At 68.6% G+C, this 115,343-nt stretch carries 105 protein-coding genes (1 of these 105 running past the window's edge); 66 read left to right on the top strand and 39 right to left on the bottom strand.

Translation table 11 applies throughout. The features are described 5' to 3' along the window. A protein-coding gene (locus ABN028_RS22455; protein WP_349697982.1) for a M20/M25/M40 family metallo-hydrolase crosses the window boundary here: on the top strand, positions 1-938 show its 3' portion. Its footprint begins 418 nt before the window's first position; the window shows 938 of its 1,356 coding nt (coding positions 419-1,356); the start codon falls outside the window, past its left edge; it ends in the stop codon at positions 936-938. A gap of 52 nt (positions 939-990) precedes the next feature. Here the strand turns inward: ABN028_RS22455 and ABN028_RS22450 are convergent, their stop codons facing one another. Both ABN028_RS22450 and ABN028_RS22445 read right to left on the bottom strand, forming a co-directional pair. Further along, the gene (locus ABN028_RS22450) at positions 991-1,200 is read right to left on the bottom strand and encodes a DUF5703 family protein (RefSeq protein ID WP_349328518.1); all 210 of its coding nucleotides are present in this window, start codon (positions 1,198-1,200) and stop codon (positions 991-993) included. A gap of 91 nt (positions 1,201-1,291) precedes the next feature. Then, a complete protein-coding gene (locus ABN028_RS22445; RefSeq protein WP_349328519.1) occupies positions 1,292-2,275 on the bottom strand; it encodes an aldo/keto reductase in 984 nt (327 codons plus the stop codon). Positions 2,276-2,489: 214 nt separating this feature from the next. On the opposite strand from ABN028_RS22445, the gene ABN028_RS22440 reads away from it, so the two are divergent. The 6 genes from ABN028_RS22440 (at position 2,490) to mshC (ending at position 7,911) form a co-directional block, all read left to right on the top strand. After that, positions 2,490-3,542 carry an LLM class F420-dependent oxidoreductase gene (locus ABN028_RS22440; RefSeq protein ID WP_349697981.1) on the top strand — a complete coding sequence of 351 codons (1,053 nt, stop codon included), beginning with the start codon at positions 2,490-2,492 and terminating at the stop codon, positions 3,540-3,542. Between the two features lie 4 nt (positions 3,543-3,546). Continuing rightward, positions 3,547-4,392 (top strand): undecaprenyl-diphosphate phosphatase, encoded by an 846-nt coding sequence (locus ABN028_RS22435; RefSeq protein WP_349328521.1) that lies wholly within the window; start codon positions 3,547-3,549, stop codon positions 4,390-4,392. A gap of 31 nt (positions 4,393-4,423) precedes the next feature. Continuing rightward, complete coding sequence (locus tag ABN028_RS22430) at positions 4,424-5,149, top strand: histidine phosphatase family protein (RefSeq protein WP_349328522.1); 726 nt, start codon at positions 4,424-4,426, stop codon at positions 5,147-5,149. A 99-nt stretch (positions 5,150-5,248) separates the two neighbouring features. Beyond that, entirely contained in the window at positions 5,249-5,821 is a 573-nt protein-coding gene (locus ABN028_RS22425; protein ID WP_349328523.1) for a DUF3090 family protein, read from the top strand. A 28-nt stretch (positions 5,822-5,849) separates the two neighbouring features. Further along, a complete protein-coding gene (locus tag ABN028_RS22420) occupies positions 5,850-6,650 on the top strand; it encodes an SCO1664 family protein (protein ID WP_349328524.1) in 801 nt (266 codons plus the stop codon). Between the two features lie 34 nt (positions 6,651-6,684). Continuing rightward, positions 6,685-7,911 carry a cysteine--1-D-myo-inosityl 2-amino-2-deoxy-alpha-D-glucopyranoside ligase gene (gene mshC / locus ABN028_RS22415; RefSeq protein WP_349697980.1) on the top strand — a complete coding sequence of 409 codons (1,227 nt, stop codon included), beginning with the start codon at positions 6,685-6,687 and terminating at the stop codon, positions 7,909-7,911. An 87-nt stretch (positions 7,912-7,998) separates the two neighbouring features. On the opposite strand, the gene ABN028_RS22410 is transcribed toward mshC, so the two are convergent. Then, on the bottom strand, positions 7,999-8,850 hold the full coding sequence (locus ABN028_RS22410) for a PAC2 family protein (RefSeq protein WP_349328526.1): 852 nt from the start codon (positions 8,848-8,850) through the stop codon (positions 7,999-8,001). A gap of 206 nt (positions 8,851-9,056) precedes the next feature. On the opposite strand from ABN028_RS22410, the gene metH reads away from it, so the two are divergent. The 8 genes from metH to ABN028_RS22370 all read left to right on the top strand — a co-directional run bounded on the left by metH (position 9,057) and on the right by ABN028_RS22370 (position 20,946). Then, entirely contained in the window at positions 9,057-12,563 is a 3,507-nt protein-coding gene (gene metH, locus ABN028_RS22405) for a methionine synthase (protein WP_349697979.1), read from the top strand. A 44-nt stretch (positions 12,564-12,607) separates the two neighbouring features. Further along, positions 12,608-13,204: a TetR/AcrR family transcriptional regulator gene (locus tag ABN028_RS22400; RefSeq protein ID WP_349697978.1), complete on the top strand. Its 597-nt coding sequence runs from the start codon at positions 12,608-12,610 to the stop codon at positions 13,202-13,204. A 207-nt stretch (positions 13,205-13,411) separates the two neighbouring features. Continuing rightward, on the top strand, positions 13,412-15,031 hold the full coding sequence (locus ABN028_RS22395; protein ID WP_349328529.1) for an ABC transporter substrate-binding protein: 1,620 nt from the start codon (positions 13,412-13,414) through the stop codon (positions 15,029-15,031). 131 nt (positions 15,032-15,162) lie between these two features. Next, complete coding sequence (locus tag ABN028_RS22390; protein WP_349328530.1) at positions 15,163-16,191, top strand: ABC transporter permease; 1,029 nt, start codon at positions 15,163-15,165, stop codon at positions 16,189-16,191. Between the two features lie 4 nt (positions 16,192-16,195). After that, positions 16,196-17,239, top strand: a complete 1,044-nt coding sequence (locus ABN028_RS22385; RefSeq protein WP_349697977.1) for an ABC transporter permease — start codon at positions 16,196-16,198, stop codon at positions 17,237-17,239. After that, complete coding sequence (locus ABN028_RS22380; RefSeq protein WP_349697976.1) at positions 17,236-18,279, top strand: ABC transporter ATP-binding protein; 1,044 nt, start codon at positions 17,236-17,238, stop codon at positions 18,277-18,279. The genes ABN028_RS22385 and ABN028_RS22380 overlap by 4 nt, the downstream gene beginning before the upstream one ends. Next, positions 18,263-19,564 carry an ABC transporter ATP-binding protein gene (locus ABN028_RS22375; protein ID WP_349697975.1) on the top strand — a complete coding sequence of 434 codons (1,302 nt, stop codon included), beginning with the start codon at positions 18,263-18,265 and terminating at the stop codon, positions 19,562-19,564. Before ABN028_RS22380 ends, ABN028_RS22375 begins: the two co-directional genes overlap by 17 nt. 140 nt (positions 19,565-19,704) lie before the next feature. Then, positions 19,705-20,946, top strand: a complete 1,242-nt coding sequence (locus ABN028_RS22370; protein ID WP_349328534.1) for an MFS transporter — start codon at positions 19,705-19,707, stop codon at positions 20,944-20,946. A gap of 72 nt (positions 20,947-21,018) precedes the next feature. Here ABN028_RS22370 and ABN028_RS22365 read toward each other — a convergent pair whose 3' ends face one another. From ABN028_RS22365 to ABN028_RS22350, 4 genes are all read right to left on the bottom strand, one after another. Next, positions 21,019-22,254, bottom strand: coding sequence for an epoxide hydrolase family protein (locus ABN028_RS22365; protein WP_349697974.1), 1,236 nt, complete (start codon positions 22,252-22,254; stop codon positions 21,019-21,021). Between the two features lie 98 nt (positions 22,255-22,352). Beyond that, the gene (locus ABN028_RS22360; protein ID WP_349328536.1) at positions 22,353-23,054 is read right to left on the bottom strand and encodes a response regulator; all 702 of its coding nucleotides are present in this window, start codon (positions 23,052-23,054) and stop codon (positions 22,353-22,355) included. Next, positions 23,051-24,289, bottom strand: coding sequence for a sensor histidine kinase (locus tag ABN028_RS22355; RefSeq protein WP_349697973.1), 1,239 nt, complete (start codon positions 24,287-24,289; stop codon positions 23,051-23,053). Before ABN028_RS22355 ends, ABN028_RS22360 begins: the two co-directional genes overlap by 4 nt. Positions 24,290-24,412: 123 nt before the next feature. Next, a complete protein-coding gene (locus ABN028_RS22350; protein WP_349697972.1) occupies positions 24,413-25,393 on the bottom strand; it encodes a RecB family exonuclease in 981 nt (326 codons plus the stop codon). A 271-nt stretch (positions 25,394-25,664) separates the two neighbouring features. Here ABN028_RS22350 and ABN028_RS22345 point away from each other — a divergent pair, with 271 nt between their 5' ends. The 17 genes from ABN028_RS22345 (at position 25,665) to ABN028_RS22265 (ending at position 44,280) form a co-directional block, all read left to right on the top strand. Further along, the gene (locus ABN028_RS22345; protein ID WP_349328539.1) at positions 25,665-26,822 is read left to right on the top strand and encodes a site-2 protease family protein; all 1,158 of its coding nucleotides are present in this window, start codon (positions 25,665-25,667) and stop codon (positions 26,820-26,822) included. 32 nt (positions 26,823-26,854) lie between these two features. Next, positions 26,855-27,943 (top strand): tRNA (adenine-N1)-methyltransferase, encoded by a 1,089-nt coding sequence (locus ABN028_RS22340; protein ID WP_349697971.1) that lies wholly within the window; start codon positions 26,855-26,857, stop codon positions 27,941-27,943. A gap of 198 nt (positions 27,944-28,141) precedes the next feature. Further along, positions 28,142-29,893, top strand: coding sequence for a proteasome ATPase (gene arc, locus ABN028_RS22335; protein WP_349328541.1), 1,752 nt, complete (start codon positions 28,142-28,144; stop codon positions 29,891-29,893). Positions 29,894-30,109: 216 nt separating this feature from the next. Continuing rightward, complete coding sequence (gene dop / locus ABN028_RS22330; protein ID WP_349328542.1) at positions 30,110-31,621, top strand: depupylase/deamidase Dop; 1,512 nt, start codon at positions 30,110-30,112, stop codon at positions 31,619-31,621. 204 nt (positions 31,622-31,825) lie between these two features. After that, positions 31,826-32,038 (top strand): ubiquitin-like protein Pup, encoded by a 213-nt coding sequence (locus ABN028_RS22325; protein WP_349328543.1) that lies wholly within the window; start codon positions 31,826-31,828, stop codon positions 32,036-32,038. 219 nt (positions 32,039-32,257) lie between these two features. Further along, the gene (gene prcB / locus ABN028_RS22320) at positions 32,258-33,127 is read left to right on the top strand and encodes a proteasome subunit beta (protein ID WP_349328544.1); all 870 of its coding nucleotides are present in this window, start codon (positions 32,258-32,260) and stop codon (positions 33,125-33,127) included. Beyond that, positions 33,124-33,975, top strand: coding sequence for a proteasome subunit alpha (prcA, locus tag ABN028_RS22315; protein ID WP_349697970.1), 852 nt, complete (start codon positions 33,124-33,126; stop codon positions 33,973-33,975). Before prcB ends, prcA begins: the two co-directional genes overlap by 4 nt. Before the next feature lie 69 nt (positions 33,976-34,044). Continuing rightward, entirely contained in the window at positions 34,045-35,406 is a 1,362-nt protein-coding gene (gene pafA, locus ABN028_RS22310; RefSeq protein WP_349328546.1) for a Pup--protein ligase, read from the top strand. 150 nt (positions 35,407-35,556) lie between these two features. Continuing rightward, the gene (locus ABN028_RS22305) at positions 35,557-36,492 is read left to right on the top strand and encodes an FKBP-type peptidyl-prolyl cis-trans isomerase (protein ID WP_349328547.1); all 936 of its coding nucleotides are present in this window, start codon (positions 35,557-35,559) and stop codon (positions 36,490-36,492) included. A 155-nt stretch (positions 36,493-36,647) separates the two neighbouring features. After that, on the top strand, positions 36,648-36,770 hold the full coding sequence (locus ABN028_RS22300) for a hypothetical protein (RefSeq protein ID WP_349328548.1): 123 nt from the start codon (positions 36,648-36,650) through the stop codon (positions 36,768-36,770). Further along, complete coding sequence (locus ABN028_RS22295; protein ID WP_349328549.1) at positions 36,767-37,735, top strand: helix-turn-helix transcriptional regulator; 969 nt, start codon at positions 36,767-36,769, stop codon at positions 37,733-37,735. The genes ABN028_RS22300 and ABN028_RS22295 overlap by 4 nt, the downstream gene beginning before the upstream one ends. A 46-nt stretch (positions 37,736-37,781) precedes the next feature. Further along, positions 37,782-38,780: a helix-turn-helix transcriptional regulator gene (locus tag ABN028_RS22290; protein WP_349697969.1), complete on the top strand. Its 999-nt coding sequence runs from the start codon at positions 37,782-37,784 to the stop codon at positions 38,778-38,780. Positions 38,781-38,922: 142 nt separating this feature from the next. Then, positions 38,923-39,180 carry a hypothetical protein gene (locus tag ABN028_RS22285; RefSeq protein ID WP_349697968.1) on the top strand — a complete coding sequence of 86 codons (258 nt, stop codon included), beginning with the start codon at positions 38,923-38,925 and terminating at the stop codon, positions 39,178-39,180. Positions 39,181-39,190: 10 nt separating this feature from the next. Further along, a complete protein-coding gene (gene tatA / locus ABN028_RS22280) occupies positions 39,191-39,460 on the top strand; it encodes a twin-arginine translocase TatA/TatE family subunit (RefSeq protein ID WP_349328552.1) in 270 nt (89 codons plus the stop codon). Between the two features lie 55 nt (positions 39,461-39,515). Next, positions 39,516-40,391, top strand: coding sequence for a twin-arginine translocase subunit TatC (tatC, locus tag ABN028_RS22275; RefSeq protein WP_349328553.1), 876 nt, complete (start codon positions 39,516-39,518; stop codon positions 40,389-40,391). A 120-nt stretch (positions 40,392-40,511) separates the two neighbouring features. After that, positions 40,512-41,453 (top strand): diacylglycerol kinase, encoded by a 942-nt coding sequence (locus tag ABN028_RS22270; RefSeq protein WP_349697967.1) that lies wholly within the window; start codon positions 40,512-40,514, stop codon positions 41,451-41,453. Positions 41,454-41,538: 85 nt separating this feature from the next. Next, complete coding sequence (locus tag ABN028_RS22265; RefSeq protein WP_349697966.1) at positions 41,539-44,280, top strand: DEAD/DEAH box helicase; 2,742 nt, start codon at positions 41,539-41,541, stop codon at positions 44,278-44,280. Between the two features lie 44 nt (positions 44,281-44,324). On the opposite strand, the gene ABN028_RS22260 is transcribed toward ABN028_RS22265, so the two are convergent. Continuing rightward, on the bottom strand, positions 44,325-44,792 hold the full coding sequence (locus ABN028_RS22260; protein ID WP_349697965.1) for a YbaK/EbsC family protein: 468 nt from the start codon (positions 44,790-44,792) through the stop codon (positions 44,325-44,327). A 79-nt stretch (positions 44,793-44,871) separates the two neighbouring features. Further along, positions 44,872-45,789 carry a 5'-3' exonuclease gene (locus ABN028_RS22255; protein WP_349697987.1) on the bottom strand — a complete coding sequence of 306 codons (918 nt, stop codon included), beginning with the start codon at positions 45,787-45,789 and terminating at the stop codon, positions 44,872-44,874. A gap of 86 nt (positions 45,790-45,875) precedes the next feature. Between ABN028_RS22255 and ABN028_RS22250 the strand changes: the two genes are divergently transcribed. The 5 genes from ABN028_RS22250 to ABN028_RS22230 all read left to right on the top strand — a co-directional run bounded on the left by ABN028_RS22250 (position 45,876) and on the right by ABN028_RS22230 (position 51,141). After that, positions 45,876-47,000: a M24 family metallopeptidase gene (locus ABN028_RS22250; RefSeq protein ID WP_349697964.1), complete on the top strand. Its 1,125-nt coding sequence runs from the start codon at positions 45,876-45,878 to the stop codon at positions 46,998-47,000. 197 nt (positions 47,001-47,197) lie between these two features. Then, positions 47,198-47,638, top strand: a complete 441-nt coding sequence (locus ABN028_RS22245; protein WP_349328558.1) for an Lrp/AsnC family transcriptional regulator — start codon at positions 47,198-47,200, stop codon at positions 47,636-47,638. 80 nt (positions 47,639-47,718) lie between these two features. Continuing rightward, positions 47,719-48,876, top strand: a complete 1,158-nt coding sequence (locus tag ABN028_RS22240) for a TRM11 family SAM-dependent methyltransferase (RefSeq protein WP_349697963.1) — start codon at positions 47,719-47,721, stop codon at positions 48,874-48,876. A gap of 6 nt (positions 48,877-48,882) precedes the next feature. Further along, a complete protein-coding gene (gene ligD / locus ABN028_RS22235; RefSeq protein WP_349328560.1) occupies positions 48,883-49,908 on the top strand; it encodes a non-homologous end-joining DNA ligase in 1,026 nt (341 codons plus the stop codon). A gap of 201 nt (positions 49,909-50,109) precedes the next feature. Further along, entirely contained in the window at positions 50,110-51,141 is a 1,032-nt protein-coding gene (locus ABN028_RS22230) for a trypsin-like serine peptidase (RefSeq protein ID WP_349697962.1), read from the top strand. 113 nt (positions 51,142-51,254) lie between these two features. Here ABN028_RS22230 and ABN028_RS22225 read toward each other — a convergent pair whose 3' ends face one another. The 3 genes from ABN028_RS22225 to ABN028_RS22215 all read right to left on the bottom strand — a co-directional run bounded on the left by ABN028_RS22225 (position 51,255) and on the right by ABN028_RS22215 (position 54,975). Continuing rightward, positions 51,255-51,677 carry an acyl-CoA thioesterase gene (locus ABN028_RS22225; RefSeq protein ID WP_349691727.1) on the bottom strand — a complete coding sequence of 141 codons (423 nt, stop codon included), beginning with the start codon at positions 51,675-51,677 and terminating at the stop codon, positions 51,255-51,257. 89 nt (positions 51,678-51,766) lie between these two features. Further along, positions 51,767-53,809 (bottom strand): GTP-binding protein, encoded by a 2,043-nt coding sequence (locus ABN028_RS22220; protein ID WP_349697961.1) that lies wholly within the window; start codon positions 53,807-53,809, stop codon positions 51,767-51,769. A 143-nt stretch (positions 53,810-53,952) separates the two neighbouring features. Next, the gene (locus ABN028_RS22215) at positions 53,953-54,975 is read right to left on the bottom strand and encodes a LacI family DNA-binding transcriptional regulator (RefSeq protein WP_349697960.1); all 1,023 of its coding nucleotides are present in this window, start codon (positions 54,973-54,975) and stop codon (positions 53,953-53,955) included. A 210-nt stretch (positions 54,976-55,185) separates the two neighbouring features. On the opposite strand from ABN028_RS22215, the gene ABN028_RS22210 reads away from it, so the two are divergent. From ABN028_RS22210 to ABN028_RS22200, 3 genes are all read left to right on the top strand, one after another. Continuing rightward, entirely contained in the window at positions 55,186-56,280 is a 1,095-nt protein-coding gene (locus ABN028_RS22210) for an endo-1,4-beta-xylanase (RefSeq protein WP_349697959.1), read from the top strand. Positions 56,281-56,555: 275 nt separating this feature from the next. Continuing rightward, on the top strand, positions 56,556-58,979 hold the full coding sequence (locus ABN028_RS22205; RefSeq protein ID WP_349697958.1) for a beta-xylosidase/alpha-l-arabinosidase: 2,424 nt from the start codon (positions 56,556-56,558) through the stop codon (positions 58,977-58,979). Between the two features lie 153 nt (positions 58,980-59,132). After that, on the top strand, positions 59,133-60,497 hold the full coding sequence (locus tag ABN028_RS22200; protein ID WP_349328567.1) for a 6-phospho-beta-glucosidase: 1,365 nt from the start codon (positions 59,133-59,135) through the stop codon (positions 60,495-60,497). Between the two features lie 19 nt (positions 60,498-60,516). On the opposite strand, the gene ABN028_RS22195 is transcribed toward ABN028_RS22200, so the two are convergent. Then, positions 60,517-61,947 carry a KamA family radical SAM protein gene (locus tag ABN028_RS22195; protein ID WP_349697957.1) on the bottom strand — a complete coding sequence of 477 codons (1,431 nt, stop codon included), beginning with the start codon at positions 61,945-61,947 and terminating at the stop codon, positions 60,517-60,519. Between the two features lie 116 nt (positions 61,948-62,063). Between ABN028_RS22195 and kdd the strand changes: the two genes are divergently transcribed. The 8 genes from kdd to ABN028_RS22155 all read left to right on the top strand — a co-directional run bounded on the left by kdd (position 62,064) and on the right by ABN028_RS22155 (position 71,256). Then, positions 62,064-63,116 carry an L-erythro-3,5-diaminohexanoate dehydrogenase gene (gene kdd / locus ABN028_RS22190; RefSeq protein ID WP_349328569.1) on the top strand — a complete coding sequence of 351 codons (1,053 nt, stop codon included), beginning with the start codon at positions 62,064-62,066 and terminating at the stop codon, positions 63,114-63,116. Then, positions 63,113-64,768 carry an amidohydrolase gene (locus ABN028_RS22185; protein WP_349697956.1) on the top strand — a complete coding sequence of 552 codons (1,656 nt, stop codon included), beginning with the start codon at positions 63,113-63,115 and terminating at the stop codon, positions 64,766-64,768. Before kdd ends, ABN028_RS22185 begins: the two co-directional genes overlap by 4 nt. Further along, entirely contained in the window at positions 64,765-66,348 is a 1,584-nt protein-coding gene (gene kamD, locus ABN028_RS22180; RefSeq protein ID WP_349697955.1) for a lysine 5,6-aminomutase subunit alpha, read from the top strand. Before ABN028_RS22185 ends, kamD begins: the two co-directional genes overlap by 4 nt. Then, positions 66,345-67,241, top strand: coding sequence for a lysine 5,6-aminomutase subunit beta (gene kamE / locus ABN028_RS22175; RefSeq protein ID WP_349697954.1), 897 nt, complete (start codon positions 66,345-66,347; stop codon positions 67,239-67,241). Before kamD ends, kamE begins: the two co-directional genes overlap by 4 nt. Next, positions 67,238-67,630 carry a 3-aminobutyryl-CoA ammonia lyase gene (gene kal / locus ABN028_RS22170; protein WP_349328574.1) on the top strand — a complete coding sequence of 131 codons (393 nt, stop codon included), beginning with the start codon at positions 67,238-67,240 and terminating at the stop codon, positions 67,628-67,630. The genes kamE and kal overlap by 4 nt, the downstream gene beginning before the upstream one ends. A gap of 697 nt (positions 67,631-68,327) precedes the next feature. Continuing rightward, positions 68,328-69,977 (top strand): apolipoprotein N-acyltransferase, encoded by a 1,650-nt coding sequence (gene lnt / locus ABN028_RS22165; RefSeq protein ID WP_349328575.1) that lies wholly within the window; start codon positions 68,328-68,330, stop codon positions 69,975-69,977. After that, complete coding sequence (locus ABN028_RS22160) at positions 69,974-70,759, top strand: polyprenol monophosphomannose synthase (RefSeq protein ID WP_349697953.1); 786 nt, start codon at positions 69,974-69,976, stop codon at positions 70,757-70,759. Before lnt ends, ABN028_RS22160 begins: the two co-directional genes overlap by 4 nt. Further along, positions 70,759-71,256 carry an FxsA family protein gene (locus ABN028_RS22155; protein ID WP_349328579.1) on the top strand — a complete coding sequence of 166 codons (498 nt, stop codon included), beginning with the start codon at positions 70,759-70,761 and terminating at the stop codon, positions 71,254-71,256. The genes ABN028_RS22160 and ABN028_RS22155 overlap by 1 nt, the downstream gene beginning before the upstream one ends. 85 nt (positions 71,257-71,341) lie before the next feature. Here the strand turns inward: ABN028_RS22155 and ABN028_RS22150 are convergent, their stop codons facing one another. The 3 genes from ABN028_RS22150 to ABN028_RS22140 all read right to left on the bottom strand — a co-directional run bounded on the left by ABN028_RS22150 (position 71,342) and on the right by ABN028_RS22140 (position 74,162). Then, positions 71,342-71,755 carry an RNA polymerase-binding protein RbpA gene (locus ABN028_RS22150; RefSeq protein WP_349328580.1) on the bottom strand — a complete coding sequence of 138 codons (414 nt, stop codon included), beginning with the start codon at positions 71,753-71,755 and terminating at the stop codon, positions 71,342-71,344. Between the two features lie 224 nt (positions 71,756-71,979). Continuing rightward, positions 71,980-73,359, bottom strand: a complete 1,380-nt coding sequence (locus tag ABN028_RS22145) for an MFS transporter (RefSeq protein WP_349697952.1) — start codon at positions 73,357-73,359, stop codon at positions 71,980-71,982. A gap of 8 nt (positions 73,360-73,367) precedes the next feature. Further along, the gene (locus ABN028_RS22140) at positions 73,368-74,162 is read right to left on the bottom strand and encodes a glycerophosphodiester phosphodiesterase family protein (RefSeq protein ID WP_349328582.1); all 795 of its coding nucleotides are present in this window, start codon (positions 74,160-74,162) and stop codon (positions 73,368-73,370) included. A gap of 152 nt (positions 74,163-74,314) precedes the next feature. Here ABN028_RS22140 and ABN028_RS22135 point away from each other — a divergent pair, with 152 nt between their 5' ends. Together ABN028_RS22135 and ABN028_RS22130 are read left to right on the top strand one after the other, a co-directional pair. Beyond that, a complete protein-coding gene (locus tag ABN028_RS22135; protein WP_349697951.1) occupies positions 74,315-75,034 on the top strand; it encodes a Clp protease N-terminal domain-containing protein in 720 nt (239 codons plus the stop codon). A 16-nt stretch (positions 75,035-75,050) separates the two neighbouring features. Then, on the top strand, positions 75,051-76,952 hold the full coding sequence (locus tag ABN028_RS22130; RefSeq protein ID WP_349697950.1) for an ABC transporter ATP-binding protein: 1,902 nt from the start codon (positions 75,051-75,053) through the stop codon (positions 76,950-76,952). A 192-nt stretch (positions 76,953-77,144) separates the two neighbouring features. Here the strand turns inward: ABN028_RS22130 and ABN028_RS22125 are convergent, their stop codons facing one another. From ABN028_RS22125 to ABN028_RS22120, 3 genes are all read right to left on the bottom strand, one after another. Then, positions 77,145-77,564, bottom strand: a complete 420-nt coding sequence (locus ABN028_RS22125) for an alpha/beta fold hydrolase (protein ID WP_349697949.1) — start codon at positions 77,562-77,564, stop codon at positions 77,145-77,147. Next, positions 77,565-77,720, bottom strand: coding sequence for an alpha/beta fold hydrolase (locus tag ABN028_RS35445; protein ID WP_502879200.1), 156 nt, complete (start codon positions 77,718-77,720; stop codon positions 77,565-77,567). A 105-nt stretch (positions 77,721-77,825) separates the two neighbouring features. Continuing rightward, on the bottom strand, positions 77,826-78,749 hold the full coding sequence (locus ABN028_RS22120; RefSeq protein WP_349328585.1) for a phosphotransferase family protein: 924 nt from the start codon (positions 78,747-78,749) through the stop codon (positions 77,826-77,828). A 110-nt stretch (positions 78,750-78,859) separates the two neighbouring features. Here ABN028_RS22120 and ABN028_RS22115 point away from each other — a divergent pair, with 110 nt between their 5' ends. From ABN028_RS22115 to ABN028_RS22095, 5 genes are all read left to right on the top strand, one after another. Further along, positions 78,860-79,852 (top strand): pirin family protein, encoded by a 993-nt coding sequence (locus ABN028_RS22115; RefSeq protein WP_349697948.1) that lies wholly within the window; start codon positions 78,860-78,862, stop codon positions 79,850-79,852. A gap of 73 nt (positions 79,853-79,925) precedes the next feature. Next, complete coding sequence (locus ABN028_RS22110; protein ID WP_349697947.1) at positions 79,926-80,711, top strand: SDR family NAD(P)-dependent oxidoreductase; 786 nt, start codon at positions 79,926-79,928, stop codon at positions 80,709-80,711. Continuing rightward, positions 80,708-82,291: an N-acyl-D-amino-acid deacylase family protein gene (locus tag ABN028_RS22105; protein WP_349697946.1), complete on the top strand. Its 1,584-nt coding sequence runs from the start codon at positions 80,708-80,710 to the stop codon at positions 82,289-82,291. The genes ABN028_RS22110 and ABN028_RS22105 overlap by 4 nt, the downstream gene beginning before the upstream one ends. Next, a complete protein-coding gene (locus ABN028_RS22100) occupies positions 82,288-83,613 on the top strand; it encodes a type III PLP-dependent enzyme domain-containing protein (protein ID WP_349697945.1) in 1,326 nt (441 codons plus the stop codon). Before ABN028_RS22105 ends, ABN028_RS22100 begins: the two co-directional genes overlap by 4 nt. An 88-nt stretch (positions 83,614-83,701) precedes the next feature. Continuing rightward, positions 83,702-84,691, top strand: a complete 990-nt coding sequence (locus tag ABN028_RS22095; protein WP_349697944.1) for a phosphotransferase family protein — start codon at positions 83,702-83,704, stop codon at positions 84,689-84,691. Positions 84,692-84,739: 48 nt separating this feature from the next. On the opposite strand, the gene ABN028_RS22090 is transcribed toward ABN028_RS22095, so the two are convergent. Further along, a complete protein-coding gene (locus ABN028_RS22090; protein ID WP_349328591.1) occupies positions 84,740-85,354 on the bottom strand; it encodes a TIGR03086 family metal-binding protein in 615 nt (204 codons plus the stop codon). 14 nt (positions 85,355-85,368) lie between these two features. Beyond that, positions 85,369-86,379, bottom strand: coding sequence for a sigma-70 family RNA polymerase sigma factor (locus ABN028_RS22085; protein WP_349697943.1), 1,011 nt, complete (start codon positions 86,377-86,379; stop codon positions 85,369-85,371). A gap of 176 nt (positions 86,380-86,555) precedes the next feature. On the opposite strand from ABN028_RS22085, the gene ABN028_RS22080 reads away from it, so the two are divergent. From ABN028_RS22080 to ABN028_RS22070, 3 genes are all read left to right on the top strand, one after another. Continuing rightward, positions 86,556-86,981 (top strand): DoxX family protein, encoded by a 426-nt coding sequence (locus ABN028_RS22080; RefSeq protein WP_349697942.1) that lies wholly within the window; start codon positions 86,556-86,558, stop codon positions 86,979-86,981. A gap of 96 nt (positions 86,982-87,077) precedes the next feature. Further along, complete coding sequence (locus tag ABN028_RS22075) at positions 87,078-87,470, top strand: VOC family protein (protein ID WP_349328594.1); 393 nt, start codon at positions 87,078-87,080, stop codon at positions 87,468-87,470. Positions 87,471-87,554: 84 nt separating this feature from the next. Then, complete coding sequence (locus ABN028_RS22070; RefSeq protein ID WP_349697941.1) at positions 87,555-87,920, top strand: TFIIB-type zinc ribbon-containing protein; 366 nt, start codon at positions 87,555-87,557, stop codon at positions 87,918-87,920. Between the two features lie 10 nt (positions 87,921-87,930). Here ABN028_RS22070 and ABN028_RS22065 read toward each other — a convergent pair whose 3' ends face one another. From ABN028_RS22065 to ABN028_RS22050, 4 genes are all read right to left on the bottom strand, one after another. Then, positions 87,931-88,689 (bottom strand): Clp protease N-terminal domain-containing protein, encoded by a 759-nt coding sequence (locus ABN028_RS22065; protein ID WP_349328596.1) that lies wholly within the window; start codon positions 88,687-88,689, stop codon positions 87,931-87,933. A gap of 56 nt (positions 88,690-88,745) precedes the next feature. Next, positions 88,746-90,734: an N-acetylmuramoyl-L-alanine amidase gene (locus ABN028_RS22060; RefSeq protein WP_349697940.1), complete on the bottom strand. Its 1,989-nt coding sequence runs from the start codon at positions 90,732-90,734 to the stop codon at positions 88,746-88,748. A 152-nt stretch (positions 90,735-90,886) separates the two neighbouring features. Beyond that, on the bottom strand, positions 90,887-93,001 hold the full coding sequence (locus tag ABN028_RS22055) for an ABC transporter substrate-binding protein (RefSeq protein ID WP_349697939.1): 2,115 nt from the start codon (positions 92,999-93,001) through the stop codon (positions 90,887-90,889). Positions 93,002-93,156: 155 nt separating this feature from the next. Next, positions 93,157-93,756 (bottom strand): putative glycolipid-binding domain-containing protein, encoded by a 600-nt coding sequence (locus tag ABN028_RS22050; RefSeq protein WP_349691693.1) that lies wholly within the window; start codon positions 93,754-93,756, stop codon positions 93,157-93,159. A 142-nt stretch (positions 93,757-93,898) separates the two neighbouring features. Between ABN028_RS22050 and ABN028_RS22045 the strand changes: the two genes are divergently transcribed. After that, positions 93,899-96,904 (top strand): AfsR/SARP family transcriptional regulator, encoded by a 3,006-nt coding sequence (locus ABN028_RS22045; protein WP_349697938.1) that lies wholly within the window; start codon positions 93,899-93,901, stop codon positions 96,902-96,904. Positions 96,905-96,944: 40 nt separating this feature from the next. Here ABN028_RS22045 and ABN028_RS22040 read toward each other — a convergent pair whose 3' ends face one another. The 4 genes from ABN028_RS22040 to ABN028_RS22025 all read right to left on the bottom strand — a co-directional run bounded on the left by ABN028_RS22040 (position 96,945) and on the right by ABN028_RS22025 (position 101,397). Continuing rightward, complete coding sequence (locus ABN028_RS22040; protein ID WP_349697937.1) at positions 96,945-97,811, bottom strand: alpha/beta fold hydrolase; 867 nt, start codon at positions 97,809-97,811, stop codon at positions 96,945-96,947. Next, positions 97,808-98,248: a helix-turn-helix domain-containing protein gene (locus tag ABN028_RS22035; RefSeq protein ID WP_349328602.1), complete on the bottom strand. Its 441-nt coding sequence runs from the start codon at positions 98,246-98,248 to the stop codon at positions 97,808-97,810. The genes ABN028_RS22040 and ABN028_RS22035 overlap by 4 nt, the downstream gene beginning before the upstream one ends. 364 nt (positions 98,249-98,612) lie before the next feature. After that, positions 98,613-100,745: a S9 family peptidase gene (locus ABN028_RS22030; protein ID WP_349697936.1), complete on the bottom strand. Its 2,133-nt coding sequence runs from the start codon at positions 100,743-100,745 to the stop codon at positions 98,613-98,615. Positions 100,746-100,755: 10 nt separating this feature from the next. Then, a complete protein-coding gene (locus tag ABN028_RS22025; protein WP_349328604.1) occupies positions 100,756-101,397 on the bottom strand; it encodes a TetR/AcrR family transcriptional regulator in 642 nt (213 codons plus the stop codon). A 73-nt stretch (positions 101,398-101,470) separates the two neighbouring features. On the opposite strand from ABN028_RS22025, the gene ABN028_RS22020 reads away from it, so the two are divergent. The 3 genes from ABN028_RS22020 (at position 101,471) to ABN028_RS22010 (ending at position 105,064) form a co-directional block, all read left to right on the top strand. Then, complete coding sequence (locus ABN028_RS22020) at positions 101,471-103,057, top strand: MFS transporter (RefSeq protein ID WP_349697935.1); 1,587 nt, start codon at positions 101,471-101,473, stop codon at positions 103,055-103,057. A gap of 166 nt (positions 103,058-103,223) precedes the next feature. Continuing rightward, positions 103,224-104,582 (top strand): GNAT family N-acetyltransferase, encoded by a 1,359-nt coding sequence (locus ABN028_RS22015; RefSeq protein ID WP_349697934.1) that lies wholly within the window; start codon positions 103,224-103,226, stop codon positions 104,580-104,582. Positions 104,583-104,617: 35 nt separating this feature from the next. Beyond that, entirely contained in the window at positions 104,618-105,064 is a 447-nt protein-coding gene (locus tag ABN028_RS22010) for an NUDIX hydrolase (protein WP_349697933.1), read from the top strand. Between the two features lie 57 nt (positions 105,065-105,121). On the opposite strand, the gene ABN028_RS22005 is transcribed toward ABN028_RS22010, so the two are convergent. The 5 genes from ABN028_RS22005 to ABN028_RS21985 form a co-directional block, all read right to left on the bottom strand. Further along, complete coding sequence (locus ABN028_RS22005; RefSeq protein ID WP_349697932.1) at positions 105,122-105,721, bottom strand: dihydrofolate reductase family protein; 600 nt, start codon at positions 105,719-105,721, stop codon at positions 105,122-105,124. Further along, complete coding sequence (locus ABN028_RS22000; protein ID WP_349328608.1) at positions 105,718-106,581, bottom strand: metalloregulator ArsR/SmtB family transcription factor; 864 nt, start codon at positions 106,579-106,581, stop codon at positions 105,718-105,720. Before ABN028_RS22000 ends, ABN028_RS22005 begins: the two co-directional genes overlap by 4 nt. Positions 106,582-106,851: 270 nt before the next feature. Next, positions 106,852-107,352 (bottom strand): NUDIX domain-containing protein, encoded by a 501-nt coding sequence (locus ABN028_RS21995; RefSeq protein WP_349697931.1) that lies wholly within the window; start codon positions 107,350-107,352, stop codon positions 106,852-106,854. Positions 107,353-107,489: 137 nt separating this feature from the next. Next, on the bottom strand, positions 107,490-107,954 hold the full coding sequence (locus ABN028_RS21990; protein WP_349328609.1) for an NUDIX hydrolase: 465 nt from the start codon (positions 107,952-107,954) through the stop codon (positions 107,490-107,492). A 175-nt stretch (positions 107,955-108,129) separates the two neighbouring features. Continuing rightward, positions 108,130-108,870, bottom strand: a complete 741-nt coding sequence (locus ABN028_RS21985; protein WP_349697930.1) for a class I SAM-dependent methyltransferase — start codon at positions 108,868-108,870, stop codon at positions 108,130-108,132. A gap of 109 nt (positions 108,871-108,979) precedes the next feature. Here ABN028_RS21985 and ABN028_RS21980 point away from each other — a divergent pair, with 109 nt between their 5' ends. Next, the gene (locus tag ABN028_RS21980) at positions 108,980-109,432 is read left to right on the top strand and encodes a GNAT family N-acetyltransferase (protein WP_349328610.1); all 453 of its coding nucleotides are present in this window, start codon (positions 108,980-108,982) and stop codon (positions 109,430-109,432) included. A 107-nt stretch (positions 109,433-109,539) separates the two neighbouring features. After that, positions 109,540-110,163: a histidine phosphatase family protein gene (locus tag ABN028_RS21975; protein WP_349697929.1), complete on the top strand. Its 624-nt coding sequence runs from the start codon at positions 109,540-109,542 to the stop codon at positions 110,161-110,163. Between the two features lie 165 nt (positions 110,164-110,328). On the opposite strand, the gene ABN028_RS21970 is transcribed toward ABN028_RS21975, so the two are convergent. Next, positions 110,329-110,877 carry a DinB family protein gene (locus ABN028_RS21970; protein WP_349697928.1) on the bottom strand — a complete coding sequence of 183 codons (549 nt, stop codon included), beginning with the start codon at positions 110,875-110,877 and terminating at the stop codon, positions 110,329-110,331. Between the two features lie 182 nt (positions 110,878-111,059). Between ABN028_RS21970 and ABN028_RS21965 the strand changes: the two genes are divergently transcribed. Together ABN028_RS21965 and ABN028_RS21960 are read left to right on the top strand one after the other, a co-directional pair. Continuing rightward, the gene (locus ABN028_RS21965) at positions 111,060-111,539 is read left to right on the top strand and encodes a MarR family winged helix-turn-helix transcriptional regulator (protein ID WP_349328613.1); all 480 of its coding nucleotides are present in this window, start codon (positions 111,060-111,062) and stop codon (positions 111,537-111,539) included. Then, positions 111,536-112,168, top strand: coding sequence for a hypothetical protein (locus tag ABN028_RS21960; RefSeq protein WP_349697927.1), 633 nt, complete (start codon positions 111,536-111,538; stop codon positions 112,166-112,168). The genes ABN028_RS21965 and ABN028_RS21960 overlap by 4 nt, the downstream gene beginning before the upstream one ends. Before the next feature lie 15 nt (positions 112,169-112,183). Here the strand turns inward: ABN028_RS21960 and ABN028_RS21955 are convergent, their stop codons facing one another. The 4 genes from ABN028_RS21955 to ligD (ABN028_RS21940) form a co-directional block, all read right to left on the bottom strand. Further along, positions 112,184-112,654, bottom strand: a complete 471-nt coding sequence (locus ABN028_RS21955; protein ID WP_349697926.1) for an HIT family protein — start codon at positions 112,652-112,654, stop codon at positions 112,184-112,186. Positions 112,655-112,733: 79 nt separating this feature from the next. After that, entirely contained in the window at positions 112,734-113,243 is a 510-nt protein-coding gene (locus ABN028_RS21950; protein WP_349328616.1) for a MarR family transcriptional regulator, read from the bottom strand. A 172-nt stretch (positions 113,244-113,415) separates the two neighbouring features. Further along, positions 113,416-114,000, bottom strand: coding sequence for a hypothetical protein (locus ABN028_RS21945; protein WP_349328617.1), 585 nt, complete (start codon positions 113,998-114,000; stop codon positions 113,416-113,418). 156 nt (positions 114,001-114,156) lie between these two features. Beyond that, a complete protein-coding gene (gene ligD, locus ABN028_RS21940) occupies positions 114,157-115,167 on the bottom strand; it encodes a non-homologous end-joining DNA ligase (protein WP_349328618.1) in 1,011 nt (336 codons plus the stop codon). Between the last annotated feature and the right edge of the window lie 176 nt (positions 115,168-115,343).

Below are 115,343 nucleotides of genomic sequence, written 5' to 3'. Positions count from 1 at the left end.
TGCGGGCGAGGGCGGGTACCAACCGGCCACCGCGTCGGCCGATCGTCCTGGCGTTCACGGCAGACGAGGAGGCCGGCGGCCACAAAGGCGCCCACTGGCTGGTCGAACACCACCCGCATCTCCTCGACGGATGTACCGAGGCGATCGGCGAGGTCGGCGGCTTCTCCCTGACGGTGCGCGACGATCTTCGTCTCTACCTGATCCAGACGGCCGAGAAGGGCATGGCCTGGATGCGCCTGCGGGCCAGGGGCACGGCCGGGCACGGGTCGATGCGTAACGACCACAACGCCGTGACCGAACTCGCCGAGGCGGTCGCCCGGATCGGTCGCCACGAGTTCCCGACCCGGATCACACCGAGCGCGCGGGCGTTTCTGAGTGAGATCTCGGACGCGCTCGGGATCGACCTCGACCCCGACACCGACGACGTCGAGGCGGCGCTGTCGCGGCTCGGCACCGTCGCGCGGATGATCGGCGCGACGCTCCGGAACACGGCCAACCCGACGATGCTCGACGCCGGGTACAAGGCCAACGTCATACCCGGAGAGGCCACGGCGACCGTCGACGGGAGGTTCGTACCCGGGGCGCAGGAGGAGTTCCTCAACACCATCGACGAGCTGATCGGCGACCACGTCACCCGGGAGATGATCAACTTCGACAGTGCGCCGGAGACAGAGTTCGCGGGCGCCCTGGTCGAGGCGATGAAGACCTCGCTCGCGGCGGAGGACCCGGCGGCACGCGCGGTGCCCTACCTCATGTCGGGCGGTACGGATGCCAAGGCGTGGGACCGGCTCGGCATCCGCTGCTTCGGTTTCGCGCCGCTACGGCTGCCGCCGGATCTCGACTTCGTCGGTATGTTCCACGGCGTGGACGAACGCGTCCCCACCGAGTCGCTGGAGTTCGGCGCGCGCGTCCTCGACCGGTTCCTCGACCTCGCCTGAGCCTGTCTCCGACCGGCGGCCGGACAGGCGCAGCGGCCGGACGCGCCACGGGTCAGGCGACTGCGGTCGCCCCCGTGGGCAGTGTCTTGTGGACCCTGATGATCCGGCGCCGGAGGGTGACGGTGCGCCGGCCGTCGGGATAGACCCGCACCCGTGCCAGCTCCCAGCCGCCGTACTCCGCGCGTTCAACAAGCAACTGCCGCACCACTCGTCGGGAGAGCGTGCGCGGCAGCTTCAGCTGATGCGTTTCGTACTCCGCCATCGCTCCATGGTGGCACGCGATTCGGACATGTGGCGGACCGACACCGGCACAGCCGGGTGGCAGCAGTCTGCGGCCACCGGTGCGGGAAGGTTCACCGCTCGGACATCGTCCGTTCGGGATAGCCGAGCGGTATCTCCGACACGTCGTCCAACGCGGCGACGATCTCCGTGGGGAGTTCGACGTCCTCCACGGTCAACGAGCCCCGCAGCTGGGCGGCCGTCCGTGCGCCGACCACGGGAGCGGTGACGCCAGGCCGGTCCCTGACCCACGCCAGAGCCACCTCGAGCGGCGCCAGTCCGAGCCCGTCGGCCGCCCGGCACACCGCGTCGACGACGCGGTGCCCGCGCTTGTCGAGGTAGACGCCGACGAAACGTTCGAAGTGCGGGGACGCGGCCCGGGAGTCCGCGGGCGTCCCGGTGCGGTACTTCCCGGTCAGCACCCCCCTGCCGAGCGGTGACCAGGGGAGGACGCCGAGGCCGAGCGCCCGCGCGGCGGGCAGGACCTCGCGTTCGATGCCCCGCTGGAGCAGGGAGTACTCCACCTGGGTCGATGCCAACGGTGAGCGCCCCGGCCAGGAGGTCTGGTGGCTCGCGGCGACACCGGTCTGCCACCCGGTGTAGTTGGACACCCCGACGTAGCGGACCCGCCCGCTGGAGACCGCGAAGTCCAGCGCGGCAAGTGTCTCCTCGAGCGGAACGGCCTCGCTCCACGCGTGGACCTGCCACAGGTCGATGGTGTCGACCTCGAGCCGCCGCAGCGAGCCGTCGAGCTCGTCGAGGAGGGTACGCCTGGAGGCGTCGACGAGCCGCTGGCCGGTGTGCTGGGAGACACCCGCCTTCGTCGCCAGGACCAGCTCCTCGCGCTGGACCAGGTCACCGATCAGGCTGCCGAGCACCCGTTCACTGTCGCCGTCGGCGTAGGTGGCCGCCGTGTCGACGAGTGTCCCGCCGGCCTCGACGAACGCCGTCAGCTGGTCGCGGGCCTCGTGCCGGTCGGTGTCGCGACCCCAGGTCATGGTGCCGAGCGCGAGCCGGGAGACCCTGAGGCCGGTCCGCCCGAGGTACCGCTGCTCCATCGACGATCCCCAATCAGTCCCCGACACGCCAGCCGCCCCGAGCCGGCGGGACCGTTCCGGCGGCAGTGCGTATGGGACATTAGTCGACCCGCACTGCCGGCGCGGCCCCTCGCCGTGACAAGTAGGCTCGCCGGACCGTGCCGCTCGCCAGGATCATGCAGCACGCGGAGAGCAGGATCCTGCGTACGTCCAACCGGACAAGGAGGGACCCTTCGTGCGTCTGGGACTGACCCTCAGCGCCTGGGACACGGCTGACCTGACGGCCAACCTGGCACTCGCGGAGGAGGCGGACCGGCTCGGCTACGCCGTCTGCTGGGCGGCCGAGGCCTACGGCTTCGACGCGGCGACGATCCTCGCCACCGTGGCGGCGCGCACGGCGCGGATGGACGTCGGCTCCGCGGTCTTCCAGATCCCGGCCCGCACTCCGGCGATGACCGCGATGACGGCCGTGACCCTCGACGCGCTGTCCCACGGCAGGTTCCGGCTGGGGCTGGGCGTCTCGGGTCCGCAGGTCTCCGAAGGGTGGTACGGCGTCCGGTTCGGAAAGCCCCTCCACCGCACGCGGGAGTACGTCGAGGTCGTCCGGACGGTCCTTGACCGGGAGCGGCTCGACCGGACCGGCGAGTACTTCACCCTGCCACTGCCGGATGGTCCGGGGAAGGCGCTGCGCCTGTCGGTCCGGCCGGTGCGTGACCGTATCCCGCTCTACCTCGCGGCCGTGGGCCCTGCCAATCTGGCGCTCGCCGGGGAGATCGCCGACGGGTGGCTGGGCGTTTTCGTCGCACCGGACCACCTTCCGGAGTCGTTGGCCCACATTCGTACGGGCCGGACCCGGGGCGGGCGCGACGACACCGAGCAGTTCGACGTCGCGGCCTGCGTACCAGCCGTCGTCGGCGACGACGTGGCAGCGTGCGCGGACCCGGTGCGCCACTACGCCGCGCTCTACCTCGGCGGCATGGGAAGCCGTGACAAGAACTTCTACAACGCCCTGGCCGTACGCATGGGTTACGAAAAGGAGGCGGCCCGGGTACAAGACCTGTACCTCGCCCGCCAGCATCGCGACGCGGCGGCCGCGGTACCGCTCGACTTCGTCGACGACACCTCACTCCTGGGTCCCGCCGAGCGGATCGCGGCGCGCCTCCGCCGCTACGCCGAGGCAGGTGTGAGCACACTGTCCGTCCTGCCGTTCGGCGCGACCGTCGAGCAGCGGATCACCACACTGCAGACGATGGCCGGCGCCCTGGTGGCGTCCGGCGTGGGGGAGTAAGAGCGTGGAACAGGTCCACACGGTCGGCTGGCTGGGCGCCCTGGTCTTCGGGCTCCTGCAGGGGCTGACTGAGTTCCTGCCGATCTCGTCGAGCGCGCACCTTCGGATCGCCGGCGCGTTGGTGCCCGGTTGGGGCGACCCAGGTGCGGCGTTCACGGCGGTGATCCAGCTCGGCACGGAGACCGCCGTCGTCGTCTACTTCCGCCGGGAGATCTGGGCGATCATCCGCACCTGGACCGTGGCGCTGTTCCAGCCGGCGCTGCGACGGCACCCCGACGCCCGGATGGGGTGGTACATCATCGTCGGCACGCTGCCGATCGGGATCATGGGCTATCTGTTCCAGGACACCATCGAGACGGCGTTGCGGTCCCTGGTCTACGTCGGGATCACGCTGATCGCGTTCGGCCTCATCCTCGGGATCGTCGACGCCAAGGCCGCCAACCGCAAGCCGCTGACCCGGCTGACGTTCCCGCAGGCCCTTCTCTTCGGGTGCGCACAGGCTCTGGCGCTGATCCCCGGCGTCTCCCGGTCCGGCGGCACGATCACGGCCGGGCTGCTCATGGGCTTCACCCGGGAGGCCGCGCTGAAATACTCCTTCCTGCTCGCGATCCCCGCGGTCTTCGCCTCCGGGTTCCTCGAGGTCCTCGACATCGGCGGCGAGACGGCGCCGGCGTGGGGTCCGACGATCCTGGCGACCGTGGTCAGCTTCGCGGTCGGCTACTTCGTGATCGCGTTCCTCATGCGCTACATCTCCACCCACGACTTCCGGCCGTTCGTGGTCTACCGCGCGCTGCTCGGCGCCGGGGTGCTCACCCTGCTGGCGTTCGGCGTCCTCATGCCGTACGGCTGATCGGCGCAGCGACCTCGTAGGCTCGGGAGTCATGGCCACGTTGTTCCTCGTCCGGCACGGACGCACCCAAGCCAACGCCGACGGTGTCCTCGCCGGCTGGACCGCCGGCGTCGGCCTCGACGACGTCGGACGCAAGCAGGCTGAGAATCTCGGCGGCCGGTTCGGGACGATCCCGGTGAGGGGACTCGTCACGAGCCCACTCGATCGCTGCCAACAGACCGCCGAAGCCGTGACCGCGCTGGACGGGCGCCCGGAGGCGGTCGTCGACGAGCGCCTGGGCGAGGTCCGCTACGGCGACTGGCAGGGGCAGCCGCTGAAGAAGTTGGCGAAGGACCCGCTGTGGAAGGTCGTCCAGCAGCACCCGAGTGGTGTGACGTTCCCGGGCGAGGGGGGCGAATCGCTGCGTTCGATGGCCGACCGCGCGGTGTCCGCGGTGCGGGAATGGGACGCCCGGATCGAAGCCGAGCACGGCCCCGACGCCATCTGGGTGGCGGTGAGCCACGGCGACGTGATCAAGGCGATCGTCGCCGATGCGTTGGGTGTCCATCTCGACCAGTTCCAGCGGATCGTGATCGATCCCTGTTCGGTCAGCGTCGTACGTTATGCGCCACTCCAGACCTTCGTCGTCCGCGTCAACGACACCGGAAGTGACCTTGCCGCACTGGTGCCTCCGCGTCGTCGCCGGCGTCGCTCCCGACGGGGGGCGGGCGACAGCGACGCGGCCGTCGGTGGTGGCGCGGGAAGTGGCGACGGCTGACGGGCGGACGCCTGCGATTTCGGGCAACGGCGTGGCCGCTGACTCGACTGCGTAGACCCTGAACACGGTCGACACACGAACCGCGTAGGGTTTCTAGGTATGGCCCGTGTCGTTCACCTTCACGACGCTCCTCATCGGTTCGTCGCCGGCACCGTCGGACAGCCCGGCCAACGGACCTTCTTCCTGCAGGCGCGTTCGGAGGACCTCCTCACCACCGTCGCGGTGGAGAAGGAACAGGTCACTGTCCTCGCCGAGCGCGTCGACGCGATGCTGGACGAGGTCCTGCGCCTCACCGGTGGCAGCGCCGTCATCCCGGCGGTCGCCCCGCAGGAGCTGTCTGATGACGAGCCGTTGGAGCAACCGATCGTCGAGGAGTTCCGGGTCGGCACCCTGCGTCTGGCCTGGGACAGCGAGCAGGAACGCGTCATCATCGAGGCGTACGAAGTGACCGAGGAGGAGGCCGACCCGCCACCCCCGGTCGACGAGGAGCCGGAGGCCGAAGGCCCCGAGACCCTTGTCGTACGCATCACCGGTGCGCAGGCTCGGGCCTTCGTCCAGCGGGCGATGGCCGTGGTGTCGCAGGGCCGGCCGCCGTGCCCGTTCTGCGGCAACCCGCTCGACCCCGAGGGCCATCTGTGCCCGCGGCTCAACGGTTTCCGGCGTTCGGCCTGAAACGCGGACCGGATCCGGACTGACCGACGTGGACCTCCTGCCAGAGAGCACCGACACCCTCCAGTTGCTTCGTCGTGGCCGGATCGAGGTCGAGGGTCGGCTGGTGTCGGCATCCAATGCGACGTTCTACTGCTCGATCAGCCTTGACGGCGTCACGGTCGCGGGGGTCTACAAACCGGTCCGTGGTGAGCGTCCCCTCTGGGATTTCGCCCACGGCAGCCTGGCGCGCCGCGAGGTGGCGACCTACCTCTTCTCGGCCGCCTCCGGCTGGGACCTCGTGCCACCCACCGTGCTGCGGGACGGGCCGTTCGGCGAGGGCATGTGCCAGCTGTGGATCGAGCACGACCCTGACCATGGCGTGGTCGACATCGTCCCCCGCGGAGCGGTCCCCGACGGCTGGAGGACGGTGCTGGAGGCGTACGACGGCGACGGCGACGAGGTACTCCTCATCCACGCCGACCACGACCAACTCCGGCGGATCGCGATCGTCGACACGATCGTCAACAACGCCGACCGCAAGGGCGGGCACGTCCTGCTGGCCGAGGACGGGCACGTGTTCGGAATCGACCACGGTCTGTGTTTCCACGAGGACGACAAGCTGCGGACGGTGCTGTGGGGGTGGGCGGGCGAGCCGCTGCCTCAGGCCGATCTCGACGTTCTCGAACGCCTCGGCTGCGAACTCGACGGGCAGGTGGGTCGCTCCCTGTCAGAGCTCCTGGAGGTCCACGAGATCGCCGCCCTTCGGGCCCGGCTGGCCCGGCTGCACCGGCAGGGTCGCCTGCCCCAGCCCGGCGACGGGTGGCCGTCCGTCCCGTGGCCGGTGTTCTGAGCCGACTTGGCAGCGACCGCTAGGCTCGGATCTCATGAAGGCCTGGGCCGCGCCGGAGGTGCGTCGACTACCTGGAGCGGGTCAGATTCCGCTCCTCCACGACCAGGGGAGCGGTGAGCGGCGGATCAGCGCCAGCGGCGACCGAGCGCGGATGTACGTCTGCGGCATCACGCCGTACGACTCCACCCACGTCGGTCACACCGCCACCTACATCGCGTTCGACCTGCTGGGGCGGGCGTGGCGCGACGCGGGCCTTACGGTCAGATACGTCCAGAACGTCACCGACATCGACGATCCCCTGCTCGAACGTGCGGAACAGACCGGCGAGGACTGGCGGGACCTGGCCGGTCGGCAGACGGACCTGTTCCGCGAGGACCTGACGGCACTCCGGGTGATCCCGCCGGCGGAGTTCGTCGGCGCGGTGGAGTCGATCCCTCTCGTGGCGGCCACCGTCGAACGGCTGCGGGACAGTGGAGTGGCCTACGACGTGGACGGAGACCTCTACTTCGAGGTGGGCACCGACCCGAGGTTCGGTCAGGTGTCGCACCTTTCGCGCGAGGAGATGCGTACGCTCTCGGCCGAGCGGGGTGGCGATCCGGATCGGCCCGGCAAGCGTGATCCTCTCGACTGTCTGCTCTGGCGCCACGAACGCCCGGGCGAACCGGCGTGGGACTCCGGTCTGGGCCGCGGGCGCCCGGGCTGGCACGTCGAATGCGCGGCCATCGCGCTGGAGCACCTGGGGACGGGCTTCGACGTCCAGGGCGGTGGCTCCGACCTGATCTTCCCGCACCATGAGATGTGCGCCTCTGAGGCCCAGGTGCTCACGGGCCGTGTGCCCTTCGCCCAGGTGTACGCCTACCAGGGCATGGTCGGGCTCGGCGGCGAGAAGATGTCGAAGTCCAAGGGAAACCTCGTGTTCTCGTCGCGGCTGCGGGCCGAAGGCGTCGACCCGATGGCGATCCGGCTCACCGTTCTGTCCCACCACTACCGCGACGACTGGGAGTGGACTCCCGAAGGACTCAGCGCGGCCGAGCAACGCCTCGACCGGTGGCGGACCGCGGTGGATCGGGCGAGCGGCGCCGACGCCGGCAAGGTGGTGGATGCGCTCCGCGAGGCGTTGGCGGCCGACCTTGACGCGCCGGCCGCTCTCGCCGTGGTCGACGCGTGGGCCGACGCCACCCTGGCCGACGCCGGCCCTGACACCGGGGCGCCGGATCTCGTCCGGGACGCTGTGGATGCCCTTCTGGGCGTGCGGCTCTGACCCGAGGCTCGCGAGCCGGCGGGACGGGCGTACCTGGGGTGGTGCGCGTAGAGGGCTGTGGATCAGGCCTGCGCCGTGGACCCGGGTCTACTCCGCGCCGCGTTCGGGGCGGCGGCGTAGGTAGCGTTCGAACTCCTTGGCGATCGCCTCGCCGGTGGCCTCCGGCAGGTCGGCGGCGTCGCGGGCCTGCTCCAACGAGCGGACGTACTCCGACACCTCGGTGTCATCACGGGCGAGGTCGTCGACTCCGCGTTCCCACGCCCGGGCATCTTCGGGCAGGTCACCGAGGGGCACCGCCACGTCGAGGAGGTCCTCCACCTTGCGCAGGAGGGCAAGCGTCGCCTTGGGGCACGGTGGCTGTGCGACATAGTGCGGTACCGCCGCCCAGAACGACACCGCCGGCATGGACGCACGCAGGCAACCGTCCTGGAGGACGCCAAGGACGCCGGTCGGACCCTCGTACTTCGAGATCGTGAGCCCAAGCGCGTCGGCCAACTCGGGATCGGTGGCGCTGGCGGTGACCGGAATGGGGCGGGTGTGCGGGCTGTCCGCCAGCAGAGCGCCGAGGAGGACACACATCTCGACCCCCACCGTGTCTGCGACTGCCAGGATCTCGTCGCAGAACTGCCGCCACCGCATGTTCGGCTCGATACCGCGGACGAGAACCAGGTCACGCGGCGCGTCAGGCGGCGTGGCCACGAGTACCCGCGTGGTCGGCCAGGTGATGGTGCGTACGCCGTTGTCGAGGTGGACCGTCGGCCGGTTGACCTGGAAGTCGTAGTAGTCGTCGGCGTCGAGCGTGGCGATGGTCCGTGCCTTCCACACCCTCGCGAGATGGTCGAGGGTGGCACTCGCGGCGTCGGCGGCGTCGTTCCATCCCTCGAAGGCGGCGAGCAAGACAGGATCCTGCAGCTGGAGCGAGCCTTCGAGCTCGGTCACGTAGATCGTCCTCCTCCGCGCCGGGCGCCCTCGCCCGCTCGACCGCGTGCCACCTCCGCAAGCCTACGTGTACGCCCTGTGCCGCCGGCCGCAACCTGCCGTACCCGGAACTGGACACTCGTCTCGGACCGCAAGAGAGCGGTCCAGAAGGTGGACCCGCTGGGTACGCTGAAGATTTTCGTCCCCGCACCCCGAGGAGCTTCCTGGTGACCGGCACCGCCCGCAGTATCCGCCCTTTCCGCCAGGCGCTCGCAGAACGCGTCCTTGTGGCGGATGGCGCGATGGGCACGATGTTGCAGGCCCATGAGCCCACCCTGGACGACTTCGAAGGGCTCGAGGGCTGCAACGAGATCCTAAACGTCACCCGACCCGACATCGTCCGATCCGTCCATGACGCGTACTTCTCCGCAGGTGCTGACTGTGTGGAGACCAACACGTTCGGTGCCAACTTCGCCGCTCTGAACGAATACGACATCCCGCACCGTACGTACGAACTTTCCCAGGCCGGCGCCCGGCTGGCCCGGGAGTCAGCGGACGCACACGCGACGCCGGAGCACCCCCGGTGGGTGCTCGGCTCGCTCGGGCCCGGCACCAAGCTCCCGAGCCTGGGGCATGTGGCGTTCGCCACGCTGCGTGACGCCTACCAGCAGAACGCCGCCGGCCTGATCGACGGCGGTGCCGACGCGTTGATCGTGGAGACGTGCCAGGACCTCCTGCAGGCCAAGGCGGCGATCCTCGGGGCGAAGCGGGCCATCGCGGCGGCCTCCGCTCGTGCCGACGAAGCGGTAGACGTGCCGATCATCGTCTCGGTGACCGTCGAGACGACCGGCGCCATGCTCCTCGGGTCCGAGATCGGCGCGGCCCTGACCGCGTTGGAACCGCTGGGCATCGACGTGATCGGCCTCAACTGTGCGACCGGGCCGGCGGAGATGAGCGAGCACCTGCGCTACCTCGCCCAGCACGCCCGGACTCCCTTGTCCTGCATGCCCAACGCCGGACTACCCGAGCTCACCGCCGACGGTGCGACGTACCCGCTGACGGCGCCCGAACTCGCCGACGCCCACGAACAGTTCACGACGGACTACGGACTGGCCCTCGTGGGCGGCTGCTGCGGTACGACGCCGGAGCACATCCGCCAGCTCGTCGAGCGGGTCCGGGGGAGAGCGGTGACGTCTCGCGAACCACGGTCCGAGCCGGGCATGTCGAGCCTCTACCAGCACGTGCCGTTCAGCCAGGACACGTCCTACCTCGCGATCGGTGAACGTACGAACGCCAACGGCAGCAAGGCGTTTCGCGAGGCGATGATCGACGGCCGCTGGGACGACTGTGTCGACATCGCACGGGCACAGATCCGCGACGGTTCCCACGTGCTCGACCTCTGCGTCGACTACGTGGGACGCGACGGCGTGGCCGACATGCGCCAGGCGGGAGCGCGGCTCGCCACGGCGTCGACCCTGCCGATCATGCTCGACTCCACGGAGCCGCCGGTGATCGAGGCCGGCCTGGAAATGTTCGGCGGCCGCTGCGCGATCAACTCGGTCAACTTCGAAGACGGTGAGGGCCCGGAGAGCCGGTTCGCGCAGGTCATGCCGCTGGTGCGGGAGCACGGTGCCGCCGTCGTGGCCCTGACGATCGACGAGGAGGGACAGGCCCGCACGGCGGACACGAAGCTCGCCATCGCCGAGCGGCTGATCCAGACACTCACGCAGAAGTGGGGGATGGCCGAGAGCGACATCCTCGTCGACTGCCTGACGTTCACCCTGGCCACCGGGCAGGAGGACAGTCGCAAGGACGGCATCGAGACCATCGAGGCGATCCGTCGGCTGAAGGATGCGCACCCTGACGTGCAGACCGTGCTCGGCCTGTCCAACATCTCGTTCGGACTCAACGCCGCGGCTCGCCAGGTGCTCAACTCGGTATTCCTGCACGAGTGTGTGAAGGCCGGGCTCGACTCCGCGATCGTGCACGCGAGCAAGATCCTTCCCATCTCCCGGATCCCTGAAGAGCAACGTCAGGTCGCTCTCGACCTCGTCTACGACAAGCGCTCCGAGGGTTACGACCCACTGCAGAGGCTGCTGGAGCTCTTCTCCGGCGTGAAGGCGTCGGACGCCAAGGCGAGCCGGGCCGAGGAACTCGCCTCCCTGCCGCTCGGCGAACGGCTGCAGCGGCGCATCATCGACGGTGAGGCGAACGGCCTCGAAGACGACCTGCAAGCCGCCCTTGACAGTGGTCGCGCCGCCCTGGAGATCGTCAACGACGAGTTGCTCGCCGGCATGAAGGTCGTCGGCGAGCTGTTCGGCAAAGGCGAGATGCAGCTCCCGTTCGTCCTCCAGTCGGCCGAGGTCATGAAGGCAGCTGTCGCGTTTCTCGAACCCCACATGGAGAAGACCGACGACGAAGGCAAGGGCACGATCGTGCTCGCCACCGTCAAGGGTGATGTCCACGACATCGGCAAGAACCTTGTCGACATCATCCTCACCAACAACGGCTACACCGTGGTCAACCTCGGTATCAAGCAGCCGATCAACCACATCCTCGACGCCGCGGAGGAACACCGCGCGGACGCGATCGGGATGTCCGGCCTGCTCGTGAAGAGCACGGTGATCATGAAGGAGAACCTCCAGGAGATCAACACCCGAGGTAGGGGTGACGACTGGCCGGTGCTGCTGGGTGGTGCCGCGCTGACCCGGGCCTACGTCGAGGAGGATCTCGCCGGGATGTACGACGGTGAGGTCCGCTATGCCCGTGACGCCTTCGAAGGGCTGCGACTCATGGACGCCGTGATGGGCGTCAAGCGTGGCGTCCCCGGCGCGGCTCTCCCGGCCCTTCGGCAGCGACGCGTCAGGAGCGGGCAGTTGAAGGAGACGCCGCCAGAGGAGATGCCGGCCCGCTCCGATGTCTCGGTGAGCAACCCGGTGCCGGTTCCGCCGTTCTGGGGTGACCGGGTGGTGAAGGGCATCCCGCTCGCCGACTACGCCTCGATGATCGACGAACGTGCCCTCTTCCTCGGCCAGTGGGGCCTCAAGCCCGGCCGTGGAAAGGATGGCCTGTCCTACGACGAACTGGTGGAGACCGAAGGTCGTCCCCGGATGCGCGCCCTGCTGGACCGCGTCCAGACCGACAACCTGCTCGAGGCGGCGGTCGTCTACGGCTACTACCCCTGCGCGAGCAAGGGCGACGACCTCGTGGTCTTCGACGACGACGGGTCCGAGCGTTGCCGGTTCACCTTTCCGCGGCAGCGCAGGGACCGGCACCTGTGCCTGGCGGACTACTTCCGCCCGGAGGAGTCGGGAGAGCGGGACGTCGTCGGCTTCACCGTGGTGACCATCGGCTCGCGGATCAGCGAGGAGACGGCGAAGCTGTTCGAGGCCAACCACTACCGCGAGTACCTCGAGTTGCATGGGCTGTCCGTGCAGCTCGCCGAGGCCCTGGCGGAGTACTGGCACGCGCGGATCCGGAGCGAGCTCGGCTACGCCGAGGAGGACAAGCGCGACGACGTGCAGGAGATGATCCACAAGCTCGGCTATCGGGGGGCGCGCTTCTCCCTTGGCTACGGCGCGTGTCCGGATCTGGAGGACCGGGCGAAGATCGTCGACCTGCTCGGGCCGGAGCGGATCGGCGTCAGCTTGTCGGAGGAGTTCCAACTCGATCCCGAGCAGTCGACCGACGCGATCGTCGTCCACCACCCTGAGGCCAACTACTTCAACACCTGAGCCCTGATGCAACAACCTGACACTTTGTGCCACGATTGTCAGCTGTGTCCGCGCCCCACGGCTCTGTCGCCACCGTCCGACGGGAGCAGATCCTCGACTCCGCTCTCCGCTGCTTCGCCCGTTACGGCTACCGGCGTACCTCCATGGACACGATCGCCCGGACGGCACGGATGTCCCGTCCTGCGTTGTACCAGTACTTCACCGGCAAGGAGGAGGTCTTCCGGGCGATGGGCGTACGCCTGCTCGATTCCGCCCTCACCGGTGCCGAGCGCGCCCGCAGGTCGGCCGCCCCGGTGGGCGAGCGGTTGTCAGCCATCCTCATGGTGCGGCTCGACCTGGTCGGCCAGCTCGGCGGGGACAACGAGGCCCACCGTGAGCTGCTGGCGGAGACCGCGAGCGTGGCCGGCGACCTCATGGCGTCGTTCCACCTGCGGTTAGTCGCGATCGTGGAGGACCTGCTCGCCACGGCGACCGAGGAGCTCGACTTCGACGCGGTCGGGATCACCGCACATGACGTGGCGGTCATCCTCCTCGACGCCGTGACCGGCATCGAGCGGGAGTCCGCCGCGGCGGACGTCAGGCAGTCCAGAGTGCGGCAGCTGGTGGAGCTGGTCGTCCGAGCCCTCAGCACCAACCGATAGCGGTCAGCGACTACACGACTGCGCTGCGGAGCCATTGCGCAGGATGGCGGCCCTCGGCAGCGGTCCGCCGCGATTCGTTGCCCAATTGCGACTCTGCCCGCACGCTCCGGACATTCCGGTCCCGGCCACGTACAGCTATCGTGCGGGGCGGACCGCAACCCGGCCCTGTGATCATGAAACTTCTGGCGTTCACGACTGAGGTGGAATATGCGACCAAGCACCAGCCGTAGGGTCAAGGCGCTGGCGGCGGGCAGCACCCTGCTACTCGCCCTTGCCGCGTGTGGTGGTGGCGACGACGGGGGCACCGATTCAGGCAGCGAGTCGGCCGAAGACAAAGCCCCCTTGGTGTTTGGGACAACCGATGCCTTCGGCACGGTCGACCCGGCGGGTTCGTACGACAACCCCGGTTGGGAAATCCTCTACAACACCGCTCAAACCCTCCTGTCCATTCCTCCGGGCGGGACGACACCAGAGCCGGACGCGGCGCAGAAGTGCGACTTCAGTGATCCGAAGACCTACACCTGCACGCTGAAGAAGGACCTCACCTTCTCCGATGGCAGCAAGCTGACCGCCGAGGACGTGAAGTTCACCTTCGACCGGATGCTGAAGATCGCCGATCCCAACGGCCCGTCGAGCATCTTCGCCGACCAGCTCGACTCGACCGAGGTCAAGGACCCGCAGACCGTGGTGTTCCACCTCAAGTTCGCCGACTCCACCTGGCCGTTCCGGCTGACCACAGGCGCCGCGTCGATCGTGCCGGACGAGAAGTACCCCGGCGACAAGCTGCAGGAGATGGGCAACGACACCATCATCGGCTCGGGGGTCTACAAGGTCACGAAGTTCGACCCCTCGCAGCAGATCGTCCTCGAACCCAACGAGAACTACTCCGGCGACAAGAAACTTGCCAACGGCAAGGTCCTCGTCCAGATCTACAAGGACGAAGCGAGCCTCAAGAGCGCGGTCGAGAGTAATGAGGTGCAGGTGGCCTACCGGTCACTCGCCCCGACCCTGCTGAAGGACCTGGAGACCAACGGCGCCGACAAGGGCGTCAGTGTCGTGAAGGGCGACGGGACCGGAATCCAGTACCTCACCTTCAACACCAAGAAGGGCCCGTTCGCCAAGAAGGAAGTACGCCAGGCGGCAGCGGCGCTGCTCGACCGGCAGACCATCGCCACGCAGGTCTACAACGACACGGTGACCCCGCTCTACACGATGGTCCCCGAAGGGCTGCCCGGACACGACGAGGCTTTCAAGACCTCGTTCGGCGAGGAGCCCGATGCCGCCAAGGCCAAGAGCCTGCTCGAGGACGCCGGTGCGACGACTCCGGTCAAGGCGACGCTGTGGTACAGCCCGGACCACTACGGCGAGGCATCGGCGGACATGTTCTCCGAGATCGAGCGACAGCTCGAAGCCGGCGGACTGTTCGAGATCTCGCTGAAGTCGGCGGCCTGGGAGCAGTACAAGACCGACTACGCCGCCGGCGCCTACGACGGCTGGCAGCTGGGCTGGTACCCGGACTTCCCTGACACCGACAACTACCTCTCGCCGTTCTACGCCACGGAGAACTTCATCGGCGACGGCTACGGCTACTCCAACCCGAAGGTGGACGACCTGCTGACACAGGAGAAGTCCACCGCCGACCAGACCGAACGCGAGGCGCTGTTCAAGGAACTGCAGACCATCGCCGCCGAGGACGCACCGGTGATCCCGCTCTGGCAGGACAGCATGATCGCCGCTGTCCGTGACGGTGTCACCGGTGTCGAGGACACGTTCGACCCGCTCTACACCTTCCGGTTCTGGCTGGTCGACACGAGCAAGGCCGAGTAGTCGGCTCACCCTGGGCTCCGTCACCACGTGTCTCGGCACTTCGGTGATGGAGCCCTCGGTGTGCCCGGTGCTGGGCAACTGAGGCCACTGCAGACGAGATCGCTCCTGCTGACGAGAAAGGTGGCATGACGATGGCGGCCCGATCGGGCTCCCTGCGGAACTACCTCGTCGTACGCCTGCTCCTGGTGGTCCCCAACGTGCTGGTGCTGTTGACGATGGTGTTCCTGCTGTTGCGGGTGGCGCCAGGCGACCCGATCTCGGCGGCGTTGGGTGGTCGCCTCCCTCCTGAGGAGCTTGCCCGCCGTCGTGAAGCCGCCGGATACGACCGGCCGCTCATCGTCCAGTACGCCGACTACATCAGCCAGGTCCTGCGAGGCGACTTCGGCACGACGGTGAGCGACAATCGGGCCGTCAGCACCATCCTGCTGATCAACGGCGCGGCCACGTTGAGCCTCACCGTCGCGGCCGTACTCTTCGCGCTCGTGGTCGGCATCCCGCTCGGCCTGCTGGCCGCCCGCTATCGGAACTCCTGGCTGGACGTGGTGATCCGCCTCTTCGGGATCCTCACCTATGCCGCACCGGTGTTCTTCGTCGGGATCGTCGCCATCATCGTGTTCACGGGGCAGCTGGGGTTGTTGCCGTCCGGGCGCCAGGCCGGTCCGCTGGCACAGGCGACGATCGAACCGGTGACGAACATCTTCCTCCTCGACGCGGCCCTGGCCGGTGACTCGGAGGCGTTCGTCGACGGGCTCCTCCACATCGTCTTACCGGCCGTGACGCTCGGACTTCTGCTGATGGGTGTCTTCGTACGCCTGATCCGGGTCAATGTCGCGCAGACGCTGCGCGACGACTACGTGGAGGCGGCGCGGGCACGTGGCATCGCGGAGCGGCGGGTCGTCCTCCACCATGCGTTCCGCAATGCGATGGTGCCCTTCATCACCGTCCTCGGGCTGCAGGTCGCGCTGCTGCTCGGTGGGGCGATCCTCACCGAAACGACGTTCAGCTGGCCTGGGATCGGCTCGGAGCTGGTCCGCTACATCAACGCCCGCGACTACGTCGCCGTCCAGGGCATCATGACCGTCTTCGCCTTGCTGGTGGTGGGGATCAGCGTCGTCATCGATGTCGTCAACGCGTTCATCGACCCGAGGGTGAGGTACTGAGCCGATGGCCATCACCCCTACCGTGCAGGCAGGCGAGCCACTACGTGGCTCCGGTGGACGGCGGAACCTGCTGTCCCGGACCGCGTTCGTCATCGCGACCCCCTACCGCCAGTCGGCGGGAATCGCCCGCGGCATGTTGGTCGCCGGGACCTTCGTCACCGGCCTGATGGTGGTGCTGGCGGCGTTCGCGCCGCTGATCGCACCGTTCCGGTTCGATCAGGTGGCGGGCACCGACGGGGAACGGTTCCCCAAGCAGGAGGCGCCGTCGGGTGAGCACTGGTTCGGCACGAGCGTCCAGACGTTCGACGTGTTCTCCCGCGTCGTGTGGGGCGCCCGGACGGAGCTGAAGGTCGTCGTCCTCTCGCTGGTGTTGACGATCGCCATCGGGGTGGTGCTCGGACTGGTGTCCGGTTTCGTCGGCGGCTGGCTCGACCGGATCCTCGTCCTGGTGATGGACGCGCTGTTCTGTTTCCCGTACCTCCTGCTGGCGATCGTCGTGGCGTTCCTGCTCGCGGACAAGCTCGGCGGGGGAGTGACCACCGCGGCCGTCGCCATCACTGCCGTCTACATCCCGCAGTACTTCCGGGTCGTACGCAACAGCACGGTGAGTGCCAAACAGGCGACCTACGTGGAAGCAGCCAGGGCACTGGGCGCACCGCCGCACGTCATCATGTCCCGCTACCTGTTCACCAACGTCGTGCAGAGCGTTCCCGTCATCGCGACTCTCAATGCCGCGGACGCGGTGGGAACCCTTGCCGCGTTGGGATTCCTGGGTTACGGCATCCAACCGACCGAGGCCGCCGAGTGGGGCTACGACCTCAACCGCGCCATCGACGACGCGACGTCAGGAATCTGGTGGACGGCGGTCTTCCCAGGTATGGCGATCGTTCTTCTCGTCATGGCACTCACACTGGTCGGCGAAGGGCTGAACGAGACACTGAACCCGACGCTTCGCGTCCGGCGCCTGCTTCCCGTGGTCCTGCCCCCGCGGCTTGGGGCAGGAGAGAAGCCGTCCAACGCGGACGCGAGGAAGGGAGGCGCGGCGTGACGGCGACAGGTGGTGGCGCCGAACCCGTGCTCGATGTCCGCGACATGCGGGTGTGGTACGGCACAGACCGTGGCCCGGTGCGGGCCGTCGACGGAGTGTCCTTCGACCTGCGGCCGGGGGAGACGCTCGGGCTCGTCGGCGAGTCCGGCTGCGGCAAGTCGACGATCGGCCGGGCGCTGCTCGGCCTGCTCCCCGAGAGTGCCGCCTGCGACGGCGAGATCCGGTTCCGCGGGCAGGACCTGCTGACGACCGGACGTCGCGAGCTGGAAAGCCTGCGCGGGCCCGAGCTCGGCATGATCTTCCAGGAGCCGCTGACCCGACTGAACCCCCTGATGCGGATATCGGAGCATTTCGAGGAGACCCTGCGAACCCACGCCCCGCGGATCAGCCGCGACGAGATCCGGAAGCGGTCGATCGACACGCTGCGCCGGATGGGCATCCCGCCGACGCGCTACCGCTCCTACCCGCACGAGTTCTCCGGCGGGATGCGGCAACGGATCATGATCGCCCTGGCACTGGTCCTGCGCCCGGCCTTCGTGGTCGCCGACGAGCCGACCACCGCACTCGACGTCCTCGTCGAGGCACAGATCATCGGAATCCTCGCCGACCTGCGCCGCAACTTCGACACCGCGCTGCTGCTCATCACCCACAACCTCGGCATCGTCGCCGAGGCGTGCGACCGCGTTGCCGTGATGTACGCCGGCAAGTTGGCCGAGGAGGGCGACGCCCGGGAGGTGTTCACCACGCCACGGCATCCCTACACCCGGGAGCTCCTGCGTTCGACGATCTCCCTGCGTACAACCGGACTGCACTACATTCCCGGTGCGCCGCCGGACTGCGTGGATCCACCGACGGGCTGCCGGTTCCATCCGCGCTGCCCCGACGCCATGCGGGTGTGCCGGGACCAGGACCCCGAGGAGGTGCGTACGCCGGTGGGCTCGAGAGTCGCGTGCTGGCTGCACGGACCGGCCGAGAAGGTGCCGGACGGCGGGACCCAACCCCTGGTGCGGGAGGAGATCAGCGTTGCCGACGAAGCCTGACGCACCTCGCCTGCCTGCTCCCCCGGCCGGCGGCGGGACGATGCTCGACGTCCGCGACCTCGAGGTCCACTACGACCTGCGGGGCAGCTCGCTCGGCCGGCTCGTCGGCGCGGGCTCCGGTGTGGTCAGGGCCGTCGACGGTGTGACGTTCCAACTCCACAAGGGCGAGGTGCTCGGCCTGGTGGGAGAGTCCGGCAGCGGCAAGACGACGCTCGGCCGAGCGCTACTCGGGCTGGTTCGTCCCACCGGGGGAGAGATCCACTACCGCGACCGTGAGCTCGGCAGGTTGTCCGAACGTCAGCTCCGCCCGATGCGGCGGCAGCTGCAGATGGTGTTCCAGGACCCGGGTGCGGCGTTGAACCCCTCGATGGACATCGAGACCGCGGTGGGGCACCCGCTGCAGATCCACCGGCTCGCGGCATCCCGGAGCGAACGTCGGGCGAAGGTGGTCGAGGCTCTCGAACGCGTCGGGCTCGCACCCGTCGAGAGGTTCCTCGACAAGTACCCGAGCGACCTGTCTGGTGGTCAGAAACAGCGAGCCGTCCTGGCCCGTGCCATCATCCTCGGTCCCGAGTTGCTCGTCGCCGACGAGCCGGTCTCGATGCTCGACATGAGTGTGCGCGCGAAGATTCTCGAGCTGATGCTCGACCTCAAGCGAGACCTCGACCTCACCTACGTCTACATCACCCACGACCTGGCGACAGCGAAGTTCTTCTGTGACCGGGTGGCGATCATGTACCTCGGCCGGATCGTCGAGATCGGCGCGGTCGAGGAGATCTTCGCCGATCCGAAACATCCCTACACCAAGGCGCTACTCCGCGCGGTCCCCGAACCTGACCCGAGCCAGTCCATCCCCCGCGACCTTCCCCGGGGCGAGATCCCCGACGCCGCGGCGCCGCCGCTCGGTTGTGCGTTCCATCCGCGGTGCCCGGTGGCGTTCGAGAAGTGTGGCTGGGAGACCCGCGACCTGCGGGCACTGCTCGAACAGCACTGGCTGGGCCTCGACGAGGAGACCTACACCGCCGAGCGCGCGGCGATCGGCAACCTCGACAGCCTGGAGATCGCCGCGCATCGGGCGCGTCTCACCCCCGGGCGGGGTCGTGGACAGGCCGACCTGACGGCCCTGGTGGAACGCGTTCGGGCGAACGATCCGGAGGAGCCGCTGTGGCGGGGCGTCGCGCGGGTCGAGGCGGATGAGGGCACGCTGGCCGTGGACTTCCACCCCGGCGAGGACCCGCACCTGCGTCCAGCGGGGGACGTCGAGGTGGCGTGCCACCTGTACTGATCCCGGAGGAACATCCTGCGCGGCGTCGGTCAGGCCGGGGCGGTCCGGTGGTGATCTACTCTGCTGACGGCCGTCCTCACTCGTGAACCCGCCAACGACGTTCTGAGCGGTGTGGGTGGGCCTGGTTAGCATTCGAGACCATGGCCCAGACCCAGAGCTCAGCTCCGTCCGTCATCACGGTCGGTTCCCGCCGACGTGCGACCGGGGCGCTGATCGTCGGAGTCGCGCTGATGAACATCGCGCTGGTCCCGGCGAGTGCCGTCGCCACACTGATTGCGTCGGACATCGCTGGTCGCGCCTGGAGCGGAGTGCCCACCGCCGCCGGCGTGCTGGGGACCGCGCTCGGTGCGTTGGGCTCGGCGACCCTGATGCGCAACCGCGGCCGGCGTGCCGGGGTCCTCCTGGGCTATGTCCTCGCCGCGTTCGGTGGCGCGCTCGCCACGGTCGCTGTCCTTCGTGGTGGCGTGCTGCTGCTCGCCGTCGGCATCGTTCTCCTCGGTGTCGGCAACAGCAGCGCCCAACTCTCCCGGTACGCCGCGGCGGACTTCTACCCACCCGATCGAAAGGGCTTCGTCCTGAGCCTGGTTGTCTGGGGCGGAACGATCGGTGCCGTCCTGGGGCCGAGCATGATCGCTCCGGCCGCGGGACTCTCCGAGCGGGCCGGGCTCCCGCCGTACACGGGGACCTATCTGCTGGCCATGCTGGCGACGGGCGTCGCCGCGGCGGTCAACCTCATGCTTCCGCGGTCGCGACCGCAGCGACCGCAGGGCGCAACGCGACTCTTCGAGCGCGGCATCGGCCGGGCGCTCCGGCTGCCGACCGTCAGGATCGCGCTGAGCGGGATGGTGGCCGCGCAGCTCGCCATGGTGGCGGTGATGACCATGACCCCGCTGCAACTCCACGAACACGGACACGGCCTGGGCGTGGTCGGCTGGGTCCTGTCGGCCCATCTGGTCGGGATGTTCGCCCTCTCGCCACTGTCCGGCCGGCTCGCCGACCGCCTCGGCGGCCGGATGACGATCTCCAGTGGTGCGGGAGTGCTCATCGCATCGGCCGCCCTGGCGACAGCTGCGCCGACGTCACACACGGTCGGACTCCCACTCGCGTTGTTCCTGCTGGGGTACGGCTGGAACCTCTGTTTCGTCGGCGGGAGTGCGCTGCTGAGTCGCGACCTCCCCGACGACGTGCGGACCCAACTGCAGGGACTCGTCGACGCCATCGTGTGGGGGTCAGGGGCCTTCGCGAGCCTGTCCGCTGGCGCGATCTTCGCCGGCGGCGGCTACTCCGTCCTCGCGGTGCTCGCAGGGCTGCTCGCCACCACGCCGCTGGTGGTTCTCGCCGTGCTCCGCCGCGGCCACCCGGTGCCGGCCCGGGAGTCCTAGCTCAGACACCAGCCGCAAAGTAGGTCGGGGGGAAGCCGAGGCGAAGGCGAACCAGACAGCCCGCAGGGTCGTTCAGGGCCTGCGGCCGTGGAAGGTGCGGCGCAGGTCGCTCACCCATGCCTCGGGGTTCTCCCAGGGGATGAAGTGGCCGCCGTGCTCGTGGGCGTTGACGTTGACGTGGTTGAACCAATCGGCTTGCAGGCCGGTCTTGAATGCCCGGACGCGCTCGGTGGCGGTGTGGATGCCGGGCGGGTTCTCGTACGTGACGAAGGTGAGGCCGACCGGGGCCTGCACGACCGGGGTGCGGTCGTGGGCGGGGGTCCAGGGATAGCGGTTGGCATTGGCGTAGTAACGCATCGACGTGGCGATGGAGTTGTTCACCCAGTAGATCGTGGCGTGGGTGAGCAGGTCGTCCTTGGTGAAGACGGACTCGACGTCGCCGCCGTTGTCGCTCCAGGCGTTCCAGCGCTCCAGCAGCCAGGCGAGCAGTCCGGCGGGTGAGTCGCTGAGCCCGTGGGCCAGGGTCGCGCCGTCGAGCATGTGCACGGCGAGGTGGGACGCGAAGCGGTGGTCCAGCTCGATGATGCGGGCGCGGACGTCGGCGGGCTGGTCGTCGGTGAGGGGCCGGTTCCGGGCGAAGTCCCAGGCGCGGGCGCCGGTGAAGAAGTCGAGCGGCAGCCCGGAGCCGATGTGGATGCCGTACAGCTCGTCGGCGTACTTGTGGCCGAGTTGGCTGGAGACGATCCCGCCGATGTCGCAGCCCCCGGCGGCGTACTTCTCATATCCCAGGGTCACGGTCATCAGGGTGTGCCAGAGGTCGGAGACCTTCCAGAAGTTGACGTCCGGAAAGCCGGTGAGCGGCCCCGGGAAACCGAAGCCGGGCAGGGACGGCACGATGACATCGAACGCATCGGCGGGGTCACCGCCGAACGCGGCCGGATCGGCGAGCGGGTCGATCACCTTCGACCAGTGCCAGAACGTCCACGGCCAGCCGTGGGTGAGAATCAACGGGATCGGGCGAGGGCCGCGGCCGGGCTTGCGCATGAAGTGCACTGGGACTCCGGCGACGCTCGCCTGGTAGTGCTCGTAGGCGTTGATGGCGGCCTCGGCCTTGCGCCAGTCGTAGGCGCCCCGCCAGTAGGCGACCAGCTCACGGAGATAGCTGTCCGGCACGCCGTAGGACCAGTCCTCATTCGCCTCGTCCAGCGGTGGCCGGGTCAATGTGAGACGGGCGCGCAGGTCATCGAGGACCTTGTCGGGCACATGGATCGGGGTGGGCTCCAGGGGGAAGGCGTGCGGGGTGGTCATGGCGTGGTTCCTTACTGGGTCGGGGAAGCGGTGTCTGAGCGGCGGCTTCGAGCGCGTGGAATCGGCCGGTCGTCGTCGACCTGAGCAGTCCAGCGGGCCTACCGGGCGCCAGGACGGATGAGGCCACTTTCGTACGCGAAGACCACGGCCTGCACCCGGTCGCGCAGGCCGAGCTTGCCCAGCACGTTCCCGACATGGGTCTTGATCGTGGTCTCGGAGACGTACAGCTCGTGGGCGATCTCGGCGTTCGACATTCCCCGCGACATGAGGCGGAGCACCCCCTGCTCGCGGTCGGTCAGTCGCTCCAGCAGGGCTTCGGACTGCTTGTCGCCCGGGGCGATGTTCTCCGCGAACTTGTCGAGCAACCGACGTGTCACCGTAGGTGCGACCACGGCGTCGCCACGCGCCACGATCCGGATCGCCGCCACCAGTTCCTCCGGCGGGACGTCCTTGAGCAGGAAGCCCGAGGCGCCGGCACGCAGCCCCTCGACGATGTACTCGTCGAGGTCGAACGTCGTGAGTATCAGCACCTTGACCCGGCTCGCCCGGTCAGCCCCGGTGATCGTCCGGGTCGCTTCCACACCGTCCATCCGCGGCATCCGAATGTCCATCAACACGACGTCAGGCTGGAGAACGCGGGCCTCGTCGACCCCCTTCTCCCCGTCACCCGCCTCGCCGACAACCGCGATGTCGGGCTCGGACTCGAGAATCATCCGGAACCCGGTGCGTAGCAGCGGCTGGTCGTCGACCAGCAACACCCGTGTCGGGCTGTCAGTGCGGGGTTCTTCCGGCAGGCTCACTGGCTGGCCTCCTCCAGGGGAAGTCGGGCCTGCACTTCGAAGCCACCGACCGAACGCGGCCCGGTCCGCAGGGTTCCTCCGTTGAGGGTGACGCGTTCGCGCATACCCACCAGGCCGTGTCCCGGCCGGTCCGACGGTATCGCCCGCCCCTGCCCGCCCCGACGCCTGCCACCGTCGTCGGTCACCCCGACCACGACCGCATCGGGTTCATAGCGGAGGAGGACCGCGGCACGCGTGGGCCCGGCATGGGTGAGCGTGTTGGTCAGGGACTCCTGCACCACCCGGAAGATCGCGAGGTCGACACCGGACGGCAGCTGCCGTGGCTCGCCGACGACAGTGAGATCGACCTCGAGCCCGGCCTCCTTGGCGCGAGTCACGAGCGGTTCCAACTCCGCGACCCCCGACTGCGGAGTGAGGTCGGGCTGGCCGCCCGCCGCGGCCTCATCGGCATCGACGCTGCGCAAGGCGCCCACGATGCGCCGCATCTCGACGAGGGCGGCGCGGCCGGTCTCCTCCACGGCCAGCATCGCCTCGGCACTGCGTTCGGGCGATCTGTCGATCATCCGACGGGCGGCTGCGGCCTGGACAGTCATCACGCTGACGTGATGCGCGACGACGTCGTGGAGCTCACGCGCCATCCGGGTCCGCTCCTCGGCGAGCGCCGCACGGAGCTCTGCGGTGGCCGTACGTTCCAGCCGGTCCGCACGGTCCTCGAGGTCATTGAGATAGAGGCGGCGAGCTCGCACGGTCCGGCCGATGATCCAGAGCCCGGTGGTGATCACGAACTGGGATCCGAAGTACCAGACGTTCGGCTCGACCCCGGCGGCTGCCAACTGCTCGCGGTTGACCGCGAGATAGACCACCGACGCAGTCCCGCTGGCGAGGGTGATCGCCAGCCCGGGGACGGTCGCGGCGCTCGTACCCAGGGTGTAGATCGCGATCGGCATCGCTACCGAGCCGCCGAACGAGTTGTAGTCGAAGAATCCCAAGGCCATGTACGACGTGATCGAGACGATCGCCACCAGGACCGGACTCTGCCGGCGAAAGGCCAACGGAGCCGCGCACAGGACATTGAGGACGAAGCTTTCGAGATCCGGCTCGCGGAAGGTCATGCCGGCGTAGCCGCGGCTGCTCATGCCGGCGAGGTTCGCCACGAGAAGCACGACCGCGATGGTCGCGTCGAAGTGGCGAGGGTGAGTCCGGATCCACTCCAGGACCCCGGTGCGGTACTGCACGGTCTTGAGGGTATGTGCCCGGTCGGCCCGTCCTCTCCTCCCATCTACCGAGATCGGTACAGCTGCCCTCCACCCGAGGGTGGACGCACCGTGTCCATTAGCCGCGGATCGACCGCCACGCCCTTAGAGATCGACCAGCGAGGTATGGGGTGAGGGGGCCTCGGACCCGTTGGCGTCGGTTGCGGTGTCATCGGTGGACGGGAGCGGGGGAAGCGTGCCTCCCCAGGCGGGACAGCGGACCTTGTGGTCGCACCAGTTGCAGAGTGGGCCGGGGCTCGGCTTCCACTCGCCGGTCGTGCGAGCGCGCTCGATCGCCGCCCACAACGCCCCCAGCTTCCGCTCGGTCGCCCGCAGGTCGTGCTCATCCGGCGCATACCGGAGAACGTCGCCGCTGCCCAGGTAGACCAACTGGAGCAGTCTGGGCACGACCCCGCGCAGCCGCCACAAAACCAGCGCATAGAACCGCATCTGGAACATCGCGCGTTGCTCGTAACCCGGTCCCGGTGCCTTGCCTGTCTTGTAGTCGACCACGCGCAACGCGCCATCGGGCGCCTCGTCGAGCCGGTCGACGTATCCGCGCAGCATGAGTCCGGACTCGAGCCGGCACTCGACGTACATCTCGCGCTCGACGGGTTCGAGGCGGGTGGGGTCCTCCAGCATGAAGTAGCGGTCGAGCAGCCCACGGGCCTCGGTGAAGAACTCGTCGAGGCGGCCGGGCAACATCTCGCCGTCGGGACCCCCGAAGAGTTCAGCGAGGTCGGGTTCGGCCTCGACAAGGGCGGACCACTGCGGTTCGACCAGGGTGCTGGCCTGCTCGATCGTGCGGTTTTCCGCCGGGAGGTCGAACAACCGCTCCAGCACGGAATGGACGACGGTGCCGCGGGCGGCCTCCGGGCTCGGGCGCTCCGGGATCCGGTCGATCACCCGGAACCGGTAGCGCAGCGGGCAGGTGAGGAAGTCGCTCGCCCGCGAAGGGGACAAAACGCCGAGCGGGGGCGGCGAGGGGTCCGGATCGCTAGCGGTGCGCGGACCAGCGCCGGTATCGACACTCGGCGAGGTATCCGCGACGGTGCTCAGTCCGGGGCTCGACTCTCCTGCGATCATGGTCCTTCAGCGTAGGGCAGCCCATCGACATCGCCCGGGATGCGCCCCGCCGGCTCGCCGTCCGGAGCGATAGCGTGGCGCGTACGAGCAGCGCGAAACGTACCACCGGGAACATCCCGCCACGACCTGCTCGTTCGCGAAACGAACGCCTTGACCTTCCGATGAGAGCAGGCATGAGTCAGCCGATGGCGCAGGATGAAGGGAAGAGGGCCGCGGGTCATCCCGACAACCCGGCGTGGACGCGCCGACCAGGTGGAGTGGACGGGGGCCGATGGTGAGTCAGCAGCTGGGCTCGCGCGACAAGGACCGCGAGCCGCGGCGGCGCCCGGGTGCGCTGCAGATCGCGCGGGTCGTCGGCGTACCCATCTATGTCAATGTTTCCTGGGTCTTCGTCGCGCTCCTCATCGCGTTCCTCTTCCGACCATGGATCGACCAGCAGGTGCCGGGCCTCGGCCAGTGGTCGTTCGTCGCCGCGTTCGGGTTCGCCGTCCTGCTCTACGCGTCGGTGCTGGTCCACGAGATCGCCCACGTCCTCGTCGCGAAGAGGTTCGGCCTCCCCGTCCGGGCGATCACCCTGCAGTTCCTCGGTGGCCTGTCCGAGATCGAGCGGGAGCCTGAGTCGCCGTGGCGCGAGTTCGCGGTCGCCGTGGTGGGACCGTTGACCTCCCTGGCTCTCGGCGGTGCGTTCGGGCTCGCCGTGACCCAGGTGGCCGAGCCTCCGTTGCTGGAGCTCGCGCTGTTCCAGCTGGCCTGGGCCAACCTGCTCGTGGGGCTGTTCAACCTGCTGCCGGGCCTCCCGCTCGACGGCGGCCGGATGCTGCGGGCCGGCGTGTGGGCCGTGACGAAGCGCCCGCACCTGGGCACCAAGGTCGCCGGCTGGGCTGGGCGGGCTGTCGCCGTGCTCGTCCTCGCCCTGCCCTGGATCTACCTCGCGGGCGCCGGCGGACGGCCGGACCCGGTGACCATCGTGTGGAGCGTCATCCTGGCGATGTTCCTGTGGGCCGGATCCACCCAGGCACTGATGTCGGCGCGGATCCGCGGCAAGCTACCCGCACTGCATGCCCGGGATCTGGCCCGCCGCGGCGTCCCGGTTCCGTCCGAGCTGCCGCTGTCGGAGGCGATCCGGCGGGCGCAGGACTCGCACGCGGGTTCACTCGTCGTGGTCGACAGCGAAGGCAGGCCGACCGGACTGGTCAGTGAAGCCGCCGTTCTCGCCACTCCCGAGCACCGGCGGCCGTGGATCTCGATCGGTGACGTCGCCCGTCGGCTCGAGCCCGCGCTGGTGCTCAGTGTGGAACTCCGCGGCGAGGAGCTGGTCCGCGCCATGGGTGGCATGCCCGCGACCGAGTACCTCCTCGTCGAGCCCGACGGGGGCATCTACGGCGTCCTGTCCACCGCCGACGTCGACGCCGCGCTGGCCCGCGCCTGAGACCGGCACAGCTCTGACTACGCTTGCCCGCCATGCCGTCGAACGACCCTGCCGATCCAGAGACCTCGTCCCGTCCGGAGACCTCGTCCCGTCCGGAGACCTCGTCCCGTCCGGAGGCCCCTGAGACGGCCGCCGTGCCTGACCCGGATGCATCCACCGGCCGCCTCCTCGAGGCCGGCGACCAGGTGCGCCTGGAGGACCAGAAGGGTCGCCGCCACCTCGTGACGCTGGAGCCCGGCAAGGTCTTCCACACCCACCGCGGAGGGCTTGCCCTGGACGAGCTGATCGGCCAGCCCGAGGGGGTCGTCGTGAAGTCGACCGGCGGCGTGCCCTACCTCGCGCTGCGTCCCCTGCTTGCCGACTACGTACTCTCCATGCCCCGCGGCGCGACGGTCGTCTATCCCAAGGACGCCGCGCAGATCCTGATACAGGCCGACATCTTCCCAGGCGCCCGCGTCATCGAGGCCGGAGCGGGTTCGGGTGCCCTCACCTGCGCACTGCTGCGGGCGGTGGGTCCGGACGGGCGAGTTTCGTCGTACGAACGCCGGGAGGATTTCGCCGCGATCGCCCGCCGCAACGTCGAACGGTTCCTGGGCGGGCCGCAAGCCACCTGGGACCTCACCGTCGGCGACGTCGTCGACGCGCCGACCACCCCACCCGCCGACCGGATCGTCCTGGACCTGGTAGCCCCGTGGGAGTGCCTCACCTGGGCGGCCGACACGCTCCGGCCCGGCGGCGTGCTGTGTTGCTACGTCGCGACGACGACGCAGCTCGCCCGTGTGGTGGAGACTGCGCGTGCCCATGGCGGCTTCACCGAGCCGTCCGCCAGCGAGACCCTGCTGCGTACCTGGCATGTCGAGGGGCTCTCCGTCCGACCTGACCACCGGATGATCGGGCACACCGGGTTCCTGGTGACCACGCGACGTCTCGCGCCCGGCGTGACCGTTCCGCGCCGGAGGCGGCGTCCCGCGCCAGGGGCGTACGGTGAGGACTACGCCGGACCCCGGCCCCCCGGTGAGGATCGACCCGGTGAGGATCGACCCGGTGAGGATCGACCCGGTGAGGACGCGGGAGGTCCCGACACCAGCACTGAGGTGGATCCCGGGAGCAAACGGCCATAGGGCATGTGACAGAGGTGTTTCGCCACCCGCTGAACGGCCACAATTCGCCATCGGATCATGACCTAGACCCCGACGGGCATGACCTGTCGGCACCCCGGATATAGGGTCAATGAAGTCGGCGCGGTGGTTCGGCGTTGAGCCACCGGCGAGACTTGGACCATGGACGCCCATGGCCACCGGACTGGGGAGGTGAGGGACGTGCCTGCACACGATGACCGACGTGCGGCGCGCTCGCCGGACGAGCTCGCCAGCCAGATTACCTACCTCGAGGAGGAGGTTGCCGCCCTTCGGCGTCGCCTCGCGGAGCAGCCGAGGGAGAGCCGCCAGCTGGAGCAGCGGCTCGCCGAGGCCCAAGCCATGCTCGCCAACGTCACGGCCCAGAACGAACGTCTGGCCGCGACGCTTCGCGAGGCCCGGGAACAGATCGTCACGCTGAAGGAAGAAGTCGACCGGCTCGCCCAGCCGCCCGCGAGCTTCGGGATCTTCATCAGCCCCAACGACGACGACAGTGTCGACGTCTACACCGGTGGCCGGAAGCTCCGCGTCACGGTGAGCCCCAGCATCGACCTCGACAAGCTGCGCCCCGGCCAGGAGGTCATGCTCAACGAGTCGTTCAACGTCGTCCGCGCGCTCAGCTACGAGCAGGTCGGCGAGGTCGTCATGCTCAAGGAGCTGCTCGAGGACGGCGAACGCGCCCTCGTCATCGGTCACACCGACGACGAACGCATCGCCCGGCTCGCCGAGCCGCTGCGCGACACCCCGATCCGGGCCGGCGACTCGCTGTTGTTCGAGCCGCGTTCCGGATACGTCTACGAGCGCATCCCCAAGACCGAGGTCGAGGAGCTGATCCTCGAGGAGGTCCCCGACATCCAGTACGAAGACATCGGCGGACTCCGCGGCCAGATCGAGCAGATCCGCGATGCCGTCGAGCTTCCGTACCTCCACGCCGACCTGTTCAAGGAGCACGAGCTCAAGGCACCCAAGGGCGTGCTGCTCTACGGCCCGCCGGGGTGCGGCAAGACCCTCATCGCGAAGGCGGTGGCCAACTCGCTCGCCAAGCAGGTGGCCGTCCGTGACGCCAAGACCGAGGGCAAGAGCTACTTCCTCAACATCAAGGGCCCTGAGCTGCTCAACAAGTATGTCGGTGAGACCGAGCGGCACATCCGCCTCGTGTTCCAACGGGCGCGGGAGAAGGCCAGCGAAGGCACGCCGGTGATCGTGTTCTTCGACGAGATGGACTCGCTGTTCCGCACCCGCGGTTCCGGTGTGAGCTCCGACGTGGAGAACACCATCGTCCCGCAGCTGCTGAGCGAGATCGACGGCGTCGAGGGGCTGGAGAACGTCATCGTCATCGGCGCCTCCAACCGCGAGGACATGATCGACCCGGCGATCCTGCGGCCGGGCCGGCTCGACGTCAAGATCAAGATCGAACGCCCGGACGCAGAGGCCGCGCGCGACATCTTCGCCAAGTACCTCACGCCAGGGCTGCCGTTGCACCCCGACGACGTGGGGGAGTTCGGTGGCAACCCGGCGGCCTGCACCCAGGGCATGATCCAGCGTGCCGTCGAAAGGATGTATGCAGAACTCGAGGACAACCGGTTCCTCGAGGTCACCTATGCCAACGGCGACAAGGAGGTCCTGTACTTCAAGGACTTCAACTCCGGCGCCATGATCGAGAACATCGTCAACCGGGCCAAGAAGATGGCGATCAAGGACTTCCTCGAGCTGCAGCAGAAGGGGATCCGGATCCAGCACCTCCTGCAGGCCTGCGTCGACGAGTTCAAGGAGAACGAGGACCTGCCCAACACCACCAACCCAGACGACTGGGCGCGGATCTCGGGCAAGAAGGGCGAGCGGATCGTCTTCATCCGTACCCTCATCCAGGGCAAGGAAGGATCCGAGGCCGGTCGTTCGATCGACACGGTCGCCAACACGGGTCAGTATCTGTAGACCAGTCTCTGGCGAACATTTCGTTGGGCCTGTGCGGACGCTTCACGGCGTTCTCACGGGCCCGACGTGTGTCTGCGGTTCGGTCCGTCACCGATCCCCTCGGATTCGGCGAAGTGCCAGCAGTGGTGTCCCGGGCCTGGTAACGACTGGACGCGATCTTCAGGCGGCGTACGGATGCGCCGGTGGTCGCGCACTGTGGCCGGGTAGCCTCGACACATGAGCGTGCACCGGGTCATGGGCATCGAGACCGAATACGGCATCTCGGTCGCTGGCCAGCCCACCGTCAACCCGATGCTCTCGTCGTCACAGGTGGTCAACGCCTACGCCGGCAAGGTCATCCGGTCGCGGCGGGCGCGTTGGGACTTCGAGGAGGAGAACCCGCTCCGCGACGCGCGCGGCTTCGACCTGGCGCGCGAACTGGCCGACGAGGGCTCGCTCACCGACGAGGAGGTCGGCCTCGCCAACGCGATCCTCACCAACGGCGCCCGTCTTTATGTCGACCACGCGCACCCGGAGTATTCCTCGCCTGAGGTGACCAACCCCCGCGATCTCGTTCTGTGGGACAAGGCGGGGGAGCGGGTCATGCTCGAGGCCTCCCGCCGGGCGACCGAGCCACCGCTGTCGACCACGATCCTGTTGTACAAGAACAACACCGACAACAAGGGCGCGTCCTACGGCTGCCACGAAAACTATCTGATGTCGCGATCCACGGCGTTCGCAGACATCGTGCGCAACCTGACACCGTTCTTCGTCACCCGGCAGGTCGTGTGTGGCGCCGGCCGGGTCGGCCTCGGCCAGGACGGCAGCAGGCACGGCTTCCAGCTGAGCCAGCGCGCCGACTTCTTCGAGGTCGAGGTCGGTCTCGAGACGACCCTCAAGCGGCCGATCATCAACACCCGCGACGAGCCCCATGCCGACGCCGACAAGTACCGCCGGCTCCACGTCATCATCGGCGACGCCAATCTCTCCGAGATCGCCACGTACCTCAAGGCCGGCACGACCGCTCTGGTGCTGTCGATGATCGAGGACGACTTCCTCACCGTCGACCTCACCCTCGAGCACCCGGTCACCTCGCTGCACGAGGTCTCCCACGACCCGAGCCTCAAGCACCTGCTGACCATGAAGAGCGGACGCAAGCTCACCGCGATCCAACTGCAGATGGAGTACCTCGAGAACGCCCGCAAGTACGTCGAGGACCGCACCGGTGCCGACACCGACCCGCAGACCCGCGACGTGCTCGACCGGTGGGAGTCGGTACTCACCCGGCTGGAGACCGACCCGATGACGCTTGACCGGGAGCTCGACTGGGTGGCCAAGCTGTCGGTCCTGCAGCAGTACCGCGAGCGCGACGGCCTGGACTGGAGCCACCCCAAGCTCCAACTGGTCGACCTGCAGTACGCCGACCTCCGCCCCGAGCGCGGCCTCTACCCCCGGTTCGTCGAGCGCGGACGGATGGAACGACTCCTGACCGAGGCCGACATCGTGGCAGCGGTGCAGGACCCTCCGGAGGACACCCGCGCCTATTTCCGCGGACGTTGCCTCGCGCAGTACGCCGAGCACGTAGCGGCCGCATCGTGGGACTCGGTGATCTTCGACCTGCCCGACCACGAGTCACTGCAGCGGGTACCCACCCTGGAGCCGTTGCGTGGCACGAAGGCCCATGTGGGTGACCTGCTCGACCGTTGTCGTACGGCCGAGGATCTGGTCAAGGCGATCACCGGCGGCTAGGCACCGGCGGTTCGACGCCACTCGGCTGGCAGGCTGTTTGCGGTTCCATCGGCGCATCTGCCCGTACGCCTGGCAAGATCCGGGCAAGGGGTATCGATCTGTGTCCACCGGGTACCTGCCTGACGTCGGTATGCGCTTGTAGGGTCCTAGTAGGCAGACGACCGCGGCCCGGTGTGGGAGCGGCTCGGGGAGGGTGTGGTCACCATGGCACCAGACAGTGGCGGACAGCAGCACAGGACGACCCGAAAGTCCTCCGACGAAGAGGACGTCACCGAAGTCCAGCCAGACGAGGCGACCCAGGAGCGCAAGGACCAGATCGACGAGGATGTCGACTCGATCCTCGACGAGATCGACGAGGTGCTCGAGGAGAACGCCGAGGACTTCGTCAGGTCTTTTGTCCAGAAAGGCGGACAATAGGGGGTATTGTCCGGATTTCCTCCGGGCGTCCACCTCAGGTCGCCTCGACCCGTCATCCAGTCGCGGTGAGGCGAAGCCAGCACCGCCGCGACTGGACACCATCCACAGCACCCGGCACGGATCGGGCCTCCTCGGGGGCACCGATCGCCGTGCCCTCGGTAAGTTTCATGCTGACCCGGCGATCTTGCGCCGGGCCGAGTTCTATCTGGAAGGAGATGTGTGGGCACCGATCGAGCAGACGCCGGGCGTCTGGCTGCTGCCTTCCTGACCCCAGGGAGTTCGTCGTTCGTCGACTTCCTCAGTTCGTACGCACCTGAGCTCATGCCTGGCCGCGGTGGCACGCCGGAGGTCCATGCCGGAGACGACATCCCGCACGGCACCACCATCGTGGCCTCGTCCTACGCCGGCGGCGTCGTGATGGCCGGCGACCGGCGGGCGACCGCGGGCAACCTGATCGCGGTTCGCGAGGCGGAGAAGGTCTTCCAGGCCGATGAGTACTCCGTCGTCGGCTACGCCGGCAGCGCGGGCATCGGTGCGGAGTTGATCCGACTCTTCCAGGTCGAGCTCGAGCACTACGAAAAGCTCGAGTTGACCGTCCTGTCGATGGAGGGAAAGGCCAACAAGCTCGGCATGCTGTTGCGTTCCAACCTCGGTATGGCGATGCAGGGGCTGGCAGTCGTCCCGTTGTTCGCTGGCTTCGATCTGGAGACGAACAGCGGCCGGATCTTTTCCTACGACGTCACCGGCGGGCGCTACAAGGAGCGGGACTTCCACTCGATCGGCTCCGGTTCGCTGTTCGCGCGTGGGGCGCTGAAGAAGCTCTACCGAGAAGACGCTGATCGCGACTCGGCTGTCCGGGCGTGCCTCGAGGCGCTCTACGACGCGGCCGACGACGACTCGGCGACCGGCGGGCCCGACGTCATGCGCAAGATCTACCCCCTGGTCGCCGCCGTCAGTGACGAGGGCTTCGACTGGATCAGTGACGAGGACGTCGCCGGCCACGTCGACCGGATGCTCGAGGGCCGGTCGCGCCGGCCGGACGGGCCGGTCGCCGGCCGCCAGGCGCAGGAAAGCGGTGACGCATCATGACGATGCCGTTCTACGTCTCGCCCGAACAGCAGATGAAGGACCGGGCGGACTTCGCCCGGAAGAACATCGCCCGCGGTCGTGGTGTCGCTGTCCTGCAGTACGACAACGGGATCGTCCTCGTCGCCGAGAACCGCTCCCGGGCCCTGCACAAGATCAGCGAGATCTACGACCGGATCGCGTTCGCCGCGGTGGGGCGTTACAACGAGTTCGAGAACCTCCGCGTCGCCGGTCTGCGCAGTGCCGACGTCCGCGGCTACACCTACGACCGGCGCGACGTCACCGCGCGGGGGCTCGCGAACTTCTACGCGCAGGTCCTCGGCGGGATCTTCTCCAGCGTCGGCGAGAAGCCCTACGAAGTGGAGCTGTTCGTCGCCGAGGTCGGTGAGTCTGCCGAGGGTGACCAGATCTACCGCCTCACCTACGACGGGTCCGTCGACGACGAGCACGGCTATGCCGTCATGGGCGGTTCCGCCGAGCAGATCGGCGCCTATCTCGAGCAGCACTACCAGCCCGGGGCGTCGCTCGGGGCTGCCCTGGCGGTCGGGGTCGACGCCCTCGGTCACGACGGCGACGGCCCGCGCACACTCGACGCCAACCAGCTCGAGGTGGCCGTCCTCGATCGCGCCCGTCCCCAGAAGCGGAAGTTCCGGCGGCTGGTCGGACCCGCGCTCGAGCGCCTTCTCGCGGCCCGTCCAACGACCGGGTCCACAGGTAACGGCGCGTCAGACACCGCGTCCGGGCAGGGAACCGAGACCGGCGGCGCCAGCTCTGATCAAGGTGGCGGAACAGTGCCTCCCTCCGACGAGCCACCCACCGGTGGAGGCGGTGGTGGCAACGCCGGCCCGTAGCCGCATCGTGACCGGGCGGACTTCGCGCAGCAGCCGCCCCACGCGCCCCGACGACATAGTGTGGTGACCATGGATCGGCGCATCTTCGGCCTCGAGAACGAGTACGGCGTTACCTGCACGTTTCGAGGCCAGCGCCGGCTTTCGCCCGACGAGGTCGCCCGTTACCTGTTTCGTCGGGTGGTGTCGTGGGGGCGGAGCAGCAACGTCTTTCTCCGCAACGGTGCACGTCTCTATCTCGACGTGGGAAGCCATCCTGAGTACGCCACCCCCGAGTGTGACTCCATCACCGACCTGGTGACGCACGACAAGGCCGGGGAGCGGATCCTCGAAGGGCTCCTGGTCGATGCGGAGCGTCGGTTGCGCGAAGAGGGCATCGCCGGCGATGTCTACCTCTTCAAGAACAACACCGACTCGGCCGGCAATTCCTACGGCTGCCACGAAAACTACCTCGTCAGCAGACACGGCGAGTTCTCCCGTCTTGCCGACGTGTTGATCCCCTTCCTCGTCTCTCGGCAGATCGTCTGCGGCGCCGGCAAGGTGCTGCAGACTCCTCGTGGTGCGGTCTACGCGGTCAGCCAGCGGGCTGAGCACATCTGGGAGGGCGTCTCGTCGGCGACCACGCGGTCGCGCCCGATCATCAACACCCGCGACGAGCCGCACGCCGATGCCGAGCGCTACCGGCGGCTGCACGTGATCGTCGGTGACTCCAACATGTGTGAGGCGACGACGCTGCTGAAGCTCGGCGCCACCGACTTGGTGCTCCGCATGGTGGAATCCGGGCTGGTCCTTCGCGACCTGACACTGGAGAACCCGATCCGTGCGATCCGCGAGATTTCGCACGACATCACCGGTCGTCGCAAGGTCCGCCTGGCGAATGGCCGTGAGGCGAGCGCCCTGGAGATCCAGGAGGAGTACTTCACCAAGGCGCGCGACTTCGTCGAACGCCGCGAACTGGCCACGCCGACCGTCACCCGCGTCCTCGACCTGTGGGAACGCACGTTGAAGGCGGTCGACTCCGGTGACCTGACGCTGGTCGACCGCGAGATCGACTGGGTGGTGAAATACCGCCTGATCTCCCAGTACCGCGAGAAGCACGGGCTGTCGCTCAACAGCCCGCGGGTCGCTCAACTCGACCTTGCCTACCACGACATCCACCGCGACCGCGGCCTCTACTACCTGCTCGAACGCCGGGGCGCGGTGACGCGGCTGACCAGCGACCTCGAGGTGTTCGAGGCGAAGTCGGTCCCGCCGCAGACGACCCGGGCGCGGCTGCGTGGCGAGTTCATCAAGCGCGCTCAGGAGCGTCGGCGCGACTTCACCGTCGACTGGGTGCATCTGAAGCTGAACGATCAGGCGCAACGCACCGTTTTGTGCAAAGACCCGTTCCGCAGTGTTGACGAACGCGTCGAGAAACTTATCCAGAGCATGTAGGTGGGTAGGTATCTGTCAGCGCCTGACCCAGGTCCGCTGCGCGGGTTGTCACCGGCGTAACGGGGTGCCCCGGCCGTTCTCAGTTTCGGGGTCTAGGGTGAGCCGTTGTCCGTCCGTCGTCCCCGTCTCCGTCCACTTGAGGTGTCACTCGTGCGTCATCGTTTCCTTGCTCTTGTGTTGACGTCCTTCCTGGTCGTTGTGGCAGCAGCCTGTGCTTCGTCACCCGAGGCCGCTCCCAAGGGCATCGACCTCGTGAGCGTCGAGGGCGACGCTGGCAAGAAACCTTCGGTGACGTTCGAGAAACCGTTCAAGACGACCAAGACCCAGTCGAAGGTGCTCAAGGAAGGCAAGGGGAGCAAGGTCACCGAGGGCCAGGAGGTGATCGTCGACTACGTGGGCGTCAACGGTCGTGACAGCAAGGAGTTCGACTCGTCCTGGAAGCAGGGCCAGTCGGTGACCTTCGGCCTGCAGAAGGGCCGGCTGATCAACGGCTTCTTCAACGGTCTGGTCGGCAAGTCGGTCGGCGACCGGGTGCTCGTGACCATGCCACCCAAGGACGGTTACGGCCAGCAGGGCCAGCCCAACGCCGGCATCAAGGGCACGGACTCGCTCGTCTTCGTCATCGACGTGAAGGACGCCTACACGCCGCTGCCGCTGGCCAAGGGAGAGGCGGTGTCGCCGCCGGAAGGCCTCCCGACCGTCAAGGTGACCGACAAGGGAGTCCCGGAGTCGGTCACTGTGCCCAAGGGTGCCAAGGCCCCGACGAAACTGACCGCCCAGCCGCTCATCACAGGCGACGGGCCGAAGGTCGAAGCGAAGACGACCGTCAACTTCCACTACACCGCGGTCAACTGGCGCACCGGCAAGGAGTTCGACTCCTCCTGGAAGCGCGGCCAGTACGAAAACCTTCCGCTCGGCCAGACCACGGTCACCGGTCTCCGCGAGGGTCTTGTCGGCCAGACGGCGGGTAGTCGCGTCCTCCTGGTCGTCCCCCCGGACAAGGGCTTCGGCCGTGACCTGCAGAACACGGACGTGAAGAAGACCGACACCGTGGTCTTCGTTGTCGACATCCTCGGCCCCACGTAGGCCGCAGGCGCCAGGCCTCGTGACGATCGGACAGCGCGAGGATCGGGCCTTCGAGAGTCGGTCCTTGCCGGCGCGGGTGAAAGTCGGCAAGGACACGCGAATTCACCCGCCACTCCCACCACTGTCGATCACCTGGGTGCGGTACCGTCGCCCGGGTGGTCGCTAATGTGTTCGACTGGGCGGTAGTGGGGGCGGGCCTCGACGAGCGGCGCTCGTTGGTGGCCGGAACCCACACCGAACGCCGGCCGGCCACGTCGAAGGGGGGTGAGCGCGCATGACGCCCCGCAAGTCCGAGCGGCTGATGAACCTTGTCATCTGCCTGCTCGTCTCGCGGCACTTCGTGCCCAAGGCCAAGCTCCGCCAGCTCGTGGAGGACTACCGCGAGCAGGCGCCTGAGGCGTTCGAGAAGATGTTCGAGCGCGACAAGGAAGAGCTTCGCGACCTCGGCATCCCGATCGAGATCGGGTCGGTGGCCTCCGGTTTCGACGACGAGGTGGGTTACCGGATTCGGCGAAGCGAGTTCGAGCTTCCGCCGCTGACCTTCACCGCCCAGGAGGCGGCGATCCTCGGTCTGGCGGCGCGGGTCTGGCAGCACGCCAGCCTCGCGGAGGCCACATCGAGGGCGGTCCTGAAGCTCGGCGCCGATGGGCTCGACACCGACACGACGCCGCTGGCGGCGCTGGAGCCCCGGCTACCGGCCGGCGAGCCGGCGTTCGAGCCGTTGTGGCGAGCCGTGCAGGCGCGCACCGTGGTGTCGTTCGACTATCGCCGGCCAGGTGCCGCCGGTCCTCAGCACCGGCTGTTCGAACCGTGGGGCATTCTCAACTGGCGAGGCCGTTGGTACGTCGTGGGCCACGACCAGGACCGCGGTGCGACCCGGATGTTCCGGCTCTCCCGGATCGTCGGCGCCGTCCAGGTCATGAGTGGCCCGCGGGCGTTCAGCGTCCCGGAGGGCGTCGACATCCGCGCCGAGGCCGCCCGGCTCTCGTCCCCTGAGGACCATCGCCGTACGGCTCGGGTCAGAGTTCGTTCCGGTGCCGGCAACGGGCTCCGCCGACGGGCGTCGTCGATCACTCCCGACGCTCCGGGATGGGATGTCGCCGAGGTGGCGTTCCACGACCTGGGCGCACTGGCGGACGAGATCGCGGGATATGCCGCCGACGTGGTGGCGTTGGACCCGCCCGACGTCCGCGAGGCCGTGATCCGGCATCTGAAGGGCCTGCTGGTGGAGGTCGCGCGATGAGCGAGACGCAGGTGCACTGCACGACCCGAGGGAACCAGGTGGTCCAGTGACGTTCGCATCCACCCGCTCGTCCGGTGGCGGAGCGAAGGAGCAGGTACGCCGGCTGCTTGCCCTGCTGCCGTATCTCCTCGCCCATCCCGGCGCCCGGGTCGCCGACGTGGCTCGCGTTTTCGGCATCACCGAGAAGCAACTCGTCGCCGACCTCGGTGTGCTGTGGTTCTGTGGGCTCCCGGGCATGATGCCGGGCGACTACATCGAGGTCGACATGGACACGGTGGAGGGAGAGGGCGTCATCCATGTGTCCAACGCCGACTTCCTCGCTCGGCCGCTGCGCCTGTCCACCGACGAGGCGCTGGGGTTGCTGGTCGCGTTGCGGGTGCTCCGCGAGACCGGCCAGGTGACCGAACGCGAGCTCATCGACCGCGTGATCACCCGACTGGAGGAAGCCGCGGGCCAGGCGACCGGTGCGGTCGACAAGGTGGCCGTACGCGTGGACACCTGGGAGGACCCGCAGGTCCGTGCCACCGTACGACAGGGCCTCGAACAGCGGCGACGCCTCCACCTGCGCTACTGGGTGCCCACCCGCGACGAGACCACGGAGCGCGACGTCGACCCGATGCGTCTTGTCCTCTCGGACGGGTGGACCTATCTCGAGGGCTGGTGTCACCGGGCCGAGGACGTCCGTCTCTTCCGGCTCGACCGGGTGGCGAGCGTGGACCTGCTCGACGCCGTGGCGGCACCCCCGCCGCAGGCCCGGCCCCGTGACCTGTCCGCCGGGCTGTTCCAACCCTCGCCCGACGATGCGCTCGCCACGATCGAGCTGGATCCGCAGGCCGCCTGGGTCTCGGAGTACTACCCGTGCGAAGAGGTGACCGAGGCCGCGGACGGTTCGCTGCGGGTCCGGTTGCGGGTGGCCGATCCGCGCTGGCTCCGCCGCCTGGCGCTGCGCCTCGGCGGCGCGGCCAGGATCGTGGAGCCGGCTGACCTGGCCGAGGCTGTCCGCGCGGACGCCGTGGAGGCTCTGGCGGCGTACGAGACGACCTGAACGGGGGACCTGGTGAGGCGCCGGAGGGGTGGAGCCGGGCGGGTATGGGACCGGCCACCGGGCGGTGCGGCGCGCCGCGCCGCCCGCTAGGGTGCAGCAGGTGAAGTGGGTGTGGCTGTTCGGGGGTATTGCCCTATTCGCTGTGATTTTCTACGCCCTGCTCGGGTTGTGGTTCTGGCGGCGGGCAAAGGCGCTGATCCTCGAGCTCGAGGAGTCCGAGCGCAAGCTGCAGGCTGCCTACCCGGCCGACGGGGAGCTCGAAGCCGACGACGAAGACGGGTCGGCGGCTGCCGCGGGCGAGGTCTCGCGCGAGCCTGCCGGGGACGGTCAGCGCAGGAGACCCGTGCCTGGACCCTCGGCGGGGAACAGGGCGTACCATCGATCGAGAACTGCCGACTGAGAGGCCCGTCATGCCAAATCTTGGACCCACCGAACTCATCATCATCGGAGTCGTCCTCGTGCTGCTCTTCGGTGCGACCCGGCTGCCGCAGACCGCCAAGGGTCTCGGCCAGGCGTTGAAGATCTTCAAGAAGGAGATCCGCGACGAGGACAAGCCGCAGGCCGACGCGCCCCCGCAGCCGATCAACCAGACCGCGAACGCGGCCAACACGACCAGCGCGAACGGTACTGGACAGACCGCCGCCCAGCCGGTCGAGGACTCCGAACGCACCACGCGGTGAAGGCGTCACCTCCACCGCATCACTCTGAGCTGCGCCGGGCCTACCTGGGGGTGTCGTGAGCCTCTCTCTCGGCCGGCTGCGGGGTTGGCGTACCCCCAAGCCGGAGTCTGACCCCGAAGGGCGGATGACGCTCGTCGAGCACCTTCGTGAGCTGCGTTCGCGCCTCATGAAGGCGGTCGGCGCGATCGTCCTCGGTGCGATCGTGGGCTGGTTCTTCTACGAAGAGCTCTTCCACCTGCTCGCGGATCCGCTCCGAGACGCAATCGACAGGATCAACGAGTCGCGCCCGGCTGGCGAGAAGATCAACGCGAGCCTCACCTTCAACGATGTCGCCGGTCCGCTCATGATGCAGCTCAAGATCTCGCTCATCGCCGGGCTGGTCGCGACGACGCCTGTCTGGCTCTATCAGATCTGGGCGTTCATCGTTCCTGGGCTGCACAGGAACGAACGCAAGTGGACCATGGTGTTCGTGGGCACGGCGGCGCCGTTGTTCATCGCCGGTATCGTGGTCGGTTATCTCGCCATGCCCAAAGGGCTGAACGTCCTGATCGATTTCACGCCTGTCGACGTGCTGAACTTGCCGACCGTGGATCGGTACCTGTCGTTCGTTATCCGGCTGTTGCTTGTCTTCGGGCTGGCGTTCGAGATCCCGATCTTCGTGGTGATGTTGAACGTTGTCGGGGTCCTCACTGTTGCCCGGCTCAGCAAGGCACGTGCGTGGATCATCTTCGGGATCTTCGTGTTCGCCGCGGTCGCGACCCCCTCGACGGACCCGATCACCATGCTTCTGCTCGCCACCCCGATGACGATCCTCTTCCTTGCCTCGGAGCTGATAGCACGCTTCATCGAGCGACGGCGACGGGCGAGGCTCATCGCGCAGGGCATCGACATCGACGCTATCGAGCGTGCGGGCCGGCTCGACGACGACTGAGCGACCCCACCAGAGGAGAACGTCGGAACGTCGGGATTGTCGTACGTCGACGACAACCATCGGGTGACGCTTGTCCGGACTGCATCACCAGCGCCCAGCCGATCACGCTACGCTCGCCGCGTGGATCGTGAGATCGTCGTTCTCGTCAACCCCACCTCCGGTCGTGGGCGCGGTGCCCGACTGGCTGACCCGGTCACCGAGCGGCTGCGTGAGGCAGGGCTCAACGCGCGGTGGGAGGCCGGCCGCGACGCCGCCGAGTCGGTTGACCTCGCCCGGCGCGCTGTCGCCCGCGGAGTCGACGGCCTGGTGATCATCGGCGGTGACGGGATGATCCATCTCGCCCTCGACGCGGTGGCCGAGACCGACACACCACTCGCGGTGATCCCCGCCGGCACCGGCAACGACCTTGCCCGGAGCCTCGGCATTCCCGTCCGTGACCCGCTGGCGGCGGCCGACATCGTGGTGGCCGGCCACACCCGGTCCCAGGACCTCGGCCGAGTAGTGAGAGTGGATGCGGAACCGGCAGACGATGCCAGCCACCCCGCTGCCAGGCACAGTGCGTCCGGCTGGTTCGCGACGGTCCTCTGCGCGGGCTTCGACTCGCGGGTCGCCGAACGCGTCAACCGGATGACCTGGCCGCATGGGCGGCTCCGCTACGACCTCGCGACGATTGCCGAGTTGGGCGCGTTCAGGCCGCAGCACTTCGGGCTCGAGTTCGACGGCGAGGCCGAGAACATCGACGCGCTGCTTGTCGCGGCGGGAGTGACCAACTCCTACGGCGGCGGGCTCCGCATCTGTGAAGGTGCCGATCCCACCGACGGTCTCCTCGACATCACCGTTGTGGGTGCGGTGCCCCGCCGCGATCTGGTGCGCGTCTTTCCCAAGCTCGCCAAGGGCACCCACGTCGGCCACCCGGCCGTGACGGTGTACCGCGCCAAGCGGTTGAGCATGGCCTCGGCGGACCTGGTGTCGTTCGCCGACGGCGAACGGATGGGGCCGCTCCCCGTGACCGTCGAGTGCGTTCCCGGTGCACTGACGGTCTTCGCCCCACCGCCCCGCTGACGCGCACCGCAGCCCTCGGGTGGCCGCCCGGCGTTTCGGGGACGCCGTCGGGCCCGTCGGCGAAGGGGGCCGTAGCCTGTAGGGCATGAGCTCCCCGGCGGAGCGGTACGCCCGATTCCGCGCCGACAGCCCGCAAGTCCGGTCGTTTCGACAGCTCTACACCTTCACATTCGACCCGTTCCAGGTCACCGCATGTCAGGCGCTCGAGGCCGGCAAGGGCGTCCTCGTGGCCGCCCCTACCGGCTCGGGCAAGACGGTGGTGGGCGAGTTCGCCATTCACCTCGCCCTGGAATCCGGCCGCAAGTGCTTCTACACGACGCCGATCAAGGCGCTGTCGAACCAGAAGTACACCGAGCTGGTCAACCGGTACGGTCCCGAGCGGGTGGGTCTGCTCACCGGCGACAACACGATCAACGGTGAGGCACCGGTGGTCGTCATGACGACCGAAGTGTTGCGCAACATGCTCTACGCGGGGTCGTCCACGCTCACCGGACTGTCCTACGTCGTCATGGACGAGGTGCACTACCTCGCCGATCCCTTCCGTGGAGCCACCTGGGAAGAGGTGATCATCCACCTTCCGGAGTCGGTACAGGTCGTGTCGTTGTCCGCGACGGTCTCGAACGCCGAGGAGTTCGGCGAGTGGCTCGCCACCGTGCGCGGCGACACCGAGATCGTCGTCGAGGAACGCCGACCGGTGCCGCTGTTCCAGCACGTCATGGTCGGCCGCCGGATGTACGACCTGTTCGCCGACACCGGCAAGCCCGACGCCCGGCCGCAGGTCAATCCGCAGCTGGCCAGGGTCATCCGTGACCACTGGCGGTTCTCTCGCCGCGACGATCGCGGCCCGCGGGGACGGGGTGGTGGGCGGGGAACGCGAGGGGGCAGCCGAATCGCGTTCACCCCGACGCGCCACCAGGTCGCCGAGAACCTCGAGGCGGAGGGGCTCCTCCCGGCGATCATGTTCATCTTCAGCCGGCAGGGTTGCGACGCCGCCGTTCTGCAGTGCCTCTACGCCGGCATCCGGCTCACCACACCTGACGAGGCCGACGAGATCCGGAGCTACGTCGAAGCGCGATGCGCCGACCTTCCCCAGGAGGACCTCGCGGTCCTCGGCTACGCCGAGTGGCTCGACGGCCTCGCCCGTGGCCTCGCCGCACACCACGCCGGAATGCTGCCGACGTTCAAGGAATGTGTGGAGGTGCTGTTCGCCCGAGGGCTGGTGAAACTCGTCTTCGCCACCGAGACCCTCGCCCTCGGCATCAACATGCCCGCCAGGTCGGTCGTACTCGAACGCCTGGTCAAGTGGAACGGCCAGGGCCACGCCGACATCACGCCTGGGGAGTACACCCAGCTGACCGGGCGGGCAGGCCGTCGCGGCATCGATGTCGAAGGGCACGCCGTCGTGCTCTGGCAGCCCGACCTCGAGCCCGCGAACGTCGCCGGACTCGCGTCGACCCGTACCTATCCGCTGCGGTCGAGCTTCCGGCCGTCGTACAACATGGCGGTCAACCTCGTCCGGCAGGTCGGCCGGGAGCGTGCCCGGGAGCTGCTCGAGTCGTCGTTCGCACAGTTCCAGGCCGACCGTGCAGTCGTCGGGCTCGCCCGCCAGGTACGCCGCAACGAGGAGGCGCTCGACGGCTATCGCGAGGCGATGCAGTGCGATCAGGGCGACTTCATGGAGTACGCCGCGATCCGCAGGGCGATCAAGGACCGGGAGAACTCGCTTGCCCGCCGGCGCAAGGCCGACCAGCGTGCGGAGGTGGTGGACTCGCTCGGCCGACTTCGCCCCGGCGACATCATCTCGGTCCCGGCCGGCCGACGCGCTGGGGTGGCCGTCGTCCTCGATCCCGGGCACGCCGCCGGTGGTGACGGTCCACGGCCCACCGTTCTGACCGCAGATCGGAGGGTTCGGCGGCTCTCACTCGTCGACTTCCCACTGCCCGTGGAGTCGCTCACCCGGATGCGGGTGCCCCGTTCGTTCAATCCTCGCAACGCCCAGCACAGGCGTGACCTGGCCTCCACGTTGCGGCAGAAGGCTCCGGACGAGGTGGGCGTCGCTCGCCGTACCGGGTCTCCGGCCGACGACGACTCAACGCTGCATCAGCTGCGAAGGTCGATGAGGGCCCACCCCTGCCACGGCTGCGCCGACCGCGAAGACCACGCCCGCTGGGCGGAGCGGTTCATCCGCCTCGAACGCGAGACCGAGAGTCTGAAGCGCCGGGTCGAACAGCGGTCCAACACGATCGCGCGCCAGTTCGACCGGGTCTGCGAGGTCCTGGACGAGCTGTCCTACCTCGAGGACGACCGCACCACGCCGGCCGGCGACCGGTTGGCCCGGATCTACAGCGAGCTCGACCTCGTGGCCGCCGAGTGCCTACGCCTGGGAACCTGGGACGATCTGAACCCCGCCGAGCTGGCGGCGTGCCTCTCGGCCCTGGTCTACGAATCGCGGTCCCCGGACGACGTCGGCCCGCCCAAGCTGCCCGGTGGTACGGCTCGGGAGGCGCTGGGCACCCTCGTTCGTATCTGGGGCGACCTCGATGCCCTCGAGTCCGACTTCCGGCTGGACTTCCTGCGTGAACCCGACCTGGGCTTCGCCTGGGCGGCCTACCGGTGGGCCTCCGGTGCGTCGCTCACCGACGTCTTGGACGAGTCCGGCCTGGCAGCTGGCGACTTCGTCCGCTGGGTCAAGCAGATCCTCGACCTCGCCGACCAGATCGCCGACGCGGCGGGGGAGGGTCCGCTGCGTCAGACCGCCCGCGCCAGTGTCGGCGCACTCCGCAGGGGGGTTGTGGCGTACGCGTCGGTCGGCTCCGACTCACCCTGAGGTCGCATTCGCCCTGGGAGTGGCTGGGCGGGTGACGTGCGGAGCTACGGACAGACCTCAGTGGCTTGCCCGCCGGTCAGCCGTAGGAGCTCGTCGAAGCTGGTGGGGAACATGCTCAGGTGGTCGCCGGCGCCCGCCCAGACGACGTCGTACTTCCCGAGCCAGACGTCGACCAACGTGCGGATGGGGGCGGGGTGGCCCACCGGTGCCACGCCGCCCACGCGCTGTCCTGTCGCCGCGAAGACGAACTCGGGCGTCGCCCGGCTGATCTTCGGGACGTCGAGCGACCGGGCCAGCCACTTCGTGTCGACGCGATGAGCGCCACTGGTCAACACCAGCAGGGGTTCGTCACCAGCCGCGAATACCAGGCTGTTGGCGATCGCGCCGACCTCGCAGCCGAGCAGGGCGGCAGCGGCGGCCGCGGTGGGGACCTCCTGGGAGAACGTGTGTACGCGACCCGCCGCACCCAGCTCTCGCAGGGCGGTGGCGACGCGGTCGGATTCTGCACTCATGTCCGCAACCTAGCGTCAGCAGGCGCCGTCCGGCACGCCAGTTTCAGGGGGCCCACCAGGCCACCCGGGTGCTGCTCGTTCAGCTGGCCGACTGGGCGAGCGCCGTCACCACCCGCTCCGCTGACGAGCCAAGTCCCCATCGCTCGCGGAGGTCGGCCCACGCGGCCGGGTCGACCGGCTCGGAGGGGAGCACCGGGTCGGGGAAGTCCGGCATGGCGGCGTCGGGAGCGACCACGACCACCTTGCGAGCAGCCTCGAGATAGCCAGCCGCCTCCCGGATCTTCAGGCGTACACCTGGCGCCATCGGACCTGAGTCGTCAGCCGCCGCGACGATGATCGCGTCGAGGTCGCCGTAGCCCTTGACCAGGGACGCCGCGGTCTTGTCGCCCACGCCGGGAAGTCCCGGCAGCCCGTCGGACGGGTCGCCGCGCAGGACCGCGAAGTCGGCGTACAACCGGCCCGGAATGCCGTATTTCTTCTCCACCCACGCCTCGTCGACGAGCTCCAGTCTGCTCATGCCGCGTGCGGTGTAGAGGACGCGCACCCCACGCGCATCGTCGACGAGTTGGAACAGGTCGCGGTCGCCGGTCACGACGTCGACCGGCATCCTCGCCCGGGCGACCAGCGTTCCGATCACGTCGTCGGCCTCGCACTCGGGCGCACCGACGACGGCGATCCCGAGCGCCGCGAGGACCTCGCGGATGATCGGCACCTGTGTCTCCAGGGCGTCGGGTGCCTCCTCGACGTCAGGCCCGCCGGGCACGACCTCCGCGACCCGGTGGGACTTGTACGTCGGCACCAGATCGACCCGCCAGGCTGGGCGCCAGTCGTCGTCCCAACAGGCGACGAGGTGGGTGGGACGGTGGTCGCCGACCAGCCGGGTGATGAAGTCGAGCAGGCCGCGGACGGCGTTGACCGGTGTGCCGTCGGGTGCCCGCACCGAGTCGGGTACGCCGAAGAACGCGCGGAAATACAGCGCAGCCGTGTCGAGCAACATCAGGCGCGCCGAGCCGGAACCGGAGGTACGGGAGTTCGTCACGTGTCAGATCGTGGCACGACCCGCCGACGTTCTACAGTGACGGGGTGACCGTGACTCCACCCACAGCCGACCTCGAAGCCCGGCTCTCCCGCGCCCGCGGCGCGGCCGCGTCGGCCGGCGTCGACGCGCTCCTCATCTCACCGGGCCCGGATCTGCGCTACCTGACCGGCTACGACGCGAAGGCTCTCGAGCGGCTCACCTGCCTTGTCCTGCCCGTCGAAGGCACGCCCACGCTCGTCGTCCCTGCCCTCGAACACCCGGCGGCCGAGGCCTCGAGCGCCTCTGATCTCGGCCTCGACCTCGTGCCCTGGCAGGAGACCGAGGATGCCTACGCCCTGGTGGCCAAGCTGCTGCCGGGCGTCAACCGGGTCGCCGTAGATGACCACATGTGGGCTGAGAAGGTTCTTGCGTTCCGGATCGCGCTCCCTGGAGCCGAACAGTCGCTCGCCGGCGAGATCCTGCGCGAGCTGCGGATGCGCAAATCGGCTGCAGAGGTCGAGGCGCTGCGAGCGGCCGGTGCCGCGATCGACCGGGTCCACGCCCGGATCGCGGAGTGGCTACGCCCGGGACGTACCGAACGCCAGGTCGGCCGCGACATCTATGACGCGATCCTCGCCGAGGGCCACGTCCAGGTCGACTTCGTCATCGTCGGCAGTGGGCCCAACAGCGCCTCACCACACCACGAGCTCTCCGACCGGGTGATCGAGCGCGGCGACCCCGTGGTGGTCGACATCGGTGGGACCACGCAGGCCGGTTACTGCTCTGACGAGACGCGCACCTACATCGCCGGGGGAGAGGCGCCCGAGGAGTTCCGGGACTACTACGACGTCCTGCAACGTGCCCAGGCGGCTGCGTGCGCCCACGTCCGGCCCGGCGTCACCGCCGAGTCTGTCGACGTCGTGGCGCGCGACATCATCACAGCGGCCGGCTACGGTCCGGCGTTCATCCATCGGACGGGGCATGGCATCGGGATGCAGGGCCACGAGGACCCCTACATCGTTGCCGGCAACACGGTCGTCCTGGAGCCGGGGATGGCGTTTTCGGTGGAGCCGGGGATCTACCTCGAGCGGCGGCACGGTGCGCGGATCGAGGACATCGTGGTGGTGACGGACGACGGGTACGACTCGCTCAACCTGCGTCCCCGCGAGCTCGAGGTCATCGACGCCTGAACGTACCCACTGAACCGTGTGGATCCTCTTGGGTGGTGAATACCCGCGACGCCACAGGGGCCGACGTGCCGCCGAGCGCCCCGCCTTCATGATCATGAAAGAAAAGCGGTTGATACGCCGACAAATCTTCCGTGATCACGATCATGATCACGGGCGGGCTACAGGGTGGGGGTTCCTGGCGCGGTACGGTGTGCGGCGTGGAGCAGATCGATCAGCAGATCGTCCGGCTGCTCGCCTCCCATGGCCGGATGTCTTACACCGACCTGGGCAAGGTGACGGGCCTGTCCACCTCCGCCGTCCACCAGCGCGTACGCCGGCTGGAGCAGCGGGGCGTCATCAAGGGGTACGCGGCCGTCGTCGACTACGAAGCCCTGGGTCTGCCGCTCACGGCGTTCATCTCGATCCGGCCGATCGACCCGAGCCAGCCCGACGATTCACCGGACCTACTGATCGACGTGCCAGAGATCGAAGACTGCCATTCGGTCGCTGGCGACGAGAACTACATGCTCAAGGTGCGCGTCGCGAGCCCAAGCGCGCTCGAAGAGCTCCTCGCGAGGATTCGCGCCAAGGCCAACGTCTCCACCCGGTCGATCGTCGTCCTGTCGACGCCGTACGAACAGCGACCGCCGGCCGTCTGAGGCTGATCCGGGACCCACACGCCGGTACGCCTGCACGCCCGCACGGCCGGCGTACGGACGTCCTCTAGGCTGGCGACGCTATGGCGCATCGACCGGCACCCCCAGCCAACCGGGCCGAGCGGGCGGGCCGGGTTTCCCGCAGGACGGCCGACTCGACGCGGCGGATGTTCGTACTCGCGGTTCCCGGCCTCGCGCCACTCGTCAGGCGCGAACTCGCCGGGCTGACCGGCGTACGCGTCACCGACGTCGGCAACGACGGACGCTCCGATGTCCTGCTCTGCGAGGTCGCGCCCGGAGCGGAACGGCGCCTGCTTCGCCTGGCGAGCGTGGAGGACGTGTTCGCCGAGTTCGGGCGGACGTTGCGTTCGGAGGGGGATCGACCGCCCTGGATCGCGCGGCGGCTACTTCATACATCCCGGCTCGACAGCGGTGTCCAGCTCTGGCGTAGCCAGGGGGAGGCACGTTCGACGCGTGGGAAGGGCCAACGCGGCCCGCTGACCTATCGGGTCGTGGTCCGCGTCCTCGAGGAGCGCACGTGGCAGCGCACCCAGCTGCGCCGGGCACTCAGCGATGCAGTCGCCGCGGCCGAACCCCGATGGCGCACCGCCGATCCGGCCCAGGTGGAGCTGTGGACCGTGGAGTACACCCGCGGACGCTTCGTCGCCGGGGTACGCCTCACGACCGCCCAGCTTCGCCAGCACGGCGGACGGGCCACCGAGCGGACGGGTGCCCTGCGTCCCACGGTCGCCGCGGCGATGGTCGGGCTCGCCGGCACGCCACCGGAAACCGCCGGACAGGGCACGTTGCTCGACCCGTGCTGTGGCTCCGGCACGATCCTCGCCGAGGCGAAGGCGGCCGGATGGAGCGTGCAGGGCCGCGACATCGACCCCAGTGCCGCCTCGGCGACCCGCCGCAACGTCCGTGACGACCGCGACGGGCGGGCGGTGGTCGTGGCTGACGGAGACGCCAGGGAGCTGGACCTCGACGACGCGGCGGTCGACGGGTGCGTGTCGAACCTTCCGTTCGGGCGGCAGTACACCGTGCAGGGCGAGCCACGGGCATGGCTGCGCGACGTCCTCACCGAGATGGCCCGGGTCACCCGTGCCGGCGGGCGGATCGTCCTGCTGGCGCCGGACATCCCGAAGGCGAGCGTGCCGTCCGCGCTGCGGTTCCGCGACCGGTACGACCTCAGGCTGCTCGGTGCGCGGACGGCCATCTGGGTCTACGACCGGCGGTGACCTCAGGTGACCGCCGCCGAGGTTCTGGGGTTGCCCTACATCGCCCCCATGCTGGCCACACCGGGCACGATGCCACCACCGGCCGACCAGGAGCGTTGGGCGTTCGAGATGAAATGGGACGGCGTACGCACGGTTGCTTACGCCGCCCGTGACCAGGTGGTCCTGCTCGGGCGCTCGGGGCGCGACTTCACCTCCACCTACCCCGAACTCTCCGGGGTCACCATGGACGAGGTAGCGGGCGCGGAGGGCCTGGTCGTCGACGGCGAGGTCGTCGCGTTCGACGACCAGGGCAGGCCGAGCTTCGAACGGCTGCAGTCGCGCATGCACGGCCCGCCGCGCGGGCGGTCACGACAGTCCGGCCGGACGAGACAGGCCGGCCCGACGAGACAGGCCGGGACCGCGCCGGTCTGCTACCTCGTCTTCGACCTGCTCTACCTCCGAGGGCGTTCGCTCGTCGGCGAGCCGTACCACGTGCGCAGGGCACTCCTGCGCGACCTCGCCCTTCCCGCACCTGCCTGGCAGGTGCCGCCGGCGTTCGAGGGGATGGGTGCGGCAGCATTGGAGACGAGTCGCCGGCAGCAGCTGGAGGGGATCGTCGCGAAACGCCTCGACTGGGCGTACGAACCGGGACGTCGCAGTCCCGCGTGGATCAAGATCAAGCACGTACGCACCCAGGACGTCGTGATCGGCGGCTGGCGGATCGGAGCGGGATCCCGGGCCGGCACCTTCGCGTCCCTGCTGTGCGGGGTCTACGAGGGCGACCGCCTGGTCTATGCCGGCCGGGTGGGTACCGGGTTCACGCAGGCGCGCCTGAAGGCGCTCACGGAACGCCTTGCCCCGTTGGCGCGCGACGCTTCACCGTTCGACGAGTCCGTGCCGGCCGCCGATGCCAGGGACGCGCGGTGGGTCGAGCCGGTGCTGGTCGGCGAGGTGGCGTTCGCACAGTGGACCCGCGACGGCCGGCTCTGGCATCCCTCCTGGCGTGGGCTCCGCGACGACCGGGATCCCCGGGACGTCGTGCGGGAGTCCTGACCTCTCGGTCGCCCCGGCACTGGTGCCGTCGCGCGATTCACCGACCACAACGTGCCAAGGCCTGGCACCCGTTCTCGCCGGAGTCGTAACTTTTGTCCTAACCCTGGCAATCGTCACGTCCCTGACATCTGGGGCAGATACTTTCGTTTGGCACGGGGCACCCGAAGATCCCGACGGTTCATGCCAGAAGCGAGGCCCATCATGCGACTTCGTCGATCTCGATCAACGATCGTCCTCAGTCTCACCAGCCTGCTCGCGGCGACGCTCGTCGGCGTGGGCCTGTTGGTGCCAGCGGCAGCCGCCTCAGGCGTCGCCTCGCAGCAGTTCCAGGCGACGGACTCCGACCAGGTAGCGGTCCACCGGGTCGCCGCCTCGGCGCGGCAGGACGCCCAGGCGTCCTGGAGCGAACAGCGGATGCGCTCGGCGACACCCATGCACCGACTACTCGACCGGACCACGGCGCTTGCGTCACCGGTGAGCACTGTCAAGCGCGGGTTGCCAGCACTCATCCAGCCCACCAGGCAAGCAGTGTCCGACCTGATCCCGTTGGCGCTTCCGGAGACCGGTGGCGCGTGGTCGGGCGGCGGCGCTGTCACCAAGACCGCGGGCCGGGTGTTCTTCAACTTCAACGGCGCTGACGCCTCGTGCTCCGGCGACGCAGTCACGAGCGGGAACAGGAGCGTTGTCATCACCGCCGGCCACTGCGTGAAGTACGAAGGGACCTGGCACACCTCCTGGGTCTTCGTACCCGGCTACGACGACGGCGACCGCCCGCACGGGACATGGACGGCCAACACGACGCTGACCACACCGCAGTGGGAGGCGAGTGAGGACCTGAGCTATGACGTGGGTGCCGCTGTCGTCGACCCGTTGAACGGCCAGCGTCTCACCGATGCCGTGGGCGGCCAGGGCATCGCGTTCAACCAGGACCGCGGTCAGACGATGTACAGCTTCGGCTACCCGGCCGCCGATCCGTACGACGGCGAGAGCCTCATCTACTGCAGCGGCACCACGTTCGACGACCCGCTCTTCAGTACCGACCACGGTCTCAACTGCGACATGACCGGGGGCTCGAGCGGAGGACCGTGGTTCCTGCGGTTCGACGAGGCATCCGGTGCCGGGGTGCAGAACTCCGTCAACAGTTTCGGTTACGTCTTCCTGCCGGACGTGATGTTCGGGCCCTACTTCGGTAGCGAGGCGCAGGCGCTCTACAACGCGGCCGCCGCCCGGTGAGGGTGGGGCTCGCAGCGATCTGAGGGTGTCGTGGTCTGCGGACCACGACACCCTTCGATGCTCCCGGCGGTGCTGGCCGCCTCAGTCGGTAACGGCTGGCGATGCGGGGCCGGTCAGCCGTCGAGCGGGTCCGGGTTGTCGGCCAGCGCGCTCAACCGCGCCCTCGGGTCGGGGACCAACCGCCGCTCCGCCAGGTCGAGCAGGCCGCACACCGCCGTCAGCTCGGCCGCCAGCGTGCCATCGCTCAGGACGAACCGCTGAACGAGCCGGAACGACTTTCCCGCTCCCCACTCGAACGCACACGTCACGTCCACCAGGTCTCCACCACGCAACTCGCGCAGGAACCGGATCGTGGTTTCCATCGTGACCGGACCGACTCCGGTTGCCAGCAGCTTGTCCTGCTGAATCCCCATCGAACGCAGGAACTCCCAGCGGGCATGCTCGGCGTAGTGGAGATACTCGGCCTGGTTCAGATGTCCCTGGGTGTCCAGCTCGTACCCTCGGACGGTGATGGGCACCGCAAACGCCTCCGTCATGCCCTTCATCATGCCGCTCGTGCTGATGACGAACACCTCTCAGCCCTGGACTCTGTGCTCCACTGACGGCCGGCCGTTGGAGGCCTCGCTCATCGCCCGATGTTCTGCAGGTACTCCTTGCGGTTGAGCGGATTGTGGTCGGTCCGAGGGCGGGCCGGCACAGGCCCCCGGATGGGTTCGTACCGATCGAAGGAGCACTCGAGGACGCCCTCACCACGGGTGAGAGCCGGCAACCGCTGCTGCAGCTCATGTACCTTGGCCGCCGGGATCTCACCCTCCAGCACTGATGCGGAGCCCCGCGTCGAGGGCGAGTGTGGCACGGCACGCATCCTCGCGAGGTTGGGCAGGATCGATCCGAGCGCGTCGGCGGGAAACTCGAGGCGAAAGTGGTGCATCGGTTCGAACACCTGTGTTCCAGCCTGCTGCAGCGCGCTCATCAGAACCAGTGGGGTCAGCCGGCGGAAGTCGCCGGCAGAACTCGACGCCTTGCTCCAGCCGTACGGCGGCGGTGGCGTGTAGCCGGAGTGCGTGATGGTGACCGTGCAGTCCGTGACCTGCCAACCGTGGACTCCCTGCAGCAGCGTCTCGCGCACGGTCTCCTCGACCGCTCGCAGGAACGAGAACGGCAGGGAACCGAGCTCGATCCCCAGCCGGAACTCCACGCCGGCGCCGACCGGCGCCGGCTCGACCCGCAACCCGACAGTGGCGCGGAACGGGTTGGTCTCCTGGCCCATGAACTCAGCGACGGCACCGGTGCCGACGGGGCGTTCGATGCAGATCGTGGTGGTCTCACGGAAGGTGACGTCGACACCGTAGTCACCCGCCAGTGTGGCCTGGATGACCTCCTTCTGCACTTCGCCATAGAGCGAGACATGGATCTCCTGGCGGATGTCGTCCTGTCGCAGGTTGATCAACGGATCCTGCTCGGCCAGTTCGGTGAGTGCGGCATGCAAGGCGCCCTTGTCAGCAGGTCGGGACGCCGACACCACCGATTCCAACGTAGGCGGCGAGAAGTAGCCCCCGCCGTTCGCGGAACGACGGCCGACGGCGGTCTCGGTCGCCTCCGGGGTCGGCTCCGAGGTGGCTTTCGAGGTCGGGTCCGAGGCTGCGGACGAGGAGCCCACGTCGTCACCGATCCGGACCTCGGCAAGGCCCCAGAGCTTGGCGATCTGCCCGGCGGCCACCGAACTCCGCGAGGTGGCCGCGCCGCGCTCGAAAACGCTGATTCGGGTGACCTTTCCCTTGCGATCATCGCCGAAGTGCAGCCGATCGCGGGTACGCAGAGTTCCTGCGAACATGCGTACGTAGGCGATCTTCTCCCCGGCGGGACCGCGTTCGACCTTGAATACGGTGCCGGAAGCGGGCCCGTCAGCCCCACAGTCGGACGCGGGCAGCAACTCGGTCAGGCCCGAGATCAGCGGGTCCATACCGGCGCCGGTGATCGCCGAGCCGAAGTAGACCGGATGCACCAGGCATCGGCTCGTCTGCGCCGCAAGCTCCCGACGAAGGTGGAAGTACGACACGGCCGACTCGTCGGCCACGTAGGCGGCCAGGAAGGCGTCGTCACGGTCGGCGAGCAGCTCGACCAACCCCTCGGTGAAGACCTGATCCGTCGACCCGTACGCCGTGAAACGGCCGGAACGTGTGCCGAGGTCGTCGGCCGCACCCATCGCGATGATCGACGGCGTGAGCTTTGCCGCGATGTCCTTCAGCACCCCTTCGTACCTGGCGCCGTCGCGGTCGATCTTGTTGACGAAGAGGAGGGTCGGGATCCGCAGCCGCTGAAGAGTCCGCATCAACACGCGGGTCTGCGCCTGCACCCCCTCGACGGCAGAGATCACCAGCACGGCGCCGTCGAGCGCGCACAGGACCCGTTCCACCTCGGCGATGAAGTCCGGGTGTCCTGGCGTGTCGATCAGGTTGACCGTGACGTCACCGATGACGAACGACACCACCGCGGACTTGATGGTGATGCCGCGCTGGCGTTCCAGTGCCAGGGAGTCGGTTTGCGTACTGCCGTCGTCGACTCGACCGACCTCGTCGATGACACCAGCGGCGAAGAGCAACCGCTCTGTCAGGCTGGTCTTACCGGCGTCAACATGCGCCAGGATCCCCAAGTTCAACGTGCTCACGACGCGTCATGTCCTCGAGATAGGTGACAGAACCCTTCTGGATGGACACAGACGAACGACGCATTTCACACTCCTTGGAGAGTCAACTCTTGCCGGGAGTGAAGCAGACCGCCGTCAGGGCAGGCAACCGGTTTGTCAGAGGCTCAGGCAGCCGCCGGTTGCGCGGTGCTGTTGCGGATGACCAGATCCGTCGCGAGCTCGATCCGCGGGTTCTCTATCTGCTCACCCCTCGCAAGACGGAGGACAGTGCGGGCCGCGAGAGTGCCCATCTCGGACAGCGGCTGGCGTACGGTCGTCAGCGGTGGCGAGGACCAGCGGGCCTCGGGCAGGTCGTCGAAGCCGACGACACTGATGTCGTCGGGAACCCGGATGCCGCGTTGCCGGATCGCTTCGTAGAGCCCGAAGGCCATCTGGTCGTTGGAGGCGAAGATGGCCGACGGCCGCGCCTTGTGATCAAGTAGAGCGTTGCCGGCCTCGAAGCCGGACTGTGGATAGAAGTCGCCCTGCCATACCAACTCGTCATCCGCCGAAAGCTCGGCCGCTGCGAGTCCGGCGCGGTAACCGTCCAACCGTGCGCGGCTGCACCGCAGCCGGGGGGGTCCGGCGATGAAGCCGATCCGTTCGTGACCGAGCGCGAGGAGGTGCTCGGTGGCGGCGAGCCCGCCCGCCCAGTTGGTGGCACCGATGGTCGGCACCTCCAGAGGCGGTACCCCCGCCGTGTCGACCATGACGGTCGGAACGTCGAGCCGGTCCAGCTCCGCCTGCAGCGGCGCCTCCAGGCCGGAACCGACGAGGATCACGCCGTCGGTGGCCCGAGTCCGGACGTTCTGCATCCACTGACGTGCCGATGCGGCCTTGCCGTGGATCGCCGAGATCACGGTGCCGATGTGTGACGTGTGCGCGACATCCTCGATGCCGCGGATGATCTCGACGGCCCACGGACTGTCGAGGTCGTCGAAGACCAGGTCGATCAGGCTCGCGTGATCGCGCGGTCGGGGTTGGCGGCGGCGGTACCCGCGGCGGCGGAGGAGTTCCTCGACGCGTTCGCGTGTCTGTGGGGACACGTCAGAACGTCCGTTGACGACTCGAGAAACGGTGGGCACCGAGACACCGGCCTCGCGGGCGATCGCGGTGATGGTGACGCGGGATGCGGTGTCAGCGGCCACGAGCTTCTCCTTCGTTCGGAGGTCGGCGGTCGGGACTGCGGACGGGAGACGACTGAAAGTTTGCGGGACCGCCCCGACTAGACGTTCCCTCGGCAGCTGCCGTAATCCTGCCTGATCCACAGGCTTGACGTTACTTCTGGGCGTCTTTACCGTTCACGGCATCTTACGGAAGCTTTCCGGAAATACATCACTGTGACGGGAGATCTCCTGATGAAGGTGACCCGAACAGCTGTCGCGGGCATTGTCGCCGCAGCGGTCCTCATCACGATCGGCACGTCGACCGCGTCGGCTGAGGATGAACCAACCAGCGAGAACACGGCGACGGATCAGCCGTTGCGCGTCCTGGCAGCCAAAGCCGGGATCGCGTTCGGTACCGCGGTCAACATGGACGCGTACAACAACGACACGACCTACCGTGAGCTCATCGGCCAGGAGTTCTCGAGCGTCACGGCCGAGAACGTCATGAAGTGGCAGCTCCTCGAGCCGCAGCGAGGGGTCTACAACTGGGGTCCGGCCGATCAGCTCGTGCGCGTAGCCAACGAGAACGGCCAGAAGGTGCGCGGGCACACGCTCATCTGGCACAACCAGCTGCCCACCTGGCTTACCAACGGAGTCGCCTCCGGTGAGATCACACCGGACGAGCTTCGGCAGCTCCTGAAGAACCACATCTTCACGGTGATGCGCCACTTCAAAGGCAAGATCCACCAGTGGGATGTCGCCAACGAGGTCATCGACGACAGCGGCAACCTGCGCAACACGATCTGGCTGCAGAACCTGGGTCCGAGCTACATCGCGGACGCGTTCCGGTGGGCTCGCCAGGCCGACCCGGACGCCGCCCTCTATCTGAACGACTACAACGTCGAGGGTCCGAACGCCAAGGCCGATGCGTACTACGCCCTGGTCAAGCAGCTACTCGCCGACGACGTGCCGGTGCACGGTTTCGGAATCCAGGGCCACCTCGGTGTGCAGTTCGGCTTCTGGCCCGCGAGTGCGGTGGCCGACAACATGAAGCGCTTCGAGGCACTCGGCCTGGAGACGGCGGTCACCGAGGCAGATGTCCGGATGATCATGCCGCCCGATGAGGACAAGCTGGCCGCGCAGGCACGTGGCTACAGCACGTTGGTCCAGGGCTGCCTGATGGCCAAGCGCTGCAGGTCGTTCACCGTCTGGGGATTCACCGACAAGTACTCCTGGGTTCCGGGCACTTTCACCGGCCAGGGCGCGGCGAACCTCTTGGCGGAGGACTTCCAGCCCAAGCCGGCGTACTACGCCGTCCAGGATGACCTCGCGCGAGCCGGACGGTAGCGACGGCCGCTGCCGGACAGTAACGAGCCTGAGAGCGAAATTTTTCGGTCTCGACAACCTTGCTCTCGGCCCAGGCTGGAGGTGCTGGTGTGAGTGGTGACACCAGCACCTCCCGCTGACGGCCAGGTGGTGGCCACTCGACACGGGTGCGAGCCTTCCGGAAGGATGCCTGCAATATCGTCGATCGTTGCGATGGAGTGCGGTGAGAGTCGCGAGCCACCACTGGAGCAAGGCCGACACCTGCACGTGGTCGACACGACGGAGGACGGAGACCGATGCCGATCGACGACCCGCCAGCCCAGGACGTCGCCGGCCGCGACGGCCGGCCACCCGGTTCGGACGTGCCGACGTGGCAGGATCCTGCCCGGCCGGTACCTGCGCGGGTGGCGGACCTGCTGGCCCGGATGACACTCGAGGAGAAGGTCGCCCAGCTCTACGGAGTCTGGGTCGGTGCCGACGCTTCGGGCGGCGGGGTAGCTCCCCACCAGCACGACCTCGCCGATCCTGACCTCGACCTACGGGAGTTGATCGCCGCCGGCCTCGGCCAGCTCACGCGCCCGTTCGGCACCGCCCCCATCGCACCCGCCATCGGCGCTCGGTCGCTGGCCGCCACGCAACACGAGATCATGGCGGCAGGTCGGCTCCGGATCCCGGCGGTCGCCCACGAGGAGTGCCTCGCCGGCTTCATGACCTGGGGCGCGACCGTCTACCCGACAGCTCTGGCCTGGGGAGCGAGTTTCGACCCTGCCTTGGTCGAGAGGATGGCGACCGAGATCGGTGCGGCCATGCGCAGTGTCGGAGTGCACCAGGGGCTCGCACCCGTTCTCGACGTGACGCGGGACCCGCGCTGGGGGCGGACGGAGGAAACCATCGGCGAGGATCCCTACCTCGTCGGCACCATCGGCACCGCCTATGTCCGGGGCCTGCAGTCCACCGGCATCATCGCGACGTTGAAGCACTTCGTCGGCTACTCGGCATCCAAGGCCGGCCGCAACTTCGGCCCCGTCGCGGCTGGCCCACGCGAGTTGGCCGACGACCTGCTCGTGCCGTTCGAGATGGCCGTACGCGACGGCGGAGTGAGGTCGGTCATGCACTCCTACACCGAGATCGACGGTGTGCCGTCGGCGGCCGACGCGAGCCTGCTCACCGACTTGCTCCGCACGACGTGGGGTTTCGACGGCACTGTCGTGGCGGACTACTTCGGTGTCTCGTTCCTTGAACTCCTCCACGGCGTCGCGAGGTCCCCGGCCGAGGCGGCGGGCCTTGCGCTCGCGGCGGGTGTGGACGTGGAGCTGCCGACCGTCCGCTGCTACCGCGAGCCACTGCTCGATGCGGTCCGCTCCGGCGAGATCCGCGAGGAGATCGTCGACCTCGCTGCGGCCCGCGTCCTGCGGCAGAAGTGTGAACTCGGTCTGCTCGACGCGGACTGGGATCCCGGCCCGCCGGCAAACCTCGACGACATCGATCTCGATCCTCCTGAAGCGCGGGCGACAGCGCGGACCCTCGCCGAGGAGTCGGTGGTGCTGCTCGCGAACTCGGGTACGTTGCCGCTCCCACCCGAGCCGAGGCTCGCTCTGGTCGGCCCACTCGCGGCCGATCCGATGGCGATGGTCGGCTGCTACTCGTTCCCCTCGCACGTGGGGTCCAAGCACCCGGACCTGTCGCTGGGCGTCGAGATCCCGTCCGTCCTCGACGCGATCCGGGAGGAGCTGCCGCGGGCCACGGTGGATCACATGGCCGGATGCACTGTCTCCGACCCCGACGTGAGCGGGATCGCCGCGGCGGTGGAGGTGGCCAGCCGTGCCGACGTGTGCGTCGCGGTCGTCGGCGACCGGGCAGGACTGTTCGGGCGTGGCACCTCAGGGGAAGGCTGCGATGCCGAGGATCTCCGGCTGCCAGGCGTCCAGGCCGACCTGCTGGAGGCTCTGCTCGCCACGGCGACTCCGGTGGTCGTCGTGGTCCTGGCCGGCCGTCCGTACGCACTCGGTGCCTTCGCCGACCGGGCCGCCGCCGTCGTCCAGGCGTTCTTCCCCGGTGCCGAAGGCGGGGCTGCCGTCGCCGGCGTCCTGTCCGGTCGAGTGTGTCCGTCCGGGCGCCTGCCGGTAAGCGTTCCACGGACCCAGGGCGGCCAGCCCACGACGTATCTCGCGCCGAAGCTCGGCCATCGGACCAAGGTGAGCAACCTCGATCCCACGCCGCTCTATCCGTTCGGGCATGGCCTTTCCTACACCCGGTTCCGATGGAGCGACCTGCGGGTCGGCGGGGCGAGCGTCGCCGCAGATGGGCGCCTACGCATACCAACCGACGGGTGCGTGTCGGTGTCGCTCGTCGTCGAGAACACCGGAGACCGCGAGGGTACGGATGTCGTCCAGCTGTACCTCCACGATCCCGTCGCGCAGGTGACCCGCCCGGTCGTACGCCTGGTGGGCTATGCCCGGGTACCGCTCGAGCCGGGGGATGCCCGGCGGGTGGTGTTCGGGGTCCATGCGGACCTGAGTGCGTTCACCGGGCGGGACCTGCGGCGCGTGGTGGAGCCGGGGGACCTCGAACTCCGCCTCAGCCGGTCGAGCGCGGTGCCTGAGCTGGTCGTCCCGATCACTCTCACCGGCGACGAGCGGATCGTCGATCATCACCGGCACCTCTGCGCAGAGGTCTCCTTCAGCGAGATCTCCCTCACCGCTCCGGTCGACGCTACTTGACGGCGCCTGTCAGCTCCTGGTGGTTGTCGGACGCCGGAGGCCCGAACTCGTTCCGGTAGCACGAAACCCGACTCTGCCGCCGCCCGGCGAGAGGATTTCGTGCCTCGTGGAACGATGCGAAGGCACCGGCACCTGACGGGAGGGACGCGCATCGTGAAGTTGGCCATTCTCGGCGGTGGGGGATTCCGCGTTCCGCTCGTCTACGGTGCCCTGCTGCGTGACACCGGCACACCCCGGGTCGACGAGGTGGCGCTCTGCGACCCTTCAGCGCAGCGCCTGTCCGTCATCGGCGCGGTCCTTGCCCGGCTCGGCGCCTCGCACGCGGACCCACCGCGGGTGAAGCTGACCACCGATCTCGACCCCGCCCTCGAGGGTGCGGCGTTCGTCTTCTCCGCGATCCGCGTCGGTGGGCTGGCCGGGCGGATCCGGGACGAACGCATCGCCCTGGACCTCGGTGTGCTCGGCCAGGAGACGACCGGTCCCGGTGGCGTCGCCTACGGGCTACGGACGATTCCTGAGGCGGTACGCATCGCCGAGCGGGTCCGGGCAGTGGCGCCGCTGGCGTACGTCATCAACTTCACCAACCCGGCCGGCATGATCACCGAGGCGATGCAGGCCGTCCTGGGGGAGCGGGTCGTCGGGATCTGCGACACGCCCGGCAACCTCGTGTACCGCTGCGCTGCCTCTCTGGGGCTCGACCCGTCGGACGTCCACGCCGACTACGCGGGGCTCAACCACCTGGGCTGGCTACGCGGGCTGCGCGACGGCGACGGCCGGGACCGGCTGCCGGACCTGCTTGGCGACGAACGGGCAATGTCGACGCTCGAGGAGGGTGCCCTCTTCGGGCCGGACTGGCTGCGCACACTTGGTGCCATCCCGAACGAGTACCTCTACTACTACTCGTTCACCCGCGAAGCAATCCGGTCGATCGTGGACCAGCCGTCGACGCGGGGGGAGTTCCTCGCCCGGCAGCAGGCGGAGTTCTACGCCGAGGCGGGGCGAGAGTCGGATCGGGCACTGGACCTGTGGCGGCGGACGATCGCCGAACGCGAAGCGCTCTACATGGCCGAGGCCAAGCACGGTACCCGCGAAGCACCGGCGCCCCCGCCAGGAGACGTTGAGACCCGACCGCCCTCCGGCTACGAAGGCGTGGCTCTCGCCGTGATGGCCGCACTCGCCCGGGACGAGCCGTCGACCATGATCCTCGACGTACGCAACGGATCGACGCTCGCCGGTCTCGACGATGATGCCGTCATCGAAGTTCCTGCGCGGGTCGACGCGAGCGGCGCACATCCGCTGCCAGCATCCCCGCCCGACATGCACCAGTGTGGACTCATCCAGCAGGTCAAGGCGGTCGAACGGCTCACCATCGAAGCCGCGACGACCGGCTCACCAGATGCCGCGTGGAAGGCGTTCGCCCTGCATCCACTCGTGGACTCGGTCACCGTCGCCCGTGATCTGCTCCGCGGCTACGCCAACGCGTTCCCCGAGATCGCCCGACTCCTCGGCCAGGCCTGAGCTCTGGGTGGCGCGGATGTCAGGGGGCGTCAAGGGGGAGTTGACGTGTGGAAGCGGCGCGTGAGTCGGCGGCTCGCTGCTCCGCCGCCGCCAGATGGTCGCCCGCGTGCTCATGCCACCAGGCCTGACCCTCTGCGGGCAGGGTGTCGATCGGGTCGTAGTACTCATAGGTCCGCTGGAGCGCGTCGTCGCCGGCGTGTTCGATGCCGGTGCGATAGTTCTTGCGCCAGTAGCTGATCCCGAGCCTCTCGTCGTACGCCGCGACCTGGTGGACCCACCGCTTGCCGACGTACGGCACGTCGCACACGATCCGCGGTGTCGCGAATCCGGGCAGGTAGCCGAGGATCCCGTGCTGCAACGCCTGCGCCTCGCGCACCGACACCCGCCAGTGCTCGCTGAACGGGATCATGTCGCACATGTAGAAGTAGTACGGCGTGATCGTCGCACCGTCGAGCAGTGCGAAGCACAGGTCGAGCAGCTGCTCCTGCGAGTCGTTGACACCACGCATGAGCACACCCTGGTTGCGGACGTCGCGGATGCCGGTGGCGAGCATCGCCTTCGCCGCCCGGGCGACCAGCGGGGTCACCGACTGCGCGGCGTTCACGTGGGTGTGGATCGCGATCATCACCCCGCGCGCGTTCGCGATCGCCGCCAGCCGCTCCATGCCCGCACGGATGTCGTCCTGCAGCCAGTGCTGGGGCAGGCCCATCAGCGCCTTGGTGGCAAGCCGGATGTCGCGGATGTTCTCGATCTCGAGCAGCGCCGCGACGAACGCCTCCAGCCGGGGCCAGGGCATGTTGGCGACATCTCCGCCGGAGACGACGACGTCCCGGACGCCCGGATGTGTCCGGAGGTAGTCGAGCATCGCGTCGAGCCGGTTCTGCGGCTTGAGGCCGAACTTCAGCTTGTCCACCTGCGCCGTGGAGTTGCCCACGAGATCCATCCGGGTGCAGTGGCCGCAGTACTGCGGGCAGGTCGGCAGGATCTCGGCCAGCACCTTTGTCGGGTAGCGGTGGGTCAACCCTTCGGCCACCCACATCTCGTGCTCGTGCAGCGAGTCGCGCGTCGCACGAGGATGCGACGGCCAGTCGGTACGCCGGTCGGAGAAGACGGGCAGCATGTACCGCCGGAGCGGGTCCGCGTAGAACGCCCCGGTTGAGGGCACTTCGTCCGGGACCATCGTGTTGAGCATCTGCGGCGGCAACAGCATCGACATCGTGGCCCGCTCGGCCTGGTCGCGCTCGAGGTCGGCGTAGAACGCGTCGTCGAGGTGATCATCCATGACGGCGCGGAGCTGCTTGAGGTTTTTGACGCAGTGCGCCCGCTGCCACTGGGCGGACTCCCACTCCGCGACATCGACGTCCCGCCATCCGGGAAGGCGGTGCCAGTCGGGCTCGCACAGAGGGCGGAAGCGGTAGTCGTACGGCTGACCCTGGGGTATCTCCGCCACAGGAACACCTCCGACCTGGACCGCCAGATCATGAATGTCGTACCGTCAGATCCACACGTTACAGAAAGATTTGCTGTGGCTGCCACCATAGTCCAAAGGATCTCCTGGAGGTCCCGGTGCCCGTGCTGACACCTTCCCGCCGCGCCGGATCTCCGGTCGGGCTCCACCGGGTGCTTGAACCGTCCGGGGTCCTCCCGCAGGCGGCCACGCGCCTGGACACGCAGGCCGAGCTCTGGCCCGACGAGGTGCGCGTGCGGGTCGACCGGCTCAATCTCGATGCGGCCTCCTTCCGCCAGCTCCGGGAGGCCCACGGCGGAGACGGCGACGCCGTACGTCGCGCGGTGCTGGAGATCGTCCGGGAGCGCGGGAAGATGCAGAACCCGGTCACCGGCTCCGGCGGAATGCTGGTCGGCACGGTCGAGGAGGTGGGGTCGGACTCCCCGCTGGGACTCCGACCCGGTGACAGGATCGCGACGCTGGTCTCGCTGACCCTCACACCGCTGGTCATCTCCGACGACCTCGCGCGGTGGAACGGCGGCAGCGAGCAGGTGCCGTGCGAGGGTTACGCGATCCTGTTCGGGCGTTCGATCGCGGCGAAGCTGCCTGACGACCTGCCGGCCCAGTTGGCACTTGCCGTCATGGACGTCTGCGGCGCTCCCGCACTCACCGCCCGGGTGGTCGCGGGCTACGCCTCGCCCACGGTGAGCGTCATCGGTGCGGCCGGCAAGTCCGGCACACTGGCGCTCGCGGCGGCTCGGCGGGCCGGCGCGGCCCGCACGATCGGCGTCGTACCGATCGATGCCGAGGCACGCGCCCTCGAAGATGCCGGACTCGCCGACAGGGTCGTCCTCGCCGACGCCCGCGACCCGGTGGCCCTGTCCGACGCCGTCGCGAAGGCCGGTGGGCCCGCCGACGTCACGGTCGTCTGCGTCGACGTCCCCGGGTGCGAAGGCGGTGCGATCCTCGCCACGGCTGCCGGTGGAACCGTGGTCTTCTTCTCGATGGCGACGTCGTTCAGTGCCGCGGCCCTGGGCGCCGAAGGGCTGGCGGCGGACGTCACCATGCTGATCGGCAACGGTTACGTGCCCGGCCACGCGGAGTATGCGCTCAGCCTGGTCCGTGCCGAATCCGGCGTACGGACGCTCTTCGAGGCGAGGATGGGCGCATGACTGCCACGAACCCCGAGGCTGCTGGGCGAAAGGTCATCTTCCGCCGCGGCCCGGTCCTGTCCCCGGTCAAGGGAGCGACCGCGCTGTGCGTCGAGCACGGCCGGATCGTCTACGCCGGCCCGGACATTGGGCTCGCGCCCTATCTCGACGGCGCCGACGAGATCGTCGACCTGGCCGGTCGGCTGGTCACACCGGCCTTCGTCGACGCGCACGTCCACCTGTCGCAAACCGGACTCAGGCTGGGCGGGCTCGACCTGTCCTGCGTGACCGGACGGAACGACCTGCTCGACGCGCTGTCGGCTCATGCCAGGAAGGACTCCAGCCCGGTCGTCCTCGGTTTCGGGTGGGACGAGACGTCGTGGGCCGATCCGCGCCTACCGTCGGGGGAGGAGCTTGACCGCTCGGCGCCAGGGCGTGCCGTCTATCTCGCGCGGGTCGACGTCCACTCCGGACTGGTCTCCGGCGCGCTGATCGCCCGGGATCCGGCGATGACCGGTGCGGCCGGGTGGGATGGAACGGGCCGGGTCGAGAGGGACGCCCATCACCGGGCCCGGGACGCCGCACAGTCCCTTGTCACGAGGGCACGACGCCGCGAGGCGATCGAGGCCGCACTCGCCGCTGCCGCGGCGGCCGGCATCGGCTGCGTCCACGAGATGGCGGCTCCGCACGTCAATGCGGCCGACGATCTCCTGCTCATCGAGGAGCTGGCGACGTTGCGTCCCAGCGTGGAGGTCGTCCGGTACTGGGGTGAGCACGAGTCCGCCGGGGGTGTCGAACGCGCGCGAGCCCTGGGTTGTGTGGGTGCCGCGGGCGACCTGTGCGCCGACGGTGCGTTCGGATCATGGACGGCCGCACTGGATGCGGCGTACGACGACAAGGCGGGCCATGCGGGCCACCGCTACCTCGACGCCGAAGACATTGCCGACCATCTGGTCGCCTGCACGCGTGCCGGCCTGCAGGGCGGGTTCCACTGCATCGGGGACGCCGCCACCGCAGCGGTCGTCGAGGGGCTTCAGTTGGCCGAGAAGGCCGTCGGCACGGAGGAACTCGTCCGGTCGCGGCACCGGCTCGAACACGTGGAACTGATCGACCCCGCGCTGGTCGGCCTGCTCGCGGCGTACGGCACCGTGGTGAGCGGCCAGCCGGCGTTCGACGCGGAGTGGGGTGGGAGGAGCGGTATGTACGCCACCCGCCTTGGTCCCACGCGGGCTCTGGCGACCAACCCGTGGTCGACCTTCCGGCGGGCGGGCGTGACGCTGGCGTTCGGGTCCGACTCGCCGGTCACACCGTTCGACCCATGGGGCGGTGTGCGTGCGGCCGCCTCCCACCACAACGAAGCCGCCCGCCTGACGGTCGGCGAGGCGTTCGCCGCCCACACCCGTGGTGGGTGGTACGCCGCAGGTCGGGCCGAGAGCGGTGAGCTGCGGGCCGGTGCGCCCGCCACCTTCGCGATCTGGGACGTCGAGGGCGCGGTCTGGGACGTCGAGGGACCCGGGCTGCCCGACCTCGGTCCAGGCGGTCCCACCCCCCGCTGCCTGCGTACCGTCGTCAACGGCCGGACCGTCCACGACACCGGGGACCTCGATGGCCCCGCCACCCAAGCCCATGGCAGTGGCGACACCCAGGCTGCTCGCGCTAAGGACTCCCGATGAGCACGACTGCGTTCCGGCGTCACCTCGACCTCGATCCCACGACGGTCCGCAAGGCGCGCACACTCGCCCGCCGGGCCGGGCGGCCGATCGTCACCCTGGCGAAGGCCCACACGACCGTCTCCGTCGAACGCGCGGTGCTGCGCCTCGCCGGCCTTCAGGGCGCCGATCCCGACGGGACGCCGTGGGTCAACCGCCTCGTCGACGCCGTACGCAACGGCGTAGGCCTCGAGCACGGCGCCGCCCTGCCGGTGTGGGACGCAATGGCCCGCGGCGCCGCCGACGATCTCCCGGGCCTCGCCCAGAAGGCCGCCGCCGGCTCCGTGAGCTTCCGGATCCCCGAAGGTGCGGCGGCACGCAAGGCAGCGCGCTCCGCGCGTCGGGCTACCGCTGCCGGCGTCCGGAAGATCGACACCCGCCGCAGGGAACGCGACCGGCTCATCGCCCGCCTCGGCGACCCGCCCCAGCGTCCGTGGATCTACCTCATCGTCGCGACCGGCGACATCTACGAGGACATCCCGCAGGCCCAGGCGGCGGCCCGCGAGGGCGCCGACATCGTGGCGGTGATCCGATCCACCGGGCAGTCGTTGCTCGACTACGTGCCCGAGGGCGCCACCCGGGAAGGCTTCGCCGGAACGTATGCCACGCAGGAGAACTTCCGGCTCATGCGTACGGCCCTCGACGAGGTGAGCAGGGAACTGCGCCGATACGTCCGGCTGACCAACTACGCAAGCGGCCTCTGCATGCCCGAGATCGCCACCCTCGCGGGACTCGAACGCCTCGACATGATGCTGAACGACTCGATGTACGGCATCCTCTTCCGCGACATCAACCCGATCCGGACGTTCGTCGACCAGCGCTTCAGCCGTCAGGTCCACGCGCGAGCGGGCATCGTCATCAACACCGGCGAGGACAACTACCTCACGACTGCCGACGCGGTCGAGCACGCGCACACCGTCACGGTGTCGCAGCTGCTGAACGAATACTTCGCGAAGGAGGCCGGTCTCGTCGACGGTCAACTCGGCCTTGGGCATGCGTTCGAGATCGACCCGGCCCGGCCCGAGTCGTTCCGGCTCGAGCTCGCCCACGCTCTGCTCGCCCGGGAGCTCTTCCCGAAGGCACCGCTGAAGTGGATGCCGCCGACCCGGCACATGAACGGCGACGTGTTCCGGGGCTATCTGCTGGACGCGTTCTTCAACCTCGCCGGGGTGCTGACCGGGCAGCAGATACTCCTTGTCGGCATGATGACCGAGGCCGTCGTGACGCCGTGGCTGTCCGACCGCGATCTCGCGCTGCAGAACGTCCGCTACGTACTCAACGCGTGCGGCAACCTGCACGAGGACTTCCGTCCGGCGCCCGACGGTTTCCTCGCGCAACGGGCCCGGCAGGTGCTCGCCGAGGCGATCGACCTGCTCGAACGGATCTGCGCCCACGGGTCGGGCGGCCTGCTCGACGCCATCGCCGACGGCACGTTCGGCCTCATGCGCCGGCCCGCCGACGGCGGCAGGGGCCTCGACGGGGTGGCGGCCAAGGCGCCGGCGTACTACAACCCCGCCGCCGAGATCCTCGAGGAGGCACCGTGACTGAACGAAGTGAGGTCACGAATGGGCGCGGCACCGAACGCGCTGAGGTCATGAACCACCACAGCGCCGGGACGATCGTCCGGCCCTACGGTGACACCACCGGCGACGGGATGGTGCAGGTGTCGTTCACGCTGCCGATCCCGCACGACCGGCGGGCCGAGGGCGCGGCCTTGCAGCTGGCGGCGAAGATGGGCCTGGAACCTGCCATGGTCGTCCACGCGAAGGCCATCGGTGCAGGCGACGGCACCTCCTTCACGTTCTTCATCGTCTACGGAAGGGTCGGACATCTCGTCGACCTCTCGCAGGTCGAGGTGATCGAGCGTGAGTACCCACTCCTCACGCCCAAGGAGGTCAACCTCGCGATCCGGCGCGGGCTGCGCCGCCGGCTCGTCGTCGTCGGGGCCTGCATCGGCACGGACGCGCACACCGTCGGCATCGACGCCATCCTCAGCATCAAGGGATTCGCGGGCGAGAAGGGCCTCGAGTACTACCGCGAGCTCAAGGTGATCAACCTGGGCGCGCAGGTCGCGGTACCGGATCTCGTCGCCCGGGCGCGCGCCGAACACGCCGACGCGATTCTCGTCTCACAGGTCGTGACGCAGCGGGACGCCCACATTCGTGGTACCCAGGAGCTCGCGGCCGCACTTCGGGAGGCCTACGACGCAAAGGGCGAATTCCCGCTGCTCGTCGTCGGCGGCCCCCGCTTCCACGAGTCGATGGCGGCCGGCCTCGGCGTCGACCGGGTGTTCGGCCGCGGGACCACACCGGGCGAGGTGGCGAGCTACCTGGTGCACGCCCTCGTGACCGCCACAGCGCCCCAGGACCGAACTCAGGACCGGACGCAGCAGCACCGGACCCAGGACCGGACGCAGCAGCGGGAAAGGACCGCATGAACGACCACCGCCTCGGTCTCACCGTCTCGCACCGCAGGTACGTGTCGTACGCCGATGCGCACTACGCCGGCAGCCTGGTCGCGGGCGGCTATGTCCTCGGCCTGTTCGGCGACGTGGCAACGGAGGTGTGCATTCGAACTGACGGCGACGAGGGTCTGCTCGCGTCGTACGCCGACGTGCAGTTCCTCGCGCCAGTCCGGGCTGGTGACGTCCTGGAGGTCACGGCCACCGTCACCCGCGTCGGCGGCCGTAGCCGCGACCTCGCGCTGGAGGCGAAGGTGCTCGCCCGTGGCCGACCGGAGCGGAGCGAGTCGGCTGCTCAGCTGCTCGACGAACCCCTGGTCGCGACCACCGCCCGCGCGACTGTGGTGATCCCGACGGTTCCATGATCGGTAGGTCTGCGATACGCTCCGCAAGGTCGACCTTCCGGAGGGTTGAGCAAGCCCGGAGCCCTTACCCACAAGGGCGTACGCACCTCGACACGCCGGACCACGACACGCCGTCGATTGCACAAAATCTCGGCATCGTGTGGGTGGCCAGAAGATGGCCGTGACCTGCACATATTCGCTATTTGTGCAGGTCAGTCCCCAGTTGACACCAAGGCGCGGGTCTCGCCATCGTCATGGTGTCCACCGCAGGTCAACTCGGCTCGGGGCGTCGCCTTGGCTCTCGCGTGAGGAGTCCGTAGCCAGTTCTCGTACCACGTGAATGCTCGGGGCCTCCGTCTCGTGCGGTGGGGTGGCCACGGAACGGTCCGCTGCCCAGTAGACAACGGCTCATGGCGCGCAGCCTACGCGTCGCGGGTCGGTCCGAAGGGTGAGCGGGCCGTTCCGTCTTTGGTGGACTTTTCGTCCTGGAACCCGTTCCACCGCTCCGGAGTCTGACCAGAGCGTGTGCAGAGTGCAGAGCCCCGGTGGGCGCCACCGCCGCCCTCAGTTGATCGAGGTTTCCCGGGTTGGTGCGATCATTGGACGCCGAGCCCGGGCAAGACGACCGTAGAAGTCACGGCGGACCGGCACCAGAGCGGGCACCAGTGTGTGCACCCGTGCGTTGTACGGACCGCGGGCACACCTCACGAAAGGGACGGTGGCGTTGAGGGTCGAGGACGGACTCGTCGAGCCTTCGGCGAGCGGTGGCGCCGCACCTCCGGTCGCTGCCGCGAGCACTCCACAAAGTGACACGGCCACCGTGGTGCCGACCTGGCTCCGCCTCCTGCTCGCCACCGGGTCCGGTGTCGCTCTCGCTGTCGCGTTCCCGCCGCTCGGCTGGGCGTGGATCACCCCCCTGGCCGTGGGCGCACTCACGCTGGCCTGCAAGGGGCTCCGGTTGCGGACGGCCGCGCTGGTGGGTCTCGGGTTCGGCGTGGGATTCTTCGCCGTCCTGCTCCAGTGGATCCGGGTGATCGGCCTCGACGGATGGGTGGCTCTCAGCCTGATCGAGGCGGTTTTCGTCGCCGCGCTCGGCGCCGGCATCGCCCTGGTGACCCGGCTGCGCGGCTGGCCCGTGTGGGTGGCTGCCCTGTGGGTGGCGGTCGAGCTGGCCCGGGGGTCCATTCCCCTGGGTGGCTTCCCCTGGGGACGTCTGGCGTTCGCCCTGGACAGCACTCCGATGGCGGCCTATGCGAGTCTCGGCGGCGTCGCTTTCGTGTCGTTCGTCGTGGCATTGGCCGGAAACCTGCTGGCCTGGGCGCTCCTGGCGCGCTCGAGCCGGGTTCTCACCCGGGCCGGAGCGGGCCTCGCCGTGGTGGCGTTGGCGCTGGGCGGCCTTCTCGTACCCCTTCCGACTTCCGGCCAGGGCACGGCCACCGTCGCGGTCGTCCAGGGCAATGTGCCGGCCCGTGGGATGGAGTTCCTCGGCCGGGCTCGCACGGTCACCCGAAACCACCTCGCGGCCACCGAAGAGCTCATGCGCGACGTAGCGGCCGGAAAGGTACCGAAACCGGAGTTTGTCGTATGGCCGGAGAACTCCACCGACATCGACCCCTTCGCCGACCCGACCACCGGCTCGATCGTGGAGCAGGCCGTCGCCGCCGCGGGAGTGCCGGTCCTCGTCGGCGCGATCCTCAATGGACCCGGCGATGACTACCGACGGACGACCGGCGTGGTGTGGGATCCAGACACCGGCCCGGGGGAGACCTACGTCAAGCAGCATCCGGTCCCGTTCGGGGAGTACATCCCCTTCCGTCAGCTCCTCCTGCCCTACATCGACCGCCTCCAGATGGTCGGCCGCGACACCTTCGCCGGCAGTGATCCAGGTCTGATGACGATCGCCGGCTACGACATCGCCGAGGTGATCTGCTTCGAGATCGCGTACGACGGAATCGTGGGCGAGGTCGCGCGGGCCGACTCCCAGCTGCTGGTCGTCCAGACCAACAACTCCACCTATCTCGGGACGGGGCAGCCACAGCAGCAGTTCGCGATCACCCGGCTGCGGTCGATCGAATACGGCAAAGCGACCCTGGTCGCCTCGCCGAGCGGCATCAGCGGGGTGATCTCGCCCGACGGCACCGTGGTCGCGAAGTCGCGGGAGGCGACCCGGCAGACCTACGTCGAGCGGGTCCCGCTGCGGACCAGCCCGACCCTTGCTGCGCGCTTGGGCCCTGCACCCGAGCGCCTGGCCGCTATCGTCGGCTTTGGGGCCGTGGTGGTCGCCGTTGCCCGCAGTCGCAGGACGCGGCGGGTGGAAACGGCGGCCGGCGGTGCTGGCTCAGGGGGCGACGCCGAGGGGGGCCGATGAGCGACGCGGGGGAGAAGCCGTACACCGATCTCGGTCGGATCCTGGTCGTCCTGCCGACCTACAACGAGATCGACAATCTCGAACGGATGGTGAAGCGCCTCCGCGCGGCCGCGCCCGAAGTGGAGGTGCTGATCGCCGACGACGCCTCGCCCGACGGCACCGGCCAACTCGCCGACCGCCTCGCCGAGACCGATGATCACCTACGGGTGCTGCACCGTGCCCGCAAGGAGGGCCTTGGCACCGCCTACCTGGAGAGCTTCCGCTGGGGTCTCGACCACGGCTACGACGTGCTCTGTGAGATGGACTCCGACGGCTCCCATCACCCCGAGGCGCTTGCGAACCTGCTACGGGCACTGCACGAGGCCGATCTGGTGATCGGGTCCCGGTGGGTGCCGGGCGGCCGGATCGAGAACTGGTCGCGAGGCCGCCAGCTGCTGTCGCGGTCCGGCAACGTCTACGCACGAATGGCGCTGGGACTGCGGCTCCGCGACGCGACGTCGGGATTCCGGGTCTTCCGCCGAGCTACGCTGCAGGGAATCGATCTCGACCAGGTCGCGTCACAGGGCTACTGCTTCCAGATCGATCTGGCCTGGCGGGCCTACCTGGCCGGCTTCCGGGTGAGCGAGGTGCCGATCGTGTTCAGCGAGCGTGAGTACGGAACGAGCAAGATGGACACCAATGTCTTGATCGAGTCGTTCCGCCGGGTGACTGTGTGGGGTGTCCGGCACCGCGTGCGTCAGGTCCGTGAGCTGGTCTCGGGCAAGCGGAAGGCGGGCATCTGATGCGACTCCGCCTGCTGCTGCTCGCCGCGTTCATCGCCGTGCCGCTGTTGGAGATCTACATCCTCATCCAGGTCGGCCAGGTCATCGGCGCCTGGTGGACGATCGCGCTGCTGATCGCCGTCAGCGTGCTCGGTTCCTGGCTGATCCGCAGGGAAGGTCGGCGAGCGTGGCGGGCCTTGACGGCCGCGACGGCGGCCGGCCGGCTACCCGACCGTGAGCTGCTCGACGGGGGACTGGTGCTGGTGGGCGGTGTCCTGATGGTGACTCCCGGGTTCGTCTCCGACCTCGCCGGCCTCTTCCTGATCATGCCGCCCACCCGCCCACTCGCCCGACGAGCGGCCACCTGGCTCCTGGGGCGCCAGCTCGCCCGTCAGGTGCAACGCGGTGGCCATCTCGGTGGGATGCCCGGAATGCCCTATCCACCCGGGCAGCCGAGGCCGAGGGACCGGGGAGTGACCATCCCGGGCGAGGTCGTCGACCGCGACGATCGGAGCTGATACCGACGGGCCAAGCTCCACGCGTGGCCGGACATGGCCGAGCCGCGTCACCCGGAGGCGACGCGGCTCGTACCAGGGGATCCAGTCAGGCGGTGCGACGGCGTTGGCGCGGCGCCTTGGGCTTCGAGGACTTGTCGGCTTCTTCCCGGTGCAGGTGGTCGGGCCCGATCTGACCCGAACGCAGGAGTTCGAGCCGCTCGGACAGAAGAACCTCGAGCTCGTCGATGCTGCGGCGTTCGAGGAGCATGTCCCAGTGCGTCCGGGGTGGCTTCACGTGCTTGGGTTCGGGTCGATCACCGTCGACCCGGATGGCCTCGCCCCCGCACCGTGGGCACTCCCACACCGGAGGGACCTCGGCGTCAGCGGCGAGTGGCAACTCGAAGTGGTGGGAATGTGGGCAGTCATACGCGACCAGCTGGCGTGGCGCTGGGGCAATCTCCCGATCATCCTCATAGCTCGCCGCACCGAGCCGGGAGCCTCGTAGTGCACGCTCCGACATAAGCTCTCCATCCCCCTCCATCGTTGTTCGGGCCGAGCGCCGCAGCCAGGGCACGGCAATTCCATCGCTCTGCGGGCTCAGTGGGCATAACGTCTGGGCCCCCGGCCAGGATTCCCCGCTCCTGTTCCGGCGAACCGCAGCGTCTCCCGTGCCTCACTGCTAGTAGCGCCTATGACCGTAGCGTGACTGGCCCGAGACGCCCACATCGGCACGCAGAGTTCTCCTCAGATGACCTTCGGGAGTTCGTTGCCGGCGTCCCTGATCGCCCGCCGTGGATCGACCCTGAGCAGCAGGACGAACCCGACGACGAAGAAGAACACCAGCGCGATGATCGCCGGCCGGTACGAATGGGTGAGCTGGTGGACGAGCCCGAAGACCAGGGTGCCGAACCAGCTGGTCCCACGTTCTGCGGCTTGGTACAGGCTGAAGTACTCCGCCTCCCTGCCCTTCGGGACGAACTGGCTGTAGAGCGAGCGGGACAGGGCCTGGGTGCCGCCGAGCACGATGCCGATGAACACGCCCAGAACCAGTACGGGGGCGACCTGTCGCACCGGCAGGAAGTACGCGGCGACCACGACACCGACCCACACCCACAGGGCCGCGAGGATGCAACGACGGCTGCCCCAGCGGGCGGCCAGGCGCCCGAACAGCAGTGCCCCACCGAATGCCACGAACTGCACGAGCAGGATCGTGGCGATGAGCACACTCTGCCCGAGGCCGAGCTGGCTGGCGCTGTAGATGGACGACGCGTAGATGACGGTCTGGACGCCGTCGTTGAAGAAGAGGTACGCCACGAGGAACAGCAGCGTCATGGGATAGGCCCGCGCCTCGCGCAGGGTGGTGAAGAGCTGCCCCAGGCTCTGCCGGGCGACACCACCGGGTTCGGGAACGACCGCGATCGGCGGCCGGTCCCGCAACCGGAGGAAGGGAACGAAGGTGAAACCCGCCCACCAAAGCCCGGCCGACAACAAGCTGAGGCGGACGGCCGACGTGGTGGAGAGCCCGAGAAGCGTGTGTCCCTGCACCAGGGCCAGGTTGATCACGAGGAGCAGGCCGCCCCCGAGGTAGCCGAGCGCCCATCCGCGCGAGGACACCCGGTCGCGTTCGTCGGGGGTGGCGATGTCGCACAGGATCGCGTCGTACACGACGATCGACGAGGCGAGACAGAGGTTGCCGACGAAGAGCAGGAGAACGCCGAGCTGCCAGTTCGTACCGGCGACGAACACCATCGACGACGCTGCACCCGCGCCGAGCCAGGCGAACGCGCCGAGGATCCGCTTCTTGTGGTGTGACCGGTCCGTGATGGCACCGACGATCGGGAGCGCCAGGGCGGACAACAGCGTGGTGGCCGTGATGACGTACAGCGGTAACGAGCCGGGCGAGATCGGAATGCCGAGGAGGCGGAGGTCCACCGTGCACGGGCGCTCTGGTGTGCCGGCGGCGCCACAGGCGGCGGTCTCCGCGACGGACGCGAGGTACGGGCTGAACAGCACCGTCAGCACCGTCGTGACGTAGGCAGAGTTGGCCCAGTCGTAGAAGTACCACGCCCGCTGCTCGCGGCGCCGCTCCACCTCGTCCGGGTAGGACACCGGTGTGGTCGTCATGGGATCGCTCATCCCGCCCATTGCCCGCGACTGGTGAGAACCTCACGCAAGGTATCGATCCGGTCGGTGATGAGGCCGTCGACGCCGATGTCGAGGAGGGCGTTCATCTGGTCGGCGTTGTCGATCGTCCAGACGTGGACCTGCTTGCCGAGGGCGTGTGCGCGCTCGACGAAGGCAGGTGTCACGAGGCGGATGCCGGCGTAGCCGACCGGGACCTGGACGCAGGGAGCACGCGAGATCAGCATCCGGCCGAGGGGGTGCGGGAGCGGCAAAGCGAGCAGTGCCACGCCGATCGGGGTCATCCCGGTCACGACGCGGGGGCCCAGCAGGCGGTGTACGGCGTTGACGCGGTGACCGGAGAAGGACGAGACACACACCCGGTCGTGGGCGACCGTCTTGACGACCGCCTCGGCCAGGGGCCGGATCGCGTTCTCCTCCTTGACGTCGACGTTGACGCGGATCTCGGGCCAGGTGCCGAGGACCTCCTCGAGGGTGGGGATGGGTTCGCGGCCCCCGATCCGCGCCTTCGCCACCTCTGCGTACGGCAGGTCGGCGATCTTTCCGGCGCGGTCCGTGACGCGGTCGAGCGTGTCGTCGTGGAAGGCGACGAGGACTCCGTCGGCGGTCGCGTGGACGTCGGTCTCGAGGTACCGGTAGCCGAGTTCGATGGCGTTGGCGAACGCGGCCATGGAGTTCTCGATACCGACATTGGGGGCATAGCGCGCGCCGCCACGGTGAGCGAACGCAAGCGGGCCCGGATGGTCGAGAAACGGGTAGTGGCGGCGGGAGGGCGTCACTGGCACGGGCGGAAGTATGCCGGTTCGTCGCCGCCCTGTCCCTCCTTTCAAGATCGGGTTGTGTTTCGCGATTGTTTCCCTTAAGGAGCGGATTCACGAACGCTCAAGCATCAACCTAGGGTTGACGCCCGGGAGTGAGTCAACCTAGGGTTGACCCTATGGCGCCTGCACCCAGCCTCCACGAACTCATCGAGACCGTACGCACGGACGCCGCCAGCGACGATGTGCTCGACCAGCTCGCCGCCGCCCGTGCCGTGGTGGCCGAACTCAGCGAGACGGGAGACGCGGTCCTCGGCCACTTCGTCGAACGGGCGCGGGGCAGTGGCCGGTCGTGGACCGAGATCAGCAACGTCCTCGGCGTCACCAAACAGGCCGTCCACAAGCGCTTCGCCGGCGCGAACCTCTTCATCGGCGAGGGCGCACCGACGTTCGAGCGATTCACGACCCGGGCGAGGCGGACGGTCGACGCCGCACGGCCGGCTGCGGTGGCGCTCGGTCATACCTATATCGGCACCGAACACCTGCTCCTGGCGTTCTACGCCGAGCCGGAAGGCATCGCGGGCACGATCCTCCTCGATGCAGGGATCAGCCGCGACGACGTTGAGGCGGAGATCATCGCTCGCACGGGCCGCGGACCGGGATCGACTGACAACGATCCGCCGTGGACGCCCCGGGCCAAAGGCGCCCTGGCGGCCACGCTCGCCGAAGCCCTGAAGCTGGGCCACAACTACATCGGCACAGAACACCTCCTGCTCGCGATGTACGACCAGCCCGATGCCATAGCGATGCAGATCCTGCTCGCCCGCGGACTCGACGCCGAGATGGCGCGCAACAAGGTCATCGAGGCGCTGGCCGACTTCCAGAAGAAGCAGCGCTGAGAGTCGGTCCCGACTGATGTCTCTCACCAAGCTGGTAGGCGGCTACCACCTGACGGGCGGGCCAGGCGATACCACGGGGACGCTGCGCCGGGTGGTGCGCTTCGTCCGACCGTACCGGTGGCGCCTCGGGACGTACGCACTCCTGCTCGCCGCCTCGGCGGCCGCGGGCATGATCCCACCGCTGATCTTCCGGGAACTTCTCGACGCGGCCATCCCACGGGGCGACGTGCCGTTGGTCAACCTGCTGGTCGGGCTCGCGGTCCTCGCGTATCTCGCCTCCGCGGGAATGCTCCTCCTCGGTGGCTACCTGGGCACCCTCATCGGCACCGGCATCATCCGTGACCTCCGCCAGGTGCTCTTCGACCATCTCCAGCGACTGCCGTTGTCGTTCTTCGTGCATGCGAAGACCGGGGCGGTGCAGAGCCGGCTCAACACGGATGTCCTGAACGCCCAACAGATGTTCACCGGACACCTCTACACGGGCAGCGTCGGATCGATCGCCGCGGACGTGCTCATCATCGCATTCACGCTTGGCGCGATGGTGGTGCTGAGCTGGCAGGTCACGCTGGCCGCGCTGGTCCTCGTGCCGTTATTCCTCCTGGCGTCGAGGCGGATCGGGCCCCGGATGCGATCTCTGGTGCGCGAGCAGATGGACCTGTTCGGCGGTATGAACGCCTTCGCGGCGGAGCGCCTCAACGTGAGTGGTGCCCTACTCGTGAAGCTGTTCGGGGGGTACGACCGGGAGTCGGCGAGCTTCGGGGCGCGGACGGCGGCGCTTCGGCGCAACAACATCGGCGTCAACATGCTGGCGCTCCTCGTCGGGACCGGAGTCGCACTCGTCGGGTTCCTCGGTGTCGCGGCCGTCTACTGGTCAGGCTCGCTGCTGGTGGTGTCCGGCCCGCTGACGATCGGGACCGTCGTAGCCCTTGCGGCCTATGCTCAACGCGCGTATGCCCCATTGATGGATCTTGCCTCGGCCCGCATGAACCTCCAGAGCGCCCTGGTGTCCTTCGAGCGGGTTTTCGAGGTGGTCGACGCACCGCTCGAGATCACCGAGCGTCCGCACGTAGGGAGCGGGCCTGACGTGGTGCAAGGCGCGGTGGAGATCGACGGCCTGTGGTTCCGGCACGCGGGACGGGATGCCATCCTCGTCCAGTCACTAGTCTCGGAGGAGCCCGAGGCTCCGGCGAGCGGTGCCCGCGCTGTCGAGCCCGAGTCCTGGGCGCTCCGAGACGTCAGTATCGGCCTACCTGCCGGGACCATGACGGCACTCGTTGGCCCTTCCGGCGCGGGCAAAACCACCCTCTGCATGCTGGTCGCGCGGCTCTACGACGTCTCCCGCGGTGCGATACGCATCGACGGCGCCGATGTGCGCGACTATCCGCTCGCGACACTGGCCGCGAATGTCGGCGTAGTGACGCAGGACGCCCACTTCTTCCATGAGTCCGTACGCGACAACCTGCGCTATGCGAAGCCGGACGCGACCGACGAGGAGCTCGTCGCGGCCTGCGAATCGGCGTGCGTCCACGACCTCATCGGGTCGCTGCCGGACGGCTACGACACCGTGGTCGGCGAGCGCGGCCACCGATTCTCCGGGGGAGAGAAGCAGCGACTGGCGATCGCCCGCGTGCTGCTGCGGAACCCGCGGATCGTCATCCTCGATGAGGCCACCGCACATCTCGACACGGCCACGGAGCACGCTGTGCAACGCGCGCTCGAGGTCGTCCTCGCCGGGCGTACGTCCCTCGTCATCGCCCACCGGCTGTCGACCGTGCGCCGCGCGGACCAGATCGTGGTCCTCGACGCCGGGCGGGTCGTCGAGACGGGTACGCACGCCTATCTGGTCGCACGCGACGGCCTCTACCGCGAACTCCATCGCACCCAGGTGCTCACGTTAGGGGATGCTCGGGTGCTCTAAGGCTCCGTCCAAGACGTGATCAGATGCTCTGCTTACGCCGGCAAGCCAGTGATGCAGTGCGACGGCGAGGTGCACCGGAGCGTCGTACTGGATGAGATGCCCTGCGCCATCGATGATCTCCAGATCCGAGCCTGGGATCAGCTGGGCCAGTCGCCGCGCCCGGTCGACCGGTATCCACGCGTCCTCGCGTCCTCAGATGACCTTGACCGGAAGGGCGATCTCGGAGTAGCGGTCCTGGATCTCGTCGGTGAAGCGCTCATCAGCCTGGGCGATCTGCCGGTAGAACGCACGCTTGCCGTCGGCCGACAACCAGGGTGAGGTCAAGGTGTCCAGCTGCTCCGCGGTCAGCCCCCGGTGGCTGGCGCCGGAGATGTACGCCTCCAGCGCACCCTGGTGGACGGCGTCCGGCTGGGCCGCGAATATCTCCGCGTTCTGCGCGACGAGCTGGAAGAACTCCGATCCCCATGGACGCAGCGCGACGACATCGACCAGTGCCAGCGAGGCGAACGCGGCAGCATGGACGAGGTGCGTCCGCAACGACACCGCGCCGCCGTAGTCGTGAGCGACCAGGTGAGGCGCCTGGAGATCCCAGTGCCGCAGAAGATCGGACAACTATGCGGCTTGGGTTCCGAGGTCGACGTCATGCTCCGGCCGCATTGACGATTGCCCGTAGCCGGGCATGTCCCAGAGGTAGACCGTGAACTCTCGGCTGAGGGCATGGGCGAAGGGGGCCCAGAGTTTCGACGACCACGGAGTTCCATGGCACATCACCACCGCCGGGCCCGAACCGAGGCAGTCCCAGGCGATGGTGCGTCCCCGCCAGCGAAACGTGCGTGAGAGGTCCATACCGACAGGCTGACAGGTACGCGGAGCTCACAGGTAGGCGAGGGTGCGCTCGACCCATTCTTCGAAGCGGGCGTACTTCATCCGGGTCTCGGGGTTCGTGGGCTCGGGCAGGTTGAGGATCCCGTCGGCGGCGTCGAGGAGGTCCCAGTACGGATGGTGCCCGTCGACTCCGCCGGCCGCGTGGTAGGTCGCAAGGAAGTGGTCGGCCACCTCCGCGCCGTAGCGGCCGGCAAGGTTCAGTCGCATCCGGGCCAGGTCGATGCCACGCGGGCCGAGGCAGCCGGTCGTCCAGTCGACCACGCCCACCAGCCGCTCACCGTCCCACAGGGTCTGCCCAGGGTGGTAGTCGCGATGGATGAAGCCCATCGTCGCCGGCGGAGGTCCACTGGCCAGCACGCCGAACACCCGGTCCCACAGCTGGAAGTTCCGCGACCAGACCGGCGGTCGGCGGTGCCCGTCCAGCTGTGGGTCGTAGTACGGCCGGTACGGCGGCAGCGCCTTCACGACCGGCAGGTCGACGCGGTGAATGGCGGTAAGGGTCTCCGCGAGGCCGACGAGCACCGCGGGATCCTTCGAGCTCTGGGGAGGTACGCCCGGCAGCCGTGTGGTCAGCAGGGTGGGCACGTCGCACATGGTCGGCCCGGTGTCCGCGCCGAGCAGCCGAGGTGCCGGGACGTCGGTGCTGCCCAGAAGTCCCAGAACGGTGGCTTCGTTCGGAGGGAGATACCACGGGTCGCTGCGGAGGCGGTCGAGGTGATGGAAGCGCCGGAGCGTCAGGTAATGCAGGACGCCGGTCGCGCTCATCACATCCAGGGCATGGAGGGTCGTCGAATCGACGCTCATCAGGCGTACGGACGCGACGATGCTCCCCGGTCCCACGACCTCCCGCACCCACTGGAGCGTCGCCTCGGACGGTGGGGCGGCGCCGTCCTGCCGCTGGTCAGCACTCATTCTGTCCGGCAAGACTACCGACGGTCCGGTTCGGAATATCGCCCCGGCCGGGGCGGCTACACGGTACGCATCGGGACGCATCGGCCACCCGATGGTGAGGAGCCCTGGTCATGCCTGCTGTCACCGCTGACACTCTGACCCTTCCGCGACTGGCCCTGCCGCCGGCCGAGGCGCGGATCCGGGCGGTCCGCAAGGTCATCACCGCGCACCGCCAGACCGAGGGCGAGGGGTTCGTCGTACGCCGGCCGTTCCCGGGTATGGACCTGTCTCTGGCGGATCCGTTCCTGCTGCTCGACCACATGGGAGCGGTGGAGTACGGCCCGGGGGAGGCCAAGGGGGCGCCGTGGCACCCGCACCGTGGCTTCGAGACCGTGACGTACATGCTCGACGGAGCGTTCGAGCACAAGGACTCCACCGGTGGCGGCGGCCTGCTCACCGAAGGCGCGACGCAGTGGATGACGGCCGGGAGCGGCATCCTGCACTCCGAGCTGCCACCGCAGGAGTTCGTGGCCAAAGGCGGGCTCTTCCACGGGGTCCAGCTCTGGGTCAACCTGCCGCGGTCGCTGAAGTGGACACCACCTCGCTACCAGGACATCGGGGCCGGTGACGTGACGCTGCTGTCCAGCCACGACGGAGGTGCTCTGCTCCGCGTGATCGCCGGCGAGTTCGGCGACCACAAGGGCCCGGGCGTGACCTGGACACCGATCAGCTACGTCCACGCCACCCTGGCGCCCGGATCCGAGCTGACCACGTTGTGGCCGGCAGACTTCAACGCCCTGGCGTACGTCCTGGCTGGTCGCGGCACCGTCGGCCCGGAGAGCCGCCCGGTCGACGAGGGGCAGCTCGCTGTCTTCGGCCCGGGCGACGCACTGGCTCTCCGGGCGGCTGACCGTCAGGACTACCACGGTCGTACTGGCTGGGAGGTGCTCCTCATCGGCGGACTGCCGATCCGCGAGCCGATCGCCCGGTACGGGCCGTTCGTCATGAACACCAAGGCCGAGATCCTGCAGGCGTTCGAGGACTACCAGGCCGGTCGGCTCGGTGTCGTCGAACCGGATCAGGTTCCCCACCAGACTGCCGCTGACGACGCCCTGGACCAGTGAGACCATTCGTCCGCTAGCCTCCGACGAGGTCCGCCGTGGTCAGGTCCGGGTCAGGCGAGGTGGAAGGGGACGGATGCGTCGGTTCGAGGATCGCGTCGCCTTCATCACCGGCGCGGCGCACGGCATCGGTCGGGCCACCGCCCAGCGGCTCGCCCGCGAGGGAGCGTCGGTCGTCGTCAGCGACATCGAGGCCGACGCCGCCGACAAGGTCGCCTCGGCTCTGGCCGGCGACGGATCAAGGGCCCTCGCACTGTGCTGCGACGTCGCCCGGCCGGACCAGGTGGAGGCGGCCATCGCCGCCGCCGTCGACCGATTCGGCCGGCTGGACGTCCTCGTCAACAACGTCGGTGTCGCCACGGACACGGCGTTCGAGGATCTCGGCGAGGAAGAGTGGCAACGCCAGGTCGACCCCACCCTGGGCGGCGCGGTCCGCTGCATCCAGGCGGCCCTCCCGCACCTGCTGGCCGCACCGGGCGGCGGCGCCGTCGTCTCGGTCGGATCGATCAACGCGCTGGCCGCCTTCGGCAACGAGGCCTACTCCGCGGCCAAGGCCGGGCTGGTCAGCCTCACGCAGAACCTCGCGATGCGCTACGCCCGGCGGGGAGTGCGGTTCAACCTCGTGGCCCCCGGGACCGTCCGCACCAGGATCTGGGAACGCCGGCTCGCCAAGGACCCGAGCGTCCTGGAACGGATGACCTCGCTCTATCCACTCGGCCGGATCGGCGAGCCGGAGGACATCGCGGCCGCGATCGCGTTCCTCGCCTCCGCCGATGCGGCCTGGGTCACCGGCACGGTGCTCCGCGTCGATGGCGGCGTCCTCGCCGGCCATACCGGCTTCCTGCGTGAGGTGTTCGAGTGAGCGAGCGAACCCGCGTGAGCGACTACGACATCCTGCTGACCGGCGGCACGATCGTCGACGGCACGGGCGGGTCGCCCTATGCCGCCGACCTCGGCGTGCGGGACGGCACCGTCGCTGCGATCGGCGACCTTGCCGGTGCGAGTGCCGCGAGCGTGATCGACGCCCACGCGAGGTTCCTCATGCCCGGGTTCGTGGACACCCACGTCCACGCCGACGCCGTCCTTGGCCGGGCAGACGTCCAGGAGGCCATGCTCCGCCAGGGCGTGACGTCGGTGGTCCTCGGCCAGGACGGGCTCTCGTTCGCGCCGGCGTCGAGCGGCACGGTCGACTACGTTGCCCGCTACTTCGCCGCCGTGGACGGCACGCCACCGGTGGAGCTCGCGGGCGGGTGCACCGTCGCCGGGCTGCTGGACTTCTATGACCGCCGTACGCCGCTGAACATCGCCTACCTCGTGCCCCTCGGCACCGTCCGCCACGAGGTTCTGGGGGCGGAGGACCGCCCGGCGGGGGAGAAGCTCGCGGACCTGCTCCGCCTCGTGGAGCAGGGACTCGACGAGGGTGCCGTCGGTGTCTCGACGGGCCTGGAGTACGTACCCGGTGTCTTCGCCGACCTCGACGAGCTGACCGCGCTGTGCCGGCCGGCGGCCGCGGTCGACGCCCCCTACGTCAGCCACCTCCGCAGCTACGACGGCGGCCGCGCCCCCGGCATGGTGGAGGCTCGAGCCCTCGGCCAGGCGACCGGCGTACCCGTCCACGTGTCGCACTACCGCGGCCTTGCCGAACCTCTCCTCGACCACCTCGAGGAGGCGGCCACGGCCGGAGTCGACGTGACGTTCGACGCCTACCCGCACCTCTACGGCAACACCATCCTCGCCATGAAGGCGCTCCCGCCTCAGGTGCAGGCCGGTGGGGTCGAGGAGACGCTGCGGCGGCTCGCGGCCCCGGCCGTCCGCACGGAGCTCCAGGCCAGGTGGTTCCCCGCGGCCGAGGCGGCGCTGGGTCCGGCGATCTTCGGCTACATCGCGGGCACCGACTACCAGTGGGCGGAAGGGCTCACCCTCGCCGCCGCCGGCGCGCGGGCGGGACTTTCGTTCGGTGAGCTCGTCTGTGAGGTCCTGCTCGCCAGCGACCTCGCGGTGGGAGCGATCGTCCCGAGCCCAGGTGGCGACGACGCCGACCTGCGGGCGATGATCCGCGACGACCGGCACATGGGCTGCTCGGACGCCATCTATCTCGGCGGGCATCCGCACCCGCGCGGTTGGGGTGCCTTCGCGCGGTTCCTCGGCCACCACACCCGTGAGCTGGGCGACTGGACCTGGGCGCAGGCGGCGTGGCACCTGGCCGGCCATCCGGCGCGGCGGTTCCAGCTCGTAGGGCGTGGGACCCTCGGCGAGGGGGCGGCGGCCGACATCGTGGTCGTCGATCCCACGTTGGTCACCGACCTCGCGACGTACGACCACCCATGCCAACTGGCCGTCGGCATCCGCGACGTCCTGGTCGCGGGCGAACCGGTCCTCACCGACGGAAAGCTCACCGGGGCGACACCCGGCCGGGCGCTACGACGAGGAGAACCCGCATGACCGAACGAAGTGAGGTCAGGGCTCAACACCGCATGACCCATGCCTACGATCCGGGGGCCCTCAGCACGGCGCTGCACGCGTGGCGAGAGCGTCCGATCGAACCGTTCGAGACCGGCTTCACCGGCACCGGTGCCACGACGGCCGCCGAACTGGTCGACCGCAAGGTCCGGCTGCGTGGCGGTGAGCTGACTTTCCCGCTCATGGTGATCCGGGAGAGCGCGCTCTCGTCGAACATCGCGACCCTGGCGGCCTGGTGCGCCGACCAGCGGGTCGAGCTGGCGCCGCACGGCAAGACCACGATGTCGCCCGAACTCATCGCCCGCCAGCTCGAGGCCGGCGCGTGGGGCGTGACGGCCGCGACGATCGGGCAGGTGCGTGCGTACGTCGACTTCGGCGTACGCCGGGTGGTGCTCGCCAACCAACTGGTCGACCCCGCCGGCATCGGCTGGCTCGCCCGGGCGACGACCGAGGATCCGGATCTGACGGTGATCGGGTACGTCGACTCGAGAGAGGGCGTCGCCCTGCTGGACCGGGAGTTGACGCGGCACGGCGCGACCCGGCGGCTACCGGTCCTGGTGGAGCTCGGCCTCACCGGTCGCCGGACCGGCGCCAGGAGCATGGAGGCGGCAATGGCGGTGGCCCAGGCTGTCGCGAACACCTCCACGCTGGCCGTGGCGGGCGCGACCGGGTACGAAGGCGTGGTCGGCCACGGTCGTACTCCCGAACAGCTCGACGCGGTGGCCGCCTTCTGCCGGGACATCCGGGCGTTGGGGCTCCGGCTGCGGGACGAAGGTCTGGTCGACCCGGCGCAGGAGTTGTTGCTCTCCGCGGGAGGCAGCACGTACTTCGACGTGGTGGCGCGCGAGCTCGTCGGCGATCCGGCGACGGCGGTGCTCCGCAGCGGTGGCTACGTCACCCACGACGAGGGCCTCTACGGGCCGTCGACGCCGCTGCCGACGGGCGGCTCCCCGTACGAACTCCGCGCCGCGTTGGAGGTCTGGGCGTACGTCCTCTCGCGGCCGGAGGCCGGCCGGGCGCTGGTGGGCGCCGGGCGACGCGACCTGCCGTTCGACGTCGAGCTTCCGGTGGTCTACCGGATCGTGTCCCCCGAGGGATCAGAGCGGCACGCCGTCGGGGCCGTCGTCAGCGCCCTCAACGACCAGCACGCGTTCATCGACCTGCCGCGCGACGCCGAGGTTGCTGTCGGCGACCTGGTGGCGTTCGGGATCTCGCACCCGTGCACGGCCTTCGACAAGTGGCGGGTCATCCCCGTCCTCGATGACGACGACCGGATCGTGGAGATCGCCCACACCCTGTTCTGACCGGTCCGGAACCCGGTGTGGGCGAGCGGGTGGGTCATTCGGTGTGCTTCCAGACCGTGCGAAGGTGCAAGCTTCTCAAGGGAGCAGCATGGAGTTCCACCCCATCGAGCGCGCGCCGGCCGCCTTTCAACAGACGGTGACCGCTGCCGAGGTGCGAGCGATGTGCCACCGCGCGTTCGGCGGTGAGGTCCGGGTCGCCTCGGCCGTCGAACTCGGCTGGGGGACCTACAACAGCACCTATCGCGTCGACATCGGAGCGGATCGTCCGGTGATTCTGCGCGTGGCACCCGAGCCAGCGAAGCAGTTCCGCATCGAGCGGGAGCTCATGCGCAACGAGTACGCCAGCACGCCGTACCTCGCCCCGCTCGGGCCGCTGCTGCCCCGGACCCTCGCCGTCGACTTCACCCACGAGGTCGTCGGGCGGGACTACGTCTTCCAGACGATGCTCGACGGGATCCCCGCGCCGGAAGGCCTCGGCGCCTATCCTCGCGTGGAGTGGGCGTCGTTCTTCGGACAGATGGGCGAGATCGCGCGCCGGATCCACGACGTACGCGGCACGCGCTTCGGGCCGGTGTACGGCCCGGCGTACGCCACCTGGAGCGAGACGGTGATCGCATACCTGGACGACACCGCGGCCGACCTCGACGACGTGGGTCTCGACGCGGCGGACGTCCGCGAGGTCGCCGCGCTGGCCGCACACCAACGCGGGGTCCTCGACGAGGTCGCGTCGCCACGGCTGCTGCACGGCGATCTCTGGACGGTCAACGTGATGATCGACCCCGCGGCGTCGAGGCCCACGATCACCGGCGTCATCGACGGCGACCGAGCCATGTGGGGTGATCCGGCGGCGGACTGGACGATCTACCGGGCCGGCAGACGCCCGGGCACGGAGCGCGATGCGTTCTGGGAGGCCTACGGACCGCCGACGAGCACACCGGCCGCGGCAACGCGCGCGCTGTTCTACCGCGCCCGCCACATCGGCGCCTCACGGCTCGAGCGCCATCGGCTCGAAAACCGCAGAGACCTCCCCGAGACGTACGACGACCTGCGCGAGGTCCTCACCCACCTCACCCGGTGAGGTAACGGCGAAGGCATCCCCGACCGGGGGCGTAGGGCGCCGGACGGATCAGGGCTGGCGACCGAGGAATGCGACCAACCGGTCACTCGGGCTGGCCGGCTCCGGCGGGGTGACGGGCGGAGCGAAGAGCCCTTGGCGGTCGGCGGTCGCGACGAACATCGGCGAGAGCGCGAGCATCTCCTCGGCCAGGGATGCAGGAATCGGCCGCTCCCATCCGCAACCGCGGGCGACGTCCCAGCCGTGGACCGCGACCTCGATCGCGCCGGTCCCGGTGACGACGCCGGTGCTGAGTGGCAGGCCGGCGACCGAGACCTCGTGGCGACCGGCGATGGTGCAGGCGCCGACCAGGTCCCGGGCCCGTGCACGGACATCGTTCACGAAGTCGGCCCGGCCACGGTCGCTGTGCATGCTCCCGGCCCGTCGCCCGACAGGAGGTGAGGTCCTGCCGGGCGCCATCTGTCCACCGTCGACCGCCTCGAACAGCGCGGTGAGCGAGTCGTCCAAGTGCGCCAACAGGGACCCGAGGTCCCACTCGTCGCAGGGAGTCGGCCGGGACAACTCGCCAGCCCCGACCAGGTGCAGGCTGCCGAGCGTGTAGTTGATAGCCCGCTCCAGCAGAACGATTCCCCCTGCGGCGGCCGCCCTCTCACAGACGTCCGTCATCGTCATCTGCCCGGTCAGCCGGCCACGGGTCGCGGCTCGGCCGGCAGAGACTCCGGGAGCCCGAACGTGGCGAAGAGCCGGAGGTCGAAGAAGCAGGAGACGTGGGTGACACCGGTCGGGCCGAGGGTGAGCACCGGCAGGTTGAAGGGTCGGTAGGTGCCGTCCTCGGCACGCATGTAGAGCCCGAACGCCGGCTGGCCGTTGGCCTCGGTGGGGACGAGCCGCATGCCGCCTGGGCCGTCGCAGGGGCAGTGCCTCGCGATGAGCTCGCCAATGTCCTCGGGGCCCTGGTACCAGCCAGCGAAGGGTGGCATCTCCCAGACCGCGTCGGCGGTGAACAGCTCCACGATCGCGGCGATGTCCATGTTCTCGAACGCGCTGACGTAGCGGTCGAGCAGCTCGCGTTGGTCGGCGTCGACGGGTTCGACGATGTCGTCCTCGCGCGGTGTCAGCTGGTCGAGCTGCGCCCGGGCCCGTTGCAGGATGCTGTTGACGGCAGTGGTGGTGGTGTCGAGCACCTCGGCGACCTCGGCGGCGCGCCACTGCAGGACGTCACGCAGGATCAGTACGGCACGCTGCCGGGGCGGCAGGTGCTGCAGAGCCGCGATGAGGGCGAGCCGGACGCTGGCCCGGTTGGTGACGATTGCGGCGGGGTCGGCATGGTCGGCGCCGATCATGGCGTCCGGAATGGGCTCGAGCCACGGCACCTCCGGCTGCTCGACCAGGGAGTCGCGCGGACTGGAGCTGGGCGCCCCCAGTCCGGTCGGCATGGGCCGCCTGCCGCGGCTCTCCAGGGCGGTCAGGCACGCGCGGGTGGCGATCCGGTGCAGCCAGGTGCGAAGAGACGACCTGCCTTCGAAACCGTGGTAGGACCGCCACGCGCGCAGATAGGTCTCCTGCACGAGGTCCTCGGCGTCGTGGACCGAGCCGAGCATGCGGTAACAGTGCGCCAGCAGCTCCCGGCGGTAGGGGTCGGCCTGTCGGAGGAAGTCCTCTTCGTCCAGTTTGTCCGTCGTCGTCGTCACAACCCTCTCCCTCTCCCGGGCCGGCCAGGTGGCTCACCCACACGTGTTCTGCGGACCGGTCACATGAGTACAGACTGCGCCGCGGAGAAAACTCATCGCTACGCCGATGAGATTCCGCCAGCGGCCTGGTCCATACCGGCAACCACTCACGGTCCATATCGGAAAGGTAGACCACCATGACCGCTTCCCACGCTGAGAGCCCGACACCGGCGAGCCGCCCCCGGGCCGTCACCATTGCCCTGTGGGCAGGACAGATCCTGCTGGGGGTGTTCTTCGTGGCCGCCGCGGCAGTGCCCAAACTCCTCGGAGACCAGATCGCGGTGGAGATGTTCGACCACATCGGGCTCGGCCAGTGGTTCCGATATCTGGTCGGGATCCTTGAACTGGCCGGCGGGATCGGCCTCCTGATCCCGCGACTCGCCGGACTCGCAGCCCTCGGACTGGTCGGCGTGATGGTGGGAGCCACCATCACATCCGTGTTCGTTCTCGACGCCGGCATCACCTCGATCACGCCAGCCATCCTGGGCGTCCTGGTCGGGCTGATCGCGTGGGCACGGTGGTCGGAGGTCAAGGCGCTGCTCGCCCTCGTCCGCGGACGCTGAATCCCCTGTGCGGGCGTGGCTTCGTACGACCAAGGCCCTGCGGGACCCCGAGTCGTTCCGCTGAGTCATCCAGAACACTGACACCAGGAGAGAGCCATGCGCATGATCTTCGTGAACCTGCCGGTCACCGACCTGAAGGCCTCGACCGACTTCTTCACCACGCTCGGTTTCGAGTTCAACCCGCAGTTCTCCGACGACAAGTGCGCCTGCATGGTCGTCGACCAGAACATCTTCGTCATGCTCCTGGTCGAGGAGCGCTTCAAGGACTTCATCAACGGCGAGATCTGCGATCCCGCGCGGACCGAGGTCATCACCTGTCTGTCGGCGGAGAGCCGGCAGCAGGTCGACGACACCCTGGCGGCCGCTCTCGCCGCCGGCGGCAAGCCGTGGCAGCCGATGATCGAGGACGGTCCGATGTATGGAGCCAGCTTCTGCGACCTCGACGGCCACGTGTGGGAGCTCATGCACATGGACCTCGGATCCGTCTAGCACGTGGCGGCTCAGCGCAGCGACGCGGGTACGGGCATCCGCCCGTACCCGCGTTCTGTCACATCCATCGGTTAAGTTGCCGACATGACCCAACTCAGCTGCCCGAAATGTCACGGCGTCATGCGGCAGTACGAACGCAGCGGCGTGCACATCGACCAGTGCACCGACTGTCGCGGCATCTTCCTCGACCGCGGCGAGCTCGAACGCCTCAGCGACGCGGAGACCCGCTGGCACAGTGAGCAGAGATCCGTCCCCTCGGAGCACCGCGGCCCGTCGGGATACACCCAGCACCGCGACGACCACCGGTACGGCTCCGACGACCGCCACGGCTCCGACGACCGCCACGGCTACGGCAGACGCTACGGTTCCGACGACCGGCACGGCTACGGCGGACAGTACGGACACGGAAAGAAGCGGAAGCGGTCGTTCCTCGACGACCTGTTCGACTGACCTCCGGCGATCAGGGGCGCTTCTTGCGGGTGCGCTTCTGGGCAGTTCGCTCACGGGCAAGCCGTGCCTGGTTCGCCGCCTCCCTGCGGAGCGCGGGATAGCTGAGCCCGGCCTCGGCGAGCACGCGGCCCGCAGGTCGCTGCTCGTCACTGGCAAGGGCGAGCAGCAGGTGCTCGGTTCCGACGTCGTCGGCACCGAGCCGGAGCGCTTCGCGGGTGGCGACCTCGAGGGCGCGTGCCGCCGCGCGCCCCAGGTCGGGACTTTTCGCCGACGCCCTGGTCCCCTCGGCGGCGAGCGTGGCTCGCGCAAGCTTGCGGACGTCCGCGGCTCGACGGTCGAGTCCTCGAAGCAGCACGATCGCGCCGCCGGACCGGTTGTCCAGCAGGGCGAGCAGCAGGTGCAGGTCGGTGACGGTCTGGTGCTGCTCACGAGCCAGGTCGCGGGCGGCCTCGAGCGCGGCGGTGGCCCGTGGGGAGTACGGAACGGCTGCCGGGCTTCGGCTCGCGGCACCGACACCGCCGCCTTCGGCGGGAACGAATCGTTGCTGTGCGGCTTGGCGGGTCACGCTGAGCGCGGCGCCGATGTCGGTCCATGAGGCGCCTGCCTGACGCGCCTCGTCGACGTAGTGCGCAACGACATGGTGCGCGAACGCCTCCAGTCGGGCCGCGACCTCGCGCGCGGCGGTCACCCGGTCGAGGGGTTTGCCTGCTGCCTGCGCCGTGTCGATCGCGGCGATGATCTGGTCGAGGTCCAAGTCGTTGACAGCCATGGTGCAAGATTCGTTCGGAGATCACCCGTTGTCAAGCAATCATTGACGGCGAGCGATCAACGCCAGGACGGTGTGAGCGTGACGTCATCGGCCATCACGTACGCCACCCGGTGACCGAACTGGATCTGGTAATAGACCAGCGAACCGCGGATCACCTTGTGGTTGGTCGGGTCGAACGTCACGGCACGGTAGTACTCCGTGTCGGCCTTCATACCGACGACGTACTCCTGCCCGGCTGGCAACGCGTACTGCAGCGGCACGATGGCCTGCACGGGCACGTCGGGCGGATAGGCGGCGGCTTCCGGATAAGCCCTTCCGTAGACCGGGATGGACGCCTTGCCCGCCTTGGGTGTGGCGACCATCGCCTTCGTCCACACCGCTGTCGGAGACCTGCGCGGGTTGTGGAACCAGCCCTTCTGGCCGAGGTACCAGACCGCGGTCCAGTCGCCGCGCGTCTCGGCGACGGCGAACTGCTGGCCGGCACCCGCCCGGCTGCCGATGTCGGCGACGTCCATCGTGCTCGTCCCGTCGGGCGGGTTGCTGCCGACGTCGAGCAGCAGCGGAGCATCCGCGCGCGGCTCGGTGCGGAGCACGAGGGCAGACGATCCCCATGTCCCGCACTGCGGGGGAATCCCTTCGCCCGGTGGACCGGGGGAGTTCTCGCAACCGGTGAAGCCTGGGTTGTTCGTCGCGAAGTCGGGGTTGATCGTGACGGCGCCTGACGTCGGACCGCCGGAGTTCTCGAACGGCGCGTCGAGGAGGTCGAAGTAGTGGGACCAGTCCCAGTACGGACCGGGGTCCCAGTGCATGCCTTGTACAAAGGGCGGCGTGATGCCCTGGACGGTGTCGTGGCCGAGGATGTGTTGGCGGTCGAGCGGGATGTGGTACTTCTTCGCCAGGTAGGCAACAAGCTTCGCCGACGTGCGGTACATCGCCTCGGTGTACCACGTGCCGCGGGCCGCGTAGCCCTCGTGCTCGAGGCCGATCGACTTCGCGTTGACGTACCAGTTGCCGGCATGCCAGGCGGCATCCTTCGCCTTCACGTGCTGGGCGATGTGCCCGTCGCTCGCGCGCAACGTGTAGTGCCAGCTGACGTACGTCGGGTCCTGGACGAGGTTGAGTGTCGTCTCGTACGTCACCTCGGTGTCGTGGATGACGATGTAGCGGATCTGCTGGCTGTTCGGCCGGTCGGCGAGGTCGTGGTTGCCGTAGTCGCCGTCGCCGAGGTCTTCGTACGGCGCGGGAATCCACTCACAGCCGATGCTGCGCGGGCACTCGACGTCGCCGTCCTCGGCCTCCTGCAGGCCGAGCTTTCCGAGCCAGGTCCGATCCGGTTGCACGGCGTCTGCCGCCAGCGCGACCACCTGGCCGTCGTCGGTCGTACGCCGGGCGCCTTCGGCGAGGACGGAGTACGCCTCGTCGGCGAAGGCCCGCGCGGAGGCATGGTCCCTCGCCCCGCTGTAGCGAGCGGTCGCGCCGTACCATTCACCGGCGTTGTCGGTGCTCGGAGCGCCGATCTGGCGCTGGTACTCGGCGAGCACGGCCGCGCCGCCGCGGATGTTGGCCGTGGGGTCTGTACGTAGGCGGGCTTCGTCGATGCCGGTCAACCGGGCCGCGAGCTCGACAGTGCGCAGCGCGGGACTCGTGACGGGCGTGCGCGCCTGCGCCTGCCGAGAGGAATCGCCTCGGAGTTCCGCGACCTCACCAGTGGCCGCGGCACCACCAGGCTCCGACATCGCGGCCTCGAGGTCGGTGAGGTGCATCGGCCCGTACCCGCCTGCCCGGGAAGGTTGTCCGGCGTGGACGTCCCAGCGGGTCTCGAGGTAGGACACCGCGAGCAGGAGGGACTCCGGTACCCCGAACTCGTGTGCCGCCTGGGTGTAGGCGTCCTGACGGGAGTCAGCGACGGTTGCGGCCGTGGCCTCTGGCGACGGCGCGGCGTTCGCTCCGACGACGGGCGCGCAGACGCCGACGGCGAGGGTCAGCGTCACGGCCGCGACGGCACCGCGGCGGATGAGCCGAAGCATCGAAGGGGTACGGGGCATCGCCGACCTCCTGCCCGCGGTTCCGTCTCCATGGCGGAGCGGTAACCGAGCACCGTGTCCTGTGGACGGGACAAGAGTGGGCCGCCACCCGTGGTTCGTCAATCCCTTACGCCTGTCCAGATTCGCGCGCAGGTAATTACCTCGCCGGCCACTCAGGTGTGCGCGTCCGGGTTCTCCCAGTAGTAGGCCTCCGGGTCGTAGACCGCGGGTGTGGGATGGGCCCAGGTGTTGACCATCCCGCCCAGCGCCAGCTGGTCCCGCGCCGGAACGTTGCGCAGCTCCTTCTTTCGCATGGTCACCTGCGGGTAGTTGGCGACGGTCCCCATGAAGAACGGCCCGTCCTCGATGTGGATCCTCACCATGTCCCAGACGATCCGGTGCCGTGCGAGCGCGTCGGTCTCCGACTTCGCCCGGTCATACATCTCCCACAGCCGGGCGATCGGGCTGCCTGGTTCGGGATCCACGCGTGGCGGTGTGCGCTTCCACGGGTCGACGTCGGTCTCCTTGTTCTCCTCGGGTGTCCCACGCAGCGACCACATCCGCCCGTGCAACGGCGCCCAGCGCGCGGGCTCGATCGGTACGAACCACCACGGGCCGGTGATGTGGTCCGGGCCGTCACCGACCTCCCAGGAGCTCTGTGCCATCAGCTGGCCGTTCTGCCACTGGTCGCCGAACGCCTCGGGCGCGATCGGGTTGATCTCGACGGCGATGTCGAGCTTCTCCCAGTCGGCCTTGAGGAGGTTGTTCTTGCTGGAGTGTTCAGCGCTCACGTCGGCGGGAACGTCGATGCGGATCCGCAGCTTGCCGCCGCCCGGAAGTTCCCTGACCCCGTCACCGTCGCTGTCGACGACGCCGAGCTCGTCCAGCATCTGTGCCGCCTTGTCGGGGTCGAAGTCGACGTAGGCGTCCCGCCAGGTCCGGTAGACCTGCTTGCCCTCGTCGTTCACCTGGTACTCGATCGACTTCGGGCTGTAGGTCCCGGTCGTCTTCTCGCCGGTGTTGTAGTAGATGGCCTTCTGTGCCTCGGCCCGGTTGAAGCCATAGGACAATGCCTGGCGGAACTTCGGGTTCCGGATCAACCTGCGTAGGCCTGGCTCCGGGTAGTCGTAGTTGAAGAAGAAGACCGATCCCGTGCCGGATCCGCTGTCCCACAACAACACGTCCATGTCGTGCTGGTTCTGGGTGCCCTTCATGCCGGAGATGTCTCCGAGCCCGATCGGGATGAACGCGCCGTGGACGTAGTCCACCGAGCCTTCCTGGATCTGCAGCTTCCTCACCTCGGGTTCGGTGACGACCGAGAAGACGACCTCGTCGACGTAGGGGAGCTGGTTACCGTTGGCGTCGACGCACCAGTAGTAGGGATTGCGTTCCATCACGATCTGGCGACCCTCGCGGTAGGACGTCGTGTGCCATCCCGTGAGGGTGGGGCAGTCCGGATCGACGACCCAGTTGGCGTGCTGGTCGTGGTCCTCGAACCAGTTCTTGTCCTCGACCTTCTTGTTGTACTTCGGATGGAACCGGCCGAGGTAGTGCTTGGGCACGAACCAGTCGAGGGTGTTCACGCCGTTGGCCAACAGCGCGGGAGTGAGCGGAGTGGGGCTGTCGAACGTCAGGAGCAGCGTCGTGTCGTCGGGTGCGCTGAGCGTCATCGGTTTGCCCGAGCCCGAGCGGCCGGAGTCGGGTGGGATGGCGGTGTGCACCTCGTCGAGCACCATGTCCTCCCACCAGTACAACGCGTCCGCCGCCGTCACCGGCTCACCGTCGGACCACTTCAGGCCCTCGCGCAGGTGGAGCGTCCACTCCGACGCGTCGTCATTGGACTCCCACGACTCCACCACGCCGGGCCCGATGTCGAGGCCGTCGTTGAGCCAGCGCAGGGGCGAGCGGCCGTACATGTACTCGTTGATGGCCCCGCTGTCGGACTTGTCGACGAGGTTGAGCATCCGCCCGCCGTACTTTCCATCCGTACACCAGCGGTGTGGAACGACGTACGGCCGGGAGGGAAGGCGCTCTGCCACCGGTGGCAGCTCTCCTGCCTTGACCTGTGCGGCCAACGCGGGTGCCTCACCGAACTTCGCGGGCGGCTCCACGGGCTTGGTCCGCGAACCCTTTCCGCCCCGCGTCGACGGATCAGGGTCGCCCTGGTCCGCTGTCGGCCCGTCGGTGGTCGAGCAGGCACCGAGCACCACTGTCGCCGCCGCAACAGCGGAACTGTGCAGCAACCTACGACGGCTGAACTCCTGCGCGTACGGTTGGTCGCTGACCATGCCGGCCTCCCTCGTCAGGCGTTCGAAACTTTCGTCCATCCAGCCTCACGGGCATGTCGGGCATGCACAACCGCCACGGCGACCGGACCCGGTCATGTCCCGAGTCGGTCACTTCAACCGGCGCTCAGTTCAACGGGAGTGTCGGTCGAGGCGGATCACTGCACCCTCCGGGCGATCTCGGGATAGTCGAGGACCAGACCGTCGGCGTCGAAGACGATGTCGGCGGTGAAGTCGTCATCATCGAAGCGCACCACGGACGACTCCGCGGCCTGGCTGACCGGCGTGTAGCGCTGCCGGCTCGCAGTGACGGCGAGGTCGGGCACGGAGACCCAGGGCATGACCAACTCGACGGGATCGCCGCCGGTGAGGAGACCATGCCTGAGTACCGGCATCGTGTTGGTCAAGGGGCACAGCCCGAGATCGCAGTCGTACGCGCCATGGAAGGCCGCGGGGTCTCCACCAGGCTGGGGTGCGTCGAGAGTGCCCTCCGCGTCGGCAACGATCCGCCAGCTGCCGTCGCCGTTGCGGTGCAGCTCGAGCGAGCGACGCCAGCCCACCGCGGATGTGTGGACACGCAACGACGACGTGACGTACGAGTCCGTCGTCGTGAGGACGTACTCCAATCGGTACGGCAGCGGATCGCCACCGATCGCTGCACCGACCGCCGACAGCCGACCTCGTGCCAGCTTGACCTCGGCCAACTCGGCACCACACTCCTTCAACCACACAAGCGATCGATGGACCTCTGCGTTCATCGGTCGTCCTCTCTGCGGGCTTCGACGCGAAGGCTACCCTCACGCGCGCCCGGTCGCATGGCCCGACACGGTTACCCTGAACGTCTCGGTGGAGGTGTCCGGTGCGACCTCCCTCGCGGGGTGTGACGGGGAGGAGGCTGTCGTGCCGACGAAGCTGTCCTACCGTGTTCTCGGCCCGCTCGAGGTGTCTCGAGGTGGACGCGTCCTCACGATCAGAGCTGGCAAGCATCGATCGCTTCTCGCCGCACTCCTGGTGTCGGCCAACCGGCTCGTGCCCGTCGACGAACTCGTCGAACGACTGTGGGGACAGAATCCGCCGCCGACCGCCCGGGCGACCCTCGCGACCTACGTCATGCGGCTTCGCCGGATCCTCCGCACCGGTGCCGGCGACGAGGAACCTCGCCGAGACCCGATCCGCACGCGTCCAGAGGGCTACCTCATCGACGCCGCTCCCGAGCAGGTCGACCTCGGCCGCTTCGACCAGCTGCTCGCCGAAGCCGACCGGCATCCGCACGACCCCGAAGCGGTCCTGGGACTTCTCGCCGACGCGCTCAGGTTGTGGCGTGGTCCCGCGCTCGTCGACATCCCGTCGGAGTCTCTGCAACGCGACGTCGCACCACGACTGGAAGAGCAACGTCTGCACACGATCGAGCGCCGGATCGACACCGAACTCGCTCTCGGCCGGCATGCCGAGCTGGTCGGCGAGCTCACCGCTCTCACCACCGAACACCGGCTGCGGGAGCGCTTCTGGCATCAGCTGATGCTGGCGCTGTACCGGTCCCGGCGGCAGCCGGACGCCCTCGATGCGTACGGCCGGTTGCGTGCCCTGCTGATCGACGAGATGGGCCTCGAGCCGAGTACCGAGATCCGCGCGCTGCATCTCCGCATCCTCGCCGAGGATCCCACGTTGCACGAAGCCGACGGTCACGTCCGCCATCCGGCAGCGGTGACCGTGCCCGCGACCTGGCTGACCCTCTGCCAACTCCCGCCGGACCTTTCCGATTTCGTGGGGAGGTCCGAGCTGATCGCGCAGGCGACGTCGGCGTTGCTACCGGACCATGACCGGACCGGTGTCCCCGTCGTCGCCATCACTGGCGCTCCAGGCACCGGCAAGAGCGCGGTCGCCGTCCGCATCGCCCACAGCCTGCGGCCACGCTTTCCCGACGGACAACTGTTCGTCCGCCTCACGGGGGTGGGCGGGGCGAGCCGCGACCCGGCCGAGGTGCTTGGCGAGCTTCTCACCGCGAGTGGGCTGGGCCGCGACGCGCTTCCGGAAGGCCTGGAAGCGAGGGCGGCCGCGTTCCGTGCCCGGCTCGCCGACCGCAAGGTCCTTCTCGTGCTCGACGATGCGGCGAGGTCCAGCCAGGTCGTGGCACTTCTGCCCGGGACGGCGAGCTGTGCGGTCCTCGTCACCGGGCGCAGGATGCTCAGCGACATCCCGGGCGCGGTCGGCCTCCGGCTGGATTCGTTCGTACCCGCCGACGCCCTTGACCTGTTGGCCCGCTTGGCAGGGTCGGACCGGGTGGCCGAGGAACCCGCCGCCGCACGCGCGATCGTCGATGCCTGCGGTGGGCTACCCCTTGCCGTACGCATCGTGGGGGCCCGGCTGGCAGCGCGCCCGCTCGCCGGCCTGGCCGGCCTCGCCGAACGACTCGCCGACGAGCAACGCCGCCTCGACGAGCTGCGCACGGGGGACCTGGAGGTGCGGGCCGGTCTTGCCCTCAGCTACTCCGGCCTGTCCGCATCCGCCCGTACGGCGTTTCGCCGGCTGGGACTGCTCGGAGCGGTCGACGTCGCCGCGTGGACAGTCGGCGTCCTCGCCGCTCGCACCGACGGGGAGCCGTCCGAGGACGGCTGGGCGGATGGCGAACGGTTGGTGGAGGAACTCGTCGAGGCGAACCTCCTCACCGAGACCGGCCGCGACCCGACAGGTGAGGCCCGCTACCGCCCACATGACCTGATCGCGTTGTACGCCGGCGAACTCGCACGCGCCGACGACGATGCGACCACCATCTCGGCCCTCCGCTGTCTCATGGACGCCCTGCTGGGGTTGGCTGATGCGGCACACCAGAAGCTGTCCACCGTCACGATCGACGAGGCTCCCGTCGAGCCGGCCGACCCGCCGCCCATCCTGCCGGTGCGCATGGTCGACCGGCTCACTGCCGACGGCGAGGCCTGGCTGCTCGCCGAGCAACCGCTGCTCGACTGGGCGATCCGGCGCTGCGTCGGCCTCGGTTGGTACGTCCGGGCGGCTCTGCTCTGCGAGCGTGCACTCGCCAGACTCGACATCCAACTCCCGCACGCCCATGTGGTGGAACTCCTCGATCTCGTCGCCGGCGCGGCCCGCGAGGCCGGCGACGAACGCGTCGCGTGGCGCGCCACCTGGCAGCGCTCGATGCAGATGGCGACCCGACAACTCACCAACGACGTCCTCGAATCTCTCGCCGAAGCCGCCCGCGTCTTCGATCGGCTCGACGCACCGGTTGACCTGGCGTACGCCCTGGCGTCTCTCGCCTACTTCCACAGTGAGCGGCAGGACCGGACGGCCGCCCTTTCGCTGGCCGAGAAGGCGGTGGCGGCAGCCCGAGGGAGTGGGCACCGCCCGGCGTACGCGACCTCGGTCCGAGAGTTCGCCTCCCTGTTGGCTGAGTACGACCGGTACGACGAGGCGGTGCCGCTCTTCGACGAGGCCCTCGCGATCGCCCGTGACATCGGTGGTCCGGTCGACGAGGCACTGGTGCTCCATCGCATCACGAGGTACGCACTGGAGCACGGCGACCTCGACCGCGCCGCCGAGGCCTCCCAGGCCAGCCTCGACGCGGTCGCCGGTGTGACTGAGTTCAGGGCGCGCGCCTATGTCGCCGCGATGGCGGCCCGGGTCGCGTCAGCGCGCGGAGAAGGCCGGCAGGCGGTCGTTCTCGCCGAACGTGCGCGGGAGGAGTTCGGCAAGCTCGGCGACCGGTTCGGGGAGGTCGCCGCGATTGCCAGCCTGGCCGAGGCCTACCTCGAGGTGGGGCGCGCGGACGACGTCATCCCGCTCGTCGACGAGACCCTACCGGCGTTCGCCGACGTGGGCGCGACCCGGCACGTGGAACGCCTGAAGAACGCGTGCGCTGCCGCCCGTCGCGCACTCGGCGGCCAGTCGTAACGGGGGAGCGTCGTGATCGCGCGTGCCGCGGTTGGCGCGGTTACCCCTGCCCGGTGCTCGTCAGGAACTCGAGTTCCGCGGCCGGGTGCGGGGGAACGAAATGACCGATGCCGGGGAGCAGGCGCACGGTTGCGTGTGGTGCGGCCGCTTCGAGCCGCCGCTTGGTCTCGGCGGAGTCCATCATGACGTCCAACTCCCCGACAAGCACGTGCAGAGGCATGGTCAGCCTGCGCAACGCCCGGTCGTCGAAGACGGGAAGCTCGTCCGTGCGGAATCGGTAGTGCTTCGACACGGCCAGAACCTGCTCGACGATCGATGTTGCCACCGCTGGCTCCAACGTCGACAGCCCTGGGCCGAGCACCCCCGTCACCGACCTGCGCCGCCCCCACCGACCGAGCGGGCTCAGCAACATCGCCTTGAGCAGGAAGCCCTTCTTCTGCCTGCCGACGCCGGCCGGGCACGACAGCGACAGGCGTTCCACCCGGCCGGGCCGCCGCGTGGCGTAGTCCAACGCCAGCCAGCCGCCGAGGGAGTACCCCATGACCGACACCCGATCGAGCCCGAGGAAGTCCAGGACGGCATCCAGCCACACGGCGTATCTGTCCGAACTCAGAGGCGGCCGAGACGGCGGGCTGAAGCCCGGCTCGCCGATCATGTCGATGGCGTACACGCGGAAGGACGCGGCGAGGTCGGAGATCCAGCCGATCCACTGCGCCGAGTTGCTTCCGGAGCCGTGGAACAGCACCAGTGGAGGAGCGGTCGCGGGACCGGACGCGATGACGAACGTCTCGCCCTCAGGAGTCGGCACGCGTAGCTGTTCGTGGTCGACCGGCCAGGCCTCCAGCGCCTTGCGATACTGCTCGTGCAGCAGGCGGCGCCCGGCCTCGGATCGGTAGATGTCGCTCACGCGTCCGCCTCCTCGATGACGGCGCTGATCAGGCCGAAGATGTACGCACTGGTGGTGAGGCTGCCCAGCACGACGATCTTCAGGTGGGCCCGCCGTTCGTCGTAGATGGTCTCCAGGCGCAACTGCTCGTCGCCCTCGCGGCGATGGGCGGTCGCACCGGTCAGCAAGGTGCTCACCCGGCTCGCTGTCTCAGGGCTGATCGCATCGATGTCCACGATGCTCGACACTCCTACATGGCGATGGCGGGAGACTGACTCCCGCACGGCAGGCTCGACGGGTTGGCCGGTGAATGCCTCGAGGTCCGCGCGCGCGATCCGGTACTGCTTGCCGATCCGGACAGCCTTCAGCCGCCCGTCCCTGACGTAGTTGCGCACCGTCCGCACGTGCAGGCCGAGCCGCTCCGCAACCTCGTCTGCCGTGAACAACTCTTGCTGCATGCGGCTTACCGTAACATACCTCAGACTTCCCTATCGAGCCTCTTCGAGAGGTAGTTTACGGAGTTCCTCGCTCGGCTCAAGCGGTTCTGGAGAGGTCGTCGATGCGGGGAGGCGGCTACCAGGCGCTCAGCGGGCCCGCCGGAGGAAGGACCTTGGCCGCGTCAGCGATATGTCATCGGCGTGCTAGCGGTGCCGTGCATCCTGTCGTACGCCTCATCGGCGGCTGGGCCCAGTACCAGCCTGGCCGGCCCACGTCGGAGGGAGGGGCCGGACGTGTAGCACAAGGCACGCTGCTCTCTCGGGGGAGCAGCGTGCCTTGGGCTCCACCTCCCGTGACCCTCCGGGCAGGCGGCCACGTGGACTCTCAGCTGGCGTCGCTACCGGTGTCGCCCGCGTGGACCCCGGCCTCGGTGTTCACGCCGTTCACGGCGTCGAGAACGAACGCATGCACGCCAGCCTCGTCCTTCCAGGCGTCGTAGCGCCCGGACGGACCGCCATGCCCGGCGCCGAGCTCCGTCTTCAACACCACCGGTCCACCGCCGGTCATCCGGTCCCGCAGCCGCGCCACCCACTTCGCGGGCTCCCAGTAGCTCACCCTCGGGTCGTTGAGACCGGCCGTGGCGTAGATAGCGGGGTAGTCGCGTTCGGCGACGTTGTCGAAGGGGGCGTACGACTTCATGACGGCGTACACCTCGGGGTCCTCGACCGGGTTACCCCACTCGTCCCACTCCCGCACCGTGAGCGGCAGGGAGGGGTCGAGGATGGTCGTCAGCGCGTCGACGAACGGCACCTCGGCGACCGCCGCCGCACACAGGTCGGGGCGCAGGTTGAGGACCGCACCGATCAGCAGGCCGCCAGCCGATCCGCCACGGATCGCGAGCCCGTCCCGACTCGTCCACCCGGTCTCGACCAGATAGTCGGCGCAGGCGACGAAGTCGGTGAAGGTGTTGGGCTTTTCCAGCCGCTTGCCGTGTTCGTACCACGCGCGTCCCAGCTCACCACCACCACGCACGTGTGCGATCGCGAACGCCAGGCCGCGATCGAGCAGCGACAGCCGCAGGGTCGAGAACCACGGGTCCATCGAATGTTCGTATGACCCGTACCCGTAGAGCAGCAGCGGCCCACCGGTGGGCCGGTCGTCGCGCCATACCAGCGAGATCGGGATCTTGGTGCCGTCGGCTGCCGTCGCCCACTCTCGCGCGGACCTGTACCTGCCGAGGTCGACGTTCAGGACAGGTTGCTGTTTGCGCAGCTCCCGGCTGTCGGTGTCGAGGTCGATGTCGATGACCGAGCTCGGCGTGGTGAGCGACGCGTAGTCGATGCGGAGCGTGCTCGTGTCGAACTCCCGGTTGACGCCGACGTCCACGGTGTAGATCGGCTCGTCGAAGCCGAGCCGGCGCCGGCTTCCCGCCGCGAGGGGTGCGCCCTCGCGCGGGTCACCCGCGAACGCGTCGGCGGCGATGATGTCGAGCTCGGTACGGCCGTCCTCTCGCAGGGACACCACGACGTGACGCGCGAACGCGTCGACCGACACGATGCGTACGCCCTGCTGGTGGGGGATGACGTCCACCCAGTGGTCGGGTCCGGGATCGTCAACCGGGGCCTGCGCGAGCCGGAAGTCCGGCCCCGCGTCGTTGGTGACGATCAGGAACCGGTCGCCGTGGTGGTCGACGGAGTACTCGACGCCAGGTCGGCGAGGCGCCACCGTCCGCCAGTCACCCTCCGGGTCGTCAGCGCGCAGGATCCGTACCTCGCTGGACTCGGTCGCGTGCAGACCCATGACGAGCCACTCGCGCGAACGGGTACGCCCGATGCCGAGATAGAACGCCTCGTCGGACTCGGTGTGGACGCACACGTCCTCGCTCGGGTCGGTGCCCAGCCGGTGTCGCCACAGCTTCCACGGCCGGTGTGCGGCGTCGAGCGTGGTGTAGAAGAGGTGCTGCTCGTCGGCCGACCACGCCGCCCCGTAGCCGGTCGGCGTGATGACATCGGGCAGAAGCTCGCCGGTCTGCAGGTCCTTCACCCGCAGCTCGAACTCCTCGCTGCCGTTGGTGTCGGCGGAGTACGCAAGGAGCCGGCCGGCGGCGGAGACGGCGAACGCGCCAAGGGCGAAGTACTCCGTGCCTTCGGCGGCCTGGTTGCAGTCGAGGAGCACCTGCTCCTTGTCGCCGCCAGGCTTTCCCGCGCGCAGGGGCTGTCGGGCGAAGATCGGATACTGCAGGCCCTCCACGGTGCGGGTGTAGTACTCCCACGCGCCGTCACGGGCAGGCACATCCTCGTCGGTCTCCTGGATGCGGGAGCGGAACTCCTCGAACAGTTCGCCGCGAAGCCCCTCGAGGTGGGACAGCGTCTGCTCGGTGTAGGCGTTCTCGGCCTCGAGGTGGGCCAGGGTCGCGGGGTTGTCCCGCTCGCGCAACCAGGCGTACTCGTCGGTCCGCTCGTCGCCGTGGTGACGGTGGACCACCGGGCGCTGGGCGGGTCGGGGTGGTGTCGGCATGGCGACGACCCTACCCGTGGGAGCGCTGCCCCTGCGGGGATTGTGCGGCCATCAGGGCGCGCCACGCCTGGCCCAGCTCCTGGGCGGAGGGCGTGCGTTCGGGATCGATCAGCCACTGCACCATCAACCCGTCGATCAGCGCCATGTGGAACGATCCGACCGCCCGGGTCGCGAGGTCCACCCCGGCCGCCTGTCCGGCGCCCGGCTGCCCGGCAACCTCCTCGTCGGACAGGTCGAGCTCAGCGGCGGTGGAGACGTACTCCGACCGGGACCTCTCGTAGTAGTCGGCAAGTTGTTGGCGAAGGGCCGGGATGTGCTGGGCCTGCGCAACCGCCTCGAGATGGGCGACCATCAGCGGCCGCAGCCGGTCGAACGAATCAACCACCCAGGTCCAGATCGTCTCCCACTGTTCAACCAGGCTCCCGCCTCGCTGCGCGGTGGTGCGGGCGAAGCCGACGAACTCCTCGTCCCACTCGCCGAACGCCTCGATCAGGGCGGCCAGGAGCAGCGCCTCCTTGGAGCCGAAGTGGTAGCCGATCGAGGCGAGGTTCGTCCCGGACGCGGCAACGATGTCCCTCGCAGTCGTCCGCGCATAACCACGCCGCTGAAGGCACTGCTTCGCTCCGGCCAGAAGCTGCTCCCGATGACCCATGACAGCGATCCTAGCCTGCCGTCTATACGTACGTCCTATACAAACGTATAAGACGAGCGTACAGTCGAACGTCATGGACGATGGGCAGTTGGGGACGGCCGCCGGGCGCGGGCGGAGCAGCCAGGCGGGTCATACGGCCCCGGACGAAACGGACAGCGCGCACGGGGCTCCGCGAGCCGGGCGGGGGGAGTGGGTCGGGCTGGCCGTCCTCGTACTGCCCTGTCTGCTGGTGTCGATGGACATGTCGGTGCTGTCGTTCGCGCTGCCGTTCCTGAGCGCGGATCTCGAACCAGACAGCTCCCAGCTGTTGTGGATCATGGACGTCTACGGGTTCCTGCTGGCCGGACTGCTGATCACGATGGGCACTCTCGGCGACCGGATCGGGCGTCGGCGGTTGCTCCTGATCGGCGCGGCGGCGTTCGGGCTCTCGTCGATCCTCGCGGCGTACTCCACCAGCGCCACCATGCTCATCCTGAGCCGCGCCGTCATGGGCGTGGCGGGTGCGACGCTGGCACCATCCACGCTCTCGCTGATCCGGAACATGTTCCACGATCCCGCGCAGCGGCGTGGGGCCATCGCCATCTGGACCGCGGGCTTCTCCGGTGGCGCGCTCGTGGGGCCACTGGTCGGCGGGCTGCTGCTGGAGGCGTTCTGGTGGGGCTCGGTCTTCCTGATCAACGTGCCGTTCATGGTGCTCCTGCTTGCTCTCGGTCGGTTCCTGCTACCGGAGTTCCGCCCTGCGCGGGCAGGTCGCTTCGACCTCGCGAGCGCCGCGCTGTCCACGATGGCCGTCCTGATGGTGATCTACGGCGTGAAGGAGTACGCCGAGAGCGGCCTCGGACCGGCAGCGGCACTGTCGATCGTCTCCGGCCTCGCGATGGGCGCAGCCTTCGTCATGCGGCAGCGACGGCTGGTCGAGCCGCTGATCGACCTGGGCCTGTTCGCCCATCGGGCGTTCGGGACGGCGATCGCGGTGAGCACCGTGACCATGTTCGCGATGGTGGGGTTCCTGTTCTTCACGTCGCAGTACCTCCAGCTGGTCCTCGGGATGCGGCCGTTCGCCGCCGCGCTGTGGAACCTGCCGGTGGTCGCGGTCATGCCGGTAGGCGCGCTGGCAGCCGCGTCGCTGGTACGCCGGACGGGCGCCGGCACGGTTGTCACTGCCGGACTGGCGATGGTCGCAGTCGGATTCGCCGTCGTGACGCAGGTCCGGCCAGGCTCGGGTCTCGCGGTGCTGCTGGTCGGCCTCGGCGTGATGGTGATCGGCATCAGTGCCGTCATGGCACTGGCGTCCGATCTCGTCGTCGGTGCCGCTCCGCCAGATCGGGCCGGTGCCGCGTCCGCGATCTCCGAGACCGGCGCCGAGCTCGGCGGTGCCCTCGGGATCGCCCTGCTCGGAAGTGTCGGCACCGCCGTCTACCGGGCGGAGCTGGGCGAGTCGGCACATTCAGCCGGCCTGCCATCTGGGGTGATCGACATGGCGCGGGAGACGCTGCCCGCGGCCGTCAAGGTGGCCGACCAGCTGGCCGCACCCCTGGCGGAGGCGCTGCGCGATTCTGCGTTCGCGGCGTTCACCCAGGGAATGCAGGTGGCGGCGATTGTCTCGGCCCTCCTCATGGCGGGCATGGCCGTTTTCGCCGGCGCACTGCTCCGGCGCTGACGCCGGCCACCCCCCGACCAAGCACGCTTTCCCAAGCGGACAAGACTCCGCGATCCTCGCGCGAAACCACGGTGAAGCGGGAGCGCTCAGCCGGTACGGTCGCCACCATGGCCCGCCTGAGCCGTGGTCGGTGATTTGCCCCAAGGTTGCGTCACTTCCACTGACGATGCGAAAGGATCACATGAGCACAGACATGCGACGCGATCTGGGTGAAGGCCTGGTCCTTCGTTGGACCACAGCGGCCGACACCGAGGCTGTCGCCGCACTCGTCGGGGCGGTCTTTCGGGGTCGCGAGGACGAGGAACCGAACCACGGGCTGATGGACACAGTGCGCCGCTACATGCGGGTCGACTATCCGTTCATGGGCCCCGACGACTTCGTCGTGGTGGAGGACACGAGCAAGGACGGGAGTCCGATTGTCGCCTGCACCTGCTACCTGCGCGAAGAGTGGTTGTTCGACGGCATACCGATTGCTGTCGGCCGGCCGGAAATCGTGGCGACAGAGCCGGGCTATCGAAACAGGGGCCTGATCCGAGCCATATTCTCCGCGGTCCACGAACGCGCCGCGAAAGACGGGACCCTGATCCAGGGCATCACCGGAATTCGGTACTTCTATCGGCAGTTCGACTACGAGTATGCGATCGACCTTGGCGGCGGCGTCACCCTTCCGGCCCCGCTCCTTCCAGAGCTTCGAGACGGGGGAGAGGAGCCCTATCGCCTCCGTCAGGCCACTCGCGCTGACATTCCCTTCATCGCTGCCTGTTATCGACATCAGCAAAGGGACAGCCTGGTGACCTGCGGCCTTCCTGAAGAATTCTGGCGCTACCACATCGACGCCGAGCATGCGGGAGATGCACTCGAGGCTCATTCCCGGATCCGCGTCATCGAGGCCGCTGGCGGGACACCCTGCGGTTTCCTGCTTTCGCCGTACGGCCGGCACGGGGACAGCTTCGGGCCCAGGCTGCTTGGCTTTCAGGCCGGGACCAATCTCCATGCCGTGGCGCCTTCGCTGCTGCGCGGACTGAAGGACATGGGGGAGAAGGTGCCGTCGACGCGCGATAAGCCCGTGGCGAGAATAGTGCTGGATCTCGGCCCCACCCATCCCTTCTATCAGGTACTTTCGGCAGACTGGGCGCCGCGCAACGATGGCCCGTACGCATGGTATATCCGAGTGCCTGACCTGCCTGCTTTCGTGCGGACGATCGCGCCGGTCCTCGAACGACGCCTCGCCGCATCATCGCTCGTCGGATACAGCGGGGACCTGGCGTTCGACTTCTACCGGGGCGGCCTGCGGCTCACGTTCACGGCCGGCACATTGCAGGACGTCGAGAGCGCCGAGTTCGGGCCGTATGACACGTCCTCGAACGGCGGATTTCCTCCGCTGGCCTTCCTGCGACTTCTGTTCGGCCACAGGTCATTGGACGAGCTGCGATCCGCCTATCCCGATGTCTGGGCCGCATCCGAGATCAGGCCGCTGATCGATGTGCTGTTTCCCAAAGCCAGCTCCCGCCTCTTCGCCCTGTGACGTGCCGCGTGGACGCCCAGCAGCATATGCCGACTGTGAACAAGGTATCCGCGTTCATCACTCATGGAGACCAGTTGCTGGTGTTCCGCAAGCCTCACCATCCAGGAACCGGAACCCAGGTCCCCGCTGGCACGATCGAGCCTGGCGAGACGCCGGAACACGCGGTTCTCCGCGAGGCGTGGGAAGAGTCCGGCCTGACGGGCTTCCACCTGTGCGGCCTGCTGGATCATCAAGTCGTCGACATGCGGCCCTACGGCTGCGACGAACTACACGACCGCTGGTACTTTCACCTCCTCTCGCCTTCCACGGTGCAGCGGGCCTGGCGTCATGGCGAGTCATGTCCGTCATCGGGGGCGGAGGAGTTCATTGCGTTCGACTTCTTCTGGATCGACGTCGATCGCGCCGCACACGAACTCAGGGCAGAGAACCACACAGCTCTTCAGGTCCTGAGTCATCGGCTCGAGGGGATCAGGCGCCCCTGACGATCTCCTGCGCCGGGTCGTCGGGCGAGATGGTCTGCGGCGCGCAGTTCGGCCGGCTCAGCGAACTCGGTCGTAGACGAGAGCCAATGTGCCGTGCTCGCCCGCGTTCTGGCTGACGAGCGCCCACTGCCCCGCAGGCAGACCGTCGTCGAAGAGGCGCGGTCCGCTGCCGAGGAAGACGGGAAAGATCGTGATCGCCAGCCGGTCGACCTTGTCATCGGCCAGCAGAGCCTTGATGACGCTCGCGCTGGAGAGCACGAGAATGTCGCCGCCTTCGGTCGCCTTGAGGTCCGCGATCACCTCGGTGGTCGGCTTGTCGACGATCGTCGTCCGCTCCCACCGCGCGTCGCCAAGGGTGGAGGAGAGGACCACCTTGTCAGTGTCGACGAGCCACTTCGCGAAGGCCTCGTCACGCGGGTCGGCGCCCTTCATGCCGATGACGGTGGGCCAGAAGCCGAGGAACCCCTCGGCGTTGACGCGCCCGAGCAGAGCCGTCGTCGCCGGCTCCCAGAGGCTGGTCAGGTGGTCGCGGGCGATGTCGGTGATGGCGTACGGCATCACCCAGCCCATGTCCTGCGGGTCCGATCCGGCGTAGTGGCCGTCGAGGGAGAGGGCCATGTTGGTGACGACTCTGCGGCCGCTGGTCTGCTCTGTCACTGCGTGCTCCTGGATTCCGTGTGGTGCTCGGTGTCGGTGCCGTGTGAGTCCGCTGCGAGGATCGCCGCGAGCTTGTCGAGACTCTGCCCGAAGCCGATCTCGATGCCTGCGATGAAGTCCGCTGAGTCGACTGTGCTGTCGGTGATCCGGTGCTGGACCTCGAGGTCCGTACCGGTGTCGGTGGGTCGGAGGCCGAAGTCGACGTAGGCGGTGAAGGCGATGCCGCCGTCGGGCAGCGCAGGGGAGAGGTGGTAGGAGAGGTGCTCACCGTGGCGTACGGCGTCGACGAGTCCTTCCCCGCGTCCGGCCACCAGGTCGGAACCGTCGGCATCTTCTGCATCGCGGTACTCCAGGACGATCCGCCCACCCGGGCGCGCCTCGAAGACGAGTTCGGAGACGCGGAGGTCGTCGGGCGTCCACCATCGGGCGAGCAGCGAGGGCTCGGTCAGGTGGCGCCAGACCTCCTCGGGGCGCTCGGTCAGAGACCGGACGAACCTGAACGAGCGGCCGTCGGCCCACCCCGACTCCTCCGCGGCGAGCCGCTCTGCGTGGAGGCTGAGCCCGTAGCGGTCGTAGGTCTCGCGCGCGCCACCTCCCTGGTCCGCGGTGTCGGCGAGCCGGCTGAGTGCAGCAGCCAGGTCACGCAGGGGAGCGGGCTGGAGCGCGTAGATGCGGCGCTGGCCGGTGCGCTGGGAGGTGACGATCCCGGCGCGCTCGAGGGTCTGCAGGTGCTTGGTCGTCTGCGGCTGACGCGCCTCGGCGAGCTGGGCGAGGACGCCGACCGACCGGGGCCGCTCGGCCAACAGGCCCACGAGCCGCCAGCGGGCCGGGTCGGCCAGTGCGGTGAGGAGTGCGTCCATGCGGACAACTATTCACCACAGCGAATATTCGCGTCAAGGAATATCTAGTGATTCTCGGGCTGGCGGTCCGCGAGCCAGATCTGTCGTGGCGCGTGGCCGGAGCGGCGGAGCCAGTGCTCGGTGCAGACGATCTTCGTGGCTGCGATGATCGTCAGAGGGTCAGCAGGCGAATCGCCGAGTGGGCGACCACGTTCGACGTGGTCTGATTGCCATCGAAACGCTGTCGCCGGCACCTCCTGGCCCTTGCGCCGACATCTGCGGTCGCGTCCCTCAGGAGGAGGCAGGCGGGTATCCGTTCTCCAGATAGGCGACGATGCCGGTGTTCCTGGCCTGAATGCCAGCGCCGATCCTGCGTGCATGGAGCGCAGGATGCATTTCGCGGACCTGCTCCACGGTCCAGAAGTCGAACGCGCCGAGCTCACTTTCCTGAAGTCGGATCGACGAGATCTCTTGTGGAGTAAGAACTCCGCCATCGAACACGGTCATCAGCCCTTCGATGGGGATGGTCTCGGTGCGGGGTTCCCAATCCACGACCAACAGCCTGCCAAGCGACCGAGCCAGGCCGAGTTCCTCTTTCACCTCGCGGACGGCGGCCGCATGTGGAGGCTCATTGACCTCGACCACACCGCCGGGGTAGGCCCACCCGTCGCGGTAGGTCGGCTTGACCACGAGGACGCGGCCGGCCGAGTCGAAGAACAACGCACCCGACGCTTCGCGCTTGCGTGGCAGGCTCAGGCTCCAATGGCCGTCAGGCGGCTCGATCGTTGACATCCGGCGGAACATACCAGGATCGGTCCGCGAGGTCGCCCGGTCTGATGTGAGTTGACTTGCAGGAGCGGGAGTTCATGAGACGGGAATAGCACGGGTGCGGCCACAGAACGGCGGCAGCGCAGCGCCTTGACTGCGAGTCAGATGAGCCGCGCCGGGCCGACATGCTCCACAGCGGTCACTATCCGTTCTAGAAGGCTGGGCCTCATCGTGGGCAGGTCGGTGAGGAGGAACCAGCGGACCTCGAGCGACTCGTCGTCTGCCACGTACGGGGTGCCGGCGACGTATCGGCACCGGAAGGTGTGGTCCAGGTACTGAGCGTGGTCGCCGTTGACGTGAACAGTCGGATCGCTGACGTTGACCCAGACAAGTTCCTCGACAACGCAGCGAATCCCGGTCTCTTCGAGCACCTCTCGCACCGCTGCCTTCGCTGGGTGCTCGCCAGGATCGACTATGCCGGTCACAGGAGCCCAAGAACCGTTGTCGGAACGCCGAACCAACAGGACTGCGCCGTCGTTGAGGACGACAGACGTCACGCCAGGCAGCCACAGAAGGTCATGACCGATCCGCTCACGCAGGCGAAGGATGAACTCGGGAACTGGCACGCCTTCACGGTAATCGCTCAACTCACCGGACTCGGACACCTGCGGGTTGTGAGTCTCCATAGCTGATCGAGCCTGGGAACGACCCTCGGGAACGTAGTGCCGATAATGAACATTATGTCAAGTACTTGGCCCCGCCACGCCCTCAGGCGCATCAGTAGCCCGTAGCGACGCGCGGCTACTGACCGGAATGGGTCCGGAGCTTGAAGATCAGGATGCCGAGGTACTTGTTCATCCACGCCTGCTTGTGCGGGTAACGGCGTCGGGCGTCCTCGGATAGTTGAGGCTCTATCGCGGTCTCGATCCACAGCCCTGCGGCGCTGAAAACGTTGATCAGGTCAGAGATGGTGTAGGGACGCTTGGTGAGGGTGATCTGGTCGTTCCAGCCGCTGAGGTAGGAGAACCGCGCGGTGGAGAAATACTCCTCGCCCAAGGAGGTCTCATTCTGTTCGGCCCGTTCGACGGCGTATCGGATCGGTTGCGTCTTGGTCAGCAGGATGAATCCATCGTCGGCCAGCATCGCGCGCGCTGCCTGCAGGGTGCGAACTGGATCGTTCGCGTAGCCGAAAGACTGCAGGAACAAGATCCGGTCGAAGGTGCGACCGGCAAGCCCTGGCATCGAATCCAGCTCATTGAGATCGCCCCGGATGAGCTCCAAGCCAGGCGGCGGCGCACTGAGGAAGTTGCCACTGACATCGACACCTACGGCGTCGGTCGCGCCGTCTCCAACCAGCTCAGCCAGCTTGCCTCCGTTGCCGCAACCGACATCGAGCACCGACCGTCCGGTGACATCGCCCAGAAGGTCTCGCTGCGCAGGCCACTCGACAAGCCGATCCAGCGAGTCCTCCCTGCTTCGGGCCCGCTCGTAGTCTGGAGCGAGTTCTGGCCACGGCTGGCTCGGATCGCCAGGACTGTCCATGTGAGAGCTCGTCGCCTTCTGTGAGTCGTCTGACACCGCCACGAGACACAACCTAGCCGTCGCAAGTCGCCGTCCTCCTCCGGTCGACCAGCTGGCAGACTCTCACCTCGTGAGGATCAGTCAGGCGAATGCGGACGACGTCGCAGATTTGGCCCGGCTGTTGTGGCTGGACACCCATGATGAGGAACCAGCACAGCGGTCCGTTGACGCATTCGCAGTGGAGCTCGCGAAGTGGTGGGCCGCCCACCAGGACTCGCACCTGGCGTTCGTCGCCCGACTCCTCCGACCGGAGATCGTCGGCATGGCCTGGGTCGCGCTCGTCCCCCGCGTCCCGAGACCTGGAGCGACGAGTCGGCTATCCGCAGACATCCAGAGCGTCTTCGTCAAGCCCAACCAGCGAGGCCACGGGATCGGCTCGGCGCTCGTGGAGGCCGCTTCGGAGCATGCGACACACCTCGGGGCCCTCCGCGTGACGGTCCACTCTGGTCGCAAGGCAGTGCCGGTGTACGAACGGCTGGGCTTCGGGTCGTCCCGACAGATCCTCCAGCGACCACCGGCCTGACAAGTCGCACCTCGCGCAGGCACCTTCGTTTGAACTGTCATGGGTCACGTCCCAACACTCGGCACAGACACACGTGCAGGGTCCACAACGAGGATTTCGAGGTCACAGTGAAGAACATCTATGTGGTCACGCATCCGGAGGCAACCCACCACGTAGACGGACTCGTCGGCGGGTGGTTCGACTCCGATCTGACCGAGCGAGGCATGCGTCAGGCTGAGTCGATCGCCGAAGCGCTGTCTGAGCGCCTCGGCGACGCTGACGTCGAGACGATCACATCCGACCTGCGCCGCGCGCAGCGGACCGCAGAGGTCATCGTCAAGCGGGTCGGCGGCGCTCTGAAGTTGGACCCAGACCTGCGGGAGAAGTCGTACGGTGAGGCGGGTGGCCGACCCAAGGCTTGGCTCGAAGAACGCCGCATCCCGATTCCGGAGTTCGGCGAGCGGCTACGGCACGACGAAGGTGTGGACGGTGCTGAGACACGGATGGACCTCGCCGTCAGGGCTTATGCGGCGATGGATCGGATTCAAGAATCCACGATGGAGAACCAGGTAGTCGTGACACATGGAGGTACTGCCACTCTCCTCCTGGCAGCGTGGATTGGCATGCCCTTGGAGGCATCGGGCCGTGTCCAATTCCGTGTCACTTCAGGCGGCATCACCTACTTGCGCAAGGACGACCGAAACTACAGCCACCAGATCGCCCAGTTGAACGAGACCCGCCACCTGAACTAAGTCCGGCGGGAGCGCCAAGCGGTGGACGACACCGCCCGACCAACCGGGCCTCCGGAACGTACTCCCAGGCGTCGGCCCCTTCTCCAGCTGCGGGCCCGCCGACGCACCGACAACCGCTGTCGGGCCGGTCACGTCAGGGGCGCGGATCAAGGGAACTGTTGCTTGTTACTGCCCCAGCCTCCCGTCGATCCGCTCCCGCAGCAGGTCGGCGTGCCCGTTGTGTCGTGCGTACTCCTCCACCATGTGCACCAGGACCCACCGCAGCGTCCTCGGCCCGCCGTGAGCGGTCCCGGCCACATCGAGGTCGGGCGCCTGGGCGATGAACCGGTACGCGAACTCGATCTCGGTCCGCCACGCGTTCCATGCCTCGGTGACGGCCTCGGCCGTGGCCACTGCGCCGTCGAACTCCCCGTCACGATCGGTATCGGAGTAGAAGTACGGCGGAGCGTCCTGACCTGCCATCACCGTCCGGAACCAGATGCGCTCAACCTCGGCCATGTGGCGTACCAACCCGAGCAACGACAGCGTCGACGGCTCCACCGATCGACGGGCAAGGTCCTCGACTCCCAAGCCGCTGCATTTGAGTTCCAGGGTGTCGCGCTGCCAGCGCAGGAAGCCGACAAGGGTCGCGCGTTCCTCGCTCGTGGTCGGCGGGTGGACGCGTGGGTCGGTGTCGCGATCGATGAACATGGTTGCTCTGGGGCTGCTCCTCATGCCCGCAATCATGGGCCGTCCGCGCATGATCCACCACAGCTGTCCGGCGCGACCTCCGCTTCCGGGCGGTGCGACCAGCTGCGGGTGGCTTCTCCCTCATGCGTCCGCGGGAATCTCGCCGTGCAACCGCTCGCGCAGGCTACGATACGTGAAGCACCGACATAGTGAAGGGACTTCACGATATGTCTGTTGAGAGTTCTCGCCGCCAGAAGCAGCAGGCAGCACTCGGGCAGCTGCTCCAGCTCGCGATGCTCATCAACGAGGACATGGAGCACGGTCTCGGCCGTGTCGGGCTCACCCCTTCGCGGGCGACCCTCGTCTGGGAGCTGCTCCACCGCGGGCCCAGCACACAGCGGGTGCTCGCGGGTGCAATCGGCGTGAGCCCGCGAAATGTCACCGGCCTCGTCGATGCCCTGGTGGACACCGGCTTCGTCGTTCGAGAGCCGCACCCTACCGACCGTCGGGCCGCGCTCGTGTCGTTCACCGAACACGGCGCGCGCATCGCCGAGCAACTGAAGCGCGACGGCGAGCAGCTTGCGGACGACCTCTTCGCCGACATGCCCGACCGGCAGTTCAGCGCCCTGGTGAGGGGTTTCGACGTGCTGATGGCGCGGCTGTGTGAGCTGATCGCCGAAGCGAAGGAGAAGGAGGCACAGCGGTGAACGTCATAGGCCCGCCGGTGGCACTAGCCCGGCACGCCATCCGGTTCGAGCTCGGGGTCTGGCGCAGTCTGTACTTCCTGGTGCGACGGCGAGACCCCGGCGCCGGTCCCGGTGTCGAGAGGTTCGGCTATGTGAAGGCGGTCGAGCTCCTCTTCTGGGTCTTCATCATCGTCTCGGCGATCGAGATCCCGATCGCCCACATGCTGGTGCCGTGGGAGCCGGTGAAGATCGCCCTGCTGGCCGTCGGTTTCTGGGGATTGATGTGGATGGTGGGGATGCTCGCCGCGTACAAGGTCCACACGCACCTGGTCGAGCCGGTGGGCCTACGCCTCCGCAATGGCTTCACTCTCGACATCACCATCCCCTGGGAGGCCATCAGCTCGGTGTCTGTTCGAGAGCGGAGCCGCGAACGCTCGCGGGCGGTACAACTCGACGAGACCGACACCGGAACGACCCTGAACGTCGTGGTCGCCAGCCGGACAAACATCGACCTGATCCTGCAGCGTCCCTTCACGGTGACGCTCCCCCGTGGCGTCCAGACCGTGACGACGGTGCGGTTCTTCGCCGATGAGCCCCGCACGCTCGTCAAGCGGATGCGTACGAACCTCGCCGAACAGGTGCAACGCTGAGCGGTGACGGGCGCGTCACTCCCCCGGATGTCTGAGATGCGTACGCAGCTTGTCGGCGTACGGCCGGCGACGTTCGGCGGAGACGAAGGCCGGGTACGGGTTCGACCCGTAGAGGTCATCGCCTCGATAGCGGGGAAACACGTGCACGTGATAGTGCCACGTGTCCTGGTAACCGGCGGGCTCATTGTGTTGCCGGGTGGAGATTCCCTCGCACCCGTAGGTGTCCCGGATCGCGCGGGCGATCGTCCGGACACCGTCGTGGACAGCGTGACCGTACTCCGCCGGAAGGTCGTAGATGTTCTCGTGGTGGGCGTTCGGCACGACCAGCACATGACCGTGGTTGTTCGGCCACCATCGGGCGCAGATGAATGCCGTCGCCCGTTCCGACTGCCACACGATGTCCTGCTGGCCGCTGACGTCGGTGGTCCCACCGGCGACCAACGCGCAGATCGGACAGACGTAGCCGGGCGGTGCGTGGCTGATCATGTGCGAATCCTCCGTTCGATCAGAGCCCGAGCCAGGTCCTCCGCGAGCCTCGCACTGACGGTGGGACCTGACCCCGCGATCATGCCGGCTGGGAGCCGTCCGGCGGTGCGTTGGCGAGGTCGGCGGTCGCGACCTGCCCCGCCTCGTTCGTACGCCGCAGAAAGTCGGCGATGAGGGCGAGCTCGGACTCGTCGTAGCCGGCGCAGATCGTGCCCATCGACGCATCCATCCCCGCGTAGAGGCGGAAGAGTTCGGCGTTGCGGTCCCGCAGAGCACGAACGACGACAGCGCGCCGGTCGGACTGGTCACGTTCGCGGACCACCCAGCCGCCGCGTTCGAGCCGATCGAGGATGCCGGTGATCGTGGCGGGGTGCAGCCCGGCCCGACGTGCGAGTGTGGTTGGGCCGAGCGGCCCTTCCCGGTTGATGAGGTCGAGGCAGTGGAGATCAACGTCCTTGAGCGCGAGGTTGGCGGTCACCTGGTGGTTGAGCAGGGACAACTGGATGGCCAGCCCGCGCAGCGACTCCTTGATCGTGATGGTCAACCGACGACGGCGCCGGGCGGCCTCCCTTGCTGGTTCCGCACTCATCTGAACGGTCTCTCGTACCCCATGGTGAGGAAACCCTATCCGCCGGGCGCTTCGCCACCGAGGAACCGTCCCGCACGGCTTTCCGCTGCCCAACCGCGGCGACCGCCGAGCCGGGGCCCTGGCTCGGAGATCGCCTCACATCCGAGCCGGGCCCCGAGGTCGGGCGAGCCGATCAGTTTCCGGTGTCTGGGTTCAGGCCGCGCAACCGTGGCCGGAACTTCTCCCAGGTGGCCCTGCGGTCCGATACATCCGCGACCCGAAGCGCCGTTGCGGTGTCGCCGCTCACGACCGCCGCCACGTGCACGTCATCGCCCTCGTCGACCGAGCCGATGCCCTCGCGGTGGGCGTTGACCAGCGTCTCGTCATCGACGACGTAGGACCTCGAGTAGCCATCCTCACTCTTCACCGTGATCGAGGTGTCGCTCACCGCCTGCACCTCGCCATGTTGGACGGCCACGGTCTGGTAGCCGCCGTCCTTCTTGGCCGTGACGAACTCACCATGCAGAGCCCATCCCATGAGCCCCGGAGCCCGGTGGCCCCGCATTACCGGCCGGTCCTTCGCGTCCGGACGTGGCTGGTCGCTCGTGGCAGCGGTCGCGTCGTTGCCGGACTCCGCCACGTTGTCGGCAAGGGCGATCCCGCCCACCGCCAGCGCCGTGATCGTGGCGGTCGACACCGCCACCGCGAGCACCGTGGACCGGTCCGACCACCGCCGGTTGGCCCATCGCCTTTTGACCCACTGCCCGTTAGGGCGCATCGCGGTCTCCCTCCAGTCGTGGATGTACGAAAGCAGTCTCCACCCTCGCTCTCCTGGCTGGGACCGCCCTGAACGCCACCTGGAGATTAGCTGGGAACTCCTCCCGCCTCGGCTCCCCCTGCCAGCTCCTGCCAGCTCCTGCCGGCTCCCGACGGCTCACTGTTCGCGGACGACCTCCGAGGCGTCCTTGTCCGTACGTAGTCCGACGAAGCGTGGATGGCGGAGCTTTCCGTCGCTGGTCCACTCGGTGAAGCCGATCTGGGCGACCAACTCGGGGCCCACCCAGTGGGCGGAGCGCTCGCGCACCGGATCGGCGAACGGCGACGACGACTGGGCGATCTTGTCCATCCGGGCCCGCAGATCCCGCAGCATCAGTGCGTTGTAACCCGTACCCACCTTGCCCGCGTAGCGCAGCCGGTTCCCTTCGTAGTAGCCGACGAGCAACGCGCCGAACCCCTGCCTCGACCCCTCCGGATCGGTGAACCCGCCGATGACGAACTCCTGGTCGCGTACGCACTTGAACTTCAGCCAGTCCCGAGACCGGCGACCGGTCTGGTACGGCGCGTCGGCGCGCTTGGCGATCAGGCCCTCCCACCCTCGCGCGCACGCGTCGGCGTGGAACCTCTCCCCCTCGGTGTTGCGGTGGGTGGAAAACCGGACGCGGTCGCCGAACTCGAACGTCGTGCGCAGCACCCGCTTGCGGGCCCGCAGCGGCAGTCGGGTGAGGTCGGCCTCACCGACGACGAGCAGGTCGAAGAGGTAGAGGTAGACGGTGACGCCGGTCGCGGGTATGCGCCGGGGATCGGCGAGATTGATCCGCGCCTGCAGCTTGGCGAAGCTCGTCTGTCTGCCGTCGAAGGCCACGATCTCGCCGTCGGCCACGAAGTCCTGGGCCTGTTGTGGCGCGAATGCCTGGACGATCTCGGGATAGGTGTTCGTCATGTCCTTGTGGTTGCGGGACCACAGGGTCGTCTGGCCGCGGTTCCTGACGGCGATCACGCGTACGCCGTCCAGCTTGCGTTCGTAGATCCACCGCTCGTCGGAGAACGGCTTCTTGGTCAGGGTGGCGAGCATGGGAGCCTGCCAGCCGGGGCGTGGCGCCCGACGCAGGAGCTTGCGTTCGTCGTCACCCAGCACATCCAGCGGGTCGGGCATTTCCTTCGCCACAGTTCCTCCACTCGGGCGGAAGGGGCTTCCTCGTCACACATCCCCGCTTAGCCTCGATCCGTGGACCCGGTGGCTGATGGTGTTGGTTCCGCGGCGGGTCGTGCAAAGGGAGTGCCTTCTGGGCTAGGAGAATCGGGAGTGCTGACGTCCTGAGCTCTGCCGAGCCGAGAAGGCAC

It is taken from the genome of Actinopolymorpha sp. B17G11, from assembly GCF_040196095.1.
Lineage (GTDB): Bacteria > Actinomycetota > Actinomycetes > Propionibacteriales > Actinopolymorphaceae > Thermasporomyces.
The sequence above is the reverse complement of the archived record's forward strand: the minus strand, read 5'-3'. Positions and strand labels throughout refer to the sequence as shown.

Excerpts from the sequence above, each read along its gene's own strand:
- ABN028_RS22035 (WP_349328602.1), bottom strand. The coding sequence starts at position 98,248 with ATGCAGCAAGAGTTGTTCACGGCAGACGAGGTTGCGGAGCGGCTCGGC.
- kal (WP_349328574.1), top strand. The coding sequence starts at position 67,238 with ATGAACGACCACCGCCTCGGTCTCACCGTCTCGCACCGCAGGTACGTG.
- ABN028_RS21955 (WP_349697926.1), bottom strand. The coding sequence starts at position 112,654 with ATGATCAGCCACGCACCGCCCGGCTACGTCTGTCCGATCTGCGCGTTG.
- ABN028_RS22095 (WP_349697944.1), top strand. The coding sequence starts at position 83,702 with ATGGAGTTCCACCCCATCGAGCGCGCGCCGGCCGCCTTTCAACAGACG.
- ABN028_RS21965 (WP_349328613.1), top strand. The coding sequence starts at position 111,060 with ATGTCTGTTGAGAGTTCTCGCCGCCAGAAGCAGCAGGCAGCACTCGGG.
- ABN028_RS22395 (WP_349328529.1), top strand. The coding sequence starts at position 13,412 with ATGCGACCAAGCACCAGCCGTAGGGTCAAGGCGCTGGCGGCGGGCAGC.
- ABN028_RS22120 (WP_349328585.1), bottom strand. The coding sequence starts at position 78,749 with ATGAGTGCTGACCAGCGGCAGGACGGCGCCGCCCCACCGTCCGAGGCG.
- ABN028_RS22365 (WP_349697974.1), bottom strand. The coding sequence starts at position 22,254 with ATGACCACCCCGCACGCCTTCCCCCTGGAGCCCACCCCGATCCATGTG.
- ABN028_RS22370 (WP_349328534.1), top strand. The coding sequence starts at position 19,705 with ATGGCCCAGACCCAGAGCTCAGCTCCGTCCGTCATCACGGTCGGTTCC.
- ABN028_RS22390 (WP_349328530.1), top strand. The coding sequence starts at position 15,163 with ATGGCGGCCCGATCGGGCTCCCTGCGGAACTACCTCGTCGTACGCCTG.
- ABN028_RS22080 (WP_349697942.1), top strand. The coding sequence starts at position 86,556 with ATGACCGCTTCCCACGCTGAGAGCCCGACACCGGCGAGCCGCCCCCGG.
- ABN028_RS22135 (WP_349697951.1), top strand. The coding sequence starts at position 74,315 with ATGGCGCCTGCACCCAGCCTCCACGAACTCATCGAGACCGTACGCACG.
- ABN028_RS22060 (WP_349697940.1), bottom strand. The coding sequence starts at position 90,734 with ATGCCCCGTACCCCTTCGATGCTTCGGCTCATCCGCCGCGGTGCCGTC.
- ABN028_RS22000 (WP_349328608.1), bottom strand. The coding sequence starts at position 106,581 with ATGGACGCACTCCTCACCGCACTGGCCGACCCGGCCCGCTGGCGGCTC.
- ABN028_RS22160 (WP_349697953.1), top strand. The coding sequence starts at position 69,974 with ATGAGCGACGCGGGGGAGAAGCCGTACACCGATCTCGGTCGGATCCTG.
- ABN028_RS22345 (WP_349328539.1), top strand. The coding sequence starts at position 25,665 with ATGGTGAGTCAGCAGCTGGGCTCGCGCGACAAGGACCGCGAGCCGCGG.
- ABN028_RS22130 (WP_349697950.1), top strand. The coding sequence starts at position 75,051 with ATGTCTCTCACCAAGCTGGTAGGCGGCTACCACCTGACGGGCGGGCCA.
- pafA (WP_349328546.1), top strand. The coding sequence starts at position 34,045 with ATGGATCGGCGCATCTTCGGCCTCGAGAACGAGTACGGCGTTACCTGC.
- ABN028_RS22240 (WP_349697963.1), top strand. The coding sequence starts at position 47,719 with ATGGCGCATCGACCGGCACCCCCAGCCAACCGGGCCGAGCGGGCGGGC.
- ABN028_RS22030 (WP_349697936.1), bottom strand. The coding sequence starts at position 100,745 with ATGCCGACACCACCCCGACCCGCCCAGCGCCCGGTGGTCCACCGTCAC.
- ABN028_RS22260 (WP_349697965.1), bottom strand. The coding sequence starts at position 44,792 with ATGAGTGCAGAATCCGACCGCGTCGCCACCGCCCTGCGAGAGCTGGGT.
- ABN028_RS22340 (WP_349697971.1), top strand. The coding sequence starts at position 26,855 with ATGCCGTCGAACGACCCTGCCGATCCAGAGACCTCGTCCCGTCCGGAG.
- ABN028_RS22450 (WP_349328518.1), bottom strand. The coding sequence starts at position 1,200 with ATGGCGGAGTACGAAACGCATCAGCTGAAGCTGCCGCGCACGCTCTCC.
- ABN028_RS22050 (WP_349691693.1), bottom strand. The coding sequence starts at position 93,756 with ATGAACGCAGAGGTCCATCGATCGCTTGTGTGGTTGAAGGAGTGTGGT.
- ABN028_RS21970 (WP_349697928.1), bottom strand. The coding sequence starts at position 110,877 with ATGAGGAGCAGCCCCAGAGCAACCATGTTCATCGATCGCGACACCGAC.
- ABN028_RS35445 (WP_502879200.1), bottom strand. The coding sequence starts at position 77,720 with ATGTGCCATGGAACTCCGTGGTCGTCGAAACTCTGGGCCCCCTTCGCC.
- ABN028_RS22055 (WP_349697939.1), bottom strand. The coding sequence starts at position 93,001 with ATGGTCAGCGACCAACCGTACGCGCAGGAGTTCAGCCGTCGTAGGTTG.
- ABN028_RS22350 (WP_349697972.1), bottom strand. The coding sequence starts at position 25,393 with ATGATCGCAGGAGAGTCGAGCCCCGGACTGAGCACCGTCGCGGATACC.
- ABN028_RS22230 (WP_349697962.1), top strand. The coding sequence starts at position 50,110 with ATGCGACTTCGTCGATCTCGATCAACGATCGTCCTCAGTCTCACCAGC.
- ABN028_RS22255 (WP_349697987.1), bottom strand. The coding sequence starts at position 45,789 with ATGTTGCTCGACACGGCTGCGCTGTATTTCCGCGCGTTCTTCGGCGTA.
- ABN028_RS22100 (WP_349697945.1), top strand. The coding sequence starts at position 82,288 with ATGACCGAACGAAGTGAGGTCAGGGCTCAACACCGCATGACCCATGCC.
- tatA (WP_349328552.1), top strand. The coding sequence starts at position 39,191 with ATGCCAAATCTTGGACCCACCGAACTCATCATCATCGGAGTCGTCCTC.
- ABN028_RS22265 (WP_349697966.1), top strand. The coding sequence starts at position 41,539 with ATGAGCTCCCCGGCGGAGCGGTACGCCCGATTCCGCGCCGACAGCCCG.
- ABN028_RS22025 (WP_349328604.1), bottom strand. The coding sequence starts at position 101,397 with ATGGGTCATCGGGAGCAGCTTCTGGCCGGAGCGAAGCAGTGCCTTCAG.
- ABN028_RS22015 (WP_349697934.1), top strand. The coding sequence starts at position 103,224 with ATGCGAAAGGATCACATGAGCACAGACATGCGACGCGATCTGGGTGAA.
- ABN028_RS21985 (WP_349697930.1), bottom strand. The coding sequence starts at position 108,870 with ATGGACAGTCCTGGCGATCCGAGCCAGCCGTGGCCAGAACTCGCTCCA.
- prcA (WP_349697970.1), top strand. The coding sequence starts at position 33,124 with ATGACGATGCCGTTCTACGTCTCGCCCGAACAGCAGATGAAGGACCGG.
- ABN028_RS22145 (WP_349697952.1), bottom strand. The coding sequence starts at position 73,359 with ATGACGACCACACCGGTGTCCTACCCGGACGAGGTGGAGCGGCGCCGC.
- ABN028_RS21945 (WP_349328617.1), bottom strand. The coding sequence starts at position 114,000 with ATGCGCCCTAACGGGCAGTGGGTCAAAAGGCGATGGGCCAACCGGCGG.
- ABN028_RS21950 (WP_349328616.1), bottom strand. The coding sequence starts at position 113,243 with ATGAGTGCGGAACCAGCAAGGGAGGCCGCCCGGCGCCGTCGTCGGTTG.
- ABN028_RS22325 (WP_349328543.1), top strand. The coding sequence starts at position 31,826 with ATGGCACCAGACAGTGGCGGACAGCAGCACAGGACGACCCGAAAGTCC.
- ABN028_RS22020 (WP_349697935.1), top strand. The coding sequence starts at position 101,471 with ATGGACGATGGGCAGTTGGGGACGGCCGCCGGGCGCGGGCGGAGCAGC.
- ABN028_RS22075 (WP_349328594.1), top strand. The coding sequence starts at position 87,078 with ATGCGCATGATCTTCGTGAACCTGCCGGTCACCGACCTGAAGGCCTCG.
- ABN028_RS22070 (WP_349697941.1), top strand. The coding sequence starts at position 87,555 with ATGACCCAACTCAGCTGCCCGAAATGTCACGGCGTCATGCGGCAGTAC.
- ABN028_RS22115 (WP_349697948.1), top strand. The coding sequence starts at position 78,860 with ATGCCTGCTGTCACCGCTGACACTCTGACCCTTCCGCGACTGGCCCTG.
- ABN028_RS22155 (WP_349328579.1), top strand. The coding sequence starts at position 70,759 with ATGCGACTCCGCCTGCTGCTGCTCGCCGCGTTCATCGCCGTGCCGCTG.
- ABN028_RS22185 (WP_349697956.1), top strand. The coding sequence starts at position 63,113 with ATGACTGCCACGAACCCCGAGGCTGCTGGGCGAAAGGTCATCTTCCGC.
- ABN028_RS22110 (WP_349697947.1), top strand. The coding sequence starts at position 79,926 with ATGCGTCGGTTCGAGGATCGCGTCGCCTTCATCACCGGCGCGGCGCAC.
- ABN028_RS22430 (WP_349328522.1), top strand. The coding sequence starts at position 4,424 with ATGGCCACGTTGTTCCTCGTCCGGCACGGACGCACCCAAGCCAACGCC.
- ABN028_RS22065 (WP_349328596.1), bottom strand. The coding sequence starts at position 88,689 with ATGGCTGTCAACGACTTGGACCTCGACCAGATCATCGCCGCGATCGAC.
- dop (WP_349328542.1), top strand. The coding sequence starts at position 30,110 with ATGAGCGTGCACCGGGTCATGGGCATCGAGACCGAATACGGCATCTCG.
- ABN028_RS21995 (WP_349697931.1), bottom strand. The coding sequence starts at position 107,352 with ATGTCAACGATCGAGCCGCCTGACGGCCATTGGAGCCTGAGCCTGCCA.
- kamD (WP_349697955.1), top strand. The coding sequence starts at position 64,765 with ATGAGCACGACTGCGTTCCGGCGTCACCTCGACCTCGATCCCACGACG.
- ABN028_RS22150 (WP_349328580.1), bottom strand. The coding sequence starts at position 71,755 with ATGTCGGAGCGTGCACTACGAGGCTCCCGGCTCGGTGCGGCGAGCTAT.
- ABN028_RS22225 (WP_349691727.1), bottom strand. The coding sequence starts at position 51,677 with ATGACGGAGGCGTTTGCGGTGCCCATCACCGTCCGAGGGTACGAGCTG.
- ABN028_RS22425 (WP_349328523.1), top strand. The coding sequence starts at position 5,249 with ATGGCCCGTGTCGTTCACCTTCACGACGCTCCTCATCGGTTCGTCGCC.
- ABN028_RS22385 (WP_349697977.1), top strand. The coding sequence starts at position 16,196 with ATGGCCATCACCCCTACCGTGCAGGCAGGCGAGCCACTACGTGGCTCC.
- ABN028_RS22295 (WP_349328549.1), top strand. The coding sequence starts at position 36,767 with ATGACGCCCCGCAAGTCCGAGCGGCTGATGAACCTTGTCATCTGCCTG.
- ABN028_RS22445 (WP_349328519.1), bottom strand. The coding sequence starts at position 2,275 with ATGGAGCAGCGGTACCTCGGGCGGACCGGCCTCAGGGTCTCCCGGCTC.
- ABN028_RS22205 (WP_349697958.1), top strand. The coding sequence starts at position 56,556 with ATGCCGATCGACGACCCGCCAGCCCAGGACGTCGCCGGCCGCGACGGC.
- mshC (WP_349697980.1), top strand. The coding sequence starts at position 6,685 with ATGAAGGCCTGGGCCGCGCCGGAGGTGCGTCGACTACCTGGAGCGGGT.
- ABN028_RS22210 (WP_349697959.1), top strand. The coding sequence starts at position 55,186 with ATGAAGGTGACCCGAACAGCTGTCGCGGGCATTGTCGCCGCAGCGGTC.
- ABN028_RS22090 (WP_349328591.1), bottom strand. The coding sequence starts at position 85,354 with ATGACGGACGTCTGTGAGAGGGCGGCCGCCGCAGGGGGAATCGTTCTG.